The sequence below is a fragment of the Streptomyces sp. NPDC001933 genome (assembly GCF_042890955.1).
In the GTDB taxonomy this organism is placed as follows: domain Bacteria; phylum Actinomycetota; class Actinomycetes; order Streptomycetales; family Streptomycetaceae; genus Streptomyces.
Genome location: NZ_JBIASS010000002.1, coordinates 1 through 115,343, shown reverse-complemented (window position 1 = coordinate 115,343; position 115,343 = coordinate 1). Strand labels below are relative to the sequence as shown.

93 protein-coding genes and 2 pseudogenes (1 of these 95 running past the window's edge) are annotated in these 115,343 nt (G+C 71.8%); 62 read left to right on the top strand and 33 right to left on the bottom strand.

The window, feature by feature from the left end; all coding sequences use genetic code 11:
- On the bottom strand, nt 1-633 hold the 5' portion of the coding sequence (locus ACFYY7_RS05410; RefSeq protein ID WP_388657360.1) for a sensor histidine kinase. 576 nt of this gene lie to the left of the window's left edge; only the first 633 of its 1,209 coding nucleotides appear in the window; the start codon lies at nt 631-633; its stop codon lies off the left edge, out of view.
- A 110-nt stretch (nt 634-743) separates the two neighbouring features.
- Here ACFYY7_RS05410 and ACFYY7_RS05405 point away from each other — a divergent pair, with 110 nt between their 5' ends.
- Nucleotides 744-1,838, top strand: a complete 1,095-nt coding sequence (locus ACFYY7_RS05405) for an ABC transporter permease (protein WP_388657357.1) — start codon at nt 744-746, stop codon at nt 1,836-1,838.
- Nucleotides 1,835-2,515: an ABC transporter ATP-binding protein gene (locus ACFYY7_RS05400; RefSeq protein ID WP_388657355.1), complete on the top strand. Its 681-nt coding sequence runs from the start codon at nt 1,835-1,837 to the stop codon at nt 2,513-2,515. The genes ACFYY7_RS05405 and ACFYY7_RS05400 overlap by 4 nt, the downstream gene beginning before the upstream one ends.
- 63 nt (nt 2,516-2,578) lie before the next feature.
- Here ACFYY7_RS05400 and ACFYY7_RS05395 read toward each other — a convergent pair whose 3' ends face one another.
- Entirely contained in the window at nt 2,579-3,379 is an 801-nt protein-coding gene (locus tag ACFYY7_RS05395) for an IclR family transcriptional regulator (RefSeq protein WP_351252794.1), read from the bottom strand.
- 361 nt (nt 3,380-3,740) lie between these two features.
- On the opposite strand from ACFYY7_RS05395, the gene allB reads away from it, so the two are divergent.
- The 3 genes from allB (at nt 3,741) to ACFYY7_RS05380 (ending at nt 6,631) form a co-directional block, all read left to right on the top strand.
- Entirely contained in the window at nt 3,741-5,084 is a 1,344-nt protein-coding gene (gene allB, locus ACFYY7_RS05390) for an allantoinase AllB (protein ID WP_388657353.1), read from the top strand.
- A gap of 2 nt (nt 5,085-5,086) precedes the next feature.
- Nucleotides 5,087-6,202 carry an allantoicase gene (gene alc, locus ACFYY7_RS05385; RefSeq protein WP_388657350.1) on the top strand — a complete coding sequence of 372 codons (1,116 nt, stop codon included), beginning with the start codon at nt 5,087-5,089 and terminating at the stop codon, nt 6,200-6,202.
- Nucleotides 6,203-6,301: 99 nt separating this feature from the next.
- The gene (locus ACFYY7_RS05380; protein ID WP_388657347.1) at nt 6,302-6,631 is read left to right on the top strand and encodes a putative quinol monooxygenase; all 330 of its coding nucleotides are present in this window, start codon (nt 6,302-6,304) and stop codon (nt 6,629-6,631) included.
- Nucleotides 6,632-6,665: 34 nt separating this feature from the next.
- On the opposite strand, the gene ACFYY7_RS05375 is transcribed toward ACFYY7_RS05380, so the two are convergent.
- Nucleotides 6,666-7,421 carry an SDR family NAD(P)-dependent oxidoreductase gene (locus ACFYY7_RS05375; RefSeq protein WP_388657344.1) on the bottom strand — a complete coding sequence of 252 codons (756 nt, stop codon included), beginning with the start codon at nt 7,419-7,421 and terminating at the stop codon, nt 6,666-6,668.
- 210 nt (nt 7,422-7,631) lie between these two features.
- On the opposite strand from ACFYY7_RS05375, the gene ACFYY7_RS05370 reads away from it, so the two are divergent.
- The 6 genes from ACFYY7_RS05370 to ACFYY7_RS05345 all read left to right on the top strand — a co-directional run bounded on the left by ACFYY7_RS05370 (nt 7,632) and on the right by ACFYY7_RS05345 (nt 13,119).
- Nucleotides 7,632-8,255: a dihydrofolate reductase family protein gene (locus ACFYY7_RS05370; RefSeq protein WP_388657341.1), complete on the top strand. Its 624-nt coding sequence runs from the start codon at nt 7,632-7,634 to the stop codon at nt 8,253-8,255.
- Nucleotides 8,256-8,361: 106 nt separating this feature from the next.
- Nucleotides 8,362-9,285 carry a DMT family transporter gene (locus ACFYY7_RS05365; RefSeq protein WP_388657339.1) on the top strand — a complete coding sequence of 308 codons (924 nt, stop codon included), beginning with the start codon at nt 8,362-8,364 and terminating at the stop codon, nt 9,283-9,285.
- Between the two features lie 128 nt (nt 9,286-9,413).
- The gene (locus ACFYY7_RS05360; protein WP_388657336.1) at nt 9,414-10,634 is read left to right on the top strand and encodes a sensor histidine kinase; all 1,221 of its coding nucleotides are present in this window, start codon (nt 9,414-9,416) and stop codon (nt 10,632-10,634) included.
- 49 nt (nt 10,635-10,683) lie between these two features.
- The gene (locus ACFYY7_RS05355; RefSeq protein WP_388657333.1) at nt 10,684-11,421 is read left to right on the top strand and encodes a response regulator; all 738 of its coding nucleotides are present in this window, start codon (nt 10,684-10,686) and stop codon (nt 11,419-11,421) included.
- A 62-nt stretch (nt 11,422-11,483) separates the two neighbouring features.
- On the top strand, nt 11,484-12,680 hold the full coding sequence (locus ACFYY7_RS05350; protein WP_388657331.1) for a cytochrome P450: 1,197 nt from the start codon (nt 11,484-11,486) through the stop codon (nt 12,678-12,680).
- A 16-nt stretch (nt 12,681-12,696) separates the two neighbouring features.
- Complete coding sequence (locus ACFYY7_RS05345) at nt 12,697-13,119, top strand: PaaI family thioesterase (protein ID WP_388657328.1); 423 nt, start codon at nt 12,697-12,699, stop codon at nt 13,117-13,119.
- A 10-nt stretch (nt 13,120-13,129) separates the two neighbouring features.
- Here the strand turns inward: ACFYY7_RS05345 and ACFYY7_RS05340 are convergent, their stop codons facing one another.
- The gene (locus ACFYY7_RS05340; protein WP_388657325.1) at nt 13,130-14,152 is read right to left on the bottom strand and encodes a Gfo/Idh/MocA family oxidoreductase; all 1,023 of its coding nucleotides are present in this window, start codon (nt 14,150-14,152) and stop codon (nt 13,130-13,132) included.
- 138 nt (nt 14,153-14,290) lie between these two features.
- On the opposite strand from ACFYY7_RS05340, the gene ACFYY7_RS05335 reads away from it, so the two are divergent.
- The 7 genes from ACFYY7_RS05335 (at nt 14,291) to ACFYY7_RS05305 (ending at nt 21,135) form a co-directional block, all read left to right on the top strand.
- On the top strand, nt 14,291-15,049 hold the full coding sequence (locus ACFYY7_RS05335) for a GntR family transcriptional regulator (RefSeq protein ID WP_388657322.1): 759 nt from the start codon (nt 14,291-14,293) through the stop codon (nt 15,047-15,049).
- A 95-nt stretch (nt 15,050-15,144) separates the two neighbouring features.
- Nucleotides 15,145-16,149 carry a sugar ABC transporter substrate-binding protein gene (locus ACFYY7_RS05330; protein ID WP_388657320.1) on the top strand — a complete coding sequence of 335 codons (1,005 nt, stop codon included), beginning with the start codon at nt 15,145-15,147 and terminating at the stop codon, nt 16,147-16,149.
- Nucleotides 16,150-16,343: 194 nt separating this feature from the next.
- Nucleotides 16,344-17,327, top strand: a complete 984-nt coding sequence (locus ACFYY7_RS05325) for a sugar ABC transporter substrate-binding protein (protein WP_266728630.1) — start codon at nt 16,344-16,346, stop codon at nt 17,325-17,327.
- A complete protein-coding gene (locus ACFYY7_RS05320; protein WP_351252809.1) occupies nt 17,324-18,376 on the top strand; it encodes an ABC transporter permease in 1,053 nt (350 codons plus the stop codon). The genes ACFYY7_RS05325 and ACFYY7_RS05320 overlap by 4 nt, the downstream gene beginning before the upstream one ends.
- Nucleotides 18,373-19,233: an ATP-binding cassette domain-containing protein gene (locus tag ACFYY7_RS05315; protein ID WP_388657317.1), complete on the top strand. Its 861-nt coding sequence runs from the start codon at nt 18,373-18,375 to the stop codon at nt 19,231-19,233. The genes ACFYY7_RS05320 and ACFYY7_RS05315 overlap by 4 nt, the downstream gene beginning before the upstream one ends.
- Before the next feature lie 133 nt (nt 19,234-19,366).
- A complete protein-coding gene (locus ACFYY7_RS05310) occupies nt 19,367-20,530 on the top strand; it encodes an ROK family glucokinase (RefSeq protein ID WP_351252811.1) in 1,164 nt (387 codons plus the stop codon).
- A gap of 14 nt (nt 20,531-20,544) precedes the next feature.
- Nucleotides 20,545-21,135: a hypothetical protein gene (locus ACFYY7_RS05305; RefSeq protein ID WP_388657314.1), complete on the top strand. Its 591-nt coding sequence runs from the start codon at nt 20,545-20,547 to the stop codon at nt 21,133-21,135.
- 19 nt (nt 21,136-21,154) lie between these two features.
- On the opposite strand, the gene ACFYY7_RS05300 is transcribed toward ACFYY7_RS05305, so the two are convergent.
- Nucleotides 21,155-21,814 carry a TetR/AcrR family transcriptional regulator gene (locus ACFYY7_RS05300; RefSeq protein ID WP_388657312.1) on the bottom strand — a complete coding sequence of 220 codons (660 nt, stop codon included), beginning with the start codon at nt 21,812-21,814 and terminating at the stop codon, nt 21,155-21,157.
- 88 nt (nt 21,815-21,902) lie between these two features.
- On the opposite strand from ACFYY7_RS05300, the gene ACFYY7_RS05295 reads away from it, so the two are divergent.
- Genes ACFYY7_RS05295 through ACFYY7_RS05285 form a run of 3 tightly spaced genes read left to right on the top strand, consistent with a single transcriptional unit; the run spans nt 21,903 to nt 26,185 of the window.
- Nucleotides 21,903-23,333, top strand: coding sequence for a purine-cytosine permease family protein (locus tag ACFYY7_RS05295; RefSeq protein WP_388657309.1), 1,431 nt, complete (start codon nt 21,903-21,905; stop codon nt 23,331-23,333).
- A 48-nt stretch (nt 23,334-23,381) separates the two neighbouring features.
- On the top strand, nt 23,382-25,085 hold the full coding sequence (locus ACFYY7_RS05290) for an amidohydrolase (protein WP_388657306.1): 1,704 nt from the start codon (nt 23,382-23,384) through the stop codon (nt 25,083-25,085).
- A gap of 5 nt (nt 25,086-25,090) precedes the next feature.
- Entirely contained in the window at nt 25,091-26,185 is a 1,095-nt protein-coding gene (locus ACFYY7_RS05285) for a C45 family autoproteolytic acyltransferase/hydolase (protein WP_388657302.1), read from the top strand.
- A 105-nt stretch (nt 26,186-26,290) separates the two neighbouring features.
- Here the strand turns inward: ACFYY7_RS05285 and ACFYY7_RS05280 are convergent, their stop codons facing one another.
- Together ACFYY7_RS05280 and ACFYY7_RS05275 are read right to left on the bottom strand one after the other, a co-directional pair.
- A complete protein-coding gene (locus tag ACFYY7_RS05280; protein ID WP_388657299.1) occupies nt 26,291-26,887 on the bottom strand; it encodes an ankyrin repeat domain-containing protein in 597 nt (198 codons plus the stop codon).
- A 213-nt stretch (nt 26,888-27,100) separates the two neighbouring features.
- A complete protein-coding gene (locus ACFYY7_RS05275; RefSeq protein WP_388657296.1) occupies nt 27,101-27,658 on the bottom strand; it encodes a heme-binding protein in 558 nt (185 codons plus the stop codon).
- Nucleotides 27,659-28,024: 366 nt separating this feature from the next.
- On the opposite strand from ACFYY7_RS05275, the gene ACFYY7_RS05270 reads away from it, so the two are divergent.
- Nucleotides 28,025-28,621, top strand: coding sequence for a carbonic anhydrase (locus tag ACFYY7_RS05270; protein WP_388657293.1), 597 nt, complete (start codon nt 28,025-28,027; stop codon nt 28,619-28,621).
- Nucleotides 28,622-28,744: 123 nt separating this feature from the next.
- Nucleotides 28,745-29,215, top strand: a complete 471-nt coding sequence (gene cynS / locus ACFYY7_RS05265) for a cyanase (RefSeq protein WP_376308441.1) — start codon at nt 28,745-28,747, stop codon at nt 29,213-29,215.
- Nucleotides 29,216-29,322: 107 nt separating this feature from the next.
- Here cynS and ACFYY7_RS05260 read toward each other — a convergent pair whose 3' ends face one another.
- Nucleotides 29,323-30,270, bottom strand: coding sequence for a methionyl-tRNA formyltransferase (locus ACFYY7_RS05260; RefSeq protein WP_388657290.1), 948 nt, complete (start codon nt 30,268-30,270; stop codon nt 29,323-29,325).
- A 257-nt stretch (nt 30,271-30,527) separates the two neighbouring features.
- Between ACFYY7_RS05260 and ACFYY7_RS05255 the strand changes: the two genes are divergently transcribed.
- From ACFYY7_RS05255 to ACFYY7_RS05220, 8 genes are all read left to right on the top strand, one after another.
- On the top strand, nt 30,528-31,880 hold the full coding sequence (locus ACFYY7_RS05255; RefSeq protein ID WP_388657288.1) for a lysine N(6)-hydroxylase/L-ornithine N(5)-oxygenase family protein: 1,353 nt from the start codon (nt 30,528-30,530) through the stop codon (nt 31,878-31,880).
- Nucleotides 31,881-31,935: 55 nt separating this feature from the next.
- The gene (locus tag ACFYY7_RS05250) at nt 31,936-32,994 is read left to right on the top strand and encodes a FecCD family ABC transporter permease (RefSeq protein ID WP_388658366.1); all 1,059 of its coding nucleotides are present in this window, start codon (nt 31,936-31,938) and stop codon (nt 32,992-32,994) included.
- Nucleotides 32,991-34,052 (top strand): FecCD family ABC transporter permease, encoded by a 1,062-nt coding sequence (locus ACFYY7_RS05245; RefSeq protein ID WP_388657286.1) that lies wholly within the window; start codon nt 32,991-32,993, stop codon nt 34,050-34,052. Before ACFYY7_RS05250 ends, ACFYY7_RS05245 begins: the two co-directional genes overlap by 4 nt.
- Before the next feature lie 39 nt (nt 34,053-34,091).
- Nucleotides 34,092-34,946, top strand: a complete 855-nt coding sequence (locus ACFYY7_RS05240; RefSeq protein WP_388657285.1) for an ABC transporter ATP-binding protein — start codon at nt 34,092-34,094, stop codon at nt 34,944-34,946.
- 147 nt (nt 34,947-35,093) lie between these two features.
- Nucleotides 35,094-36,143: an iron-siderophore ABC transporter substrate-binding protein gene (locus tag ACFYY7_RS05235; RefSeq protein ID WP_388657282.1), complete on the top strand. Its 1,050-nt coding sequence runs from the start codon at nt 35,094-35,096 to the stop codon at nt 36,141-36,143.
- 46 nt (nt 36,144-36,189) lie between these two features.
- Complete coding sequence (locus ACFYY7_RS05230) at nt 36,190-37,977, top strand: ABC transporter ATP-binding protein (protein ID WP_388657279.1); 1,788 nt, start codon at nt 36,190-36,192, stop codon at nt 37,975-37,977.
- Between the two features lie 57 nt (nt 37,978-38,034).
- Nucleotides 38,035-49,026, top strand: coding sequence for an amino acid adenylation domain-containing protein (locus ACFYY7_RS05225; protein ID WP_388657276.1), 10,992 nt, complete (start codon nt 38,035-38,037; stop codon nt 49,024-49,026).
- On the top strand, nt 49,013-50,713 hold the full coding sequence (locus tag ACFYY7_RS05220; protein ID WP_388657273.1) for an ABC transporter ATP-binding protein: 1,701 nt from the start codon (nt 49,013-49,015) through the stop codon (nt 50,711-50,713). The genes ACFYY7_RS05225 and ACFYY7_RS05220 overlap by 14 nt, the downstream gene beginning before the upstream one ends.
- A gap of 21 nt (nt 50,714-50,734) precedes the next feature.
- Here ACFYY7_RS05220 and ACFYY7_RS05215 read toward each other — a convergent pair whose 3' ends face one another.
- Nucleotides 50,735-51,850: an alpha/beta hydrolase-fold protein gene (locus ACFYY7_RS05215; protein WP_388657270.1), complete on the bottom strand. Its 1,116-nt coding sequence runs from the start codon at nt 51,848-51,850 to the stop codon at nt 50,735-50,737.
- 171 nt (nt 51,851-52,021) lie between these two features.
- Here ACFYY7_RS05215 and ACFYY7_RS05210 point away from each other — a divergent pair, with 171 nt between their 5' ends.
- Nucleotides 52,022-52,231 (top strand): MbtH family protein, encoded by a 210-nt coding sequence (locus ACFYY7_RS05210; RefSeq protein ID WP_388657269.1) that lies wholly within the window; start codon nt 52,022-52,024, stop codon nt 52,229-52,231.
- A 10-nt stretch (nt 52,232-52,241) separates the two neighbouring features.
- Nucleotides 52,242-52,763: a GNAT family N-acetyltransferase gene (locus ACFYY7_RS05205; protein ID WP_388657265.1), complete on the top strand. Its 522-nt coding sequence runs from the start codon at nt 52,242-52,244 to the stop codon at nt 52,761-52,763.
- 111 nt (nt 52,764-52,874) lie between these two features.
- Here the strand turns inward: ACFYY7_RS05205 and argB are convergent, their stop codons facing one another.
- Together argB and ACFYY7_RS05195 are read right to left on the bottom strand one after the other, a co-directional pair.
- Nucleotides 52,875-53,783, bottom strand: coding sequence for an acetylglutamate kinase (argB, locus tag ACFYY7_RS05200; RefSeq protein ID WP_388657262.1), 909 nt, complete (start codon nt 53,781-53,783; stop codon nt 52,875-52,877).
- Nucleotides 53,784-54,074: 291 nt separating this feature from the next.
- A complete protein-coding gene (locus ACFYY7_RS05195; protein WP_383721095.1) occupies nt 54,075-55,058 on the bottom strand; it encodes a LuxR family transcriptional regulator in 984 nt (327 codons plus the stop codon).
- 239 nt (nt 55,059-55,297) lie between these two features.
- Here ACFYY7_RS05195 and ACFYY7_RS05190 point away from each other — a divergent pair, with 239 nt between their 5' ends.
- Complete coding sequence (locus ACFYY7_RS05190) at nt 55,298-56,710, top strand: aminopeptidase P family protein (RefSeq protein WP_388657259.1); 1,413 nt, start codon at nt 55,298-55,300, stop codon at nt 56,708-56,710.
- Between the two features lie 37 nt (nt 56,711-56,747).
- Here ACFYY7_RS05190 and ACFYY7_RS05185 read toward each other — a convergent pair whose 3' ends face one another.
- Nucleotides 56,748-57,959, bottom strand: coding sequence for a Dyp-type peroxidase (locus tag ACFYY7_RS05185; RefSeq protein ID WP_388657258.1), 1,212 nt, complete (start codon nt 57,957-57,959; stop codon nt 56,748-56,750).
- A gap of 57 nt (nt 57,960-58,016) precedes the next feature.
- On the opposite strand from ACFYY7_RS05185, the gene ACFYY7_RS05180 reads away from it, so the two are divergent.
- The gene (locus tag ACFYY7_RS05180) at nt 58,017-59,357 is read left to right on the top strand and encodes a nitrous oxide reductase family maturation protein NosD (protein WP_388657255.1); all 1,341 of its coding nucleotides are present in this window, start codon (nt 58,017-58,019) and stop codon (nt 59,355-59,357) included.
- 44 nt (nt 59,358-59,401) lie between these two features.
- Here ACFYY7_RS05180 and ACFYY7_RS05175 read toward each other — a convergent pair whose 3' ends face one another.
- Both ACFYY7_RS05175 and ACFYY7_RS05170 read right to left on the bottom strand, forming a co-directional pair.
- Nucleotides 59,402-60,196 carry a hypothetical protein gene (locus ACFYY7_RS05175; protein WP_388657252.1) on the bottom strand — a complete coding sequence of 265 codons (795 nt, stop codon included), beginning with the start codon at nt 60,194-60,196 and terminating at the stop codon, nt 59,402-59,404.
- A 180-nt stretch (nt 60,197-60,376) separates the two neighbouring features.
- The gene (locus ACFYY7_RS05170) at nt 60,377-63,091 is read right to left on the bottom strand and encodes an SdrD B-like domain-containing protein (protein WP_388657250.1); all 2,715 of its coding nucleotides are present in this window, start codon (nt 63,089-63,091) and stop codon (nt 60,377-60,379) included.
- A 631-nt stretch (nt 63,092-63,722) separates the two neighbouring features.
- On the opposite strand from ACFYY7_RS05170, the gene pcaC reads away from it, so the two are divergent.
- From pcaC to ACFYY7_RS05155, 3 genes are read left to right on the top strand one after another with little or no spacing between them, the layout of a single operon-like run.
- Entirely contained in the window at nt 63,723-65,000 is a 1,278-nt protein-coding gene (gene pcaC / locus ACFYY7_RS05165; protein WP_388657247.1) for a 4-carboxymuconolactone decarboxylase, read from the top strand.
- A gap of 13 nt (nt 65,001-65,013) precedes the next feature.
- Nucleotides 65,014-65,670 carry an MBL fold metallo-hydrolase gene (locus ACFYY7_RS05160; protein WP_266728581.1) on the top strand — a complete coding sequence of 219 codons (657 nt, stop codon included), beginning with the start codon at nt 65,014-65,016 and terminating at the stop codon, nt 65,668-65,670.
- Between the two features lie 48 nt (nt 65,671-65,718).
- Nucleotides 65,719-66,498: an exodeoxyribonuclease III gene (locus tag ACFYY7_RS05155; RefSeq protein WP_356089131.1), complete on the top strand. Its 780-nt coding sequence runs from the start codon at nt 65,719-65,721 to the stop codon at nt 66,496-66,498.
- A 124-nt stretch (nt 66,499-66,622) separates the two neighbouring features.
- Here ACFYY7_RS05155 and ACFYY7_RS05150 read toward each other — a convergent pair whose 3' ends face one another.
- The gene (locus tag ACFYY7_RS05150) at nt 66,623-67,777 is read right to left on the bottom strand and encodes a Cmx/CmrA family chloramphenicol efflux MFS transporter (protein WP_388657244.1); all 1,155 of its coding nucleotides are present in this window, start codon (nt 67,775-67,777) and stop codon (nt 66,623-66,625) included.
- 526 nt (nt 67,778-68,303) lie between these two features.
- Here ACFYY7_RS05150 and ACFYY7_RS05145 point away from each other — a divergent pair.
- The 5 genes from ACFYY7_RS05145 to ACFYY7_RS05125 all read left to right on the top strand — a co-directional run bounded on the left by ACFYY7_RS05145 (nt 68,304) and on the right by ACFYY7_RS05125 (nt 72,069).
- Nucleotides 68,304-68,744, top strand: a complete 441-nt coding sequence (locus ACFYY7_RS05145; RefSeq protein ID WP_388657242.1) for a DUF6278 family protein — start codon at nt 68,304-68,306, stop codon at nt 68,742-68,744.
- A gap of 124 nt (nt 68,745-68,868) precedes the next feature.
- Entirely contained in the window at nt 68,869-69,612 is a 744-nt protein-coding gene (locus ACFYY7_RS05140) for an amino acid ABC transporter ATP-binding protein (protein WP_388657239.1), read from the top strand.
- A gap of 14 nt (nt 69,613-69,626) precedes the next feature.
- Nucleotides 69,627-70,538: a glutamate ABC transporter substrate-binding protein gene (locus ACFYY7_RS05135; protein ID WP_388658363.1), complete on the top strand. Its 912-nt coding sequence runs from the start codon at nt 69,627-69,629 to the stop codon at nt 70,536-70,538.
- A gap of 17 nt (nt 70,539-70,555) precedes the next feature.
- A complete protein-coding gene (locus ACFYY7_RS05130) occupies nt 70,556-71,200 on the top strand; it encodes an amino acid ABC transporter permease (RefSeq protein ID WP_376308310.1) in 645 nt (214 codons plus the stop codon).
- Nucleotides 71,197-72,069, top strand: coding sequence for an amino acid ABC transporter permease (locus ACFYY7_RS05125; RefSeq protein WP_388657236.1), 873 nt, complete (start codon nt 71,197-71,199; stop codon nt 72,067-72,069). The genes ACFYY7_RS05130 and ACFYY7_RS05125 overlap by 4 nt, the downstream gene beginning before the upstream one ends.
- 58 nt (nt 72,070-72,127) lie before the next feature.
- On the opposite strand, the pseudogene ACFYY7_RS05120 reads toward ACFYY7_RS05125, so the two are convergent.
- Both ACFYY7_RS05120 and ACFYY7_RS05115 read right to left on the bottom strand, forming a co-directional pair.
- A pseudogene (locus tag ACFYY7_RS05120) lies at nt 72,128-72,541 on the bottom strand (acyl esterase); the annotation flags it as partial.
- A 6-nt stretch (nt 72,542-72,547) separates the two neighbouring features.
- Nucleotides 72,548-73,759, bottom strand: coding sequence for an Ig-like domain-containing protein (locus ACFYY7_RS05115; protein ID WP_388657233.1), 1,212 nt, complete (start codon nt 73,757-73,759; stop codon nt 72,548-72,550).
- Nucleotides 73,760-74,048: 289 nt separating this feature from the next.
- Here ACFYY7_RS05115 and murJ point away from each other — a divergent pair, with 289 nt between their 5' ends.
- On the top strand, nt 74,049-75,704 hold the full coding sequence (murJ, locus tag ACFYY7_RS05110) for a murein biosynthesis integral membrane protein MurJ (protein ID WP_388657230.1): 1,656 nt from the start codon (nt 74,049-74,051) through the stop codon (nt 75,702-75,704).
- Between the two features lie 17 nt (nt 75,705-75,721).
- On the opposite strand, the gene ACFYY7_RS05105 is transcribed toward murJ, so the two are convergent.
- Nucleotides 75,722-76,465: a hypothetical protein gene (locus ACFYY7_RS05105; protein WP_388657229.1), complete on the bottom strand. Its 744-nt coding sequence runs from the start codon at nt 76,463-76,465 to the stop codon at nt 75,722-75,724.
- A gap of 104 nt (nt 76,466-76,569) precedes the next feature.
- Here ACFYY7_RS05105 and ggt point away from each other — a divergent pair, with 104 nt between their 5' ends.
- Nucleotides 76,570-78,378, top strand: coding sequence for a gamma-glutamyltransferase (gene ggt / locus ACFYY7_RS05100; RefSeq protein ID WP_388657226.1), 1,809 nt, complete (start codon nt 76,570-76,572; stop codon nt 78,376-78,378).
- 176 nt (nt 78,379-78,554) lie between these two features.
- Nucleotides 78,555-79,256: a glycoside hydrolase family 75 protein gene (locus ACFYY7_RS05095; protein WP_388657223.1), complete on the top strand. Its 702-nt coding sequence runs from the start codon at nt 78,555-78,557 to the stop codon at nt 79,254-79,256.
- Nucleotides 79,257-79,281: 25 nt separating this feature from the next.
- On the opposite strand, the gene map is transcribed toward ACFYY7_RS05095, so the two are convergent.
- A complete protein-coding gene (gene map, locus ACFYY7_RS05090) occupies nt 79,282-80,049 on the bottom strand; it encodes a type I methionyl aminopeptidase (protein WP_388657221.1) in 768 nt (255 codons plus the stop codon).
- A gap of 41 nt (nt 80,050-80,090) precedes the next feature.
- On the opposite strand from map, the gene ACFYY7_RS05085 reads away from it, so the two are divergent.
- On the top strand, nt 80,091-80,360 hold the full coding sequence (locus ACFYY7_RS05085; protein ID WP_388657220.1) for a helix-turn-helix domain-containing protein: 270 nt from the start codon (nt 80,091-80,093) through the stop codon (nt 80,358-80,360).
- A gap of 135 nt (nt 80,361-80,495) precedes the next feature.
- A complete protein-coding gene (locus ACFYY7_RS05080) occupies nt 80,496-81,881 on the top strand; it encodes a hypothetical protein (protein WP_388657218.1) in 1,386 nt (461 codons plus the stop codon).
- An 84-nt stretch (nt 81,882-81,965) separates the two neighbouring features.
- Here ACFYY7_RS05080 and ACFYY7_RS05075 read toward each other — a convergent pair whose 3' ends face one another.
- Complete coding sequence (locus tag ACFYY7_RS05075) at nt 81,966-83,003, bottom strand: Rieske 2Fe-2S domain-containing protein (RefSeq protein WP_388657215.1); 1,038 nt, start codon at nt 83,001-83,003, stop codon at nt 81,966-81,968.
- A gap of 125 nt (nt 83,004-83,128) precedes the next feature.
- On the bottom strand, nt 83,129-84,397 hold the full coding sequence (locus tag ACFYY7_RS05070) for an aminotransferase (RefSeq protein ID WP_388657214.1): 1,269 nt from the start codon (nt 84,395-84,397) through the stop codon (nt 83,129-83,131).
- Nucleotides 84,398-84,679: 282 nt separating this feature from the next.
- Between ACFYY7_RS05070 and ACFYY7_RS05065 the strand changes: the two genes are divergently transcribed.
- The 5 genes from ACFYY7_RS05065 (at nt 84,680) to ACFYY7_RS05045 (ending at nt 91,205) form a co-directional block, all read left to right on the top strand.
- On the top strand, nt 84,680-85,522 hold the full coding sequence (locus ACFYY7_RS05065) for a nitrilase-related carbon-nitrogen hydrolase (RefSeq protein WP_388657211.1): 843 nt from the start codon (nt 84,680-84,682) through the stop codon (nt 85,520-85,522).
- Nucleotides 85,519-86,802, top strand: coding sequence for an aspartate aminotransferase family protein (locus ACFYY7_RS05060; RefSeq protein WP_388657208.1), 1,284 nt, complete (start codon nt 85,519-85,521; stop codon nt 86,800-86,802). The genes ACFYY7_RS05065 and ACFYY7_RS05060 overlap by 4 nt, the downstream gene beginning before the upstream one ends.
- A gap of 85 nt (nt 86,803-86,887) precedes the next feature.
- On the top strand, nt 86,888-87,352 hold the full coding sequence (locus tag ACFYY7_RS05055) for a nuclear transport factor 2 family protein (protein ID WP_388657205.1): 465 nt from the start codon (nt 86,888-86,890) through the stop codon (nt 87,350-87,352).
- Between the two features lie 110 nt (nt 87,353-87,462).
- A complete protein-coding gene (locus ACFYY7_RS05050; RefSeq protein WP_388657203.1) occupies nt 87,463-89,505 on the top strand; it encodes a hydantoinase/oxoprolinase family protein in 2,043 nt (680 codons plus the stop codon).
- Nucleotides 89,502-91,205 carry a hydantoinase B/oxoprolinase family protein gene (locus tag ACFYY7_RS05045; protein WP_388657200.1) on the top strand — a complete coding sequence of 568 codons (1,704 nt, stop codon included), beginning with the start codon at nt 89,502-89,504 and terminating at the stop codon, nt 91,203-91,205. Before ACFYY7_RS05050 ends, ACFYY7_RS05045 begins: the two co-directional genes overlap by 4 nt.
- Nucleotides 91,206-91,299: 94 nt before the next feature.
- On the opposite strand, the gene ACFYY7_RS05040 is transcribed toward ACFYY7_RS05045, so the two are convergent.
- The 5 genes from ACFYY7_RS05040 to ACFYY7_RS05020 all read right to left on the bottom strand — a co-directional run bounded on the left by ACFYY7_RS05040 (nt 91,300) and on the right by ACFYY7_RS05020 (nt 98,867).
- On the bottom strand, nt 91,300-92,829 hold the full coding sequence (locus ACFYY7_RS05040; RefSeq protein WP_388657197.1) for a helix-turn-helix domain-containing protein: 1,530 nt from the start codon (nt 92,827-92,829) through the stop codon (nt 91,300-91,302).
- Complete coding sequence (locus ACFYY7_RS05035) at nt 92,823-93,953, bottom strand: DUF917 domain-containing protein (protein ID WP_388657194.1); 1,131 nt, start codon at nt 93,951-93,953, stop codon at nt 92,823-92,825. The genes ACFYY7_RS05040 and ACFYY7_RS05035 overlap by 7 nt, the downstream gene beginning before the upstream one ends.
- On the bottom strand, nt 93,950-95,266 hold the full coding sequence (locus tag ACFYY7_RS05030; protein ID WP_388657192.1) for a hypothetical protein: 1,317 nt from the start codon (nt 95,264-95,266) through the stop codon (nt 93,950-93,952). Before ACFYY7_RS05030 ends, ACFYY7_RS05035 begins: the two co-directional genes overlap by 4 nt.
- Nucleotides 95,267-95,346: 80 nt before the next feature.
- Nucleotides 95,347-96,711, bottom strand: a complete 1,365-nt coding sequence (locus ACFYY7_RS05025) for an MFS transporter (protein ID WP_388657189.1) — start codon at nt 96,709-96,711, stop codon at nt 95,347-95,349.
- A gap of 269 nt (nt 96,712-96,980) precedes the next feature.
- Nucleotides 96,981-98,867, bottom strand: coding sequence for an alkaline phosphatase family protein (locus ACFYY7_RS05020; RefSeq protein ID WP_388657186.1), 1,887 nt, complete (start codon nt 98,865-98,867; stop codon nt 96,981-96,983).
- A gap of 339 nt (nt 98,868-99,206) precedes the next feature.
- Here ACFYY7_RS05020 and hydA point away from each other — a divergent pair, with 339 nt between their 5' ends.
- From hydA to ACFYY7_RS05005, 3 genes are all read left to right on the top strand, one after another.
- Nucleotides 99,207-100,607 (top strand): dihydropyrimidinase, encoded by a 1,401-nt coding sequence (gene hydA / locus ACFYY7_RS05015; protein ID WP_388657183.1) that lies wholly within the window; start codon nt 99,207-99,209, stop codon nt 100,605-100,607.
- A gap of 11 nt (nt 100,608-100,618) precedes the next feature.
- Entirely contained in the window at nt 100,619-101,620 is a 1,002-nt protein-coding gene (locus tag ACFYY7_RS05010; protein WP_388657180.1) for a TIGR03842 family LLM class F420-dependent oxidoreductase, read from the top strand.
- 162 nt (nt 101,621-101,782) lie between these two features.
- Complete coding sequence (locus ACFYY7_RS05005) at nt 101,783-103,342, top strand: NCS1 family nucleobase:cation symporter-1 (protein ID WP_388657176.1); 1,560 nt, start codon at nt 101,783-101,785, stop codon at nt 103,340-103,342.
- On the opposite strand, the gene ACFYY7_RS05000 is transcribed toward ACFYY7_RS05005, so the two are convergent.
- Nucleotides 103,305-104,081, bottom strand: a complete 777-nt coding sequence (locus ACFYY7_RS05000; protein WP_388657173.1) for a hypothetical protein — start codon at nt 104,079-104,081, stop codon at nt 103,305-103,307. The two genes, ACFYY7_RS05005 and ACFYY7_RS05000, sit on opposite strands and share 38 nt — an antisense overlap.
- A 225-nt stretch (nt 104,082-104,306) precedes the next feature.
- On the opposite strand from ACFYY7_RS05000, the gene ACFYY7_RS04995 reads away from it, so the two are divergent.
- The gene (locus ACFYY7_RS04995) at nt 104,307-104,669 is read left to right on the top strand and encodes a hypothetical protein (RefSeq protein WP_388657171.1); all 363 of its coding nucleotides are present in this window, start codon (nt 104,307-104,309) and stop codon (nt 104,667-104,669) included.
- A gap of 65 nt (nt 104,670-104,734) precedes the next feature.
- Here the strand turns inward: ACFYY7_RS04995 and ACFYY7_RS04990 are convergent, their stop codons facing one another.
- Nucleotides 104,735-105,760 carry a nucleotidyl transferase AbiEii/AbiGii toxin family protein gene (locus ACFYY7_RS04990; protein ID WP_388657168.1) on the bottom strand — a complete coding sequence of 342 codons (1,026 nt, stop codon included), beginning with the start codon at nt 105,758-105,760 and terminating at the stop codon, nt 104,735-104,737.
- On the bottom strand, nt 105,757-106,431 hold the full coding sequence (locus ACFYY7_RS04985) for a hypothetical protein (protein ID WP_388657165.1): 675 nt from the start codon (nt 106,429-106,431) through the stop codon (nt 105,757-105,759). The genes ACFYY7_RS04990 and ACFYY7_RS04985 overlap by 4 nt, the downstream gene beginning before the upstream one ends.
- Before the next feature lie 249 nt (nt 106,432-106,680).
- Here ACFYY7_RS04985 and ACFYY7_RS04980 point away from each other — a divergent pair, with 249 nt between their 5' ends.
- Both ACFYY7_RS04980 and ACFYY7_RS04975 read left to right on the top strand, forming a co-directional pair.
- Complete coding sequence (locus ACFYY7_RS04980; RefSeq protein WP_388657162.1) at nt 106,681-108,156, top strand: amidase; 1,476 nt, start codon at nt 106,681-106,683, stop codon at nt 108,154-108,156.
- A gap of 101 nt (nt 108,157-108,257) precedes the next feature.
- Nucleotides 108,258-110,768 (top strand): SpoIIE family protein phosphatase, encoded by a 2,511-nt coding sequence (locus ACFYY7_RS04975; RefSeq protein WP_388658360.1) that lies wholly within the window; start codon nt 108,258-108,260, stop codon nt 110,766-110,768.
- A 63-nt stretch (nt 110,769-110,831) separates the two neighbouring features.
- Here the strand turns inward: ACFYY7_RS04975 and ACFYY7_RS04970 are convergent, their stop codons facing one another.
- Nucleotides 110,832-111,896 (bottom strand): biotin/lipoate A/B protein ligase family protein, encoded by a 1,065-nt coding sequence (locus tag ACFYY7_RS04970; protein ID WP_388657160.1) that lies wholly within the window; start codon nt 111,894-111,896, stop codon nt 110,832-110,834.
- Between ACFYY7_RS04970 and ACFYY7_RS04965 the strand changes: the two are divergent.
- The 3 genes and pseudogenes from ACFYY7_RS04965 to ACFYY7_RS04955 form a co-directional block, all read left to right on the top strand.
- A pseudogene (locus ACFYY7_RS04965) lies at nt 111,841-112,428 on the top strand (hypothetical protein); the annotation flags it as partial. The gene ACFYY7_RS04970 and the pseudogene ACFYY7_RS04965 overlap by 56 nt on opposite strands.
- A 67-nt stretch (nt 112,429-112,495) precedes the next feature.
- Nucleotides 112,496-112,786 carry a hypothetical protein gene (locus tag ACFYY7_RS04960; protein WP_388658434.1) on the top strand — a complete coding sequence of 97 codons (291 nt, stop codon included), beginning with the start codon at nt 112,496-112,498 and terminating at the stop codon, nt 112,784-112,786.
- A gap of 167 nt (nt 112,787-112,953) precedes the next feature.
- Entirely contained in the window at nt 112,954-113,373 is a 420-nt protein-coding gene (locus tag ACFYY7_RS04955) for a nuclear transport factor 2 family protein (protein ID WP_388657157.1), read from the top strand.
- A 30-nt stretch (nt 113,374-113,403) separates the two neighbouring features.
- On the opposite strand, the gene ACFYY7_RS04950 is transcribed toward ACFYY7_RS04955, so the two are convergent.
- The 3 genes from ACFYY7_RS04950 to ACFYY7_RS04940 all read right to left on the bottom strand — a co-directional run.
- Nucleotides 113,404-113,661, bottom strand: coding sequence for a twin-arginine translocase TatA/TatE family subunit (locus ACFYY7_RS04950; protein ID WP_388657154.1), 258 nt, complete (start codon nt 113,659-113,661; stop codon nt 113,404-113,406).
- Nucleotides 113,661-114,698 (bottom strand): sporulation protein, encoded by a 1,038-nt coding sequence (locus tag ACFYY7_RS04945; protein ID WP_388657151.1) that lies wholly within the window; start codon nt 114,696-114,698, stop codon nt 113,661-113,663. Before ACFYY7_RS04945 ends, ACFYY7_RS04950 begins: the two co-directional genes overlap by 1 nt.
- A gap of 323 nt (nt 114,699-115,021) precedes the next feature.
- Nucleotides 115,022-115,343, bottom strand: a 322-nt coding sequence (locus ACFYY7_RS04940) for an electron transfer flavoprotein subunit alpha/FixB family protein (protein WP_388657149.1), incomplete at its 5' end; no start/stop codon positions are given.

Genomic DNA, 115,343 nt, shown 5'->3' with positions numbered 1-115,343 from the left:
CAGCTGGATGCTGGACAGGCCCTGGGCGAGGGTGTCGTGGATCTCGCGGGCCAGCCGCTCGCGCTCGGCGAGCGTGCCCGCGGTGCGTTCCGCCTCGGCCAGCTCCGCCCGGGTCGACATCAGCTCCTCGATGAGCTCCCGGCGCCGTTCGCTCTCCCGGAACAGCGCCTCGTACCCGAGGACCGTGGCGACCGCGACGGCCGCCCCGAGCACCGGCCCGATGAAGGTGCCCGGTGTGACGGGCTCGCCGTGCAGCACGAAACAGGCGATGGCGGCGGCCGCGGTGACCACGACGGCCGGCAGGGCCCAGCGGGTCGGCAGCAGATGCAGCTGCAGGAAGTAGAGCGGGAAGGCCACCCACAGGGCCTCCGGTGACAGGAGGAGCAGCGCCAGCCACACGGCGCCCAGCGCCGCCAGCCACAGTGCACCCGCGGGGGTGCCGGGCTGTACGGCGGGGGCGAGCGCGCCCGCCGCGTAGACGGCGGCCATCAGGCAGCTGACCGTGACGACCGCCGTGGCGTGGGTGCCGTCGCTGACGGCCCGTACCGCCGCGAGTGCGAGCAGCCCCACCAGCAGCGCGTGCAGACACAGCCGCAGCGCGGCGGCGACCGGGGGATGGGCGCGGGAATCCATGATTCATCCAGCGTAGACGGGGGGCGCCGGGCGCCGGTCAATCGAAAGGTTGATGTCGGGCCCCACCGCCGGGCGATGTTTCCGGGCGCCCGGAGGCCGAGGCTTGGAGCATGTTCGTCGCATGGAGAGATCTCCGGTTCGCCAAGGGCCGGTTCGCGCTCATGGGCACGGTCGTGGTGCTGATCACGCTGCTCGTGGGTCTGTTGTCCGGCCTCACCGCCGGTCTGGCCCGGGAGAACACCTCGGCCATCACCGGGCTGAACGCCGACCACCTCGCGTTCGCCGCCCCGCCCGAGGACCGGTCCGTGTCCTTCACCGACTCGGTCGTCCAGGAGAGCGCCTGGCGGAGCTGGGCGGAGCGGCCCGGGGTGAGCGGCGCGGAGCCGCTCGGCATCCGCACCCTCAACGCCGTCGCCGGCCAGGGGGAGCGCACGGCCGCGGTGTCGGCGTTCGGCGTCCGGCCGGACGGGGACCTGGCGCCCACCGGCGGTGCCCGGGTCGGACCGGGGAAGGTGGTGCTGTCCGAGCAGGCCGCCGACGACCTGGCGGCCGGGGCCGGTGACCGGCTGCGGCTCGGCTCCACCGAGGTCACCGTCGTGGCCGTCGCGGGGGACGCCTCGTACAGCCACACCCCGGTCGTGTGGACCTCGCTCGACGACTGGCAGCACTTCGGCGGCGACGGCGACAGCGGGGCCCGGCATGCCACGGTGATCGCCCTGACCACCACCGGCGGCGCCGATCTCGGCGCGGGCGACAAGGCGGCCGGCACCAGCACCCTCACCCTCGCCGACTCCCTCACCGCCATCGGCTCCTACCAGGCCGAGAACGGCTCGCTCCAGCTGATGCGCGGCTTCCTCTTCGCCATCTCCGCCCTGGTCATCGGCGCCTTCTTCACCGTCTGGACGATCCAGCGCAGCGGCGACGTAGCCGTGCTCAAGGCGCTCGGCGCCTCCACCCGGTACCTGCTGCGCGACGCGCTCGGGCAGGCCGTCGTGATGCTCGCCATCGGGACCGGCGTGGGCACCGCACTCGCCTCCGGCATCGGCGCCCTGATCAGTGGCGGGGCCGTGCCATTCGTCCTCGACGCGGCGACCGTCCTGGTCCCGGCGGCCATCATGATCGTCCTCGGTGCCCTCGGGGCGGCCCTGTCCATCCGGCGGATCACCGCCGTCGACCCGCTCACCGCACTCGGGAGTGCCCGATGACCCTCACCCTCGCCGACGTCACCCTCACCTACCCCGACGGCGACACCCGGCTCACCGCTCTCGACCGGATCTCGCTGGACGTGCCCGCGGGTTCGCTCACGGCGGTCGTGGGACCGTCCGGCTCCGGCAAGTCCAGCCTGCTCGCCGTGGCCGCGACCCTGGTCACCCCGGACACCGGCCGGGTGGCCGTCGCCGGCACGGACACCGCCGGTCTCGGCCGTGCGGATCAGGCGCGGCTGCGGCGCGAGCACATCGGCATCGTCTTCCAGCAGCCCAATCTGCTGCCGTCGCTCACGGCGGCCGAGCAGCTCCAGGTGATGACCCACCTCTCGGGCGGCCAGGTGCGCGCGGCGCGCACCCGGGCACTGGAACTGCTGGACGCGGTCGGCCTGGCCGACCAGGCCGGACGCAGGCCCCACCAGCTGTCGGGCGGCCAGCGGCAGCGGATCAACATCGCACGGGCCCTGATGAACGACCCGGCGGTGCTGCTGGTCGACGAACCGACCAGCGCGCTCGACCACGAGCGGGGCGCGGCGGTGCTGGACCTGCTGGTCACGCTCACCCGGGAGCGGTCGACGGCGACGGTGCTGGTCACGCACGACCTGGCCCACCTGGACAAGGCGGACCGCACGGTCCGGATGGACGACGGCCGCCTGACGGTGCCGGAACCGGCCTGAGGCACGGGGGACATACGGGGAGGGGGGTGGCCGGCGGCCACCCCCCTCCCCGTATGCCGGCTCTCAGCCGGTGGAACCGCTGCTCGCCAGCGCGTCGGAGAGCTCCTTGGCGGCCTGCTGGAGGATCGGCACGATCCGCTCCGTCGCGGTGTCCGTCACCCGGCCCGCCGGACCGGAGATCGAGATCGCGGCCGAGGTGGGCGAGTTCGGTACCGAGACCGCCAGGCAGCGCACCCCGATCTCCTGCTCGTTGTCGTCGACCGCGTAGCCGACCCGGCGGACCTGCTCCAGCGCGTCGAGGAAACCGTCGGGGGTGGTGATCGTCTTCTCGGTGGCGGCCGGCATGCCGGTACGGGCGAGCAGGGCCCGCACCTCCTCCGGCGGCGTGTGCGCCAGCAGCGCCTTGCCCACCCCGGTGGAGTGGGGGAGCACCCGGCGGCCGACCTCGGTGAACATGCGCATCGAGTGCTTGGACGGCACCTGTGCCACGTACACGATCTCGTCGCCGTCGAGCAGCGCCATGTTCGCGGTCTCGCCGGTCTCCTCGACCAGCCGCGCGAGATACGGGCGGGCCCAGGTGCCCAGGAGCCGGGACGCGGACTCGCCGAGCCGGATCAGCCGGGGGCCCAGCGCGTAGCGGCGGTTGGGCTGCTGGCGGACGTATCCGCAGAGCACCAGCGTGCGCATCAGGCGGTGAATGGTGGGCAGGGGGAGTCCGCTGCTCGCGGAGAGTTCGCTCAGCCCGACCTCACCCCCCGCGTCCGCCATCCGCTCCAGCAGATCGAAGGCGCGCTCAAGGGACTGCACACCACCGCTGGTAGCGGCGGGCTTGGAGTCGGATGTGCTGGCGTGGGACGGCGGCACGTCAACGTTCCTTTCGAGGCGGAAGAGCGGGTGCCCCGCCCGGCGAGGCACCCAGCAGCCTACCGGGCGGTTCCCGATCGGCCCACTGCTCCGGGTACGGCGTCCTGGCCGGTCAGAGCCCGTTTGTCCTGGTGTCGGCAGTCGGCGGGGCAGTTCTTCGGGCCGGTACTGGTCCTATGTTACGTTCCGCTCTTCGAAAAGAGTCTTCTACTTTGTGGAAATCTCCAGTTGTGGGCGCGGAATGGCCCGACGGCCGCCCGGCGGGGAAAGTGGGTCTTGACGGGCCCGAATCCCGAGTGAAGACTCCTTCAACAGTTCGTTGAATTCGTCAGCGTTCGAAAGTCCGAAGTGAGGAGCACGGGTGTCCGGTGCGGACGTGAAACTGGTACTGCGCTCGACGCGTGTGGTCACCCCGGACGGGACGCGCCCCGCAGCGGTCGCCGTCGCCGACGGGAGAATCGACGCCGTCCTGCCGTACGACGCCGAGGTGCCGGCCGGCGCCCGGCTGGAGGACTTCGGCGACGACGTCCTGCTCCCCGGGATCGTCGACACACATGTCCATGTGAACGACCCGGGCCGCACGGAGTGGGAGGGCTTCTGGACCGCCACCCGCGCGGCGGCGGCGGGCGGTATCACCACCCTGCTGGACATGCCGCTCAACTCCCTCCCGCCGACCACCACCGTCGGCCACCTGCGCACCAAGCAGCAGGTGGCCGCCCCCAAGGCGCACATCGACACCGGATTCTGGGGCGGCGCGATACCGTCCAACGTCAAGGACCTGCGACCGCTGTACGAGGCCAGGGTGTTCGGCTTCAAGTGCTTCCTCTCGCCCTCCGGCGTCGAGGAGTTCCCGGAGCTCGACCAGGAGCAGCTGGCCCGGTCCATGGCGGAGATCGCCGGCTTCGGCGGGCTGCTGATCGTGCACGCCGAGGACCCGCACCACCTGGCCGACGCCCCGCAGCGCGGCGGGCCCGCGTACGCCGACTTCCTCGCCTCCCGGCCCCGCGACGCCGAGAACACCGCGATCGAGGGGCTGATCGCGCACGCCAGGCGGCTCGGTGCCCGCGTCCACGTCCTGCACCTGTCCTCCAGCGACGCCCTGCCGATGATCGCGGCGGCGAAGCGTGAAGGCGTACGGATCTCGGTCGAGTCCTGCCCGCACTTCCTCACCCTCACCGCCGAGGAGGTCCCGGACGGCGCCACGGAGTTCAAGTGCTGCCCGCCGATCCGCGAGGCGGCCAACCAGGACGCGCTGTGGGAGGGGCTGGCCGACGGGACGATCGACTGCATCGTCTCCGACCACTCGCCGTGCACCACCGACCTCAAGACGCCGGACTTCGGCACGGCCTGGGGCGGGATCTCCTCCCTCCAGCTCGGACTGCCCGCCATCTGGACCGAGGCCCGCAAGCGCGGCCACTCGCTCGACGACGTCGTCCGCTGGATGTCGGCCGCCCCCGCCGAGCTGGCCGGACTGACCCACAAGGGCGCCATCGAGGCCGGCCGGGACGCGGACTTCGCGGTGCTCGCCCCGGACGACACGTTCACCGTCGACCCCGCCGAGCTCTACCACCGCAACCAGGTCACCGCGTACGCCGGCAAGACCCTGCACGGCGTCGTGAAGTCGACCTGGCTGCGCGGGGTGCGGATCGCGGCCGAAGGCACCGTCGGCGAGCCCACCGGCCGACTCCTCGAAAGGAACCAGTGACCATGACGGCGACAGCCCGCTTCACCGGTGACGCGAACCCGTACGGCGGCGGCGACCCGTACGCCGACTACCGCACCGCCGACTTCCCCTTCACCGGCCTCGTCGACCTCGCCGACCGGCGGCTCGGCGCGGGCGTGATCGCGGCCAACGACGAGTTCTTCGCCGAGCGCGAGAACCTGCTCCGGCCGGAGCCCGCCGAGTTCGACCCCGAGCGCTTCGGCCACAAGGGCAAGATCATGGACGGCTGGGAGACCCGCCGCCGCCGCGGCGAGAGCGCCGAGGTACCGCACCCCGCGGACGAGGACCACGACTGGGCGCTGGTACGGCTCGGGGTCCCCGGAGTCGTACGCGGCATCGTCGTCGACACCGCCCACTTCCGCGGCAACTACCCGCAGGCGGTCTCCGTCGAGGCGGCCTGCGTGCCGGGCTCCCCGTCGCCCGGCGAACTGCTCGCGCCCGAGGTGAAGTGGACGACGCTCGTCCCCCGTACGGCCGTCGGCGGGCACGCGGCCAACGGCTTCGTGGTCGAGGGCGAGCAGCTCGTCACCCATCTGCGGGTCAACCAGCACCCCGACGGCGGGATAGCCCGCCTCCGGGTGCACGGCGAGGTCACCCCCGACCCCGCCTGGCTGGCCGCCCTCGGCACCTTCGACCTGGTCGCGCTGGAGAACGGCGGCACGGTGGAGGACGCCTCCGACCGCTTCTACTCCCCGGCCACCAACACCATCCAGCCCGGCCGGTCCCGCAAGATGGACGACGGCTGGGAGACCCGGCGCCGGCGCGACAAGGGCAACGACTGGATCCGCTACCGGCTCGTCGAGCAGGCGGAGATCCGCGCCGTCGAGATCGACACCGCCTACCTGAAGGGCAACTCGGCGGGCTGGGCGAGTCTCTTCGCCCGGGACGGCGAGAGCGGCGAGTGGACCGAGATGCTGCCCCGGACCCGGCTGCAGCCCGACACCGACCACCGCTTCGTCCTGCCGGAGGCGGTCCGAGCCACGCACATCCGGATCGACATCTTCCCGGACGGCGGGATCTCCCGGCTCCGGCTCTTCGGATCGCCGACCGAGGAGGGCGCCGCGCGGCTGGCCGCCCGCCACCGCGAACTGGGCGGCTGAGGGCCGTCCCGGGCCGGGATCTTTCGTCCCGGCCCGGGACCGGCGCCATCCGGGCGTGCCCGATGAGTCCGCTTCCGGGGCTTGTGCGACCCTTGTCGCATGATCTTCATCGCCGTCAAGTTCACCGTCCGCAGCGAGGAGCGCGACAACTGGCTCCCGGCCGTCGAGCCCTTCACCCTCGCCACCCGGCAGGAGCCGGGCAATGTGTTCTTCGAGTGGTCGTACAGCGTCGAGAACCCCGACCAGTTCGTCCTGCTGGAGGCCTTCGCCTCCCCGGAGGCCGGTGCGGCCCACGTGAAGTCCGAGCACTTCGCGGTAGCCATGGACCTGATGGCGGACCTCGTTGCCGAGACGCCGGAGATCATCAACGTGGAGGTGCCGGGCGAGGGATGGTCCCGGATGGCGGAGGTCACCCCGCGCTCGCGGTGACGCCGCACGCTTCCGCTTCCTGGCGCGGGAGCGGTCAGGCCGCGTGGCCGCCGTCCACCGTCAGCTCGGTGCCGGTGATGTACGCCGCCTCGCCACCGGCCAGGTAGGCGACGAGGGAAGCCACCTCGTCCGTCGTGCCGAAGCGGTCCAGGGCGGTCGCCGAGCGCTGGCCGGCGGCGAACGGGCCGTCGGCCGGGTTGAGGTCCGTGTCGACCGGACCGGGCTGCACCAGATTGACCGTGATGCCGCGCGGGCCGAGCTCGCGGGCCAGCGGCTTGGTGAGACCGGCCAGCGCCGACTTGCTCATCGCGTAGAGGGTGGAGCCGGGACCGCCCGCGTGCCGGCTCAGGGCCGTACCGATGGAGACGATGCGGCCACCGCGCTCCATCAGCCCCGCCGCGGCGCGGCAGGCCAGGAACACCGCCCGCACGTTCACCGCCAGCACCCGGTCCACGTCGGCCGGGGTGAGGGTGCCGATCGGGCCGAGCACGCCGATGCCCGCGTTGTTGACGAGGATGTCCAGCCGGCCGAGCGCGTCCGCGGCCCCGGTCACGGCCGCCGGGACCGCCTCCGGGTCGGCCGAGTCCATGCGCAGGGCGACGCCCCGTCGGCCGTACGAGCGGATCTGAGCCACGACCTCGTGGGCGGCCGCCTCGTCCTGTACGTACGTCAGCGCCACGTCGACGCCCTCCCGGGCGAGCCGCAGGGCGGTCGCGGCGCCGATCCCGCGGCTGCCTCCGGTGACGAGCGCGGCGCGGGTCGTGCCGGTGCTGGTGACGGTGCTGGTCATGATGGTTTCCTCGCTGGTCGGTGATGTCTGGCCGGTGATGTCTCGGCCCGGTGCTTCGACACGGACCAGGAAAGCCGTTCCGCGCTTCCGTCACCGGCGGGAATCGGACGCCTGCCCCGGGCGCCGTCCATGGCCCGGCCGATGAGTTCCGGGTGGCAGCGGAGTCGAAGGAGAAAGACCATCGGTGGACCGGAACACAGGAGAAGGACCATGGCCAAGCTGACTCTCACCACCTTCCTGTCGCTCGACGGCGTCATGCAGGCGCCGGGCGGGCCCGACGAGGACCGCGGCGGCGGTTTCGAGTACGGCGGCTGGACCGTGCCGTTCGCGGACGAGGGCATGATGCGCTTCATCGACGGGCTGTTCGGCCGCTCGGCGGCCTTCCTCCTGGGCCGCCGCACGTACGACATCTTCGCCGCGTACTGGCCCAAGGTGACCGCCCCCGGGAACCTGGTCGCGAGCAGCCTCAACACCCTCCCCAAGTACGTCGTCTCGACCACCCTGGACAAGCCCGAGTGGCACAACACGACCGTCATCTCCACGGACGTCGCCGAGGAGATCGCCCGCCTCAAGGAGCGCACGGAGGGCGGCGAGCTCCAGATCCACGGCAGCGGCGCACTCGCCCGTTCCCTCATGGCGCACGGCCTGATCGACGAGTACAACCTGCTGTACTTCCCGGTGGTACTTGGCAGCGGCGGCCGCCTCTTTCCCGAGGGCGGGCAGCCCACCGCCTTCGAGCGGACCGAGGCGCGGGAGACCCCGAGCGGAATCTCGATCCACACCTACCGGCCCACGGGCCGGGCGCGGTTCGGCACCTTCCCGCTCGATGACTGAGAGGGCTGTTGTGGACGGGGCGACGCCGGTACGGTGATCGTTCCGCGTGTGAGCCGTCGAGGTCTCCACATCGTTCCCGCCGTGGAGAACCAGGAGCAACACCCAGGTGTCCTCGATCGCCGTGCCCACCCTCGCCCCGTCCCGCCGCGCCTGGCTCACCGATCTGCCCGTGCTGCTCGTCGCCGTCGTCTGGGGTTCGAGCTACCTGGCGGCCAAGGGCATCACCACCGCCCAGACGGTCCTGGCCGTGCTCGTGCTGCGGTTCGCCGTCGTACTGCCCGTGCTGGCCGTGGCCGGCCGACGCAGGCTGCGGGCGCTCGGCGCGGCGCAGTGGCGGGGGGCCGGCCTGCTCGGGCTCGTCCTCAGCGCGATCTTCCTCGTGGAGACGTACGGCGTCGTGCACACCTCGGCGACCAACGCGGGGCTCATCATCAGCCTCACGATGATCTTCACCCCGCTCGCCGAGGCCGCCGTGACACGTGTCCGTCCGCCCAGGGCCTTTCTCGCCGCTGCGGCGCTCTCGGTCGCCGGAGTGGTGCTGCTGACCCAGAGCGGCGGATTCACCAGCCCCTCGGCCGGTGATCTGCTGATGCTGGTGGCCGCCCTCGCCCGCACCGTGCACGTGCTGCTGATGGCCCGCATCAAGTCGGTGCAGGGAGCCGACTCGCTCTCGCTCACCACGGTCCAGCTCGGCAGCGCGGTCGCCGTCTTCGCCCTGCTCGCGGCCGTGCCCGGCACCGGGGAGGCGCCGTGGACAGTGGCCGCGGGATTCGGCGTCCGGGAATGGGGCGGGCTGCTCTTCCTCTCCGTCTTCTGCACGCTCTTCGCCTTCTTCGTGCAGATGTGGTCGGTGCGCCGCACCTCGCCGTCCCGGGTCAGCCTGCTGCTCGGCACGGAACCGCTGTGGGCCGCCGCCGCGGGCATCGCGATCGGTGGCGAGCGGCTCGGCGTCCTCGGCGCGATGGGCGCGGTGCTCGTCCTGGCCGGCACCGCCTGGGGCCGCCGCGCGGTCACTCCGGCCGCCCCCTGAGCCGGCCGGCGGCCGCCGGCGCCCCGCCCGTCGCGCCGTCGGTCCGAAAGTCTCGCCCTTCGCGACTTTGGTCGCCCGGCACGCCCGTACAGCCGGGACCACCCGCCCCACCTGGGTAGTTTTGTGGCATGACGCGTACGGAATACCGCTGGCTGCTGCCCTCGGCGATGGCCGACCCCGAGCTGCCCGGCGACCGGCGCGGCCGCGCGCGACGCACCGTGCGGGACTGGGCCGTCGACCTCACCGCCTTCCTCTGCGCGGCCATGGTCGGCATGCTCACGGTCGCGACGATCGAGGCCGACCCCACCACCCCGGACGGCGTCCTGTTCGCCGACATCGTGATCGGCACCCTGGCCTGCTGTGTCCTGTGGGTGCGGCGGCGATGGCCGCTGGGCATCGCGGTGGGCCTGGTCCTGGTCGCCGCAGTCGAGCCGGTCGCGGCGGGGGCCATGCTCGTCGCGCTGTTCGGGGTGGCCGTGCACCGCCCGTTCCGGCCCGTGGCGGCCGTCGGGGCACTCGCCCTGGCGCTCGCCCCCGTACAGCCGTATCTGCGTCCCGACCCGGGCACCTCGTTCGTGCAGGCCACGGCCATCGGGGTGCTGCTGCCCCTGCTGGTGATCAGCTGGGGCATGGCCGTACGGTCCAGGCGACAGCTCGTCGTCACCCTGCGCGAGCGGGCCCACCGGGCCGAGACCGAGGCGGAGCTCCGCGCCGAACAGGCGCAGCGGCTCGCCCGCGAGGCCATCGCCCGCGAGATGCACGACGTCCTCGCCCACCGGCTGACCCTGCTCAGCGTCCACGCCGGAGCCCTCGAATTCCGCCCCGACGCCCCGAAGGCCGAGGTGGCCCGTGCGGCCGGGGTCATCCGGGACAGCGCGCACGAGGCGCTCCAGGACCTCCGCGAGATCATCGGAGTCCTGCGCAGCCCCGGCGAGAGCGACGGCGACCGGCCGCAGCCCACCCTCGCCACGCTGGACTCGCTGATCGCCGAGTCCCGGCTGGCCGGCATGAAGGTCACCTTCGACAACCGCGTCGACGACCCCGGCACGGCCCCTGCCGCCACCGGCCGCACCGTCTACCGCATCGCCCAGGAGGCCCTGACCAACGCCCGCAAGCACGCACCCGGCACCGAGGTCACCATCACGGTCGCCGGAGCCCCGGGCCAAGGGCTCACCGTCGAGGTGCACAATCCGGCACCCACCGAACCCTTCGAGCGGGTCCCCGGCTCCGGCCAGGGACTCATCGGCCTCACGGAACGCGCCACCCTGGCCGGGGGCAGCCTCGACCACGGACCGCAACCGGACGGCGGATTCCGGATCAGCGCCTCGCTGCCGTGGCCGGCCGCCTGACCGTCACGCGCCGTCCCGGTCCCCGACACGACCTGGCTACGGTGGCCCCATGACCACCACCCCGACCCCGATGGACCCCTCGGCGCAGCCCATCCGGCTGGTCGTCGTCGACGACGACCCGCTCGTACGGGCCGGACTCGCCCTCATGCTCGGCGGCGCCGAAGACATCGAAATCGTGGGGGAGGGGGCGGACGGCACCGAGGCCGAGGAACTCGTCGGCCGGCTGCGCCCCGACGTGATGCTGATGGACATCCGGATGCCGGGCATGGACGGGCTGACCGCGACCGAGGCGCTGCGCAGCCGCCCCGGCGCCCCGCAGATCATCGTCCTGACGACGTTCCACGCCGACGAACAGGTGCTGCGGGCCATCCGCGCCGGAGCGGCCGGTTTCGTACTGAAGGACACCCCGCCGGCGCAGATCGTCGACGCGGTACGACGGGTGGCGGCCGGTGACCCGGTGCTGTCGCCCGCGGTGACGCGTCAGCTCATGGCCCGCGCGGCCGGGACCGGGCCCCGGACCGGCAGCGACGACCGGGCGGACCGCGCCGAGCGGGCACGGGCACGGATCGCGTCGCTCGCCGAGCGGGAACGCGAGGTGGCGATCGCCGTCGCCCGCGGCCGTTCCAACGCCGAGATCGCCGCGACGCTCTACCTCAGCGTGGCGACCGTGAAGACACAGGTGTCCCGGATCCTGGCCAAATTCGGCTTCAACAACCGTGTCCAGATCGCGCTGCTGGTGCACGACGCCGGGCTGCTCGACGATGACGGCACGGAGCCGGCGACATAGGGTGAACCGGTCGGTCCGAAGCGATCGAGCCGAACGACCGTCAGACCGGGAGGGGCGATCCCATGTCCGATGCCAGTGGCCGTGCCGAGGTCGATGTCGATCTGACCGGGATCGCGGACTTCACCGCGAACCCGTATCCGTACTACGAGAAGCTGCGCGCCGCGGGCCCGGTGCACACCGTACGCACCGACGAGTTCGAAAGCGTCTGGCTGGTGGTGGGATACGACGAGGCCCGTGCCACCCTTGCCGACCCGCGGTTCGCCAAGGACTGGCGGGGTTTGCCGGGTGCCCCCACCGAGAGCGACCCCATCTCCTTCAACATGCTGGAGCTGGACGCCCCCCACCACACCCGGCTGCGCAAGCTCGTCGTGAGGGAGTTCACCGCCCGCCGGGTCGAGGCGCTGCGCCCCCGCGTGCAGCAGATCACCGACGGGCTCCTCGACGCGATGGTGCCCGCCGGACGCGCCGATCTCGTCGACGCGCTCGCCTTCCCGCTGCCGATGACCGTCATCTGCGAGCTGATCGGTGTGCCGGACCTGGACCGCGAGGCATTCCGCGGACTCTCCAACGGTGTCATCACCCCCGCCTCGCCGCTTCAGGGGATCGAAGCGGTGCGCGCCATGAACGAGTACCTGAGCGAACTCATCGAGGACAAGCGGTGCTCGCCCGGCGACGACCTGATGAGCGCCCTGATCCGCACGCGCGACGAGGACGGGGACGCGCTGTCGCCCGACGAACTCGTGGGGATGGCCTTCCTGTTGCTCGTCGCGGGCCATGAGACCACGGTCAACCTGATCACCAACGGCGTACGGGCGCTGCTCGGCCACCCCGCCCAGCTGGCCGCCCTGCGGGCGGACCCGGAGCTGCTCGACGGTGCGGTCGAGGAGATGCTGCGCTACGACGGGCCGGTGGAGACCGCCACGTTCCGCTATACCCGTGAACAGGTCGAGATCGGGCGGCGGACCATCCCGGCGGGCGCCCCGGTCCTGGTGTCCCTGGCGGGCGCCGACCGGGACCGCGGCCGCTACCCGGAACCGGACACCTTCGACATCCGCCGCGACGCCCGGGGCCACCTGGCCTTCGGGCACGGTGCCCACTTCTGCCTGGGTGCTCCGCTGGCCCGTATGGAGGGCCGGATCGCGATCCGTACACTGCTGGAGCGCTGCCCCTCCCTCGCTCCGGACGTGGGGGCAGGGGAGTTGGACTGGATCCCCGGGATGCTGATCCGCGGGGTGCGCGGGCTGCCCGTCCGCTGGTGAGACAAGGAGCCCCGAAATGAACGGACTCGACCTGGAGCTGGCGCGGAAGGTTCTCGACAGCCAGCCGTTCAGCGGTCTCGTGGGGGCGCGGATCACCGCCTTCGGGGACGGTGCCGCCACCCTCGAAGTGGACATACGCCCCGAACTCCAGCAGCAGAACGGCTTTCTGCACGGCGGGGTCCTGGCCTACGCGGCCGACAACGCGATCACCTTCGCCGCCGGCACGACGCTCGGCCCGGCCGTGCTGACCGGTGGCTTCTCCATCCAGTACGTCCGGCCCGCCACCGGCAGCACACTCGTCGCCGACGCCGAAGTGGTGCACACCGGCCGCCGCCAGGCGGTGGTCCGCTGCGAGCTGTTCGCGGCAGGGGAGGACGGGGAGCGGACGCTCTGCGCGGTCGCGCAGGGGACCGTGCTGTCGGCCGCCCCGTCCGCCTGAACCCGGGCCCTCAGGGGGCGGGCCGCGCCGCGCAGTCGGCGATCTCCGCGATCGCCACGGGGCGCCGCTCCCGGCGGGACACCTCGCACGCCTCCGCGATCAGCAGCGCGAACCACGCCTCCCGCCCGTCGCACGGATTGGGCCGCTCCCCCCGAACCACCCCTACGAACGCGTCCAGTTCGGCCTCGTACGCCGGGGCGAACCGCTCCAGGAAGCCGGGCCACGGGGAGGAAGGAGCCGGGGGTCCCTGCGGTTCGGCCGAGGTGACCGGGGTGCGGCCGTCCAGGCCGACCGTGATCTGGTCCAGCTCGCCCGCCACTTCCATCCGTACGTCGTAACCGGCGCCGTTGCAGCGGGTGGCCGCCGCCGTGGCCAGGGTGCCGTCATCGAGGGTCAGCAGGACGGCCGCCGTGTCCACGTCGCCCGCCGCCCGGAACATCCCGGGCCCGGCATCCGACCCGGTGGCGTACACCTCCGTCACCTCACGGCCGGTCACCCACCGCAGCATGTCGAAGTCATGGACCAGGCAGTCCCGGTACAGCCCGCCGGAGAGCGGGAGATACGCGGCAGGCGGCGGGGCGGGGTCCATCGTCACCGACCGCACGGTGTGCAGCCGGCCCAGCGCACCGGCCCGCACGGCGGCGCGGGCCGCCCGGTACCCCGCGTCGAACCTGCGCATGAAGCCCAGTTGGAGCACGCTCCCGGCCCGGTCGACCTCGCGCAGCGCGGCCCGGGTCCCCGGCAGGTCCAGCGCGATCGGCTTCTCGCAGAACGCCGGGAGCCCGGCCCGTGCGGCCCGGCCGATCAGCTCCGCGTGCGCCGAGGTGGCCGAGGCGATCACCACGGCGTCCACCCCCGCGCCGAACACCTCGTCGGCGCCCGGGACCGCCGTCGCGCCGGTGCGGTGCGCGACCTCGGCCGCCCGCGCCCCGTCGGTGTCCGTCACCACCAGGGCGTCCACCTCGGGATGGCGGGCCAGCACGCCCGAGTGGAAGGAACCGATCCGGCCGGTGCCGATGAGTCCGATGCGCATGGACCCAACGTGCCGTCCGCCGACTGCGCTGTCAACCATATGTCCGGACAAGGTGTCCTTTGTTCGTTGGTCATGCTGTCCGGACAACAGGACGACCGGACTTCCGGAGGTTCTGACGTGGGGGATACCCTCACGCGTGTGCCCAAACCCACCACCGACCCGGCCGCGCTCGAACTCGGCGTGGACCGTTCCAGCCCGATCCCGCTCTACTTCCAGCTCGCCCAGCAGCTGGAGGCCGCCATCGAGCAGGGCAGGCTCGCCCCCGGCAGCCTCCTCGGCAACGAGATCGAGCTGGCGGCACGGCTCGGCCTGTCCCGGCCCACGGTCCGCCAGGCCATCCAGTCGCTGGTCGACAAGGGGCTGATGGTGCGCCGTCGCGGCGTCGGCACCCAGGTCGTGCACAGCAGGGTCAGGCGCCCGCTCGAACTGAGCAGCCTCTACGACGACCTGGAGGCCGCGGGCGGGCACCCCACGACCCGCGTCCTGCGCAACACCGTCGAACCCGCCGACCCGGCGGTGGCCGAAGCCCTGGCGGTCGCCGAGGGCAGCGACGTACACCTCGTCGAGCGGCTGCGGTACGCGCACGGCGAGCCGCTGGCGCTCCTGCGCAACCACCTGCCGCCCGGGATCGTCGAGCTGGACACCGCGCGGCTGGAGGCCACCGGTCTGTACCGGCTGATGCGCGGCGCCGGCATCACCCTGCACAGCGCCCGCCAGACCGTCGGCGCCCGGCTCGCCACCGCCGAGGAGGCGGCCGGGCTCGCCGAGGCCGAGGGGGCCGCCCTGCTGACGATGGAGCGCGTCACCTTCGACGACACCGGACGGGCGGTCGAGTTCGGCTCCCACATCTACCGGGCGTCCCGCTACACCTTCGACTTCCAGCTGCTCGTACGGTGACGACGGCCGACCCCTGCCCCGTTGACGTCCCGTACGCCCACCGCTAGAACTCCTCCAGCCGCAATCGGGCGGCCGGGAGAGAAGGCGGACCCACCATGCGTACCTCTCGCAAGGCAGCAACCCTGATCACCGTCGCGGCCCTCGGGATCGGCATCGCCGTCTCCGGCTGCAGCGGCTCCGGCGGCCGGAGCGCCGAGGAGAAGCCCGCGGGCACGAGCGGCGGCGCGGCCGCCGGCACGCCCCGGATGAAGATCGCGATGGTCACGCACTCGGGGGAGGGCGACACCTTCTGGGACATCGTGCAGAGCGGCGCGAAACAGGCGGCGGCCAAGGACAACGCCGAATTCCTCTACTCGGCGAACAAGGAAGGCAAGGAACAGGCCCAGCTCGTCCAGGCCGCCATCGACCAGAAGGTCGACGGGCTGATCGTCACCCTCGCCAAACCGGAAGCCGTCAAGGACGTGGTCGCCAAGGCCGTGAAGGCCGGCATACCCGTCGTGACCATCAACTCGGGCGCGCAGTTCTCGAAGGAGATCGGCGCGCTCGGGCACATCGGGCAGGACGAGAAGGTCGCGGGCGAGGCCGTCGGCGACGAGCTCGACGCACGGGGCCGCAAGAAGGCGCTCTGCGTCATCCACGAGCAGGGCAACGTGTCGCTGGAGGAGCGCTGCGCCGGGGTGCGCAAGACCTTCGGCGGCAAGGTCGAGAACCTGAACGTCGAAGGCACCAACATGCCGGCCGCCACCTCCTCGATCGAGGCGAAGCTCCAGGCCGACAAGGACATCGACGCGGTCGTCACCCTCGGCGCCCCCTTCGCCGCAGCCTCCGTCAAGGCAAAGGACGGCTCCGGCAGCACGGCCGAGATCGACACCTTCGATCTGAACGCCGAGGTCGTCAAACGGCTGAAGGCCGACGAGATCGGCTTCGCCGTCGACCAGCAGCCCTACCTCCAGGGCTACCTCGCCGTCGACGAACTCTGGCTGAACCGGACCAACGGCAACGTCGTCGGCGGCGGGAAGCCGGTGCTCACCGGTCCGGCGATCGTCACCGCGAAGGACGTGCCGCAGCTGGAGAAGTACACCGCGCGCGGCACCCGGTGAACCTTCCGCGCGCCGCGGCGCCCACCGGGCGCCGACACACGCGTCCCGCCCCTGCCGGGCGGTGCCGTCGGCCGCTCGGGGATACTTGGCCAGCCGGGCCGGGTGTGCGCCATCGCCGGCCACTCCAAGCAGCACAGCGAGCAGCACTAGAAGGGCACGGCGTCGTGGCAAGGGTTCGGACAGGGGTACGTGCGATGGGCGCCGTGCTTGCGGCGGTGCTCGGGGCTTCCCTCGTGGGATGCAGCAGCACCGGTGGCAAGCGGGCGGAGGAGCGCGCGGCCCGGGCCGCCGCCGAGGGCCGGGCCGCGGTGGACACACCCCGCTGGACCTTCGCGATGGTGACCCACTCGGGCGACGGCGACACCTTCTGGGACATCGTCCAGCGGGGCGCCGAGCAGGCGGCCGTCAAGGACAACATCAAGTTCCTGTACTCGCACAACGACGAGGCGCAGCAGCAGGCCCAGCTGGTGCAGGCCGCCATCGACCAGAAGGTCGACGGGCTGATCGTCACCCTCGCCAAGCCCGACGCGATGAAGGACGTGGTGACCAAGGCCGTCAAGGCCGGAATCCCGGTGATCACGGTGAACTCGGGCTCCGCGGAGTCCAAGCGGTTCGGCGCACTCACCCACATCGGCCAGGACGAGTCCATCGCGGGCGAGGCGGTCGGCGAGGAGCTCAACGCGCGGGGCCGCAAGAAGGCGCTCTGCATCCTGCACGAGCAGGGCAACGTCGGCCACGAGCAGCGCTGCGCCGGAGCGAAGAAGACCTTCGACGGGCAGCTGCAGAACCTCTACGTCGAGGGCACCAACATGCCCGACGTCCAGGCGTCCATCGAGGCGAAGCTCCAGGCCGACAAGGACATCGACGCGGTCGTCACCCTCGGCGCGCCGTTCGCGGACGCCGCCGTCAAGGCGAAGAGGACCGCGGGCAGCAAGGCCGAGATCGACACCTTCGACCTGAACGCCAAGGTCGCCACGGCCCTTCAGGACAAGACCCTCGGCTTCGCCGTCGACCAGCAGCCCTACCTCCAGGGGTACGAGGCGGTCGACCTGCTCTGGCTCTACCGCTACAACGGCAACGTCCTCGGCGGCGGACGACCGGTCCTCACCGGACCGCAGATCATCACCGCCAAGGACGCCGCCGAACTCGCCCAGTACACGAAGCGGGGGACCCGATGAGCACGACCGCCGGACCGTCCGCCCCGGCCGGGGCCGACGAGCGGCTGCTGCGCACCTCACCGCTGCGCAGGCTGCTCGGCCGCCCCGAGCTCGGCTCGGTGGTCGGTGCCGCGGCCGTCTTCATCTTCTTCTCGATCGTCGCCGACAGCTTCCTGCGCGCCTCCAGCCTGGGCACCGTGCTGTACGCGGCCTCGACGATCGGGATCATGGCCGCGCCGGTGGCGCTGCTGATGATCGGCGGCGAGTTCGACCTCTCCGCCGGTGTGCTGGTCACCAGCTCCGCGCTGATCTCGTCGATGTTCAGCTACCAGATGACGGCCAACGTGTGGGTCGGCGTCTTCGTGTCGCTGCTGGTCACCCTGGCCATCGGGGCGTTCAACGGCTTCATGCTGACCCGCACCAAGCTGCCGAGCTTCATCATCACGCTCGGTACGTTCCTGATGCTGACCGGCCTCAATCTGGGCTTCACCAAGCTGATCAGCGGGACCGTGTCCACCAAGTCCATCGGTGACATGGAGGGCTTCGACTCGGCCCGCAAGGTCTTCGCCTCGCAGTGGACCATCGGTGGCGTCGAGTTCAAGGTCACCATCCTGTGGTGGGCGGTACTCGTCGCGATCGCCACCTGGATCCTGCTCCGTACCCGCTTCGGCAACTGGATCTTCGCGGTCGGCGGCGAGGCCGACGCGGCCCGCGCGGTCGGCGTCCCGGTGATCCGTACCAAGATCGGCCTCTACCTCGGGGTCGCCTTCGCGGCCTGGGTCTCCGGCCAGCACCTGCTGTTCTCCTTCGACGTGGTGCAGTCCGGCGAGGGCGTCGGCAACGAGCTGATCTACATCATCGCGGCCGTCATCGGCGGCTGTCTGATCACCGGCGGCTACGGCTCCGCGATCGGCTCCGCGGTCGGCGCCTTCATCTTCGGCATGACCAGCAAGGGCATCGTGTACGCGGAGTGGAACCCGGACTGGTTCAAGTTCTTCCTCGGAGCCATGCTGCTCCTGGCCACCCTGCTCAACGCATGGGTACGCAAGCGCGCGGAGGCGACGAAATGACGGCCCCCAAGGCACCGGCCGACCAGGAGGCGCCCCACCGGGCGCTCGTCGAGCTGGACCACGTCAGCAAGTTCTACGGCAACATCAAGGCCCTGACGGACGTCTCGCTGGAGGTCCACGCGGGCGAGATCTCCTGTGTGCTCGGCGACAACGGCGCCGGCAAGTCCACCCTGATCAAGATCATCGCGGGGCTGCACCGGCACGATGCCGGGTCCTTCCTCATCGAGGGCGAGGAGACCACCCTCGCCAACCCGCGCGACGCCCTGGACCGCGGCATCGCCACGGTCTACCAGGACCTGGCCGTCGTCCCCCTGATGCCGGTCTGGCGCAACTTCTTCCTCGGCTCCGAACCGACCACCGGCGCCGGCCCCTTCAAGCGCCTCGACGTGCGGCTGATGCGCGAGACGACCCGCTCCGAGCTGCTGCGCATGGGGATCGACCTGCGCGACGTGGACCAGCCGATCGGCACCCTGTCCGGCGGTGAGCGCCAGTGCGTCGCCATCGCGCGGGCCGTCTACTTCGGCGCCAAGGTCCTCGTCCTGGACGAGCCCACCGCCGCGCTCGGCGTCAAGCAGTCCGGGGTCGTGCTGAAATACGTCGCGGCCGCCCGCGACGCCGGTCTCGGCGTGGTTCTCATCACGCACAACCCGCACCACGCGTATCTCGTCGGGGACCGTTTCGTCCTGCTGAAGCGGGGCGCCATGTCCGGCAGCCACACCAAGGAGTCCATCACTCTGGACGAGCTGACCCGCCAGATGGCGGGCGGCAGTGAGCTGGAGGAGCTCAGCCACGAGCTGGAACGGGCCCCCGCACCGACCCATCTCGGCGGCCACCCGGCTCGCGGCAAGCACGAGTAGCCCCCGGCCGGCAGCGGCCCCCTGCTCACCGGTCCGCCAGCCCCGGTGCCCCGGCAGTGGCAGAATCGAGGCCGACGGGCGCAGTCCGCCGCCGGGAGCACCGCCCCCGGCTCCCCCAGACCCCGCAGGGACGATGAGCACGTACCGCGACTTCACGCACCGCGGCTCCGCCCGCGCCACCGTCCTGCGGACCGTGGGCACCCGGGAGCGGCGCTCGCACCTCACGGCCCCGCGGGTACCCACCGTCGGCATCGACATCGGCGGTACGAAGGTGATGGCGGGCGTCGTCGACGCCGACGGCAACATCCTGGAGCAGCTGCGCACCGAGACGCCGGACAAGTCCAAGAGTCCCAAGGTCGTCGAGGACACCATCGTCGAGCTGGTCCTGGACCTCTCCGACCGGCACGACGTGCACGCCGTCGGGATCGGCGCGGCCGGCTGGGTCGACGCGGACCGCTCCAAGGTGCTCTTCGCCCCGCACCTCGCCTGGCGCGACGAACCGCTGCGCGACGCCCTCGCCTCCCGTCTCGTCGTCCCCGTCATGGTCGACAACGACGCCAACACCGCCGCCTGGGCGGAGTGGCGCTTCGGCGCGGGGCGCGGCGAGGACCACCTCGTCATGATCACGCTCGGCACCGGCATCGGCGGCGCGATCCTGGAGGACGGTCAGGTCAAGCGCGGCAAGTACGGCGTCGCCGGTGAGTTCGGCCACATGCAGGTGGTGCCCGGCGGGCACCGCTGCCCCTGCGGGAACCGCGGCTGCTGGGAGCAGTACAGCTCGGGCAATGCCCTGGTCCGCGAGGCCAAGGAGCTGGCCGCCGCGGACTCCCCGGTGGCGCACCAGATCATCGAGCGGGTCAAGGGCAACATCCCCGACATCACCGGGCCCCTCATCACCGAACTCGCCCGCGAGGGCGACGCGATGTGCGTCGAGCTGCTCCAGGACATCGGCCAGTGGCTCGGCGTCGGCATCGCCAACCTGGCCGCCGCGCTCGACCCCTCCTGCTTCGTGATCGGGGGCGGTGTCAGCGCCGCCGACGACCTGCTCATCGGCCCCGCCAGGGACGCCTTCAAACGCCATCTCACCGGCCGCGGCTACCGGCCCGAGGCCCGGATCGCCAAGGCCCAGCTCGGCCCGGAGGCAGGTATGGTCGGCGCGGCCGACCTCGCCCGGCTGGTGGCCCGCAGATTCCGCCGTACCAACCGCCGCCGGGTCGAGCGGTACGAGCGGTACGCCCAGATCTACGACCAGGCCGCGAGCACCATCCGTAATACCCGCAACACCCGCACCTCCTAGGGATGCCCAGACACATGACCGCAGCCGAGCACCCCGTCCTGCCGCGTCAGTCCACGCCGCCCGACGACGGCCGGCCGCCGCAGGACCGGCGCCGGATGATCCGCCGCAGGCTGATCACGGCGACCATCATCGTGCTGCTCATCGGCATCCCGGCCGGCTATCTGCTGATCTCGGCCGGGCAGAGCCGCCGCGCCGGCCAGAACAAGGAGGCCGAGGCCTCCGCGCAGGGGCTCCGGGAGGGCTGGCCGTCCCGGATGCAGCGCCGGATCTTCGAGCTGCCGATGCCCGGCAACTCCCTGGACGTGCAGTACTACGAGACCAACAACTGGAAGGCCAGCCGGCTGTACGTGGAGTTCCGCACCACGTCCGCCGGGCTCGACCGCTTCCTCGGCCGGATGGGCAGCGGGCGCTCCGACCTGGAGCCCGGCAAGGTGACCATCGGCGAACGCGACCAGAAGGTCTCGGGCTGGAAGTTCGACCCCGGGACCGAATGGGCGGGCACCAGGCACACCAACAAGGACCCGCGCCCCACCCAGGACATCATGGTGAACATGACCGACCCGATGAACCCCGTCGTGTACGTGGTCTCCGCGGCGACCCCCTGAGCGCAGGCCCTGGGCCGCGTCACCCGGCGGCGGCCGTCCCGGCCGGTCGTGCGCGGGCGCGCAGCGTCCCCGGCGCCAGGCCGAGCCGGGCCTCGGCCGTCTCGATGGCCACGTCGCCGTAGTCCGGGCCGTCCTGCGGCGCGTCGTCGTTTGCGTACGCCCCCAGCCCGTCGACGGTGATGAGGATGTGCAGGGCCGCCCTGACCGTGTCGTCGGTCGTGAACTCTCCGGCCCGGACGCCCATGCCGACCAGGGCGATCAGCTCGTCGCGCGTCTGTGACTCCTGCGCGCTCACCGCCTCGCGCAGCACTTCCTTGAACCTGCTGAGGTGCCGCGCGTTGAGCCACAGGCGGCTCAGGTCCCGGTAGTCGCCGTCCGTCAGGCGCACGAGGAAGCGCGCCAGCCGGTCCACCGGTGGCAGATCCTCCTCGTCCGACGGCAGGAGCGACCCGCGTTCCGACGTGGCGGCGAAGGCGAACGCCTCGCCCAAGAGATGGTCCGCGACCGGGAAGTAGTGGCCGATCAGGCCGGGGCGGACGCCCAGGGTCTCGGCGACGCGGCGCAGCGTGACCCGCTCCAGTCCCTCCTCCAGTCCGATGCGGGCGGCGGTCCGCAGGATCTCCGCGCGGCGCTGCCCGGGCAGTTTCCTGGATTGCTTCGGCCGAAGTCTTGACGTCATGGACCAGAGGCTATTGGATCGGTGACCAATAAGTTGTTGGCCATGTGCCCAATAAAGGCAGCGTCGCCTGGACATCCGAGAGGCCTCGATGACGACACAACCCACCACCGCCGCAGGAGCCCTCGAAGGGCAAGGCTCCGAGCGCTCGGGGCAGCTGGAGACCCGCGGGATCGACCTGATCCCCGCCGACGAGCGCGGCGGTCGCCCACGACAGCTCTTCGCCGTCTGGGCAGCGCCGAACGTCAGCTATCTGAGCCTCGTCGTCGGCGGCACGCTGATCCTGATGGGGCTCACGCTCCCGCAGGCCATCGGCATCATCCTGGCCGGGAACCTGCTGTGGATCTGTACGGGCGTCATCGCGGCCGGCGGTCCGGCCGCCGGCACCAGTGGGTCGGTCATCTCACGCGCGTTCCACGGCGTCATCGGCAACAAATTCGTGCTCGTCCTGACCGGCTGGCTCATCGCCGCGGCCTATCTCGCCCTCAACTGGTCGGCCGCCTCGGTCGCGGGCATCGGACTGGCCGCCCGGATGGGTCTGCCGGACAACGCGGCCGTCCACGCGACCGTCATAGTCCTCATCGCCGCGGCGACGCTGCTGATCGCCATCTACGGATACGCGACGATCGTCCGCCTCTACACCGCGCTCAGCGTCCTGCTGACCGTCGTGTTCATCGTGGTCACGGGATACGTGCTCGCCGAGACCGACTGGTCCTACGCCCCGGCGGAGCCCCTCAAGGGCGGTGCGCTGGTCGCCACGATCGGCATCGGCTTCGCCATCATCGCCTCCACGCCGCTCTCGTACAGCAACAGCCCCGACCTGGCCCGCTACCTGCCGCGCGACAGCAGCCCGTTCGCCGTCGCCGGCTGGACGGCGCTGGGCGCGTACGTGCCCAGCGTCCTGTTCACCACGGTCGGCGCCCTCGCCGCCACCACGCTCGACATGACCGACCCGCAGGCCGCGCTGGAGGGCATTCTGCCGGGCTGGTTCGTCCCCGTCTTCGTCATCGCGGTGGTCGTCAACACCATGGCGAACAACGGCATGACGGCCTACAGCGCCAGCCTGTCCATCCAGTCGGTCGGCGTCCGCCTCGCACGTATCCCCGCCGTCCTGACCATCGGCATCCTCGGTACGGCCATGACGCTTTACGCGATCCTCGTCTGGGACTTCCTGACCAGCGTCAACACCATGCTCCAGCTCGTGGTCGTCGTGACCGGCCCGGCCATGGCGGTGGCCGTGACCGACCTCGTCATGCGGCGCAACCGCTACAACGGGGCGGACCTGATCGGAGAGGAACGTGGCGGGCCGTTCTGGTACCACCGCGGTGTCCACTGGTCCGGCATCCTCGCGCTCGTCAGCGGCGGCGTCGCCTCCCTGATGTGGGTGAACACCACCTTCTGGACCGCCCCGCTCGCACGGGTCATGGGCGATGTCGACCTGTCGATCCCGGCCGGCATGGTTGTCGCCGCCGCCGTCTACTGGTCCACCGCCCGCATCCTGCGGACCGTTCCCCGCCCCTGACGGTCCCCGCCGCCCCGCCCCACGCACAGCACCACCGGAAGGAAACCCGTGTACGCCGATGTCATCGTGACGGCCGACCACGTAGAGACACTCGCAGAGGAGTCTCCCGACCCGCAGGCCACCGCGACCGCGACCGCGACCGCGACCGCGACCGCGACCGCGACCGCGACCGCGACCGCGACCGCGACCGCGAACGCGATCGCGATCCGCGACGGCCGCATCGTCGCGGTCGGCACCGCCGCGGACCTCGAACCGGTGCGCGGCCCCGGCACGGTCGTCCACGCGTTCCCGGGCGCCACGATCCTGCCGGGCCTCACCGACGTCCACGCCCATCCGGTGTGGGGTTCGATCGAGATCGGCAGCGGCGTGGACCTCTCCGGCGCCTCGACGCTCGACCAGGTGTTCAGCTGCCTGGCCGACGCCGCTCAGGGGCGGCTGGCGGACGGATGGATCACCGGCTTCGACCTCGACGTCAACGTCTTCGACGGTGATCCCACCGGCACCGTGTTCGCGGACCGGCTCCCCGGGCGGCCGATCTCGCTGATGACACGGGACGCGCACGCGCTCGTGGTGAGCCCCCGGGCGGTCGAAGTCATCGGGCTCACCGGCCGCGAGACGTTCACCGACGCCTCGTCGGTCGAGGTCGGACCGGACGGCCGCCCGACCGGATACGTGGTCGAGCTCCAGGCGATGGACCTGGTGTTCGCCCACTACCCCGAGGTGCCGGTGGACACCGCCGCCGGGTACGTGCTCGACCAGCTCGACAGCCTCGCGCGCAGCGGGCTGACCGGGCTGCACGCGCTCGACTTCACCGACCCGTCCGAAGCCGTGTACCGGCACATCGAGGAGGACGGCGAGCTGCCGCTGCGCATCCGCTGCTCCCCACTGGTGCCGGCCGACTCGGCCCCCGAGGTGTGGCACGACATCGCCGGCCAGCAGGGCCTGCGCGGGCGGCGCTGGCACGTCGAGGGCGCGAAGTTCATGCTCGACGGCACGGCGGACAACGGCACGGCGTGGTTCGAGCGGCCGGACACCCACGGCGAGAACCGTGAGCCGCTCTGGCGCGACCTCGACGCCTACCGGGCCGCCATGCGGTTCTTCACCGAACGCGGCATCCCGACCGCGACCCACGCCATCGGTGACCAGGCCGTGCGGTTCGCGCTCGATGTCATCGAGGAGGTCGGCCCGGCCGGCCGCGCCCCCCACCGCATCGAGCACATCGAGTCCGTCCCCGACGACCTCCTCGGACGGTTCGCCGAGCTCGACGTCGTGGCGAGCCTCCAGCCCGTGCACGGCACCCGGCACACGCGTGCCGACGCCACGGACAACTGGTCGCGGCGGATCGGACCCGACCGCGTCGCCCACGGCTGGCGCACCCGCGACCTGCTGGACCACGGCGCCGTCGTGGCACTCGGCTCCGACTGGCCGATCGGCCCCGGTGACCCGCGCATCGGTCTCGCCGACTGCCAGCTGCGACGCCCGGTCGAGGAGCCGGACACCGCACCCGTCCAGCCCGGCCAGGCGATCTCCGCCCGCGAGGCCTACACCGGCATGACGGCAGCGGCCGCCCACGCCGCCGGAGCCTCGCACGAACTCGGCCGGATCGCGCCGGGCCACCTCGCCGACCTCACCGTCTTCGCCGCGAACCCGCTCGGCCTCGCCCCCGACGCACAGCCCGGCAACCCCGTCCTCGCGACGGTCGTCGGTGGAGCGGTGCAGCTCCACCCGAACAGCACAGAAGGAAACCAGTGACCGCCATGTCCATCCCCCGTCCCGAGAACCGATCCCACATCAAGGCAGCGGGCACCGACCCGTACGAGCGCGGCGTCGCCCGGGGCGAGCAGCTCCACGACGGCATCCCCGCCGCGATCGAGGTGTACGACCGGCTCTTCGCGCTCGGCGGCATCACCACCGCCCGGATACGGGAGGACGCCGAGCGCGCCCTCGAAGTGATCGGGCGCTTCCGGCCCGCGGCCCACGCCGAGATCACGGGCATCGCCAAGGGGGCCGGTGCCGAGGAGTGGCGCGTTGCCGCGCTCAACGCCCGCACCGAGATCCTGGCCCGCAGCGTCGCCGTGCCGCCGGGGGAGTGCACCACGATCGTGCGCCGCAGCCCCGGTGACGACGGTGCCGTGCGGACGTTCGGCGTCCAGACGTGGGACTGGCACGTCGAGCTCAACGGCATGTGGCACACGCTGGAGTCGCGCGGCGGCACCCATGACGTCGTCGGCCTCACCGAGAACGGCATCCTCGGCAAGATGGGCGTCAACAGCGCCGGTCTCGCCCTGCACTTCAACATCCTCGGCCACGTCGACGACGGCATCGGCGGCATCCCCGTCCATGTCCTCGCGGCGATCGTCCTCGAAGAGGCGGGGAGCGTCGCCGAGGCCGTCGAGATCATCCGCAGCGCACCGCTCGCCTCGTCCGGATCGTTCGCGCTGTTCGACGAGACCGACGCCGTGCTGCTCGACATGAGCCCCGTCGGCATCTTCGAGATGCGCCCCGAGAACGGCACCCTGCTGCGTACGAACCACTTCCTGACGCCGACGCCGGCCACCGGCGAGAAGACCTGGCTCTACCAGCCCGATTCGGGCGAGCGCTACGACTTCGTCCGCGACCGCCTCGCCCGCAGGCAGCCGCCGACCACGGTCGACGAGCTCGCGGACTTCCTCGTCACCGGGGCGGGCGAGCCCCCGGTGACCTGCCTGCCCGACCCGGACCTGCCGCTCGGCCGGCGCTGGGCCAGCCTCGCGACCATCACCCTCGAACCCGCGACGCGCACCGCCAGGATCCTCGACGGGACGCCCGCCGACATCGGCGCACGCGACTGGCGGGTCCTCACCGCCGGCTGATCCCGGCGCGGCGCCCGCGGGCGCCGACGACGAGCGGGCCGGCCGGGTCCTCATGACCCGGCCGGCCCGCTCGCGCCATGTGAAGGGCGCACCCGCAGCAGCCGCCTACCGTACGGCCCGCAGCAGACCGGCGATCTCGGTGAAGCCGTGCCGCTCGGCGTGTTCGAGGGCGGTGACGCCCTCGCCGTCCGGCAGGTACGCCGTGGCACCGGCGGTGATCAGCAGCTCGACGATCTCCTGGTGCTCGGGTCCGCCGTCGCCGAGGATGACGGCCTCCAGCAGAGCGGTCCAGCCGAGCCGGTTGACGTGGTCGATGTCGATGTCGGTCTCGCGGAGCACGGCCCGGACATAGTCGACGTGGCCGCGCTCGCTCGCGGGGATGAGGGAGGTGCCGCCGAAGCGGTTCGTCACCTTCAGGTCGGGGCCCGCCGGGAGCAGGGCGCGCATCATGGCGACGCTGCCGGTGACGCCGGTGACCAGCCAGGGGCTGTCGAGGCGGTCGTCCTGGGCGTTCGGGTCGGCGCCGGCGGCGACCAGCGCCTCGGCGACGGCCACGTGATCGGCGAGCGCGGCCAGCAGCAGGGGGGTGCGCAGATGCGCGTCGCGGGTCTCCACCGCGGCGCCCGCGGCGAGCGCGGTCCGCACGGCGTCGGCGTCACCCGCCTCGGCGGCGTGCAGCAGATCGCGGTCGAGGTCGTTCATCGCGGTGCTCCTCGAGCTCCAGGGAGTGCGGGTGCGCAGAGCGGACAGGGTCGTCGTCATTGTCGTACGCACCGCGATCCCGATCCCCGCCCTCAGGGCCGCGCGGACGCGGGCGGAGGAGAGGGGCGACCGGCGGTGCACGGTACGGGGGGTTCCGCGCACCGCCGGGGTCAGGGCGGCCGTACCTCTCAGAGGCGTCGGCATGGCCAATGGCTACTTGGCGAGCTCGGCGACGCCGGCCTGGGCGAACTTCTCGTCCAGGTCGCCCGACGGGGCGCCGGCCACGCCGATGCCGGCGATCGGCGCGCCCTTGGCCGCGACCGGGGCACCACCGGCGAGGAAGAGGGTGCCGGGGATGTCCTTCAGGGTGGGGGCGTTGGTCAGGCGCTTGGCGAGCTCGGAGGTGGGGGCGTTCCAGGAGACGGCGGTGAACGCCTTCTTCTGCGCGGCCTCGTAGGACTGCGGGCCGGCGCCGTCGCCGCGCAGGGTGACGATGGTGTTGCCGTTGCGGTCGACGACGGCGACGGAGACGCGCTGGTTCTCCTTCTCCGCGGCCTTCAGGGTGGCCTCGGCGGCCTTCGTGGCGGCCTTGATGGTCAGGTGCGTCGTCTGCATCGTGTTCTTGTTCTTCACATCGGCCTTGGCGACCGCGGCGGCCGGGGCGGCAGCCGACGCGGCGTTCGCCGAGACCGCGCCGAAGGCACCGGCACCGAGCGCGGCGAGGGCGACGCCGGTGGCCAGGACGCGGGTCCGCTTCGAGATCTTCTTCATGGTGACTGTTCCTTGCGGTCGTCGCTCGGGTCCGGGGCCCGGGCGGTCCCGGGGCGGGGAGACCGGGAGGACCTGTGCCGTCCGGCTCCGAGATCAATCCTGGGGCCGCGGAGGGCCTCGACCCGTCGACCCGGCGGCTCGTCGTCGGCTTCCGCCCGGAGGACCCCTGGGTCAACCGATCGGTTGACCCCGCCCGGCACGCGCGGCGGGAGCGACACGGAAGCGTACGGCGCCCGGCATCCCGCACAAGCCATAGATGTCATCGATCAATGTGATCGACATTGAGTCTTGGACTCTATAGGGGCTGGTCGTGCATGGTGGATTACGTCAGTCCAACGGGGCCGGCAGCGACCGAGAGGAGTGAGCATGTACGACCTCGCCGAAGGTGTCGGCACTTTCCAGCGCGATGTCTTCCCGGCCAAGGCGGAGCTCTTCGCCCACCTGGCCGACACCCACCGTCCGTCGACACTGTTCATCAGCTGCTCGGACGCCCGTGTGGTGCCGGAGCTGATCACCAGCAGCGAGCCGGGCGAGCTCTTCGTCGTCCGCACCGCCGGAAACCTCGTACCCGCCTACACCCCCGCACCGGACGGCATCGCGGCCAGCATCGAGTACGCGGTCGCCGTCCTGGGCGTGCAGGAGATCGTGGTGTGCGGGCACTCGGCCTGTGGCGCGATGACCGCCCTGGCCGAACGCCAGGACCTCTCCGGCGCACCCGCGGTCGCCGACTGGCTGCGCCACGCCGACGCCTCGGTCGCCCGCACCGCCGCCGACGAGCAGGACGTGGCCGCGCTGGTGCGCGAGAACGTGCTCGCCCAACTGGCCAACCTGGCCACCCACCCCTCGGTGGCCCGCGCAAGGGCCGCGGGCGCGGTCACCCTGCGCGGCTGGGTCTACGACATCCCCACCGGCACCGTCGAGGAACTCGACGTCACCGGCCGGCCCGCCGCCCTCGCGGCCTGACCACCGGCCCCACAGACCTGATCCCCGCCGCCCCACCGGCATCCGGGATCACTCCTCACCCCGTACCCGCCGCTCCCGCCTCCCCCCACTTCGGCGAGCGGCACCCACGAAAGGAAACACCCCATGGTGCACGCCCAGTTCGACCCCACCGCCCGCCAGCTGCTCGCCGCCGCCGCCGTCGAGGCCAAGGTCCGCAAGGACCTGTCGTGGCAGCAGATCGCGGACGCCGCCGGACTGTCCGTCGCGTTCGTCACCGCCGCCGTCCTCGGCCAGCACGCCCTCCCGGCCGCCTCCGCCGAGGCCGTCGCCGAGCTCCTCGGCCTGGACGAGGACGCGGCCATGCTGCTCCAGACCATCCCGACCCGCGGCTCGATCCCCGGCGGCATCCCCACCGACCCGACCATCTACCGCTTCTACGAGATGCTCCAGGTCTACGGCACCACCCTCAAGGCCCTGGTCCACGAGCAGTTCGGCGACGGAATCATCTCCGCGATCAACTTCAAGCTCGACGTCAAGAAGGTCGCCGACCCCGAGGGTGGCGAGCGCGCCGTCATTACCCTGGACGGCAAGTACCTCCCGACCAAGCCCTTCTGACAGCACGTCAACATCTAGCGAACCCCGGGCGGGCCGACGGAATCTCTTCCGTCGGCCCGCCCGGCGTTTTACGGATTCAGCGGTGTCGCCCTCGGGCCGCGTCCCGGTCAGGGGCGGTTGGTCAGGTAGCCGCCCATGGAGGTGAAGTACTCCGTCGCGGGCAGCTCCCGGCCGTCCTCGGTCCGTACGCGGGTGATGGCCAGGCCGTGGTTGCGGCCGGTGCGCGCGTCGGCTCCGGCGACGATCACCACGCCCTCGCCCTCGCGGTAGAAGATGCGTCCGGGCGTGCCGCCGTAACGGCCCCGGGACACCACCGAGGCGAGGACTTCGAGCCGCTTGCCCCGGTGGAAGGTGAAGGCGCTGGGGTACGGCTCCGACTGGGCGCGGACCAGGCGTTCGAGGTCCTCGGCCGGCCAGTTCCAGTCGATGCGGATGTCCTCGGCGGCGCGCTTGTGGAAGAAGCTCGCCCGGGACCGGTCCTGCTTGGTGAACTCCGTCTGCCCGGCGGCGATGAGGCCGAGCGCTCCGATGGTGACCGGGGCGATGAGGTCGACGGTCTTGTGGAAGAGGTCGGTGGCGGTGTCCGTCGGTCCGACCGCGACGGCCTCCTGCCGGACGATGTCACCGGCGTCGAGCTCGTCGTCCATCATGTGCGCGGTGACGCCCACTTCGGACTCGCCGTTTATCAGCGCCCAGATCAGCGGGGAGAAGCCGGCGTACTTCGGCAGCAGCGAGTCGTGGACGTTCAGCGTGCCGTGGCGCGGGAGGCCGAAGATGTGCGGCGGGATCCAGGTGCGCCAGTTGTTGGCGACGATGATGTCCGGATCGGCCTCCTTGAGGCGCTCGAACAGCTCGTCGTCGTCGGGACGGTTGCGGATCAGCACCGGGACGCCGTGCTCCTCGGCGAGATCGGCGACCGAGTCGCTCCAGATCTTCTCGTACGCGTGCTCGCTCCTGGGGTGCGTCACGACCAGTTCCACACTGTGCTCGGAGTCCAGGAGGGCTTGCAGGGTGCGGTGCCCCCAGGTCTGGTAACCGAACATGACGACCCGCATGGGGTTCCTCCTCAGGGCAGGGATGGACCGGCGGTAAGTAAAGCAAGGCTTACCTTAGTTTGCAACAGGGCGATTTCGGGCCTTCATTGACGGACCCTCAGGTCGATCGGTGGCGCCGGCTGCCGGCTTGACCTATCGACAACGTCATGTGATTAGCTTAGGCTCACCTAAGTTTGGTCGGGTGGCCTGTTCGGCATGCCCGCCTCTCGCATCTTTCCTACGCCTGACAGGCGGCTTTCCCGCACGATGGGAGTGACATGTCACAGGTTCTTCCTGGCGACGCACCACTGGTCCACGACCTGATCGGCATCGGCTTCGGCCCCTCCAATGTGGCGATGGCGATCGCGCTGAGTGAACACAACACCCGCGTCGGCAGGCAGGAGTCGGTCACCGCTCACTTCTTCGAGCAGCAGCAGAGCTTCGGCTGGCACCGCGGCATGCTGATCGACGACGCCACCATGCAGGTGTCCTTCCTCAAGGACCTGGTGACGCTCCGGAACCCGGCCAGCGAGTACAGCTTCCTCTGCTACCTGCAGAGCAAGGGCCGGCTGATCGACTTCATCAACCACAAGAACCTCTTCCCGCTGCGGGTCGAGTTCCACGACTACTTCGAGTGGGCCGCGGCCAAGGTCGACGACATGGTCTCCTACGGACACGAGGTCGTCTCCGTCACGCCCGTCGTCCAGGACGGCGCCGTGGAGTACCTGGACGTGACCGTCCGTTCGGCACAGGGCCTCTCGGTCCACCGGGCCCGCAACCTCGTCGTCGGAACCGGGCTGCGCCCCCTCATGCCGGAGGGTGTGGAGCGCGGCGAGCGGGTCTGGCACAACTCCGATCTGCTGCGGAAGGTCGACGGCCTCGAAGCCGCCTCGCCCTCGCGGTTCGTCGTCGTGGGCGCCGGCCAGAGCGCCGCCGAGAACGTCGCCTACCTGCACCGCCGCTTCCCCGAGGCCGAGGTGTGCGCGGTCTTCTCCCGCTACGGCTACAGCCCCGCCGACGACAGCAGCTTCGCCAACCGGATCTTCGACCCCGGCGCCGTCGACGACTACTTCGCCGCGCCCGAGAGCGTGAAGACCCGGCTGATGGCCTACCACGGCAACACCAACTACTCCGTGGTGGACATCGACCTGATCGACGACCTGTACCGGCAGATGTACCAGGAGAAGGTCCTCGGCACCGAACGGCTGCGGTTCCTCAACGTCTCCCGGGTCACCGGGGTCGAGGAGACGCCCGACGGCGTCCGCACCACCGTGAACTCCCTCGTCACGGGCGAGGAGACGCTCCTGGACGCGGACGTCGTGGTCTTCGCCACCGGTTACAGCCCCGCCGACCCGCTCGGCCTCCTCGGCGAGGTCGCCGGCCACTGCCTGCGCGACGACGCGGGCCGGGTCCGGGTCGAGCGCGACTACCGCGTCTCGACCGGCCCCGAACTGCGCTGCGGCATCTACCTCCAGGGCGGCACGGAGCACACGCACGGCATCACGACGTCCCTGCTGTCGAACACCGCGATACGGGTCGGGGAGATCCTGGACTCGCTCCTGGACCGGGGCGTCAAGTCCGCCTCCGACGAGGCCCGTCCGGTCGCCGACGGCACCGGTACGCACGCGTGAGGTGCGGGGCAGGATGCGCGGCCCCGGCGGATCATGAGGGATGACGGACATCGAGATGCGCACGACCGAAGTTGAGCGCCCCGCACCCGGGGGCACGAATCGGGCCCGCCGGCGGCGGGTCGTGGGTCTGGGTGTGCTCGTGGTCGTCCTGGTGGTCGCGGCGGCCCTGTCGCTGGCCGTCGGTGCGCGCGCGCTGAGCCCCGCCGAGGTCTGGCACGGGCTGTTCACGGCGCCCGAGGCCGACCGGCGGCTCACCGAGGTCAGGCTCATCGTGCAGACCGTGCGGGTGCCCCGGACGGTGCTCGCGATCGTGGCGGGCCTCGCCCTGGGCGTCGGCGGCGCGCTGATCCAGGGATACACCCGCAACCCCATCGCCGACACGGGGCTGTTGGGGGTGAACGCCGGCGCCTCGTTCGCGGTGGTCTCGGTGGTCGCGGTCCTCGGGCTCGCGAACCCGTTCCAGTACGTCTGGTTCGCCTTTCTCGGGGCGGCGGTCGCCGGAGTCGTGGTCTTCGGCCTCGCCAGCATCGGCCGGGGCGCGGGCAACCCGCTGACGCTCGCCCTGGCAGGGCAGGGGCTCACGGTCTTCCTCGCGGCGATGACCACCGCGGTCGCGCTCTCCGACCAGAAGTCGCTGAACGCGCTGCGGTTCTGGAACGCGGGCTCCGTGGCCGGTGTCGGATTCGACGTCATCCGGCCGGTCACCCTGTTCATCGCGGTCGGACTGGTGCTGGCCCTGATCACCCTGCCCGCCCTCAACCTGCTCAACCTGGGCGACGACGTGGCGCGGGGGCTGGGCGTGAACATCGCGCTGAGCCGGACCGTCGGCATCGTCGCCATCACCCTGCTGGCGGGCGCGGCCACGGCGGCGTGCGGCCCGATCGCCTTCCTCGGGCTCATGGTGGCCCATGTGGCCCGGTACCTGACCGGGCCAGACTACCGCTGGCTGGTGCCGTACGCGGGTCTGCTCGGCTCCGTCGTCCTGCTGGTCTGCGACATCGCGGGGCGGCTGGTGGTGCGTCCGGGCGAGTTGGACGCGGGTGTCGTGGTCGCCCTTCTCGGCGCCCCGTTCTTCGCGGTTCTGGTGTGGCGAGGAAAGTTCAGGAGCGCATGAACGGGACGGACATGAACCCATCGGTGGCGCCCGGCGTACGGATCGGCCAGGTTTCGTTCGTATGGCGGCCCTGGCTCGTCCTGGTCACCCTGCTGCTGGCGGCGGGCGCCTTCCTGGTGTTCTGCCTCTCCATCGGTGTGGGGGACTTCCCCATCGGGCTGCCCCGGGTGATCGCCACGATCCTCGGCCGGGGCGAACAGGTCGACGAGTTCGTGATCATGGATCTGCGGATGCCGCGCGCCCTGGCCGGTCTCGTCGTGGGGTTCGCGCTGGGCATGTCCGGGGCGATCACGCAGTCCGTCGCACGCAATCCGCTGGCCAGCCCGGACATTCTGGGCATCACCGGGGGAGCGGGCGCGGTCGCGGTCTTCCTGGTGACTGTGTCGGGCGGGGCGGCCGCGGCGGTCACCGGCTCGGTGGGCCTGCCCGCGGCGGCGCTCGCGGGCGGACTCGGCACGGGACTGCTGGTGTACTTCCTGGCCTGGCGGCGTGGGATCGACGGTTTCCGGCTCATCCTCATCGGGATCTCGGTGAGCGCCGTGATGGAGGCGATCACCACCTGGCTGCTGGTCTCCGCCGACATCAGGGACGTGGCCAGGGCCCAGTCGTGGCTGGTCGGTTCGCTGGACGGCCGGTCGTGGGACGAGGTCCGGGTGGCGTTCTGGTGCACGCTCGTCCTCGTGGTGGTCGTGGCCGCGGTCGCGTTCCAGTTCAGACCGATGCATCTCGGCGACGAGGTCGCCGCCGGCCTGGGTGTCCGGTACTCGCGAGTGCGGGCGGTCCTGCTGCTGTGCGCGGTCCTGCTGGCCGCACTGGCGGTGAGCGCGGCGGGCCCGGTGCCGTTCGTCGCCCTGGTGGCGCCGCAGGTGGCGATGCGTCTGGCGAGGTTCCCGACGCCCCCGATGGTGGCCTCCGGCCTGGTGGGCGCGGTGCTGCTGATCGGCTCGGACCTGGTCGCGCGCACGGCGCTGCCGATCACCCTCCCGGTCGGTGTGGTCACCGCCGCGATCGGTGGCCCGTTCCTCATCTACCTGCTGGTGCGGGCGAATCTCAGGTAGGCGGAAAGAATGCAGAACAGACCCAGACAAGGGGGGCCCGTGGCCACTCAGTTCACCACCGGGACCGAGGCCGAGGCCGAAGCCGGGGCCGGGGAAGCGTCACGGCTGGCAGCCAGGGGCGTCACGGTCGGGTACGGCGGCCGGACGGTCATCGACGCCCTCGACGTGGCGATCCCCTCGGGGGTGATCACCACGATCATCGGCCCCAACGGCTGCGGCAAGTCCACCCTGTTGCGTACCCTGACCCGGCTGCTGAAGCCGTCCGGGGGGACGGTCGTGCTGGACGGCGAGGACATCGGCAGGCTCCGGACCAGGGACGTGGCCAAGAAGCTCGGTCTGCTGCCGCAGGCGCCGGTCGCCCCGGAGGGGCTGACCGTGGCCGACCTGGTCGCCAGGGGGCGCCATCCGCACCAGAGCTGGCTGCGGCAGTGGTCCTCGGACGACGCCGGCGTCGTGGAACGCGCGCTGGCCATGACCGGGGTGTCCGAACTGGCCGACCGTCCGGTCGACTCGCTCTCCGGCGGACAGCGCCAGCGTGTCTGGATCTCGATGACCCTGGCCCAGGGGACCGACCTGCTGCTGCTGGACGAGCCGACCACCTATCTGGACCTGGCGCACGCGATCGATGTGCTCGACCTGGTGGACGACCTGCACGAGTCGGGGTGCACCGTGGTCATGGTGCTGCACGACCTCAATCTGGCGACGCGTTACAGCGACAACCTGATCGTGATGCGGGAGGGTTCCGTCCTGGCGCAGGGGCACCCGCGCGAGGTGATCACCGCCGAGCTGCTGCGCGAGGCGTTCGGGCTGCACGCCACGGTCATCGACGACCCGGTGGGCGACCGGCCGCTCATCGTGCCGATCGGCCGTACGCATGTCCGGCTCGACCCGTAGGGCCCGGCGACCGGGGGCGTACACCCAAGTCATGCCCGACAAGGGAAAGTTCGAAAGTTAGGCTAGGCTGGCCTCACTTGTGCGAGATAAGGTTTGGCTGCCCTTACAACGAGGTGCAGTGGGCCGTGTGAAAGCAAGGGATTCCGGATGCTTCTCCATCGAACGACGCGTGTGAAGCCCTGGCGGCGGGTGGCGGCGACACTGTCCGCCGCGACGCTCGGCGTCGGCCTCCTCGCCGGGTGCGGTTCCGACTCGGCGGACAAGAAGGGCGAGGACGCCCCGGCCGCCGCCTCCGGTGCGTTCCCGGTTACCGTGGAGCACGCATTCGGGTCCACGGAGATCACCAAGGCCCCGAAGCGCGTCGTCTCCGTGGGCTACACGGACGACCAGGCCATTCTGGCGTTCGGCATCAAGCCGGTCGGCATGGTCGACCAGTACCCGAACCCGGCGGGCAAGTCCCCCGACATCAACACCCAGTGGCCCTGGGTCAAGGACAAGTGGGGCGACACCCGCCCCGAGGTCATCATGAACAACGGTGACTCGGGCCCCAATTACGAGAAGATCGCCTCGCTGCGGCCGGACCTGATCATCGCGGTGTACTCCGAGATCGACAAGGCCGCCTACGAGAAGCTCTCCAAGATCGCTCCGACGGTGGGCCGCACCAAGGCCGAGAAGGAGCCCTTCAGTGCGCCGTGGCAGGACAACGCGGTGCACATCGCCAAGGCACTCGGCAAGGAGGCCGAGGGCAAGGAGATGGTGAAGGGCATCCAGGCCAAGCTCGACACGGCCGCGAAGGCCCACCCGGAGTTCACGAACCAGACCGCCGTGGCGCTGTCCTGGTACAAGGACTCCGTCGCGCCGTTCACCTCCACCGACGTACGCGGCCGGCTGGTCACGGGCATCGGCTTCAAGTACCGGACCGAGATCGACAAGGTCGCGGACGGCAAGTTCTTCACCGTGCTGTCCCCCGAGCGAGTCGACCTGGTCGACGCCGACCGCATCTTCGTCATCAACGACAAGGCGGACACGGACGCACTGAAGAAGTTCGAGCTGTTCACCAACCTGCCCGCCGTCAAGAACGGCAAGGTCTCGTACCTGCTGGACAGCGAGGGCCCGGCGGTCGGTGCCGCCATGTCCCAGGGAACCCTGCTTTCCTTGCCGTACGCGATCGACGAGCTCGTCGAGTCGGTCAAGTAGCAATGCCGGTCCAACTGCCCCGTCCCCGGAGAGATTCGGTCTTCGTGTGAGTGCCACCGACACCCGCGCCGCCCCCGCGACCCTGCGCACGGCGACCGGCGGCGAGGCCACCGCTTGGGTCGTGGCGCACTGCCGCCGGGCCCCGTGGCTGACCGCCTCCACCCTGCTCACCACGGTGGCCGGGGCGGCGCTCCAGGTGCTCCCCGTGCTCCTGCTGAGCCGGGTGGTCGACGGGGTGACCGAGGGCGGACCGCGCTCGGCGCTCGTCACGGTCGGGGCGGTGATGGTGGCCGCCGCGCTGCTCGGCGCGGTGGCCACCGCCGCGTCGACGTACCTGATCGGGCGGCTGGGGGCGGATCTGCTCGCCCGGCTGCGGGAAGCGGCCGTCCGCGCGGTGCTGGGGATGCCGAGCGCACGCGTCGAACAGGTGGGCCGGGGCGATGTGCTGTCCCGGGTCGGCGACGACGTGGCCGTACTGTCCAAGGGGATCCGGGCGGCCATCCCCACCGTGTTCTCGGCGGGCGTGCTGGTCGTCATCGCCACGGCCGGCATGTTCGGACTGGACTGGCGGCTCGGCCTGGCCGGCGCCGGTGCGCTGCCCGCGTACGCGCTGGCCCTGCGGTGGTACCTGCCCCGCTCCGCGCCGCTCTACCGCAAGCAGCGGGCGGCCCAGGCCGACCGCGCGCAGGCACTGATCAGCGGTCTCGACGGGATCGACACGGTACGGGCGTACCGCCTGGAGGGCGCCGTCCGGGAGAAGGTGACCGAGGAGTCGTGGCGGGTGCGCGACTACGGCGTCGAGGTGTTCCGCTTCTTCGGGCGGTTCGTCGGCCGGGAGAACCGCGCCGAGTTCATCGGGCTGGTCCTCATCATCGTGGTGGGGTACGCCCTGCTGGAGGCCGGCGCCGCCAGCCTGGGCGAGGTGTCGGCGGCCCCGCTGATGTTCCACCGGCTGTTCACCCCGCTGGGCGCCATCATGTTCACCTTCGACGAGGCGCAGAAGTCGGGCGCGAGCCTCACCCGCCTGGTCGGGGTGGTGGGGGAGCCCGCGGAGGACCGGCTGGTGGGCGACGTGTCCGTCGCCCAGGCGGACGCCGGACCCTATCCGGTGACCGTTCAGGGGCTGACCTTCAGCTATCCCGGCGCCGAGGATCCGGTCCTGCGGGACGTGAACCTGTCCATCCCGGCCGGGGGTTCGCTCGCCCTGGTGGGGGCGACGGGCGCGGGCAAGTCGACGCTGGCCGCGCTGATCGCCGGCACCGGAACCCCGCAGGCCGGTTCGGTACGCATCGGATCGCAGGACCTCGCCGGTCTGGACGAGGCCGGGGCACGGGCCCTGGTGAGCATCCTGACGCAGGAGACGCACGTGTTCTCGGGTCCCCTCGCCGAGGACCTGCGGCTGGCCGCGCCCGGGGCGAGCGACGAACGGCTGCTGCAGGCGCTGCGCACGGTCGGTGCCGACGGGTGGGTGGAGCTGCTGCCCGAGGGGCTGAACACCATGGTCGGCGAGGGCGGTGAGCGTCTGGACGTCACCAAGGTCGCCCAGATCGCCCTGGCCCGGCTGGTGTTGGGCCGTGCCCCGGTGGTGGTGCTCGACGAGTCGACCGCGGAGGCGGGCAGCGAGGGCGCCGCGGAGCTGGAGCGGGCCGTACTGGCCGCGTGCTCGGGCCGGACCACGCTGTTCGTGGCACATCGGCTGACCCAGGCGATGGCGGCGGACCGGATCGCCGTGCTGTCCGAGGGGCGCGTCGTGGAGGAGGGAACGCACGGGGAGCTGGTGGCTCTGGGCGGCCAGTACGCCCGACTGTGGCGGGCCTGGCGAGAGGGTAGTTAGGTAACCCTGAGTTAGGTTAGGCTAACTTGCATACCCCGGAAGGATGCTGAGTCTTCGATGACGGAACCGCGCGCTCCTCACGTGCTGCTCTCACCCGCTCGCCTGGCCGGCGTACGCCGGCGGACCGGCGACTACGGCGACCGGACCATCGCCGGAGCGTGCGCCATCGGACTGGCGTACTGGGCGACCGGCCTCGGCCCCGAGGGCCTGGACCTCACCCCCGGTACGCGGTTCACCGACGTACTCGGCTGGGTCGACAACGGCGGTGGCGGGAGCGCGGGTTGGGAGGCCGGCCCGGACGGCCGGACCATCACCGTCCCCGGCGGCGTCGCACCGTCCGACGCGCAGCTCGCCCTGGACGACCTGGCCGACTTCCCGGACCGGCCCATCGGCACCATCGGCCCGTCCGGCCCGGCGGCGAGGATCGAAGCCCTGGCCGAGTGGAACGACACCCGGGCCGACCGGGTCCGCCCGACCATCATGGAGATGTTCCGGGAGCAGGCGCGCAGCAGGCCGGACGCCGTCGCGATCACCGATGAGCACCGCTCGCTGACGTATCGTCAAGCAGATGAGTACTCCAGCCAGTTGGCCCACCACCTGATCGAACGCGGGCTCACCTCCGAACAGGTCGTCGGCATTTCGCTGGGCCGCTCGGCGGAGATGGTCATCGGGCTCCTCGCCGTGCTGCGGGCGAAGGGCGCGTTCGTGCCGCTCGATCCGCAGTGGCCCGCCGCGCGCCGCGCCGTCGTCGTCGAGGACGCCCGCGCCGTGCTCCAGCTCAACGACTCCGGCGAGCACGGAGCGGGTGAACCGGACGCCGTGGCCGTCGACCTCGACGACTGGCGCTTCGGCGACCAGCCCGTTCAGGGGCCGGAAGCGAGCGTCCCCGGCACGGCCCTGGCGTACGTGATCTTCACGTCCGGTTCGACCGGACGGCCCAAGGGCGCCATGATCCGGCACGAGGCGATCAGCGAGCGCCTGCTGTGGCAGGTCGACGAGATCCTGGGCTTCGGCCACGACGACGCGTCGCTGTTCAAGGCGCCGCTGTCCTTCGACATCTCCATCAACGAGATCTTCCTGCCCCTGGTATCCGGCGGCAGGCTGGTGATCCTGCGGCCCGGCGGCGAACGCGACCCGCACCACCTGCTGAGCGTGATCGCCGAGCACCGGGTCACCTTCACCTACCTGGTGTCGTCGATGCTGGACGTGCTGCTGGAGATCGCGGGAGACTCCGGCCGCCTGGACAGCCTGCGCCACGTGTGGTGCGGCGGCGAGGTGCTGACCCCCGAGCTGTACGAGCGGTTCCGCACCCGGCTCGACATCCCGCTGTACCACGGCTACGGCCCGGCCGAGACGACCATCGGTGTCTCCCACGTCATCTACCGGGGCGAGGCCGAACGCCTGTCGACCTCGATCGGGAAGGCCAACCCCAACACCCAGCTGTACGTGCTCGACGACGAGCTGCGCCCGGTCCCCGTCGGGGTCGGCGGCGAGCTGTACGCGGGCGGACTCCTCCTGGGACGCGGGTACGTCAACGCACCCGGCCTGACCGCCGCCCGGTTCGTGGCGAACCCCTTCGCCGACGACGGGTCCCGGCTGTACCGGACCGGTGACCTGGCCCGTTTCGCCCCGGACGGGTCGCTGGACTTCCTCGGCCGCGCCGACAACCAGATCAAGATCCGCGGCATGCGGCTGGAGACCGAGGACGTCGAGGCCGGCCTCGCGGAGCACCCCGGGGTACGGCACAGCTGCGTCGTCGCGAAGAAGAACGCGGCGGGCGGCACCTACCTGGTGGGGTACGTGATCCCGGCCGCCGGCCACGAGGACCTGCGGGCCGACGACGTCAGGGCCTGGGCCACCGGGCACATGGTGGAGTACATGGTGCCCGCCCACCTCGTCGTGATGAAGGAGTTCCCGCTCACCGCGAACGGCAAGCTCGACCGGGGCGCCCTGCCGGAGCCCGCGATCGGCACCGGTCCCGTCGTGGCACCCGCCACCGAGAACGAGCGGGTGGTGTGCGCGGCCGTCGCGTCGGTGCTGCGTCTGGAGCAGGCCGGTACCGACCAGGACTTCTTCCGGCTCGGCGGCGACAGCATCCTGGCGATCTCGCTGCTCGGCGCGCTGCGGGAGGCCGGTCTCCACGTAACCGCACGGCAGATCTTCACCCACAGCGTTCTCGGGGCACTGGCCGCGGTGGCGAGCCGTGAGGAGGTGTCCGCCGCGGACCACGGCGATGTCGCGACCGGCCTTGTCGTGGGATCGCCCATCGTGCAGTGGCTCGGCCGGACCACCGACGCCATCGACGGCTTCGTGCAGTCCGTCGTGCTCAACACACCGGCACAGCTGAGTGCCGAAGCGCTCGACGAGATCCTCGCCGCGGTGCTTGAGCGGCACGACATGCTCCGCGCCAGGCTGGTGCGCGGCGAGCGGTGGAGCTTCGACATCCCCGAGGCCGGACGGGCCGCCGCCGGGTGGCAGGAGAGCGACCGGCCACTGGCGGAGTGCGTGGAGCTCGCCACCGAGGGGCTCGACCCGGACCGCGGTGTGATGCTGCGCGCCGTGTGGCGCCGCGAGGCGCGGCAACTCGTCCTGGTCGCCCACCACGTCGTGATCGACGGGGTGTCCTGGCGGGTCCTGATGGACGACCTGGCCACGGCGTGGCAGCAGTACGCCTCCGGAAATCCGGTCCGACTGCCCGCCGTGGGAACGTCGTTCAGGCGCTGGACCCAGCTGCTGGAACGTACGTCCTTCGAAGCGGACCGCGCCCACTTCGAGCGGCCGCTGCCGGGAGCGGACACGCCGCTGGGCAGGCGCCCCCTGACGGACTCCGACACCGTCGCCCGGGAACGCACGCGGACCGTCGACATCGGACCCGAGGACACGGCCGCGCTGCTCGGCACCGTTCCCGCGAGGTTCCACGCGGGCGTCAACGACGTACTGCTGACCGCGCTCGCCGTCACCCTCGCCCGATGGCGCCGCGACCGCGGCCAGGACCAGACCTTCGCCCACATCGAACTGGAAGGACACGGCCGCGAGGGACGGTTCGTGGCGGACGCGGCCGGCTTTGATCCGGAACTCTCCCGGACCGTGGGCTGGTTCACCACGCTGTTCCCGGTGACCGTGGACCCCGGCACGGCAGCCGACCTCGCCGCCCCCGCGTACCTGGCCGCCGCCCTCAAGGCGGTCAAGGAGGACCTCGCCCGGGTGCCCGGCAACGGCCTCCCCTACGGCGTCCTGCGCCACCTCACCGAGTCCGGGCCGGCCGCCCCCGCACCCCAGGTGCTCTTCAACTACCTGGGCCGATTCGACGCGGGCACCGGAGGCGACTGGCAACTCACTGGAGCCACCGGACAGTTGGGCGAGAAGCGCGACCCGAGGATGCGCCTGCCGCGCGCCCTGGAATTCAACGCGATCGCCGAACCCGACGCGAGCGGCGAATTCCGGCTGGTCACCACCATCTCCTGGCCCGAGGGGATGTTCACCGACGCGGACATCACCACCCTCGGCCAGTACTTCCGGTCCGCCCTGACCGCCCTGGCCGCGCTCGAAGAGGGCGGCCACACCCCCAGCGACTTCCCGCTGGTACGGCTCACCCAGGCCGACGTCGACGACCTGGACGGCCCGGCGCTGCTCGACGTCCTGCCGCTGACACCGCTGCAGGAGGGCCTGTACTTCCACTCGGTCTTCGACGACGACGCCACGGGCAGCTACGTCGAACAGCAGCTGCTGACCCTGGACGGCGACGTGGACGCCGACCGGCTCGCCACTGCGGCCACCCGGCTGCTCGCGCTGTACCCCAACCTGGCGGCCCGGTTCACCGCGCTCGCCGACGGCCGGGTCGTCTCCGTACTCGAAAGCGGCACGGCGGCGCCCTTCACCACGCTGGACCGCCCCCACCTCACCGACGAGGAGATCCGCGAGCACGCCGAGCGCGACCGCCGCGCCGGATTCGACCTGGCCACCGGGCCGTTGATGCGCTACACGCTCATCCGCACCGGCTCCGGGCGCAAGGTACTGGTGCAGACCGTGCACCACATCATCGCCGACGGCTGGTCCGTCCCGCCGATGCTCCGCACGCTGCTGGCCGAGTACCACGCGCCGGGCACCGTGTACCCGCTCGGCGGCTACCGCGACTACGTGAGCCGGCTCGCCGGACGCGACCAGGACGAGAGCGAGCGGGTGTGGCGCGGCGAACTCGCCGGTCTGACCGGCCCCTCGCTGGTCGCCGAAGGGCACACCCCTTCCGAACGGTTCGCCGACATCGCCGTCGAGCCCGCCGACGACCTCGACGGAGCCGTCCGGTCGGCCGGAGTGCCCCTGAGCGTGGCCGTGCACAGCGCGTGGGCGGTGACACTGGGCGGCATCCTGCACCGCGGCGACGTGGTCTTCGGATCCACCGTCTCGGGCCGTGACGCCGAAATACCCGGCATCGGGGACATGGTGGGCCTGTTCATCAACACGATCCCCGTGCGAGCCAGGTGGACCGGAGAGACCACGGCACGCGAGCTGCTCGCCGCGGTGAAGGAACACCAGAGCACGGTGCTGGCGCACCAGCATGTCTCGCTGGCCGGGATCGCCCGCCAGGCGGGCACCGGCCCCCTGTTCGACACCCTGGTGGTCTTCGACGTCGCGACGGACGTGGACGCACTGCGCGGGCCCGACGACACCCTGACCATCACCGGCATCGTCAACGAGGGCGCCCCGCACTACCCGTTGACGCTGGTGGCGGAGCGCACCCCCGACGGCCGGCCGCGCTTCAACCTCATCTACGACGGGGAGCTGCTGCGCGAGGCGGGCGCCGAGGCGATCCTGCGCACCTTCACCGAGACCCTCACCACCCTGCTGAACCGCCCGGACGCCCTCGTCGGCGAACCGGCCCCGGACGCCGCCCGCCGCCCGGCGCCGGTCTCCCCGGCGACCCTGGGCGAGCTGTTCGACACCGCCGCGCGGCGCGACCCGGCGGCCACCGCCGTCACCCAGTGCGCCCTGGACGGCACCACCCGGTCCCTGACCTACGGTGAACTGGCCGCAGAGAAAAGCGAGTTGGCCTCGGTCCTGCGCGCCGCCGGGGTCGGCTCCGGCAAGCGGGTCGCCGTCGCCGTGCCGCGCTCCGTGGAGCAGGTCGTCGCCCTGGTCGCGGTCGTCAGCGCGGGCGGCGCGTACGTGCCGCTGGACCTGGCGTACCCGGACGAGCGGCTGGAGTACATCCTCTCCGACGCCGCCCCGCAGGTCGTGCTCGTGGACCGGGACCAGCGGGACCGCTTCACCCGGCTGCTGGTCCGGGCGGGTGTCCAGGCCCGGGTGCTCGTCCAGGGCGACGAGCTGCCGCGCGACACCACCGAACCCGGCACCGGCCGGCACGACCCCGCGTACGTGATCTACACCTCCGGTTCGACCGGACGGCCCAAGGGCGTCGTCGTCCCGCACTCCGCCGTGCTGACGCTCCTCGCGAACACCGGGCCCGGCATGGAGTTCGGCCCGCACGACGTATGGGTCCAGTTCCACTCCTTCTCCTTCGACTTCGCGGTCTGGGAGCTGTGGGGCGCCCTGGCGCACGGCGCGGAGCTGCTGGTGCCGGAGTACGCGCTGACCCGCTCCCCGGTCGACTTCCACCGGCTGGTCCGCGAGCACGGGGTGACCGTGCTCAACCAGACCCCGTCGGCGTTCTACCAGTTCATCGAGGCCGACCGGCACGCGGGCGCACCCGTCACCGCGCTGCGCCGGATCATCTTCGGGGGCGAGGCGCTGGACCTCGGGCGGCTGCGAGGCTGGGTCGAGCGGCACGGCACCGAAGCGCCCGAGCTGGTCAACATGTACGGCATCACCGAGACCACCGTCCATGTCACCCACCGGGTGCTGACCGACGAGGACTTCGCCGACGGCGGCGAAGTCAGCCCGATCGGCGGCCCGATCCCCGGCCTGGTCGTCCATCTGCTCGACGACATGCTCCGGCCGGTGCCGCCGGGCCGGGTGGGTGCCATCTACGTCGCCGGGGACCAGGTGTCGCTCGGCTACCTCGGCCGGCCGGGGCTCACCGCGGGCCGGTTCGTGGCCAACCCGTTCGCATCCGACGGCTCCCGCATGTACCACACGGGCGACCTGGCCCGCCGCACGCTCGGCGGGGAGCTGGAGTTCGCCGGCCGGGCCGACGACCAGGTACAGCTCAAGGGATTCCGGATCGAGCTTGGCGAAGTGGAGTCCGCCGTCCGGGAACTCGACGGCGTGGTCGATGCGGCCGTCACCGTGGCGGACGGCGGGGACCACCTCGTCGCGCACGTCGTGGGCCGGGCGCCCCATGACCTCACCGGCCTGCTGGCCGCCAGGCTGCCCGCGCACATGGTGCCGGGCCGGGTACTGCCGGTCGACGCCCTGCCGCTCACGGTCAACGGCAAGCTGGACCGCGAGGCCCTGGCCGAACGCGCCGCCGAGGACGGAGCGGCGGTTGCCGCGCGGGGCACCGGCCTGGTCGCCACTGCGGACACCACCCCGGTGGCCGCGAGCGACTCCGCGCTGACCGCACTGGTCGGCATCTTCGCCGAGACGCTGCCCGGCGTCGCCGTGGACGCCGACACCGACTTCTTCGGCGCCGGGGGCGACAGCATCGTCGCCATCACCGTGATCAACCGGGCCAGGGCGCTCGGCCTGCCGATCGCACCCCGGGACGTGTTCCTGCTGAAGACCCCGCGCGCCCTCGCCGGCCACCTGGGCACGCGCTCCCCGCAGCCCGTCGAGTCCGAGCCGGCCCGCCGCGAGGACGGCCCTCTGCCGGCCACCCCGATCATCCTGCGCCGGCGCGAACTGGGCGGATCGCTCGCCCGGTTCGCCCAGGCCAGGGCGGTGGCGGTGGCCGAGGGCATCGGCCTCGCCGACATCCGGCGCGCCGCGAACGCCGTCGTCGCCGCGCACCCGGTGCTCCGGCTGCGGCTGAGCACCGAGCACGGTGCCTGGGCGCTGCGCACCGAACCCGCCCGTGAGGTCACCGTTCTACCGTCGGACGCCGCCGACGCGACGGCCGCGGCGGACGAGGCCGCCGGCCGGCTCGATCCCGGAGCCGGGGACGTCATCGCGTTCTCCTGGCTGCCGGCGAGCCGGACCCTGGTCGTCACCGTGCACCACCTCGCCGTGGACGCGGTGTCCTGGCTGATCCTCCTCGACGACCTGGCCGCCGCGATGAGCGGTACGCCCCTGGCTCCGCCGACCACGTCGTACGCCGAGTACGCCGAGGCGCTGGCGGTGCGGGCCGTGCAGGAGACCGAAGGCCTCGGGCACTGGATCACCACGCTCGGGGCGCCCGCGCCGCTGCCCGTGGCCCGGGGCCTGCGCGACACCACGGTCGTACTCGCCCCCGAGGCGAGCGACCTGGTGACCCGCACCGCCCCCGCCGCACTCGGCGTGGGCCTCACCGAACTGCTCTGCGGCGCGCTGCGCACCGCGCTGACCCGCGTCCAGCCCACCCCCACCGATCTCGCGATCGACCTGGAGCGGCACGGCCGGGTCCCGGCCCTGGAGCACCACGACTACTCCCGTACCGTCGGCTGGTTCACCGCCATCGCACCGGTGCGGCTCACCGCGCACACCGACCCCGTCGCGGCGGCGCGCGAGCTCGCCGAACGCCAGCCGGACGAGTCCGGGCACGTCGCCTACGGCCGGCTCAGGTACCTCAACCCGCAGACGGCCCCGCTGCTGACCGCCCGCCCGCAGGTGCTGTTCAACTACCTCGGCCGGGGCGGCGAGTCCCAGGCCCTGCGCCTCACCGGCGGCGAACACGACAGCCCGTACGCCGTCGAGGTCAACGCCTGGACCGACGACACCACCGGGAGCCTGCACGCGCAGTTCACCCTCGCCGAGGGCATGCCCGACGAGATCGCCGGGCACTGGATCGGCGCACTGGAGCACATCGCGGACGCCTCCGCGACGGCCGAGCGCACGGCACCGGTCACCCCGCTCCAACGGGGCCTGTTCTTCCAGGCCCAGATGGCGGGCACGGCCGGACACTACGTCGCACAGAGCTGGTTCACCTTCGACCGGCGCCTGGACGCCGACGCGCTGGCCGAGGCGATGGCTTACGTGATCGCGCGCCACCCGGTCGTGGGCGCCGGCTTCACCACGGACGACGACGGAAACCCGGTCCAGGTCCTCGGCCGTGTCCGTGAAGTCCCGCCTGGCTCGCGGCGTACGACGGGACTTCACGGACACGGCCCAGGCGCGGGCCGCCGGGTCGACGTCCGTACGGTCACCGCGACGAGCGACGCGGAGGCCGAGGAACTGCGCACCCGGGACCGCGAGTCGGGCTTCGACCCGGGCGAGCCGCCGCTGATCCGGCTGACCGTGGTGCGGCTGCCCGACGGCCGGGACGGCCTGCTGCTCAGCTACCACCTGCTGCTCTGGGACGGCTGGTCCCGCGAGATCGTGCTGCGGGACCTGTTCGAGGCGTACGAGGCCGTCCTGGCGGGCGAACCGCCGGTCCCGGCCCCCGCCGTGCCGGGCTTCGAGGAGTACGCCCGGACGCTCGCCGCCAAGGACCCGGAGGCGGCGAACCGCTTCTGGGCGGAGCACCTGGCGGGGCTGCCCGGTCCGACGCTGCTCGCCGGCCCCGCCCCGGTCCTCTCGGACGAGCTGCCGCACGCCCTCACGCACACGATGTCCGCCGAACTCTCCGACCTGCTGCGGAATGCGGCCAGGGCGCACGGCGTCACCCTGAACTCGGTGCTGACCGGTGCCTTCGGCCTCCTGCTCGGCGCCCGCACGGGCCGCGCCGACGCGGTGTTCGGGGTGACCGTCTCGGGCCGGGAGGGCGAGGGCCACGACGGCATCGTCGGTGTGCTGCTGAACACGGTGCCCATGTGGACCCGGGCCCGGCCCGACGACACGGTCGGCGGGTACCTGTCGGCCGTACAGGCGGCCCGGGTCGAGGCGATGGACCACGAGCACCTGGGGCTCGGCGAGATCCAGCGGGCCGCCGGCCACGACGCCCTGTTCGACAACCTGTTCGTGCTCCAGAACTTCCTGGACCTGGACGCGTTCGCCGAGATGAACACCCGGCACGGCATCACCTCCGTGCGGGCCGACGACTCCACGCACTACCCGTTCACCTGGGTCGTCACGCCCGGCGACCGGTTCACGGTCAAGCTGGAGCACCGCGACGGCGACCTCGCGGGCGCCCGCCGCCTCCTCGACGACTACCTCCGCGTACTGGAGGACCTCGCCCGGTCGACGGGGCGGGTCGGCGCCCTGCCGGGACTCGCCCCGGACCCCGGGCCCGCCGAACGCACCGACATCGGCACGGACACCGTCGTCGACCGCTTCGACCGGGCGGCGGACCGCGATCCCGGACGGCTCGCGCTCGTCGCCCACGGATCGACCATGACCTTCGCCCAACTCCAGGCTCGCAGCCGGGCGTTGGCGGGTGTGCTCGCCCGGCGCGGCATCGGCCCGGAGACGGCCGTCGGCCTCGCGGTCCCGCGCTCCCTCGACTCGATCGTGGCGCTCTTCGCCGTACTGCGCGTCGGCGCCGCCTACGTACCGCTGGAACTGGACCACCCGGACGAGCGGATCGCGGCGATCGTCGCGGACGCCCGGCCCGCGGTGATCCTCACCGTCAGCGCCGTGTCGCACCGGCTGAGCGGCGAGCTCATCGAGCTGGACCGCCCGCTGCCCGCTGCCGATCCGTACGTGACGTTCGCGCCGGACGACCCGGACCGCCTGCGCCACCCCGCTTACACGATCTACACCTCCGGCTCGACCGGGAAGCCCAAGGGCGTGGTGACCGAGTACGCCGGGCTCACCAACATGCTGATCAACCACCAGCGGCGGATCTTCGAACCGGTCCTCGCCGACCACAACCACCGGGTCTTCCGCATCGCGCACACCGTGTCGTTCGCCTTCGACATGTCGTGGGAGGAACTGCTGTGGCTCGCCGACGGTCACGAGGTCCACATCTGCGACGAGGAACTGCGCCGCGACGCCCCCAGACTGGTCGAGTACTGCGGTGAGCACGCGATCGACGTCATCAACGTGACCCCGACCTACGCCCAGCAGCTGGTGGCCGAGGGCCTGCTCGACGACCCGGGACGGCGGCCGGCGCTGGTGCTGCTGGGCGGCGAGGCCGTCACCCCGACGCTCTGGCAGCGGCTCGCCGAGACAGAGGGAACGGCCGGCTACAACCTCTACGGGCCCACCGAGTACACCATCAACACCCTCGGCGTCGGCACCTTCGAGTGCCAGGACCCGGTGGTGGGCGTGGCGATCGACAACACCGAGGTGTACGTACTGGACCCGTGGCTGCGCCCGCTGCCCGACGGGGTCCCCGGCGAGCTGTACGTATCGGGCATCGGCATCGCCCGCGGCTACCTCGGGCAGAGCGCCCAGACCGCGCACCGCTTCGTCGCCTGCCCGTTCGGCGCGCCCGGCGAGCGCATGTACCGCACCGGGGACCTGGTGATCCGCCGGCCCGACGGGAACCTGACGTACCTGGGCCGCACCGACCAGCAGGTCAAGATCCGCGGACACCGGGTCGAACTCGGCGAGGTCGAGGCCGTGTTCCAGGCGCACCCGGCGGTGCGGTTCGCCGCCGCGGTGGCCCAGCCCGACCCGCAGGTCGACGGCGCGTACCGGCTGGCCGCCTATCTCGTACTGGACGGCGCCGACCTGGCGCAGGTCGCCGGCGAAGTGGGCGCCGGACTGCCGGACTTCCTGCGCCCGACGCACTACGCCCGGGTCGACGGCATCCCGCTGACCGTGAACGGGAAGGCCGACACCAAGGCACTGCCGGAGGCCAGACCGCTCGGCGCGCTGACCACGGCGGGCGAACGCGGCCCGGCGACCGGGACCGAGACCGTGGTGTGCGAGTACTTCGCCGAGGCACTCGACCTGGACGACGACGAGGTGAGCGCGGTGAGCGACTTCGTGTCCCTCGGCGGTCACTCCATGCTGGCGGTGCGGCTGACCGGGCTGCTCCGCCGCGAGTACGGTCCTGTGATCACGATCCGTGATCTGTTCACCCTGCGAACCCCCGAAGCGATTGCGCGCCACCTCGATGACAACTCCTGACACACGGCGGCCCCGGCCGGGGGCCCAGATCCTGCGGACCGCGCTCGGCCGCAACGTCGGCGCCATGGTCCGGGGCACCGTCCTCATGGGCCTGTACCAGGCTGGGGAGACGGCCTTCCCCATCGCGCTCGGCCTGATCGTCGAGCACACCATGCAGGACCGGAGCCCGGCCGGGCTCGGCCTGTCGATCGGCGCGCTGGCCGTGATCATCACGACGGTCTCGCTGTCGTGGCGATTCGGGATGCGCGTCCTGCAGAAGGCCAACACGACCGAGGCGCACCGCTGGCGGGTGCAGGTGGCTGCCTGCGGGCTCCAGCCGGTGGCCAGGGACATCGACCTGAAGTCCGGCGAGGTGCTGACCATCGCCACCGAGGACGCCGACCAGACCGCCGACATCATCGAGGTGGTGCCGCTGCTGATCAGCTCCCTGGTCGCGGTGGTGGTCGCGGCGCTCGCGCTGGGTCTGGCCGACATCCGGCTCGGCCTGCTGGTGGTCGTGGGGACCGTCGCGATCCTCTCGATCCTCGCCGTGATGTCCAAGCGGATCGGCGCCAGTACCCGTGAACAGCAGGCCCGGGTGGCGCGGGCGGGTGCGAAGGTCGCCGACCTGATCACCGGCCTGCGCCCGCTGCACGGCTTCGGCGGCAACCACGCGGCGTTCGGCTCCTACCGGAAGGTCAGCAGGGACGCGCGGCACCAGGCGATCACCGTCGCCCGGGTGAACGGCGCGTACGCGGGCACCGCACTGGCCCTCAACGCGGTGCTCGCCGCCGCCGTGTCCCTGACGGCGGGCTGGCTGGCGTTCGACGGCCGGATCACCATCGGGGAACTCGTCATGGCCGTGGGCCTCGCGCAGTTCATCATCGAACCGCTCAAGATGTTCTCGGAGATGCCCAAGTACGTGATGATGGCGCGCGCCTCGGCCGAGCGGATGGCACTGGTCCTGACCGCGCAGCCGGTGACGGCTCCCGGGACGCGACGCCCGGCGGCGGGCGGCGGCCTGGCGGTGGACGGCGTCCGGTACGGGGAGCTGCGCGGGCTGGAGTTCGAGGTGGCCGCCGGGGAGTTCGTGGCGATCGCCGCGTACCGGCCGCGCGCGGCGGCCGACCTCGCCTCGCTCCTCGCGGTGAAGGTCGCGCCCGAGGCGTACGGGGGAGTGGTGCGGGTCGGCGGACAGGCGCTGGCGGACCTGTCGGTCGAGGCGGTCCGCGAGCACATGCTGGTGAACCCGTACGACGGGGAGATCTTCGCGGGCACGCTCCGCACGAACATCGACCCGTCGGGAACGAGCCGGACGATCGCCGAGGCCGTCGAGGCGTCCATGCTGACCGATGTCGTCGCCCTCCACCGCGACGGGCTCGACTACGCGGTCCGCGACCGCGGGGCGAACCTCTCCGGGGGCCAGCGGCAGCGGCTTTCCCTGGCCCGCGCCCTGGCCGCCGACTCCGACGTGCTGGTCCTGCACAACCCGACGACGGCGGTGGACGCGGTCACCGAGCAGCTCATCGCCCGCAACGTCGCGAAGCTGCGCCGGGGCCGCACCACGGTCGTGATCACCAGCAGTCCGGCCCTCCTGGACGCCGCCGACCGGGTGCTCGTCCTGGACGACGGCGTCATCACCGCCCAGGACACCCACCGCAACCTCCTGGCCGGCGACGCGAACTACTGCCTGGCCGTGGCCCGTTGAGAAGCCGGTGCCGGGGGCCTTTCACAGCAGGGCCCAGGCGACGTCCCTGAGCAGGGCGTGGCGCCAGCCCGCCCGGTCGTGATCCGAGGCCGACCGCGACACCCGTACCGTCGCGCCGGCCTGTTCGGTCAGCGCCTCGGTCAGTTCGCAGTGCGGCAGCATCCGCGTCTCGTGCTCGCCGACATCGAACGCGCAGCGCAGACCGGACAGGTCGGGGCCGCGCCGCAGCCGCGCGGCGACGGCGCCGCCGACCGGACCGCCCAACGGGTCCGGCAGGTCCTCGGCCCCCGGCGACCACCAGAAGGACGGCGACTGGCAGGCGACCCGCGAGACCAGGTCCGGGAACTCCAGCGCCGCGTACATCGCGCTCAGCCCGCCCAGACTCTGCCCCGCGACCACCAGCCGGCCGGGGTCGGCGGGCATGCCGGACTCCGCGACCAGCGGCAGGAGTTCGTCCCGGACCGCCTCCCACAGCTCGGGCCTGCACCCGAACTCGGCCTGCCGGTCCCTGGCCGGAAGGAAGACCAGGGTGACGGGCGGCATCTCGCCGCAGGCTGCGGCCGAGTCGAACGCGGTCACCGCCGGGTGCAGATGCAGCCAGTCGTCCCCGTCGAGCAGCAGGACCACCGGCCCGCCGCCGCCCACCGGGTGGACGCGCACGGTGCGCCGCCCGCCGAGCCGCTCGCTCGCCCAGCGGATCCGGGTGCGGGGGAGCGGCAGCACGTCGTCGGCGCCGACGACGGGCCAGTGCGGCTGGGCCGGGGCGTCCGGGGTCGCGGCGATGGACCGGTCGGCGCCCGCACCGACCGGGTTGAACGGATCGGCACAGGCCGCGCCGCCCGCGATGAACCGGTAGGTCACCCGCAGCCGCGCGGGCATGCGCACTTCGGCGTACCAGCAGTCGGTATCGGCCCACCGGCGCAGGGGGACCGGCTGCGACCAGCTCTCGAAGTCGATCAGCGCCTCGGACCCGCGCCACAGGAACAGGGTCCGCCAGCCGCCGTCACCGGCGGGTACGGGCACCGGTGTCCGTACCGCCGCCCAGAACTCGTCGGTGCCGGGCCTGCCGTGCAGTCCGAACCCGGCGAAGGCGTTGCCCCCGTCCTCGTCGCGGACCCGCTCGGTCACCGGGCGCATCGGCATCTCCTTGTGAGAGGGAAGGGGAAGAGGTTAGGCTCACCTTGCATTAGGTGAGCCTAACCTAATATCGCTGCTCGCTTCAGCTCCGATCCGACCCGCACCCGCGCCCTGACACACACTCACGACGCCGCCGTCACCGGCCCGTCGGCCCCGAGGAGGCACCGACACATGAGCACCAACCCCTTCGACGACCCCGAAGGCCGCTTCCTGGTCCTGGTGAACGACGAGGGACAGCACTCGCTCTGGCCGTCCTTCGCGGAGGTACCCGGCGGATGGACGACCGCCCTCGACGAGAACAGCCGCGAGGCCTGCCTGGACTACATCGAGACCCACTGGACCGACCTGCGCCCCCGGTCCCTCGCGGCGGCCACCGACTGACCCCGAAGTCTTGATCACTGCCACGCCGCGCCCGGCTCCGCTGCCGCCCGCGCCCTCCGCGCAGACGCACTCCGTGCGCCCCGCCCGCCCCCAGGACGCCGCCGAACTCGCCGGACTGTCCCGGCCCTTCGTGCGCTCGGGGGCGCTGCGGGAGCGGCCCGTCTCGCTCTACGCCGCCCACGCGGCCGACTTCCTCGTGGCGCAGGCCCCCGGATCCCCGCTGGAAGGCTGCGTCGGCCTGCGGGTGTACCCGGCGGGCCCGGGGGAGGACCGCGGGTCTGTGGGCGTCGTGTACAACTTCTGCGTCGCCGGGCACCGGCAGGGGTGCGGCGTGGGAGCCGGGCTCCTGCGCGCCCTGCTGGCCACGGCGCGCGCCCGGTCGCTGGACGCCTTGTTCACGGCGACGACCGGCGGTGGTGACCTGTTCCTCCGGTACGGCTTCGCGCCCACGACCACGCGCCCGGCGCCCACGTCCTGGGTGGAGTCCCTGGATCCCCGGCGCGAAGCGCGGATCCTCGCGAAGATCCTCTGACCGCCCCTCGCGCATGCGCAGCGATGGCGGCCCCTCGCGCAGGTGCACCGATGGCCGCCCCGGACCGGAGTCCGGGGCGGCCATCGGCCGTTCCGAGGGTGTCCGACGCGGTCAGGCGGTGCCGCTGCCGTGCTCCGGGACGTCGCCGGGAACCACGGTGGTGCCGGGGCCGGCCCCGCCGAGGACGCCGTGGAGCACGGCGTGCGGCACGCGGCCGTCGAGCACCTGCGCCCGGCCCACGCCGCCGCGGACGGCCCGCAGGCAGCCCTCCATCTTCGGCAGCATCCCGCCGGCCAGCCCCGGCAGCAGCCCGTCCAGCGCGTCGGCGGTCAACCGGCCGATCACCTCGGTGCTGTGCGGCCAGTCCGCGTACAGCCCCGCCACATCGGTGAGCATCACCAGCCGCTCGGCATCGAGCGCCACGGCGAGGGCGGACGCCGCGAGGTCGGCGTTGACGTTGTAGACCTGTCCGTCCTCGCCGCGTGCCACGGGGGAGACCACCGGGATGTGCCCCTGCTCCAGGAGTGCGCTCACCATGCCCGGGTTCACGTCCACGATGTCACCGACGAGACCGATGTCCACCACCCGGCCGTCCACCCGGGCCGGCCGCCGTACCGCCGTCATGGTGTGCGCGTCCTCGCCCGTCATGCCCACGGCGAAGGGCCCATGTGCGTTGATGTGGCCGACCAGTTCCCGCTGGACCCGGCCGCTCAGCACCATGCGCACCACCTCCATGGTCTCCGGAGTGGTCACCCGCAGCCCCGCCTCGAAACGGGTCTCCAGGCCGAGGCGGTCGAGCATCGAGCTGATCTGCGGCCCGCCCCCGTGCACGACGACCGGGCGCAGTCCCGTGTGCCACAGCTCCACGACATCGCGGGCGAACGTCCGTTGCAGTTCCGGGTCCACCATGGCGTTGCCGCCGAACTTGACGACGACCGTGCCGCCCCGCGGTTCCTCCGGCCGGCGAAGCGGCCTGGCGGACGGATGCGCGTCCGCGCGCTCCGTGACGACCGGTCCCATGTCTGCCCCCACCCTGGTCGTTCGTCCGAGTCACCCCTGATACCTATTTAACTTAGCCTAACCTAAATAGGTGTCAGGGGTGTGTGGACGCGGGCCGATGGAGTCCTGCAACTCGCGGCAGAGCAGGGCGTCGGGCGTCTTCCCCTTGGCCCACGCGCCGGTGGGCATCCCGGCGCGCTTGCCGTCGGTGTGGCAGCGGGGCGGGCGACATGCCGAGGGCTGTCGGCCGATGGTCCCAAGTGGCCTTCCCTGGAGGCCTGTTGGAAACACATCGCCAAGGTGTCGGCGAAATCACAGCCATCCGTTGCGCTGCGCCTGCAAGGCCATCTGGAAGCGGTTCGCGGCGCCCAGCCGGGCCATCAGGACCTGGAGGCGGCGGAAGAGCGTGCGGCGGCTGATACCCAGTTCCCGGGCGATCACGTCGTCGCCGGCGCCGCCCGCGAGGAGCCACAGCAGACGGCGGTCGGCGGGTTGCAGGCCGCCCGGACGAGTGGTGCGGCCGTGGAACGGCAGTGCGTTGTGCCAGGACTGCTCGAACAGTGCCATGAGTGCGGAGAGCAGCCCGCACGGCTGCACGATCAGCATGGTGTTGTGTACGTCCGCCTCCTGGATCGACAGGGACACCAGCGCGTACGCCTCGTCGATGATCACGAGCTTGACCGGCACCGACGGCAGTACCCGGGCCTGCTCTCCGGCCCTGATGCACGGTTCGATGGCATCCTTCAGGCGGCCCGGATGCTCCAGCGACTCCCGCGAGTACACGACCCGCTGCGTCACCCCCCTGGCGAGGGTGGCCAGCGCGTCGTCCGTGGCCCCGGGCAGGGGGAAGTACGGCGGTGACTCCAGCTGCCGGATCTGCTCGCGGGCGCTCGCCCATGCCTGACGCATCCGGGGGCCGATGGCCTCGCCGGTGACGACCTCCACGAGATCGTCGTTGTACGCGGCGAGGCGCTGCCGCCGGAACGACTCGAACGCGCCCCCGACGGTGATGCGCGACTCCTCGACCTCGGCCGCACGGTGCCGGGCGAGGATCTCCAGCCCGGCGGCCGGCGGAACCGGGGCCACCACGTCCCCGCCCTCCTCGGCGGCACTGGCCAGACCGGCATCGACCAGTGCCCCGTACGCGGCGGCCAGGTCCGCACCGTCCAGACCGGCCGCTTCTGCGATCGCACTCAGCGGCGCGGGGGCCAGTTCGAGCAGTGCCAGATAGACCCGGCCCGCCTCGTGACCGATGCCCAGCAGCCGAAGCGCCTCGCCGAGTCTCGCGTTCGTCATGTGCCCCATTATCGACGCCCCCGGCCGGCGGATGTGGCCGATCCGTGCCAGTGGCACTCCTCGGCACCACACGTGCGCGGCGCGGGATACCGTCCTGGAGCCGCCGACGACCGGCGGCGGCGAGGGCGCCGGGCGCCACCGCGAGCAGGGCCGTCCGTACGGCCGCGCTCCACCCCTCGCCGGCGAGGAACCCACCGAGGAACCCGCACGAGGAACCCATCGAGAGGAAGGCGTACGCCGTGGCCAAGGGGCGAAAGAACGGTCTCTACACAGGGATCTCCGAGGAACTGTCCGCTCTGATGCGGACGGGCTGGGCGGACACCGAGCGGCACGACCTGCGGCTCGACGAGCAGGCCCCGTACGCGGCCCGCCGCCGCACCGCGCTCTCCGCGCGCTTCCCGGGCGAGCGCCTCGTGATCCCCTCCGGGAACCTCAAGACCCGTTCGAACGACGACACCTACCCGTTCCGCCCGTACACGGGTTACGTCCACATGACCGGCGACCAGGCCCGGGACGGTGCTCTCGTCCTCGAACCCCGCGCGGACGGCGGCCATGACGCCTACTGCTACCAGCTGCCGCGGGACAGCAGGAACAACGACGAGTTCTGGACGGGTTCCACGGCCGAGCTGTGGATGGGCAGGCGCCGCTCCCTGGCCGAGTCGGAGCTGGTGCTCGGCCTGCCCTGCCGGGACGTCCGCACGGCGGCCGCCGACCTCGCCGCCGCCTCCGGTGCGCCGACCCGGATCGTCCGGGGCATCGACCCGTCCCTGGAGGGCGCCGTCACCACCGACGAGGAGCGCGACGACGAACTCGAAGAGGCGCTCAGCGACCTCCGCCTCGTCAAGGACGACTGGGAGATCGGCGAGCTCCGCAAGGCCGTCGACTCCACGGTACGCGGATTCACCGACGCGATCGGTGAGCTCTCCGGCGCGATAGAGACGTCCGAGCGGTGGATCGAGGGCACCTTCTTCCGCCGCGCCCGCCTCGAGGGCAACGCGGTCGGCTACGGCTCGATCTGCGCCGCGGGCGAGCACGCCACGATCATGCACTGGACAAACAACGACGGTCCGGTGCGCCCGGGGGAGCTGCTCCTGTTCGACGCGGGCGTGGAGACGCACACCCTCTACACCGCCGACGTCACCCGCACCCTGCCGATCAGCGGCACCTTCACTCCTCTGCAGCGCAAGGTCTACGATGCGGTGTACGAGGCCCAGGAAGCCGGCATGGCCGCTGTCAAGCCGGGCGCCGCGTACCGGGACTTCCACGAGGCCTCCCAGCGCCACCTGGCGGTACGACTGGTCGAGTGGGGCTTCATCGAGGGCCCCGCCGACCGCGCGTACGAGCTCGGCCTCCAGCGCCGCTTCACGATGGCCGGTACCGGCCACATGCTCGGCCTGGACGTCCACGACTGCGCGCAGGCCCGCAACGAGGAGTACGTCGAGGGCGTGCTGGAGCCGGGCATGGTGCTCACCGTCGAGCCCGGCCTGTACTTCCAGCCGGACGACCTCACCGTGCCCGAGGAGTGGCGCGGCATCGGCGTCCGGATCGAGGACGACCTGGTCGTCACCGAGGACGGCCACGAGAACCTGTCGGCCGGACTGCCCAGGTCGGCGGACGAGGTCGAGGAGTGGATGGCCCGGATCGCGGGCTGAACGGTCCGGGGCGGTGAACGCGTGAGCCGGGCGGACCTCATGCCCAGAGCCGTTCACCGAGGCTCCCGGCGGATCCGGCACCGGGCAGGACATAGGCCACGGCCGAGGCCCGGTGCTGGAGGAACGGGTTGAGCGCGTCGCGTGCGGCCAGCCGGTTCTGGACGCGGGTGAACTGGGCGGCGTCGCGCATGAAGGCACAGAAGAGGAGGCCGCGGTCGCCCGGTCCGTCGTCGTAGCTGTAACTGCGGCGGAGCATACGGGCACCGCCGTCGAAGCGGGGGCTGGCGAGGCGCACGTGGGCGGTGGCGGGGATGACGTAGGAACCGTCGGGGTTCTTGGCGTAGATGTCCGGCTCGTCGCGCTCGGCGGTGCCGGTGAGCGCGACTCCGTCACGGGCGCGGCGGCCGATCACCCGGTCGCGCCGGTCCTCGGAGAGGGCCGCGAAGCCGGTGACGTCCATGTGGATCCGGCGGTAGACCAGAACGGTGCCGTCCCCGTGGGCTCCCGGTGGGCCCCAGACCCACTGCTCGGCCGCCGCGTGATCGGGGTTGGCGGTGCCGTCCTTGGAACCGAACAGGTTGCGCGGGGTGGTGCCCGGGGGAGTGTGGGGCAGGAAGCCGGACTGGGTCCAGCGCGGCACGGCACCGGCGGCCTGCGCGGCACTGCCGACGAGTTCGGCGACGACGGTGAGCGTCCAGCGGTCGGCCGCGCTCAGCTGGACCAGGACGTCGCCGTTGCTGCGGCGCGGGTCGAGGCGGTCGCCGGGGAACGGCGGTAACTCCGCCAGCGAGGCGGGGACATCGAGGTCGAGCCGGGCGGCGAGGGCGGGGCCGATGCCGACCAGGGAAGCGAGCCGGGTCGTGCCACCGCCTTGGAGCCGCGGGTCCGGCGGGGAGTCGGCGGCCGCGGTGGCGAGCGTGTTGCTCAGTGCACCGAGGACGTTGCGAAGAACCTTCCGGTCGGCGGCGGCCGAGGTCCGGGGGAGGTCGAAGGAGAGCAGGTGCGTCGCCGGCTGCTGGGGCGCCGTGACACCTGCCTGCCGGGCGCCGTGGAAGGGAATCGCGGACTCGGCCGGCGGGGAGCCGGCGGTGGCCCGGCCGGCCGGCCCCTCGCCCCTCGCCAGTTCGTCGGCCGCCGCTCCGGCCCCGGCAGCGAGCACCGCTCCGGCAGCGAGCAGTGCCCGGCGCCGCCCGATACCGGTTGCCGCGGGGCGGGACGGATCCTGCGCATTTCCGTGTTGGGTGGGCATGGGCTTATTGGAGACGATAAAACATCTTCCATGCAAACCCTGTCTGCATTACGCCCGTTGAACCGCTCGGCCGTCCCGACGACAGTGTTCCGGGCGGTGCTGCGTCTGTCGATGGTGGTCGTCCCGCTCGCGCTGGCGGCCACCGGATGCTCCGGCACGGAGCCGACCCCCGCCGACGCGCGGCATCCGGCGGGGAGTGTGCTGCGCGTTCCGCAGGATTTCCGCTCGGTGCAGCAGGCGGTGGACACCGCTCGTGAGGGCGAGACGGTACTGATCGGCCCCGGCGTGTACCGGGAGAGCGTGCGTGTCACCAAGCCCCGGGTGGTACTGCGCGGAACGGACCGCAACAAGGTGGTCTTCGACGGCGGTGTGCGTCTGGCCAACGGCATCACCGTGACCGGCGCGGGCTCGGTGGTGGAGAACCTCACCGTGCACGGCTACCTCGCCAACGGCGTGCTGTTCACCGGCGTCACCGACGAGCGGTTGCAGCAGCGCGGGGCCGGCGGCTCCGCCTACGACCCGCTGGACACCACCCGTTTCCCTCCCGTCCGCGGCTTCCGCGCGACCCGGGTCACGGCGTACAACAACGGCCTGTACGGCATCTACGCCTTTGACGCGCGCGACGGCGTGATCGAGGACTCCTACGCCTCCGGGCACGCCGACTCCGGTATCTACGTCGGCCAGTGCAAGCCCTGCTCCACCGTCGTCCGCGGCAACACCGTGGAGCGCAACGCTGTCGGCATCGAACTGACCAACGCGTCGGACGGCCTGTCGGTGCTGGGCAATCGCGTCGCCCGCAACCGGGTCGGCGTCACGGTCAACTCCAACGACCTGGAGGCCCTCGCCCCGCAGCACGGCGCGGTGATCGCGGGCAACGTGGTGGCCGACAACAACGCCGCCGACACGCCCGAGCAGGCGGACGGGGGCTTCGGTATCGGCATCGGTATCGGCGGCGGCACCGCGAACCGCGTCCAGCGCAACCTGATCCGGGGCAACCGGGCGGCCGGAGTGGTCGTCACCGACCCGCCGGGGCACCCGGCGAGCGGCAACCGCGTCGAAGGCAACCGGGCCACCGGCAACGGCATCGACCTCGTACTGGCCTCGGCCGACCCCGGCAACTGTTTCGCGGGCAACCGGCCCGGCACCCAGAGCCCGGACGGCCTGGAGGGACGCGCGGGCTGCGGCACCCGCGGCAGGGGCACGCTGCCCACCGGCCGGACCGCTTCCGTGCAGCCGCCGCCCGGCGTCCCGTTCAGCCAGGTGCCGGCCCCACCCGCCCAGCCGTCCATGCCGGATCCGATGTCCCCGGGCAGCCCGGCGACCGGCCTGCCCGGGGACGTCGACCCGGCCGCGTACCCGCTCCCGAAGGACGTGGACGCCGTGCCGCGCCCGCGCTGAGCACGGCGCTGCGGTGGAAGCCGGGGCGCACCGGCATTGAGGTCTCAGCCGGTGCCCCACGGCGCCTCGGGGAGCTTCGCGCGGCCCTCGCGCCCGGTGAACTCCACGGTGGTCGGCGTCCCCAGACCCGCCATCCGCATCGTCACCCGCCGCAGGCCGCCGTCACCGTCGACCCAGTACGTCAGCGGCGACCGTCCGTCGTCGGAACCCGCACCGGGCTTGGCGCCCTGGGCGCGCGGCCCGGCGAACCGGTCGTAGCCGCGGCCGTCGATGCGGTCGTGCGCCAGCCACCGGGCCCCGGACTGGGCGAGCAACATCGGGTTGTCGGGGCGGTCCGCACCGAGCCCGATCAGCAATTGGAGCCCGGCGTCCAGGGGATCGGTCGTGTAGGAGCGCGATGACCAGCCCGAGCGCGGGATGTGCTCGGCCTGCTGCCAGGGCTGCTTGTCGTCGCCCGCGGGCGCGGGGGCCAGGCCGAGGCCGCCGGTGTCCCAGACGATCAGCCCGCGGTCGAGCTGCCCGGCGGCGGGCGGCCCGGAGGTGGCTGAGGACCCGGAAGTACCGGTGGACCCGGTGACTTGATAGCTCCCCACGGCCCGATGGGCCCGGTAGTCCACGACCCCCTTGACCCGCACCACCACTCCGCCGCCCTCGGTGGCGGTCAGGGTCACCGCCACGGGACTGGCCTGGTACAGATTCAGCCGCGACAGCGCCAGCCTGGACGCCTCCTCCGTCGTCACCGGCCGCTCGGCGGCGGTGGAGTCGTCGGAGTAGCTCCGGTACGCGGCCACGCCACCCACTGCGGCGCCGCACGCCGTGATCGCGATCAGTGTTCTCAACCAGAGGGCCCGACGTGGCGTACGGCCATCGGTCTTCCTCTTCCGAACCATGCGGTCGCCTTCTCTCATCGGTCGTGCGGGAGGTCGGTCATGCGGGAGGGCGGGTCCGCGAACCGCTGGTTCGCGAACCCGCCCGAGCCGGCCCGGACGGCTACCGGTGCCGGTCGCCCCGATCCGGGGCTAGTGGTGCTGCGCCCTTCGCCTGCGCATCAGTACGACCAGTGCCGCACCGAGGCCGGTGAGCGCGGCGCAGCCGGCCAGAGCCAGCTGAACCGCCTGGCTCATACCCGTGGACGCCAGGCCCCAGTTGGATGTGTGGCCCGGTTTGCCTGGTGCGCCCGGAGCCTCCGGCCAATCCGGCTTGTCCGGTTTACCCGGCCACGACCCCGGCTTCGTCGGCTTCGGTGTCGGCTCGGTGGTTTGCAGCCGTCGGTTGACCGCTGTCACCGAGACCCCGTCGTCGAGGTTGTCGGAGGTCAGCACCAGCGGCCCGAACACGGGCTCGTCCGGTGCGGCGTAGCCCGCGGGCGGGCTGACCTCCTGCCAGTAGTACGTGCCCGGCACGCCGGTGCCGCGGCAGATGCCGTTGGCCCGGGTGACGCAGGGCTTGCCGACCTTCGTGTCCGGGTCCTCCCCGGTGGTCTGCAACTCGTCGGAACCGTTCGTCTCCTTCCACAGCTGGAATTTCGCGTGGGCCAGCGCTCTGCCGTGCTGGTCGTGCTTGACCAGGCGCAGCTCGCCCTCCTGTTGCCGGAAGCCGAAGTCGTAGGTGTGGTCGTTCTCGCCGGGCCCGCCGGTGGTCAGCGCGCGCTCCGGGAAGCGCGCGTTACGCGGGACGATGCCCTTGGAGTCGACGAAGTGGTTGTCGCCGACATCCGCTTTCGTGGGCACCCACTGGTGGAGCGGACCGCCCTCGGCGTAGTCGGCCGGTTTGTCGAGGCGGATGGTGTACTTGGTCCTCGGCCGGAGACCACCGGTGACATTGGAGTCGTCGAAGTAGTACTCGCCACGCGCCGTCGTCACGGTCGTCCCCACAAGCTTGCCCGACTCGTCGTACAGGTTGACGGTCGCGCCCACGACCGGGCGCTGGCCCGGGTTCTGGATGCCCTTGCGCTCGGGGTCGTACCAGACCCGGTTGCCGATCTGGAGCGGGGCCTGGTCGCAGAGCACCTCCAGGTCGCCCATCGAGGCGCCCTTGCCGAACGGGGCCACAGCACCCGCCGGGTTGAGGCGCAGGCCGAACTTCGGGTCCTGCGTGCCGTCGCGCTGGAGGAACGACGTGCCGTACCCGAGGGCGGTGTGGTTGGGGTCGAAAGCGGAGACCGCGATGGTGTTCTCGACCTTGGAGAGCGCCATGCCGGCGAACGCCGTGTTGCGGTGACCACCCCAGCTGGTGTCGAAGAAACGGGTGCCCCGGGGGGAGAGCCCGCAGCCGTTGTTGGTGTCCATCACATACATGCCGTCCGCCTGGCAGGCCTTGTTCAGGTCACCGCCCGACATGACGACGGCGGCGGAGCCCGGCGTGGGACCGGCCGGCGCACGGTCGCCGAAGCGGTCGCGGAAGGCCAGCAGCATCGAGCCGTCGGACTCGAAGTCGATCTCGCCCAACTCCGGTTCGGGGTTGGCGATGGTGGAGTTGCCGCACGGACGGCCGTTCTGCGAGTCCGGGTAGGTGCTCGTCCACGGGAACCAGCCCGCGCCGTCGCACGGGCCGTTGCCGACCGTGGACTGGCGCGGGTAGTCCAGCGGCTGGTCCAGCACCGGCTTGCGGAACGCCCCGGTGCCGAGGTCGAAGGGCATGACCACGGCGCGCAGGTCCGAGAGCTTCCCGGTGGACTCGCCGGAGCACACCCCGCCGACGTAGCCGACGCCGTCATGCAGGCCGAGGCCGAACGGGCGCCAGTCCTCCGCCGCCGGACAGCCCGGGTCCGGGATGGCGGCGACGGCCTCGGGCGCCGCCGCGGTCGCCACGGTGGCGTCGTAACGGTAGAGCTTGCGGTTGTTGAGGTTGACGACGAACAGGTCCTTGCCGTCATCGGTGATCTTGATGCCGCCCAGGCTCTCCTTGCCGGGTGCGGTGAGGAAGGCGTCGTCGGTGCCCTGGCCGTGCGCTGTCGTCCCCGCGTCCGGGACGACGGTGAACAGGGTGGTCGACTTCTGCGCGCGGTCGGTCACGTAGATGCCACCGGCGCCGCCCGGACCGTAGTCCGTGGTGCGCTTGGCGAGCGCCGAGGAGAACACCCGCTTGTCGGCCTTGTTCCACGCGATGCCGAACAGTGTGCCGGTCTCGGCGTCGGTGGCGATGTTCGTGACGTTGACGTCGACGCCGTCCTGGCCGCGTGCGTCGTACGGGAAGGAGACCAGCGTGCGCTGGGTCCCGCCCTCGCGCGTGGCGGGCTGACAGGTCGTCATCAGTGGTGCGTTCTTCTGGCAGTAGTCACCCGGATTCCACAGCCCGGTGGTGTACGCCACGTTCTTTCCGTCGGAGAGGTCGACGAACTCCTCGTTGCTGCTCAACCGGTTGGGCGCACCTTCCAGCCCCTGGCGCGAGGCGAAGGCGGGGAACAGTACTCCCGGCTTCGGATTCACCACCTGCACCCGGTACCTGCCGCCGACGGGCCCGTCCGCCGCCGGGGTGAGCGTCACGGTGCCGTCGGCCGCCGTGACCCCCTCGATGCCGGCGCCGGCGTCGTCGGTGAGGGTCACCCTGACGCCTGCGATGCCCGGTTCCAGCGCGGGGGTCCAATCTCCGGTGTTGTCCACGGCCCGGATCACCCGGACCGTCACCGCCCCGTCCCCCGCCTGCGAGTGCGCCACGGGCGCCGCGGCTAACGAGCCACTGCCGATTCCGAGGGCGAGCGCGGCCAGGGAGCCGACGGTACGGCGACCGGGCATGCCCGGCCTCCGCCGACGCGTCCCGGGCGCGGCTCCCTTCACTTCTTCATTCGTTGATTTCATCTCCTGCTCTCAGTGTTCAGAAGGACCTGAGGCCCTGCCAGTGAGGGAATACATAGAGATGCGGAGAACCGCCTTTACAAGGATCTTAGAAGGGCTTTGGGCGCGATCATGGAGGAATGGTGAACTCGTCCGCCGCTGAATCTTCATGTAGCCACCACCGATCGTGTCGCGGGCAAGGTGTCGAAAAAATGAGCGAAATTCGCACTCCTGTCTCATTGGCCACTGTGGTGCCGACGCTGTCCTGGTTCCGGCCAGGCTCGGAGGGCGCACGCGCCGTAGCGGCCAGGTGCGCAACCCTTCGCCCGGGAGAATCCCAGCGCTTGCGAGGCCTCCGTAATGCTTCCCGTTCCGCCCCCGGGCGGCTCGAATGGGTGCGGGACTTCACCGCGCTTTCGGCAACTGGACGGCCTGTCCGCGCAAGGGGATTCACCAGGTCATTTCGAGGCCGCGCCCAATGAATCCGGTCCAGCCGGCAGTGCACGCGTCCGCGAGGCCGTGGCTTGTCCGGGGGGAAGACGGCGACACCCCCGGCGACGTGAGATCTCGTGCGCTATGGGAGCGTGAGCGGGTGAGTGAGACAACGACTGAAACCCTGCAATACCGCTTTGACGGGCCGGACGACGCGCCGATCCTGGTCCTGGGCCCCTCCCTCGGCACCTCGTGGCACATGTGGGACCGGCAGATACCGGAGCTCACCCAGCACTGGCGGGTCTTCCGCTACGACCTCCCGGGCCATGGCGGCGCCCCCGCCCATCCCGCCACCGCCATCGCCGACCTCTCCGACCGGCTGCTCGCCACCCTCGACGGCCTCGGTGTCCAGCGCTTCGGGTACGCGGGCTGCTCCATCGGCGGTGCGATCGGCGCCGACCTCGCGCTGCGCCACCCGCAGCGGGTCGCCTCGCTGGCCCTGGTCGCCGCCTCGCCCCGGTTCGGCAGCGCCGACGAATTCCGCCAGCGCGGGGTGGTCGTGCGCACCAACGGCCTGGAGCCGATGGCCCGCACCGCGCCCGAGCGCTGGTTCACCCCCGGGTTCGCCGCCGCCCAGCCGGCCATCGTCGACTGGGCCGTCCAGATGGTCCGCACCACCGACCCCGGCTGCTACATCGCCGCCTGCGAGGCCCTCGCCGCCTTCGACGTACGCGGCGAACTCGGCCGCATCGGCGTCCCGACCCTCGTCCTGGTCGGCGCCGAGGACCGGGTCACCGGACCGGGCGACGCCCGCATCCTGGTCGCCGGCATACCGGACGCCCGGCTCGCCCTCGTACCCGGCGCCTCCCATCTCGCCCCGGTCGAGCAGCCCGGAGCCGTCACCGATCTGCTGCTCACCCACTTCTCCTCGGCCTGGCAGGACACCCTCGCCGCCATCCCCGCCCCGTCCGTCATCCCGCAGCTCTCCGCGCCCGTGCTGCCCGTCGCGGAGATCACCGCCGCCACGCCGCAGCCCGACCCCGGGACCACCGGACGCGCCGACCCGCACGAGCGCGGCATGAAGGTACGCCGCGAAGTGCTGGGCGACGCCCACGTGGACCAGGCCATGGCCGCCTCCGACGACTTCACCGAGGACTTCCAGGAGCTGGTCACCCGCTACGCGTGGGGCGAGGTGTGGGCCCGGGATGGGCTGGACCGCCGGACCCGCAGCTGTGTCACGCTCACCGCGCTGATCGCCTCCGGCCGCCTGGAGAGCCTGGCCGCGCACGTCCGGGCCGCCCTGCGCAACGGCCTCACCCCGGCCGAGATCAAGGAGGTGCTGATGCAGACCGCCGTGTACTGCGGGGTGCCCGCCGCCGGCGCCGCTTTCACAGTCGCGCAGACCGTGATTCAGGAGGAAACGCGGCTCCGCCCGTAGCAGGATGGGGCACATGAACGCCGTGAATCCCATGCACCTGACACTGACCAAGAAGACGCACTCCTGCATCCGGCTGGAGAAGGACGGGCGGACGCTCGTCATCGACCCGGGCGGCCTCTCGGAGGAGGACGCTGCCGTGGGCGCCGACGCGATGCTGGTGACGCACGAGCACTTCGACCACTTCGACGAGGGACGGCTGCGCGCCGGTATGGAGGCCAACCCGGCCGCCGAGATCTGGACCCTGCGCAGCGTCGCCGACCGGCTCACGGCCGCCTTCCCCGGCCGCGTCCACACCGTCGGCCACGGCGACACCTTCACCGCGGCGGGCTTCGACGTACAGGTGCACGGCGAGCTGCACGCGGTGATCCACCCGGACATCCCGAGGATCACCAACATCGGCTTCCTGGTGGACGGTTCGCTCTTCCACCCGGGCGACGCGCTCACCGTCCCCGACCGGCCGGTCGACACCCTGATGCTCCCGGTGATGGCCCCCTGGAACAAGATCTCCGAGGTCATCGACTACGTACGCGAGGTCAAGCCGCGCCGCGCCATCGACATCCACGACGCGCTGCTCGCCGATCTCGCCCGCCCGGTCTACGACAACCAGATCGGCAGCCTCGGCGGCGCGGACCACGGCCGGCTGGCCCCGGGGGAATCGACCGGCCTGTGACCGGCGCCGGTCCGGCGGCTGTCAGTGCCAGCAGCTAGGTTTACGTACATGCGCATCGCCACCTGGAACGTCAATTCGATCACCGCCCGGCTCCCGAGGCTGCTGGCCTGGCTGGAGAGCACCGGCACGGATGTGCTGTGCATCCAGGAGACCAAGTGCGCCGCCGAACAGTTCCCGGCGGACGCGCTCCGCGAGCTCGGTTACGAGTCCGCGGTCAACGCCACCGGGAGATGGAACGGCGTGGCGCTGGTCTCCCGCGTCGGCCTGTCCGACGTCGTCACGGGACTGCCGGACGGCCCGGACTACGAGGGGGCGCAGGAGCCGCGGGCGATCTCCGCGACCTGCGGCCCGGTCCGGGTCTGGTCGGTCTACGTGCCCAACGGCCGCGAGGTCGAGCACGCGCACTACGCGTACAAGCTGCGCTGGTTCGAGGCCCTGCAGAAGGCGGTCGCCGCGGACGCCGCGGGCTCGCAGCCGTTCGCGGTGCTGGGCGACTTCAACGTGGCCCCGACCGACGAGGACGTCTGGGACCCGGCCCTGTTCGAGGGCGCCACGCATGTCACCCCCGCCGAGCGCGCCGCCCTCGCCGCGCTGCGCGAGGAGGGGCTGTCGGACGTCATGCCGCGCCCGCTCAAGTACGACCGCCCGTACACCTTCTGGGACTACCGGGAGCTGCGCTTCCCGAAGAACAAGGGCATGCGGATCGACCTGGTCTACGGCAACGCGCCCTTCGTCGCGGCGGTCGAGGACAGCTATGTGGACCGCGAGGAGCGCAAGGGCAAGGGCGCGTCCGACCATGCCCCGGTGGTCGTGGACCTCAGTATCTGAGGATCCGTTGTCAGTGGTGGCCGCTAGCGTGGTTCCTGTCCTTATTCCGCTTGCTGGCTGCTTGCTGTGAACAGGACGGCCCCGCCCGTTCAGCGCCGGGCGGGGCCCCATCCATCGCCGCCGGTCAGGCGGTGGCGATGCGGCGCATGCCCAGTGACGCCCCGGCGGTGCCCAGCGCCAGGACCATCAGCAGCGCGCTCACCCACAGCGGCGACCGGAAGCCGAACCCCGCGCCGATCGCCAGCCCGCCCAGCCAGGGGCCGAGCGCGCCACCCACATTGAACGCGGCCGTGGCGAACGAGCCGGACAGCGTCGGTGCGTCGGCCGCCAGCCGGAACACCCACGAGATCAGCGCGGTACCGGTACCGAACGCCAGCATCCCCTGGACGAGGACGAGCGCCACCGTCGCGAACGGGCTGCCCGCCATCAGCGCGAACCCGGTCCAGCCGACCGCCAGCGCCACCAGACCGGCCGCGGTGAAGGCGACCGGCCGCAGATCGACGAGCCGGCCGGCGGCCGTGACGCCGATGAACGAGCCCAGCCCGAACAACGCCAGCAGACCGGGCACCCAGGCGGCGGTGAGCCCGGTGACATGGGTGGCGAGCGGCTCGACGTAGGAGAAAGCGCAGAACGTCGCCCCCTGCACCAGGGCGCTGGTCAGCAGGGTCAGCAGCAGCCGCGGACCGGTCAGGGTCCGCAGCTCGACGCTCGCAGGGGCGGGGGCGGACTCGGGACGCCCCGCCGGAACGGTCCTGGCGATCACGAGGACGGCCGGTACGGAGACCAGGGCCACGGCCCAGAACGCCGACCGCCACCCCCAGTGCCCGCCCAGCGCCGCACCGGCGGGCACCCCGGCGACACAGGCGATGGTGACGCCCCCGACCACCACCGAGGTGGCGCGGGCGCGGGCCTCGGGCCCGACCATGGAGACCGCGGTCACCAGGGCCACCGCCCAGAAGCCCGCGTTGGCCAGCGCCCCGACGACCCGCGTCGCGAGGAGCAGCCCGTAACCGGGTGTGAGCGCGCCGATGACATGGACGGCGCTGAAGACACAGAGGAAGAACACCAGGGCGCGGCGGCGCGGCCAGTTCCGGCTGAAGAGCGCCATCAGCGGCGCCCCGACGATCATCCCGATCGCGAAGGCCGAGGTCAGCAGCCCCGCGGCGGGAATGGACACGTGCAGGTCGGCGGCGATGTCCGAGACCAGCCCGGACAGCATGAATTCGGATGTGCCCTGGGCGAAGACGGCGAGCCCGAGCGCGTAGACGGCGAATGGCATGAAGGAACCCCATGGACGACTGACGGATGGACCAGGCAAGGGGTGTGGGCCCGCACCCGCCCGTCATGACAGGCGGCGACGCGGAAGAACGTCCGGGGTGCTCAGGGACGTGACCGGCAACGCGGCATGTGCCGGAGCCGGGAGCCGGAGAATCCGCGCGTGGTGCACCGGGAGCGGTTCACGAGCGCGGAGGGAGGAGCGCAGCCCACACAGCGAGGGCCCTGCGGCGGCGGCCGATGGAGATCACCCCGGGCCGGTACTCGGCGTGACGGGAGCGATTCGACGGCGGATCAGCCACCGGCGGACCGGTGGCTAGCCTCTGTCGGACTCGGGGCTGGACATGATCGCGAAGCTACCAGCCCGGATCGCCTCGCCTCCACCTCTTTTTCCGCCGGAACCGTGCGGGGCGGTGGAACGCGGCGCGTGCGGAGGCGCGCGAGCGGGCGCCCGCTTCGGATTCAGCACTCGAACGACAGGCCGCGTGCCCTGTGGTGCGTACCACAGGAGGGATGCGACCCTGAGTGGCATGAACATCCCTTTCTTGGACAACTGGCGTAAGCGTCACGACGGTGCGCGGGGGGCGGGGCTCGCCGCCGCCGTCGCGGCCGATCCCGAGGGCGTGGCCGAGCTCCTCGCCGAATGCGAGCTGCTGCGTGTCCGAGCGGGGCAGCGCGGGCTCGAACTCGACGACAGCCCGGCCTCGTTGGCGGCTCTGGACCAGTTGCCGCCGCGCTGGCGGGACGACCCCGAGGAGCTGCCCTGGCTGGGCAACGACGCGGGGCTGTACCTCGGGACGGTCCTGGTGCGGAACGTCCCCGGCGCGGTCTGGGGCATCCGGCCGAGCGGGCAGCCCGTGGTGCAGCTCGCCTCCGGCCGGGAGATCGACGTGGTCGAGGCCGGGCTGGACTGGGCGATGGCGGGCAGCCCCGAGCTCTCCCAGGTCTATTCGGAGTCGGCCGAGAGGTGAGAGCTCCCGTGACAATCGAATAAGAAGCCTTATGCCCCATTTGTGCGTGTCGGCGGCGAAGTCCCTTTCCAGGCTGGATAGTTTGCGCTGACCTCGACACAGCGAAAAGTGGGTAGGGCAGCGTATGGCCGTCGATCCGTTGATCGAGCTGCGGAACGTCAACAAGTACTACGGACAGTTGCACGTACTGCAGAACATCAATCTCACCGTCGGCCGCGGGGAGGTGGTGGTGGTCATCGGCCCCTCCGGCTCCGGCAAATCGACCCTCTGCCGGACCATCAACCGGCTGGAGACGATCGAGTCCGGCCATATCGCGATCGATGGCAGACCTCTCCCCGAGGAGGGGAAGGGGCTGGCCCAGCTCCGGGCCGAAGTGGGCATGGTCTTCCAGTCGTTCAACCTGTTCGCGCACCGCACGGTGCTGGCCAATGTCTCGCTCGCCCAGCTCAAGGTCCGCAAGCGGAAGAAGGACGAGGCGGACCGGCGCTCCCGTGAACTGCTGGAGCGGGTCGGACTGGCCTCGCAGGCCGACAAGTTCCCCGCCCAGCTCTCCGGCGGCCAGCAGCAGCGCGTGGCCATCGCCCGCGCCCTCGCCATGGACCCCAAGGCGCTGCTCTTCGACGAGCCCACCTCGGCGCTCGACCCGGAGATGATCAACGAGGTGCTGGAGGTCATGCAGCAACTCGCCCGGGACGGCATGACGATGGTCGTGGTCACCCACGAGATGGGCTTCGCGCGCTCAGCCGCGAACCGCGTGGTCTTCATGGCCGACGGACGCATCGTCGAGGACCGCACTCCCGACGCGTTCTTCACCGCTCCCGAGAGCGACCGCGCCAAGGACTTCCTGTCCAAGATCCTCAAGCACTGACGGGGGGCTCCGTGTTGCGTACGAGAAGAGTTCTGGCCGCCTGCGCCGGCCTCCTGCTGGCCGTGCTCGCCGCCGCCTGCGGCAAGGAGGGCAGCCCGCCGGTGAAGGGCCCCAAGCCCGAGCAACTGCCGGTCTACAAGGTCGACACCGCCTTCCGGCTGCCGGCCTCGCCGACCTGGACGAAGGCGAAGAAGCGCGGCTACCTCCGGGTCGGGGCCAAGGAGGACCAGCCCTACCTGGGCGAGAAGGACCCGGCCACCGGCGTCTACTCCGGCTTCGACATCGAGATCGCCAAGATGATGGCGGCCTCGCTCGGCTTCGACCCGAAGACGATCCGCTTCAAGACCATCGCCTCCGCCAACCGTGAGACGGCGCTGCAGAACGGGCAGATCGACTACTACGTCGGCACCTACACCATCAACGACATGCGCAAGAAGCTCGTCGGCTTCGCCGGTCCCTACTTCATGGCCGGACAGGGCCTCCTCGTACGCACCGACGAGCACGACATCAACGGCCCGCAGGACCTGGCCGGCAAGACGGTCTGCTCGGCCGCCGGGTCGACCCCGTACCAGCGCATCGCCGCCGACTACCCGAAGGCGATCCTGGTCGCCTACGACACGTACTCGATCTGCGTCGACAACCTGCTGACCTACCAGGTCGACGCCGTCACCACCGACGACGCCATCCTGCTGGGCTTCGCGGCCAAGGCGCCCAAGGAGATGAAGGTCGTGGGCAAGCCGTTCTCCCAGGAGCCGTACGGCATCGGCGTCCCGCGCAGCGACAACGCGTTGCGGTTCGCCCTGAACGACGCCCTGGAGGCGAACGAGAAGAACGGCAACTGGAAGAAGGCGTTCGAGGCCACGCTCGGTCTGTCCGGGGTGCCCGCGCCGACGCCGCCGCCCATCGACCGCTACCCGGCCACCTGAGAGGGCGGGCATCGACCATGGACGTACTCACCGAGAATTTCTCGCTCTACGGCAAGGGTTTCCTGGGCACGGTCGAACTGACCGTCTACTCCTCGATCCTGGCCCTGGTCCTCGGCTTCATCATGGCCTCCTTCCGCGTGGCCCCCGTCGGCTCGCTGCGAGTGCTCGGCACGGTCTGGGTGACAGTGCTGCGCAACACCCCGCTGACCCTGCTCTTCTTCGCGGTGCTGCTCGGACTGCCGCGCTTCGGCCTGGTCCTCCCCTTCGAGGTCTTCGCGGTCCTCGCGCTCGGCTGCTACACCTCCGCGTTCATCTGCGAGGTGCTGCGCTCGGGCATCAACACCGTGCCGACGGGGCAGGGCGAGGCGGCCCGCAGCCTCGGCATGACGTTCGGCCAGACGCTGAACACCGTGGTGCTGCCCCAGGCGTTCCGGTCGGTGATCCCGCCGGTCGGCTCCACGCTCATCGCCCTCGCCAAGAACTCGGCGATCGCCGGGGCGTTCAGCGTCACCGAACTGCTCGGCACCTACAAGACCCTCAACGAGCTGGGATACAGCATCATCTGGACCTTCGTCTGGATCGCCGTCGGCTACCTGATCATCACCCTGTCCATCAGTGCGCTCTTCAACGTGATGGAGAAGCGCTGGGGAGTCGCCCGATGACCACCCGCACCGCGCCGCCCGCCACCGCGCTCTACGACATCCCGGGCCCGGCGACCCGCAAGCGCCATCTCCTGTACGGGATCGTCTCGACGGCCCTGATCCTCGCCCTGCTGGGCTGGGTCGTCTATCTGCTCTTCGACACCGAGCAGTTCACCAGCGCCAAGTGGACGCCCTTCACGTACAAGGGAATTCAGGAACTGCTGCTGCGCGGACTGGGCAACACCCTCAAGGCGTTCGCGTACGCGGCGGTGCTCTCGCTCCTGCTCGGCGCGGTCCTCGCCGTGGGCCGGCTCTCCGACCACCGGCCGGTGCGGTGGATCGCGACGCTGCTGGTGGAGTTCTTCCGGGCCATGCCCGTACTGGTGATGATCTTCTTCATCTTCGTGGCGCTGAAGGTGCAGCCGCTGCCCGCCCTGGTCACCGGTCTGACCCTGTACAACGGCTCGGTGCTCGCCGAGGTGTTCCGTACCGGGATCGTCTCGGTGGAGCGCGGCCAGTCCGAGGCGGCGTACGCACTGGGGCTGCGCAAGACACAGGTCACCACGTACGTACTGGCCCCGCAGGCGGTGCGCGCCATGCTGCCCACCATCATCAGCCAGCTGGTCGTGGCGCTGAAGGACACCTCGCTCGGCTATCTGATCACCTACGAGGAGTTCCTCCACGCGGGCAAGCTCATCGCGTCCAACCTCGACTACGATCTTCCCTTCATCCCCGTGGTGATGGTGATCTCGCCGATCTACATCGGGATGTGCATGCTGCTCTCCTGGTTCGCGACCTGGGTGGCCAAGCGGGAACGGCGCAATCCGAAGATGAAGGCCGTGAAGATCGCACCGGCCGAACCAGGAACGCTGCTGCCGGGAGTGCAGTAGCCGGGGCCGCCGCCAAGCGGTTCCAGCAGAGCGGTGCCCACCCGGCAGCAGTCGGTGATCACTTCTCGCGCAACGGCACGGACACGTACGACGGGTCCGCCGGGGACGAGGAGAAGGTCAGCTGCGATCCGGTCGGGTCGTGCTCGATGCAAAGGGGGTCGACGGTGTCGATCACCAGGGTGAGACGGCGATCGGCCGGGACGTCGTAGGCGGCGGAGAACAGCTCCGGGCCCACGGGGAACGGCCGGCCCGGCGTCGGCCCGCGGAAGGTACAGGGGGCGTTGCTGGCCGGCTTGCCGAGTCCGAGCGGCCCTTCGTCGTGGAGATACGCGACGAAGGTGCCGCTCTCCTTGTTGCGCGTCGGTCCAGGTGTCGTCGGGCAGGCCGAGCAGCCCGGTGGCTTCCGCCATGGCGTGGTCGCCCGGCCGGAACTCCAGGCGCTTGGGGCCGCTGGGCTCGAGGCGTTCGGCGGGGAGCGCTACAGCGCGCTCTTCGCCTGCCAGTCCGCCCACGACACGTTCCACGCCCCGTACCCGTTGCCCTCCGCGACCGTGCCCTTGGCGTCCGCGCCGGTGATCTCGAACGGGTCGCCGACCCGCACCTGCCCGTACAGCGCGCCGGCGTCGGCGTCGCTCATCCCGACACAGCCCGAACTGCGGTTGGCCACCCCGAAGTAGCCCGCGTTCCACGGCGCCGCGTGGGCGTACATCCCCGACCAGGTCAGCCGCATCGACGAGTCGACCATCTTGTCGTAGGCGTCGCCGAGGCCGACCGTCTCGGAGCGCATGTTGATCGTGCCCTCCTTCGACATCAGCACGGCGGTCCCGCGCCAGGACGCCTTCTCGCCGCCGGGGGTGCCGGCCGACATGGGCACGTCCATGACGGTCTTCCCGTCCCGCTTCAGCGCCAGCCGGTGGTGGTCCAGGTCGACCTCGACCACCTGGTCGGCGCCGATCGTGAAGGTGGTCCGGTAGTCGCGTACGAACCAGCCGCCGGACGGGCCCGAGTCGATGCCGTTGAGATCGGCGTCGAGCGTGACCTTCGTACCGGACTTCCAGTACTCCTTGGGCCGCCAGTCGACGCGGTCCTTGCCGGAGTAGTCCTGCAGCCAGCCCCAGGATCCCTCGGTGTTGTTCGAGGTGGAGACCTTCAGCGCCTTCTCCACCGCCGCCCTGTCCTTCACCGGGTTGTCGAAGACCACCGACAGCGGCTGGGCGATGCCGACGGTGGTGTCCTTGCCCGGTGCCAGCGTCAGCTTGTTGACCTTGTCGGCGGCGGCGGTCGTGAAGCCGGCCCTGCCACTGCCACCCTCGGTGTTCTTCGCCACGACGTCGTACGTAGTGCCGGGGGCGGCCGCCCGGTCCGACGTCCACGTCCTGCCGTCGGCGGATATCCGGCCGGTGAGCGCCTCGCCCGCGTCCGCTCGCACCGTGACCGTCCTGAGCTTTCCGGTGTCGAGCGTCACCTTCACCGGCGTGCCCGGGGCCGCTTGGCCACCCTGCAGGTTCACCGAGATCCTGGCCTCAGGGGACGCTGCCGCGCGGCCCTTGTCCGACTCCGAGCCCGAGGCGGCGCCACCGGAGCAGGCGGTGAGCACGGCGCCGAGCGCCGCGGTGCCGACGACCAGGGCGAGCCGGACCGGGCGGCCGGGCGGAGCGGTGCGGCGTACGGGCCGACGTGCAGCGATCAACGGAAAAACCTCCAAGGCATTGCTTCTCGCTGAGGGAGAGGGGCACAACCGGTGCCGGGTTCCGTAAATCACCTGAAAACCGGAAATGCCCCGTGTGACATGCACCTCAGCGGTCCGTTTGTACGCGTCGTCCCCGGCTCCGCGGCGGATTGTCCGGGGCGTCCGGTGCGAAACCCGGCGCGGGGTACTCTCCACCCCTTGACCCCGACGACCATGAGTGGGAGACACCGGTGGGCAGAACGGCGAACAACACCTTGTACGGGGCGTTCCGGGCGCACCGGGCCCGCCGGTGACCGCCGCCGAAGCGACCACCACGACGGCCGCGGACCACAGACCCCGCTCAGTGCTGCACAACGGCGCCGTCATGGCGGCCGGCTCCGTCGTCTCCCGGGCGACCGGCTTCATACGCTCGGCGGTCGTCGTCGCCGCACTCGGCACCGGGCTCCAGGCCGACGGCTACAACGTCGCCAACACCGTGCCCAACATCCTCTACACCCTGCTCATCGGCGGCGCGCTCAACGCCGTCTTCGTCCCCGAACTGGTGCGCGCGGCGAAGAACCACGCCGACGGCGGAGCCGCGTACACCGACCGGCTGCTCACCGTCTGCACCCTCGGCCTGATCGCCCTCACCGGTCTTACGGTCCTCGCCGCCCCGTGGATCGTCTCGGTCTACGCCCCCGGCTACCACGGCCGACAGGCGGAACTGACCGTCGCCCTGGCCCGATACTGCCTGCCGCAGATCCTCTTCTACGGACTGTTCACCCTTCTCGGGCAAGTGCTGAACGCCCGGGGCCGGTTCGGCGCGATGATGTGGACCCCGGTCCTCAACAACGTGGTGATCATCGGTGTGTTCGGGCTCCATCTGAGCATCGCGGCGGGCTCCGACGGCGCGCTGACCTCGGATCAGGCCCGGCTGCTCGGCTGGGGCACGACGGCCGGGATCGTCATCCAGACGCTCGCCCTGGTGCCCGCGCTGCGCGCCGCGGAATTCCGCTGGCGGCCCAGGTTCGACTGGCGGGGCAGCGGCCTCACCCGGCCGCTGCGCGCGGCCGGCTGGCTGGTCACACTCGTGCTGACCAACCAGATCGCCTACTGGGTGGTGACCCGGCTCTCCACCACCGTCGGCCAGCGCGCCGACGACATGGAGCTGGCGGGCGGCGTCGGCTACACCGCGTACAGCTACGCCTTTCAGCTGTGGGTGGTCCCGCACGGCATTGTGACCGTCTCGCTCGTCACCGCGCTGATGCCCCGGATGAGCCGGGCGGCGGCCGACGGCGACCTGCCAGGCCTGCGGCGCGACGTCTCGTACGCCCTGCGCACCTCGGCGGCGGTCGTGGTGCCCGCGGTGGCCCTGCTGTTCGCGCTGGCGCCGTGGGTGATGGGAGCGGTGTACGGATACGGGCTCACGGACGACGCGGACATCGACGCGATGGCGGGCATGCTGATGGCGTTCGCGCCCGGACTCATCGCCTACTCGGGGCAGTACGTGCTCTCCCGGGCGTTCTACGCGATGGGCGACACCCGCACACCGTTCTTCCTCAACCTGGTGATCGCGGCGCTCAACGCCGGGCTCGCGGCCGCAGCGTATCTGCTGCTGCCGGTCCGCTGGGCCGTCACGGGGATGGCAGGCGCCTACTCCGTCGCGCTGTTCGCCGGCTTCGCCGCCACCGCGTACGTGCTGCACCGCAGGGTCGGCGGCGGCGCGGCCGCACCGCTGCGCTCGCCCGCGCTGTGGGCGCAGTTCCGGCTGGTGGTGGCGGCTGTGCCCGCCGGTCTGCTCGGTTTCTTCGCCGCGCGGGCCTGCGCGGGGTACGGGGACTTCGTGGCGGTGGGCGTGGGCACCCTCGTGCTGCTGCTCACGGTGGCGCTGCTGGCGCGGCCGCTCCGGCTGCGGGAGGTCAGTGCTGTGCTGGCGGCGGGGCAGCGGCGGTTGCGGCGGGCCTGAGCGCGGCGGCGGGGAGCTCAGCCGGTTGCTCGGTGCGAGTTGCGGGGGGCCGGTACGGGGGTCTGTGCGGCGCGGGTCACGTCGGCGACGATTTCCACCACATCGGGGCCGTACGCCTGAGAGTTGACCACCTTCAGTAGCAGGCAGAAGGTGTTGTTGCCGTGTTTGCGGGCCAGCTTCTCGTAGTTTCGGGCCAGATAGCGGGAGGCCGCCTGGTTGGTGATCGCCTGCTGTCCGCAGAACAGGAAGACCGGCCGGGCCTCCTGACCTGCCGTCAATCGGGCGAGAATCACGTACTCGGCGACGCCTTTCTCGACCCGGTAGCGCTCGGAACCGATCTGGAAGGCGTTGCGGTCGGGGCCGGGTTCGGGGTCGGTGTTCACCTTCACCCCGGGCAGCAGGGAGTGGAGGTGGGCGGCCATCCGGCGGTTGGAGACCGGCCCGCCGACACAGAACTCGGTGCGCTCGCCTATGCCCTGCTGGGCGATGTCGTGGGACAGGATCTGCGCGTGTGCCGAGCAGTCCTTGATCAGCGCGGAGAGTTCGAGCAGGGCGAAGACGTCGTGGCGGTGGACCGAGCCGTCGCCGCTCGCGTCGCGGTTGACGACGAGCAGGCACTCGGAGTTGCCCGGCAGGCCGAAGAAGGCCTGCTTGCGGCGGAGTTTGCGGCGCCAGAGATAGGTGCGGGCGACCCAGCCCAGGGAGGCGCTGATGCCGGCGGCTATCACGCCCAGCAGGATATTGCGTACGTCGTCAGTCATGGGCGGGCATGTTAGCGGGCATTCGGTCCCGGCTTCACGGCGGACCTGACGGGGCGGGCGGCGCGGCGTTACCCTGCGCGGACGATCCAGTACTGGAGGTGCGCATGCGACGTTCCGTTGCGCGGAATGTGTCGTTGTCGGCTGTTCTCGCCGCTGTCGTCACCATAGGGGCGGCGGCCCCGTCCTCGTCCGCGCCACCGTCGGCCCCACCGCCCAAGTCGCCCGTCGCGGTGGGCTACGGAGGGGCCGTCGCCAGTGTCGACGCGGACGCGTCGGCCGCCGGTATCGAAGTGCTCCGCAAGGGCGGCAACGCGGTGGACGCCGCGGTGGCGACCGCGGCGGCGCTCGGTGTGACCGAGCCCTACTCGGCGGGGCTCGGCGGGGGTGGCTACTTCGTCTACTACGACGCCAGGAGAGGCACCGTGGAGACGATCGACGGTCGGGAGACCGCGCCGCGCAGCGCGGACTCCTCGCTGTTCCTGGAGAACGGCAAACCGCTCGCCTTCGACCAGGCCGTCACCAGCGGACTGGCCGTCGGCACCCCGGGCACCCCGGCCACCTGGGACACAGCGCTCGACGCCTGGGGCACCAAGTCGCTGCGGCAGGTGCTGAAGCCGGCCGAGCGGCTCGCCCAGGACGGCTTCGTCGTCGACAGCACTTTCCGCTCGCAGACCGAAGGCAACCAGGCCAGGTTCGCCGACTTCCCGGCGACCCGGGAGCTCTTCCTGCCCGGCGGTCAACTGCCGGTGGTCGGCTCCGTGTTCAAGAACCCCGACCTGGCACGCACTTACGAAGAGGTGGGGCGCAAGGGCGTCGGCGAGCTGTACCGGGGCGAGCTGGCCGACGACATCGTGCGGACGGTCCGCAACCCGCCCGTCGACCCGGCGGCCACCCGGGTGGTGCGGCCCGGCGACCTCACCGCGAAGGATCTGCGGTCCTACCGGGCGCTGCGGCAGGCGCCGACGAAGACCGGTTACCGCGGCCTCGACGTGTACGGCATGGCACCCTCCTCGTCCGGCGGCACCAGCGTCGGTGAGGCGCTCAACATCCTTGAGTCCACCGACCTTTCGAAGGCGAGCGAGGCACGGTATCTGCACCGCTACATCGAGGCGAGCCGGATAGCCTTCGCGGACCGCGGGCGCTGGGTGGGCGACCCGGCGTTCGAGGACGTTCCGACGCGGCAGCTGCTCGACCAGCGTTTCGCCGACGCGCGGGAGTGCCTGATCAAGGACGACGCGGTGCTGACCAGCCCGCTCGCGCCGGGCGACCCGCATCACCCGGCCGACTGCGAGGCCGGGGGAACGGCCGCGCCGACGACGTACGAGGGGGAGAACACCACCCACCTGACCGCGGCCGACAAGTGGGGCAATGTCGTCGCGTACACCCTGACGATCGAGCAGACCGGCGGCAGCGGGATCACCGTGCCGGGGCGTGGCTTCCTGCTCAACAACGAGCTGACGGACTTCTCGTTCGCGCCCGCCAACCCCGCCGTCCATGACCCGAATCTGCCCGGTCCGGGCAAGCGCCCGCGCTCGTCCATCTCGCCGACGATCGTGCTGAAGCACGGTGAGCCGGTGCTGGCGCTGGGGTCGCCAGGTGGTGCCACGATCATCACGACCGTGCTCCAGTCGCTCATCGGCACGGTCGACCGTGGGCTCCCGCTGGTCGACGCCATCGCGGCGCCGCGCGCCAGCCAGCGCAACTCGGCGACGACGGAACTCGAACCGGGGCTGTGGAACAGCCCGGTCCGGGCGGAACTGGAGTCGCTGGGGCACGCCTTCAAGCTCAATCCGGAGATCGGGGCGGCGACAGGTGTGCAGCGGCTGCCGGACGGGCGGTGGCTGGCGGCCGCGGAGAAGGTGCGCCGGGGCGGTGGCTCGGCGATGGTCGTGCGGCCGAGCGGACGCCCGTGACGGTTGACGGCCTTCGGACGCAATAGGTGACGAGACGTCAATAGTGGTCTGTGCGGGGCTGGTTCCTGGTGAGCATTCACTGGGAACCAGCCCCGCGGTCTTGACGGAGGTGCCTGCCCGGGGCCATGTTGTGCGCGTCGGTAAGGAAAGTTTCCTAATGGAAGGGCACCCCCACTGTGCGTACCCGAACGCTCGCCCTCGCCGCCGCCTCCGGTGCCGCCCTGCTCGCGACCGTCACCCTGACCCCGGCCGCCCACGCCGGTTCGGCCCCGGCCGGAGCGGACCTCGAGGAGGGCTCGGTCAGCGCGGCAGACCTGCTGGCCAAGGTCACCTCGTGTTCGCAGATCTCCAACGGCAAGTACCGTACGGACGAGGAGACTTCGGCGACCATTCCGGTCTGCGGCAAGAACGGAGCCGTGTTCTGGAAGGCCGACATGGACATCGACTGCGACGGCGAGATCACCGCCGCCTGCAACGAGGACACCGACCCCTGGTTCCAGAACGGGACGGCGTTCGAGACCTCCGCCGGAAAACCCCTGAACGCCGAGAAGCTGCCGTACGTCGTCGTCCCGAGCGTCAGCAGCATCTGGAACTACGGCGATGCGGGGATCAAGGGCGGTGGCGTCGTCGCCGTCATCTACAACAACAAGGTCGAGTACGCGGTCGTCGGCGACACCGGCCCCAACAAGATCATCGGCGAGGCGTCGTACGCCACCGCCAAGGCCCTCGGTATCGATCCGGATCCGGAGACCGGCGGTGCGGAGTCCGGCGTCACGTACATCCTGTTCAAGAACTCAAAGGTGTCTCCGATCGAGAGCCACAGTGCCGCCGTCACCGCCGGCGACGCCCTCGCCAAGCAGTTCATCCAGAACAACTAGGGCCTTTCCGGCGGGTCGGGGGCGGTCACAGCGCGGTCAGGATGCGCGGGCCGTCGTCGGTGATCGCCACCGTGTGCTCGGCATGCGCGGCACGGCTGCCGTCGGACGTGCGCAGCGTCCAGCCGTCCCGGTCCGGGTGGAAGACGTCGTTGCCGCCGCCGATCAGCATGGGCTCGATCGCCAGCACCATCCCGTGCCGCAACGGCATGCCGCGACCCGGTCGTCCCTCGTTGGGGACGGCCGGGTCCTCGTGCATCGACCGGCCGATGCCATGGCCCCCGAACCCCTCCGGAATGCCGTATCCCGCGCCGCGGCAGACCGTGCCGATCGCATGCGCGATGTCGCCGATCCGATTGCCGACGACCGCCGCGGCGATGCCTGCCTCCAGCGCCTCGAAGGCCGTCTCGACGAGCCGGGTGTCGGCGGGCCGGGCGCGCCCGACGACGAAGCTGATCGCCGAGTCGCCGGCCCAGCCGCCCAGCGTCGCGCCCGCGTCGATGCTCACCAGATCGCCGTCGCGCAGCCGCTGGTCGGTCGGGATGCCGTGCACGATCGCATCGTTGACCGAAGCGCAGATAACGGCGGGGAAGGGGGTGGGCGCGAAATGCGGCCGGTAGTTCAGGAACGGTGACCCGGCGCCGGCGTCACGCAGCACGCCGCGGGCCACCTCGTCCAGTTCGCGCAGCGAGACGCCGACCGCCGCCGCTTCCCGTACGGCGGTCAGCAACTGGGCCACGACCCGGCCGGTCTCGCGCATCGCTTCGATGGACGTGTCTGTCTTGAGCTTCACCATGCCAATTACTATACCGGTCACAGTGGTATTAGAATGACGGCATGGTACGAACGCCCCTGACCCCGGAAGAGCGCCACCGCGGCGAGCGCCTCGGCGTGCTGCTGCGTGAGGCACGCGGCGGGCGCAGCATGGTCGAGATCGCGGCGAGCGCCGGAATCTCCGCCGAGACGCTGCGCAAGATCGAGACGGGCCGCGCCCCCACCCCCGCCTTCTTCACGGTCGCCGCACTGGCCGGGGCGCTCGGACTCTCGATGGACGAGATCCTCGCCCGCTGTGCTCCGGAGCCGGACGTGGTGCCGCTGGCGGGGTAGCGGCGGCCCTGACGGCGCGCGTAGCCGTGCTTCGACCGCAGCGCGGTCGAAAAGCGCGCGTAGCGGTGCCGTAACACGGCTGATGTCGAATGCCTGCGAACCGGAAGGCTCCGGCCGGCGTCGGCGAGGGCAGAGATGACAGTACGTCAAGATGGTGGGGAAGTAAGCGAGTTCGCTCGCTACTTACGGGAACTCGTAACACTGCTGGATCCCGGGAGCGGTTGGTACGGAACCTTCTGCCGCAGCGATCCTGCCGGGATGCGCGTCTGTCTCGACGGGGCGGAGATTCCGCCCTGGGACGTGATGGAGTCGCTCCTCCAGGATTTGGCGGTCCTGCGTGGCACGGCGTTCGCCCGGCGCGAGTCGGTACGGGCCGCCGCCCTGTACTCCTCCTCGGTGGCCGCCCACGACCGCCGGCCGGGCGGGCGGCGGGCGCTCGTCGAGCGGCTGGAGCTGATGCGGCGGGAGCAGGCGCACGCGGCCCGGCGCCTCCGCGACGCCGGTGCGGGCGGTGCGGGCGGTGCGGTGATCCCGGACGCGGACGCGGAGGCGGTCGCTCGGGCCAGGGACGACCACGAACGTGCCACGGCCCGCTGCTCGGAGCTGCGCCTACGGCTGGCCGCGGTGGCGACGGCGGTGCCGGCGGTGCCGGAGGTGTCAGCGGCGCCAGGTATGCCGGAGGTGTCAGTGGTGCCCGAGGCGACCGAAGCGGTGGAGCGGGCCGGGGAGGGTGGGCCGCCGCCGCGCGGCCCGAATGCCCCGCCTTCCGGCCCTCGGCAGACCGCCCCCGGGCGCCGGAAGCCGCGTGGTGCCCGGTTCGCGGGGCTCGACATGGATGACACCGACGACACGCCCGTCCAGCCCGCTCCCGCCCCGCCCCTCCCGCCCGCCACCGCCGCCGCGCCGCGCGGAGCCCGCTTCGCCGCCGTGCCGGCCCGGGGCGACACGTCCTCCGGGGCCACTACCCGTGCCGTACCTCCGGATCCGGAGGCCCGCCGGGCCGCCGCACGGGCCGTCGAGCGACTGGTCCGGCTACGGGCCGCGGGCCGCAGCGGTGAGGCGCACGCCGTGCTCTGCGAAGCGGCCCGCTGGCCCGCCGAGCGGCTGCCGGTACTCGCCGACGAACTGCACCGCACCGGCCTCGACGCGGACTGGGCAACCCTGTTGTGGGAGGTCTCCTCACTGCCGCCCGCCCAACTGGCCTCGGCCGCCGCGGCGTTGCATGCCGCGGGGCGCCCCGGCGACTGCGGCCGGCTGCTGCGCCAGGGGGTGGCGAGGCCGCCCGGGGAGATCGCCGACGCGGCGGTGGCCCTGGAGCGAGCGGGCCGGGGGGTGCAGGCGGAAGCGTTGCTCGACGCCTTCGTCCGCGTACGGACTCCGCAGGACGTGGCGAGGGTCGCGGTGGGCGATCCGCACCGACTCGTACCGCGACTGCTGGCAGTGGCCCGAGCGGTCTCGCCCGCCAGGGAACGGGATGTCGTCCATGCCCTGCGGGTGGCGGGCATCGTGGGGGCGCCCTGAGTGGGTGCGCCCTGAGCAGGTGTCCCGTGAGCGGGTGCCCCGTGAGCGGGTGTCCCGTGATGCCCGGCGGGCGCGCGGGCCCGGCTACTCGGGTGCCGGTGGGTAGAACCGCCGGGCCCAGCGACGGAACGGGCCGATCGGGCCGTCGCCGGGGGCGAGGCGCGGTGGCTGCTGGTACTGCTTGTGGTTCCAGATCGGGAAGTCCGCGGCGGTGAACTCGCAACTGGACCGGAAGACGGCACGGTCCAGGACCCTGGCCGCGGTCCGGCTCACCGCACGGGCGAGCGGGGCCGGGAGCCGGGACGGCTCGGCGAACGCGATGCGGTTGCGCTGCCGGAACTGCATCCGGTTGGGCGCGATGGCCGTGGGCAGCACCATCGTGCACATCCGCAGGCCCAGCCGGGGAGTGTGGACATCGGCGTGCAGGCAGCCGAGTCCGTACCCGTCCACTTCCACGTCGACGACGAAGTCGCCCAGGAGCGGCGCCGACTCGTGGGCCCGCATGGACACGTGGAACGAGGCGTCGTCGTAGACCACGGGCCCGCCGATCTCAGCTTTGTTCCAGCCGTGCAGGGTGGCGAAATGTCCGAGGTCCACCGAGTTCTCGATGACTTCCTGGACATTGCCGGCCAGCTCCCAGGCGGCGCTGCGGGCGGGCCGGTGACCGATCTCGTGCCAGGCGGGGATGGTCCAGTCCGGAGCCCGGCCGTCGTGATGCCGCCAGACGAACACCGCGCCGTTGACCTCCAGGACCGGCAGCTGCGACAACGGCGACTTCGGCGGCTTCGTGTCGTAGCCGGTGCGCACGCATGTGCCGTCCGGGCCGAACGCGAAGAAGTGGAAGGGGCAGACGAGATCGTCCCCGTCGACCCTGGCCAGTCCCAGATGGGCGCCCAGGTGCGGGCAGTACGGACGGATGGCGCGGACCGCCCCCGTACCGAGCCGGTACAGCACCACGTCCTGGCCCGCCAGGGGCCGGGTGAGCACCGTGCCCGGCCGCAGCTCCTCGGAGAACGCCAGCGCGGACCAGCCGCTCGGACAGGGCAGGGCGGGCGCGCCCGCGGCGTCGGCCGGTGTCGGCCCTTCGCTGATGGCGCGCCCGTACTCGCGTGACAGTCCCACTGCTTACCCTCCCGGAATCGGTCCCTGGAGACTGCCCAGGCCGTTCCAAGATCCTCAACAAATGCCTCACATCACCCGAACGGGAAGGAATTCGGCGGGAGTTGACGCAAGGTGGGTCAAAGACCCTAGCGGGCCCGCTGCTCGTAACCCACGAGCCTGACGCAGACGGCGAGCCCCGCGATCGCCTGCTCCAGCTCCGCGAGCCCCGGGTAGCTGGGCGCGATCCGGATGACGGCGTCGCGCGGGTCGTCGCCGTACGGGTGGGTGGCGCCGGCCGGGGTCAGCACGATGCCCGCCTCGGCGGCGCGGCGCACGACCTCCTTGGCGCAGCCGTCCGGCACCTCCAGGGTGACGAAGTACCCGCCCTTGGGCGAGGTCCAGGTCGCGAGCCCGGTCCCGCCGAGCTCGGCGTCCAGGATCCTGGCCACCACCTCGAACTTGGGCTGGAGCAGGGCGCGCTGGCGCTCCATGTGGCCCCGCACCCCGTCGGCGTCCCGCAGGAACATGACGTGCCGCAGCTGGTTCACCTTGTCCGGGCCGATCGAACGCTTGGCGTTGTTGCCGAGCAGCCACTGGAGGTTCGCGGGCGAGGAGCCGAAGAACGCGACGCCCGCGCCCGCCGCGGTGATCTTCGACGTGGAGCCGAACACGAACGCCCGGTCCGGGTTCCCGGCCTCGGCGCAGGCGCCGAGCAGATCGGCGATCTCGACGGGCTCGTCGGTGAGGTGGTGGGCGGCGTAGGCGTTGTCCCAGAAGATCCGGAAGTCGGGAGCGGCGGTGTCCATGGCGGCGAGCCGGGCCACGGTCGCGTCGCTGTAGCAGGCGCCGTCCGGGTTGCTGTACTTCGGCACGCACCAGATGCCCTTGATCGCCGGGTCCTCGGCGACGAGCCGCTCCACGGTCTCCATGTCCGGGCCGTCAGGGGTCATCGGCACCGGGATCATGTCGATCCCGAACCGCTCGCAGAGAGCGAAGTGCCGGTCGTAGCCGGGCACCGGACACAGGAACGCGATCCGCTCCTGGTCCACCCAGCGCGACCCGGCGCCCGGCACCACGCTCAGCAGGGCGTGCACCAGGCAGTCGTGCATCAGCTCAAGGCTGGAGTTCCCGGCCGCGAGGAGCTGGCCGGCCGGCACCTGGAGCACCCCGGCGAAGATCTCCCGGAGCTCGGGCAGGCCCTGGAGCCCGCCGTAGTTGCGTACGTCCACGCCGTCGGCGGAGGTGTGCCGCCCACCCGGCAGGCTCAGCAGGTCCTCGGAGAGGTCGAGCTGCTCGGGAGCCGGCTTGCCCCGGGTGAGGTCGAGCGAGAGTCCGAGTCCCGCCAGGTCCTGGTAGTCCTGACGGGCCCGGTCGAGGAGCCCGGACAGGGCGTCGGGGCTCAGCTCGGTGGTCATGGTGTTTCCTCTCGCAGGTGCCGCTCTGATGGGGGGCGCCTGCCGAGAATACAAACCGGCGCGGAGCGCCGATGCGCCGGAGTCCTCGCCCGCCGCCGGCCGCCGCGCCGTCCGACCGGCTGAACGTGTGGACCGCACGGGTGTGAAACGTGATCGACTCAGCCGGTTCACGGCGATGGTCTTGCCCCGCTGTGTGACGGGGCTTACGTTCTCCTCTACGCACGTGTCTACGGGCGTAGAAACGCGTTGAGGCTCTCTGACGCCGCGTCGAAGGAGCAGCTCTTGTCCCAAGTCGTACGCGCCGCACTTGTCCAGGCGACCTGGACCGGCGACACCGAATCCATGATCGCCAAGCATGAGGAGCATGCGCGCGAGGCCGCCCGGCAGGGCGCGAAGATCATCGGCTTCCAGGAGGTGTTCAACGCCCCCTACTTCTGCCAGGTGCAGGAACCCGAGCACTACCGCTGGGCCGAGCCCGTCCCGGACGGGCCGACCGTCCGCCGGATGCAGGAACTCGCCCGCGAGACCGGCATGGTGATCGTCGTGCCGGTCTTCGAGGTCGAGCAGTCCGGCTTCTACTACAACACCGCCGCCGTGATCGACGCCGACGGCTCCTATCTCGGCAAGTACCGCAAGCATCACATCCCCCAGGTCCAGGGGTTCTGGGAGAAGTACTACTTCAAGCCCGGAAACGTGGGCTGGCCGGTCTTCGACACCGTCGTCGGCAGGGTCGGCGTCTATATCTGCTACGACCGGCACTTCCCCGAGGGATGGCGCCAACTCGGTCTCAACGGCGCTCAGTTGGTCTACAACCCGTCCGCCACCTCGCGCGGCCTCTCCGGCTACCTCTGGCAGCTGGAACAGCCCGCTTCGGCCGTCGCGAACGAGTACTTCGTCGCCGCGATCAACCGCGTCGGCCAGGAGGAGTACGGCGACAACGACTTCTACGGAACCAGTTACTTCGTCGACCCGCGCGGGCAGTTCGTCGGTGAGGTCGCCAGCGACAAGGAGGAGGAACTCCTCGTCCGCGACCTCGACTTCGGCCTCATCGACGAGGTCAGGCAGCAGTGGGCGTTCTACCGGGACCGCCGCCCCGACGCGTACGAAGGACTGGTGGAGCCGTGAGCAGCCTGCACCAGCGGCATCTCGCCGTCAGCCCCGACTGGCTGGCGCTCTATTACAAGCAACCCCTGGAGATCACCCACGGCGAGGGCCGCTACGTCTGGGACGCCAACGGCAGGCGCTACCTCGACTTCTTCGGCGGCATCCTCACCACCATGACCGCCCACGCCCTGCCCGAGGTGACCAAGGCGGTCAGCGAGCAGGCCGGCCGGATCATCCACTCGTCCACGCTCTACCTCAACCGGCCGATGGTCGAGCTGGCCGAACGGGTCGCCACACTCTCCGGCATCCCGGACGCCCGGGTCTTCTTCACCACCTCCGGCACCGAGGCCAACGACACGGCGCTGCTGCTCGCCACCACGTACCGCAGGTCGAACCAGGTCCTCGCGATGCGCAACAGCTACCACGGCCGGTCGTTCTCCGCCGTCGGGATCACCGGCAACAACGCCTGGTCGCCGACCAGCCTGTCACCGTTGCAGACGCTGTACGTGCACGGCGGCGTCCGCACCCGGGGGCCGTACGAGCAACTGAGCGACGCGGAGTTCATCAAGGCCTGCGTCGCCGACCTGGAGGACCTGCTCGGGCACACCCGCCCACCGGCCGCCCTGATCGCCGAACCCATCCAGGGCGTCGGGGGGTTCACCTCCCCGCCCGACGGGCTGTACGCGGCGTTCCGCCGGGTCCTGGACCGGCACGGCGTCCTGTGGATCTCCGACGAGGTGCAGACCGGCTGGGGCCGGACCGGCGAGCACTTCTGGGGCTGGCAGGCGCACGGCGAGAACGGCCCGCCGGACATCCTCACCTTCGCCAAGGGCATCGGCAACGGCATGTCGATCGGCGGTGTCGTGGCCCGTGCCGAGGTCATGAACTGCCTGGACTCCAACTCCATTTCGACGTTCGGCGGTTCCCCGGTCACCATGGCGGCCGGTCTCGCCAACCTCTCCTACCTCCTCGAACACGACCTGCAGGGCAACGCCCGGCGCGTCGGCGGTCTGCTGATCGAGCGGCTGCGGGCGGTCGGCGCGGGTTCGAGTTGCGTACGGGAGGTGCGCGGCCGGGGCCTGATGATCGGCGTCGAGCTGGTGAAACCGGGCACCGACGAGGCGAACCCGGAGGCCGCCTCGGCCGTGCTCGAAGCGGCCCGCGAGGGCGGTCTGCTCATCGGCAAGGGCGGCGGCCACAACACCAGTGTGCTGCGGATCGCGCCACCGCTCTCGCTGACCATCCCGGAGGCGGAGGAGGGCGCGAAGATCCTGGCCGAGGCCCTTCGCTCGGTGGACTGAGCGACGGGGGTGCGGGCGGCGACCCGGCCGGAGGCTGTGTAGCTTGGCCGCCGTCGCACCCCCGGATCAGCCCAGGAGCACCACCATGTCCGAGAACACCCACCCTGCCCCGTCCACCGCCCGGCCGGGTGCGTCGGCGGCCGACGCCGACGCGGTATGGGCCGTCCTCACCGCGATGTACGAGGCGTACGACGCGGGCGACCGCGCCGGGATCGACCGGGCGCTCGACCCCGGGGCGACCGTCTGGGACTCCGCCGCCGACCCGCTCCTGCTCGGCAAGGCCGACCTCGACCGGATCCGCGACGCCCGCCCGGCGCCCGGCGAGGGGCCGCGGGAGACCGGCCTCACCGCGTACGACCGCACCGTCGACGTCTTCGGCGACATCGCCGTCCTGCGCTTCTGGCTCCGGGTCGACTTCGCCCCCGCCCCGGACGGCACCCCGAGCCGTCCCGAGCTCATCCGCAACACCGTGATCCTGCACCGGGCCGGGGCGACCTGGCGGATCGTCCACCTCCACGAGGACGTGCGGCAGCCGGGCCCCACCGGCTGACCCCGGGCGCTGCGCACGGCCGCGCCCCGCGCACCGTGCGCAGCGCACAGCCGCCCGCCGCGCCCCGCCGATAGCGTCACGCCATTCCCCTGAGAAAGCCGGGAGGCGGCATGACTTACCGGGTGGCCATGGACATCGGTGGCACATTCACCGATGTCGTCGCGTACGACGAGACGCGCGGCACCTTCGAAGCGGCGAAGACCCCCACCACGCCGGGAGACCTCGCCGAGGGCGTCTTCTCCTCGCTGGGCCGGGCGGTCGACGACCCCGCCGACATCTCCTTCTTCGTCCACGGCACCACCCAGGGCCTCAACGCCCTGCTGGAGCGCAAGGGCGCCCGCGTCCTGCTGCTCGCCTCGGCCGGGCTGCGCGACGTCTACCAGATCGCCCGCGGCAACCGGGACCGCATGTTCGACCTGCACTACCGCAAGCCCGTACCGCTCGTGGACCGGTACGCCACCGCCGAGGCGGGAGGCCGCTTCGACTCGCGCGGCACCGAACTGACCCCGCTCGACGAGGCCGCCGTACGGGCCGCGGCCCGCCGCGCCCGCGACGAGGGCTTCGACGCCGTCGCCGTCGCGCTGCTCTTCTCCTACGTGAACCCCGCCCATGAACTGCGGGCCGGCGAGATCCTCGCCGAGGAGCTCGGCGACGACGTGATGATCGTGCTCTCCCACCAGGTGGCCCGCGAATGGCGCGAGTACGAACGCACCTCGTCCGCCGTCCTGGAGGCGTACACCGGCCCGGTCGTACGCCGCTACCTCGGCCGGATCGAGGACCGCTTCGCCACGCACGGGCTGACCGTACCCGTACAGGTCATGCAGTCCTCCGGCGGCGTCGTCAACGCCTCCTTCGCCCGCCGCCACCCCCTCCAGACCCTGCTGTCCGGGCCGGTCGGCGGCACCATGGGCGGGGTCTCGGCCGCCGCGCTGCTGGGCCGGCCCAACGCGATCTGCGTCGACATGGGCGGCACCTCGTTCGACGTGTCCCTCGTCCTCGACGGCCGCCCCAACATCTCCAACGAGGGCGCCGCCGACGGCTTCCCCGTCCTGATGCCGCTCGTGGACCTGCACACCATCGGAGCGGGCGGCGGCTCCCTCGCCTATGCCGAGGGGGGCGGACTGCGCGTCGGCCCCGAATCGGCCGGAGCCGTACCCGGGCCCGCCTGCTACGGGCGCGGCGGCACCCGGGCCACCGTCACCGACGCCAACGCCGTCCTCGGCCGGGTCGACCCCGACTGGTTCGCCGGCGGGCACATGACCCTGGACACCGGGGCGGCCCACCGGGCCGTCGCGGAACTGGCCGCCACCCTCGGCCTGGACCCCGTCGAGCTGGCCGGCGGCATCTGCGACGTCGCCAACGCCAAGATGGCCCAGGCGATCCGTACCCTCACCGTCGAACACGGCCTGGAACCACGCGAGTTCGCACTCCTTGCCTTCGGCGGGGCAGGGCCCATGCACGCCGTGGAGATCGCCCGCGAGCTCGGCATCGAGGAGGTCGTCGTACCGCGCTTCCCCGGCGCTTTCTCCGCCTGGGGCATGCTCGGCACCGAGGTCCGCCGCGACCTCACGCTCCAGTTCTTCACCCCCGGCACCGGCCTCGACGGCACCGCGATGGCCGACGCCCTCGCCGGACTGGCGGCCGAAGGTGTCCGGGCCCTGGCAGAGCAGGGCGTACCGGCCGGGCAGCACCGTATCGAGCACGCCGTCGACATGCGGTACGAGGGCCAGGACTACACCCTGACCGTGCCGCTCACCGGCCCCGCCGAGCCGGCCGCCGAAGACTTCCTCGCCTCGGTCGCCGCACGCTTCGCCGGGCTCCACGAACGCCGCTACGGCCACGCGACCCCCGAGGCACCCGTCGAGTTCGTCACCCTGCGCACCACCGCGCTCGGCGGGCTCCCCGAACTCGCCGCCGTCCCGTACGCCGCCGCGCCCGGCGAAGCCCCCGAAGCCCCCGTCAAACCGGTCGTCTTCGGCGGCGCCGCGCACGACACCGCCGTACTGCGCCGCGAGCACCTCGCCCCCGGGCAGTACATCCCCGGCCCCGCCGTCATCGTCGAGGCCACATCCACCACCGTCGTCCCGCCGGACGCCACCGTCACCGTGGACGACAACGGATTCCTCGTCATCAAACTCGGAGGCGTCGCATGACCACCGGCACCGGCACCAGCACCGCGGACGGCCCGGCCCCGGCCGCCGTCGACCCGATCACCACGGAGATCATCCGCTGCGCGCTGCTCCAGGCCGCCGAGGACATGAACACCACCCTGATCCGGTCCTCCTACACCCCGACCATCTACGAGGCCAAGGACTGTGCCGTCGCACTCCTGGACCGCGACCACAACGTCCTCGGCCAGTCCTCCGGCCTGCCGATCTTCCTCGGCAACCTGGAGGAGTGCACCCGCGCCACGGAGCGGATGTACGGCGCCGGGGTCTGGCGGCCCGGCGACGTGTGGGTGCTGAACGACTCGTACATCGGAGGCACGCACCTCAACGACGTCACCGTCTACGGCCCGATCTTCGTGAACGACGAACTGGTCGGCTTCGCGGCCTCCCGGGCGCACTGGATCGACATGGGCTCCAAGGACCCCGGCGGCTCCATGGACTCCACGACGATCCATCAGGAGGGCCTGCGCATGGGCCCGTTGAAGATCTACGAGAACGGCGAACCCTGCGTACTCATCCATGACCTGATCTCCCGTCAGGTGCGGTTCCCGCACCCCACCCTCGGCGACATGCGCGCCCAGGTCGCCTGCGCCCGGACCGGGGCCCGCAGGCTCGCGGAGATCGTCGGACGGTGGGGCCTGGACACCGTGCTCGCCGCCCGCGACGCCATCTTCGCCCAGACCGAGCGGCTGGAGCGCCGGGAGATCGCTGCGATCCCCGACGGCGTGTACGAGGCCACGGGACATCTCGACAACGACGGCATCGACCTGGACACACCCCTGCACGTCACCGTCCGGGTCGCCATCGACGGCGACCGCATGACGATGGACGTCACCGACTGCGCCGACCAGGCGACCGGGCCCGTCAACTGCGGTGCGGCGCAGACCGTCGCGGCCTGCCGGGTCGGTTACAAACTGCTCGTCAGCGGCGAAGTCCCGCTCAACGGCGGGTCGTTCAAGCCGCTCGACGTACTGACCCGGCCCGGCAGCATGCTCGCCGCCGTCGAACCTGCCGCCTGCCAGTACTACTACTCCCATCTCGGCCTCGTCATCGACCTGGTCGTCAAGGCACTCGCCCCGGCCGTGCCGGACCGCGCCGCCGCGGCCGGCTACGGCGACTCGATGATCGTCCAGTTCACCGGAACCGACCCCCGCAGCGGAAAGCTCTTCGTCTCCCAGGAGGCGACGGTCGGCGGCTGGGGAGCCTGGGAGGCCTCCGACGGCGAGTCCTGCCTGATCAACAACGTCAACGGCTCACTGCGCGACATGCCCGTGGAGGTACTGGAGACCCTCTTCCCGGTACGCGTCGAGGAGTACGCGATCCGCCCCGACTCCGCGGGCGCCGGCCGTACCCGCGGCGGCAACGGAGTGGTCCGCCAGTACCGGTTCGCCGCCGACCAGCAGCTCTCCCTGTGGTGGGAGCGGTCGGTCACACCCGCCTGGGGCATCTTCGGCGGCACCGCGGGGGCGGCGCCGCGGGTCACCCTCAACCCGGGCCGTGAAGACCGGCGTTCACTGCTGAAGGCCAATGCGCTGCAGGTGCGTGAGGGTGATGTGCTGCGCTGCGAGAGCGGTGGGGGCGGCGGCTACGGACCGGCGGGGGAGCGGGCGGCCGAGGCGGTGGCCGAGGACGTCCGGCAGGGCCTGCTGACGGCCGGACACGCGCAGACCGTGTACGGCGCCTGACGGACCGGCCGGGACAGTGGCGGAGGAGCCCGCGGAGGGTTCTTCCGCCACTGCCGTTTCCCCTGTTCCCCATGGCCCCGCCCTGGCCCCGTTCTCAGGGCGCCGCGCCCTCGTCGCGCAGCAGTACCCGGCACGCCAGATGCAGTGCCAGCCGCTGCGACGCGTCGTCGGGGTCGAAGCCCAGCGCGCGGATGCGCTCCAGCCGGGCGGCCACCGTGTTGCGGTGCACGCCGAGCACCTCGGCCGCCGCCGTCGGGGCCGCGCCCGCGTCGAGGACGACCGCCAGCGTACGCAGCAGGGTGCCGTCCCGGTCCGCCGCGAGCAGCGGGGCGAGCACCACCTCCGCCGGACCGCGCAGCATCTCGGCCGGTACGGCGGACAGGAGCTGCGCCGCGCCCATCCGGTCCCCGCGCACCACTCTCCCCGGCTCCCCGGCGGCAGCCACCCCGGCCGCCGCGCAGGCGTCGTTCAGGACCGGGCCGAGCGCCGCCGGCGAGGCAGCCGTGCCCGCCACCCCGCCGGCGGCCGGCACATAGGGGGCCATCGCGGCGAGCGCGTCGGCCAGCCGCCGGGTCGCCGCCTCCAGCGGGTCCACCCCGTCCGCGGGGGCGACCGACTCCCAGGCCACCCAGCAGGGTCCGTACGCGACCAGCGGTCCGCCCGGTCCCGCCGAACTCCAGACCGCGCGCAGCGCAGGGCCCGGATCGGGGCCGTCCCAGCCCGCGACGGGACGCAGCGCGTAGCCGACGAGCGGGCCCCGGGCGGGCCAGCCCAGCGCGGCCGCCTCGGCGCGCTCGTTCTCGCCGGGCTCGCCGTCACCGGCAGCCCCGGCGTCCGCCTCCAGCAGCCGGCGCAGGAGCAACGCCGCGCGGTGGCCGGTCCGTTCGTCGTCCAGGCGACGCACCGCGCACCAGGCGGTCAGCGGTGCGACCGCGAGGCGGAGCACGTCGCGCACCGTCTCGCCCCACCCCGCGACCCGCGAGCCCGACCGGGCGACCAGGGTGCCCAGCGAGCCACCGGCACCGTCCGGGACCTCCACCCGGACGGCGAGCGCACCGCCCTGCTCCGAGAGCGCGGCCCGCCGGCCGGCCAGCAGTTCGCCGGTGGGCCCGGTCAGCGCGACCGCCGTGGACGGCAGCACCGCGTGCAGGGCGGACAGCACCCGCCCGGTGTGCGGCCCCGTGTCCGCGAGCGCGCGGGCCGCCTGGGCCACCAGCGCGGTGCGCCCGGCGTCGGGGCGGGCGACCGCGGAGGCGATCCGGACCGCGGCGTCCAACGCGTCCTCGTCGATGACCAGCAGCGGCACCCCGAGCCGGTCGGCGAGCGCGCCCACGGAACCGGGCCGGCCCGCCGCCCCGGTTACCACGACGCAGGCCGCGGCGTGCTCCCAGGCCTTGCGCAGTGCCATCTCCACGGTCCAGCCCGCCGCCGCGACCCGCCCGGTCAGCACGACCGCGGTATGGGGTTCGAGCGTGTCGAGCACCGATGTCCGGTCCACGATGCGCACCGAACGCACCTCCGCGTCCCGTCCGCTCGCCCCGGCCATCCGGACCCCGGCGAGCCGTCCCTGCTGGACGAGTTCCGCGACGGTGAGCGGGCCCTCGCGGACCGGGCGGTTCACCATGGCTCCTCCTGTGCGCCAGGTGTGTCCACCGCGCCGGTACGGGCCAGCCGACGGCCCTCGGGCGTCTGCCAGGCGGGCGCGGCGGGAATGACCACCACCTCGACCTCCACCCCCGGCACCGCCCGCTCCACATCCAGCACCCGCCGGTCGGCGGAGGCCGAGAGGATGAGGATCTGGTCCGGGGCGGCGGCCACCGGTGCCCCGTCCGCCAGCGCCAGCAGAACCTCGTTGTGCGCCTCCAGCCGGAAGTGGCGGCCGATCCCCTCCGTCTCGGCGATCAGCACACTCGTCGGCCGCGACGGAAGTGCCGGCCACGACGGGGCGGAACCGGGCCCGGTGGGGCCGTCCGGCTCCGGCGGCCCGTAGCCGTACGGGTCGTCCTCGGTGGCCACGGGGTGCTCCACCGCCGTGATCCGGCCCCGGCACAGCCGCCGCGGCGACCACGGTGCGAACAGGTTGCCGGGCCGGGCCGAGCCCGCGCGGATCGCCCGGCCGACCGTGCCCGGCACCACGGATCCGGCCAGCACGTCGCCCGGCATCGCGTAGCAGACGGCCACCGCCCAGCCGCCGGCCGCGGGCACGAGCGGCCGCACCAGGTCCTCCACCCGCCCGCCCGCCGACTCCACCACGACCACATCGCCCGACGGGGTCGCCAGCGCGAGGGGCGCCGCGGCCACCCCGGCCAGCGTGAACGTCGACTGCTCCAGCAGCGGCAGCACCCGCCCGCAGCCGTCACCGTCGACCAGCGGCAGCCCGCAGTCGGCCGCCGCGGCCACCGACAGCAGGGCGTTCTCACCGGCCGTGTTCAGCGCGACGACCGCGTCGGCGCGGGCACCCAGCAGCCGTTCCAGGGCGCGCACCGCCCGTACCGTCTCCGCACCCGTCGGCAGCTGCTCGGCGAGCGCCGCCGACGAGCCGACCAGGGTCACGGTCACGCAGAGCCGCAACCCGCTCAGCTCGTCCGGGGCCAGCAGCCGCACCGGCCCGTGTGTGGCGACCGATGCCCGTGCCCAGTCCAGCGCCACCCGGAACGCCGACTCGGCCGCGCCCGCCGCCAGCACCAGCGACCCGGCCGCCAGCCGCTCCAGCACGGCGGCGTCCACCTGGACCGGTGCGCCGGTCACGGGGTCGCTCCCGCCGGTGCTCCCACGGCCCGGACCCGGATCCGGTGCACCCCGCCCGGGAGGTACGAGACGGGTGTGTGGACGGTCCGGGCGACCCGGGCGCCGCCCGGTGCCGCGCCCGCCGACACGACCCGCGCCAGCGCCTGGTCACGGGCCAGAGCGATGACCCGGTCCAGTTCCGCGCGGCCCGGCGCGACCACCACCTGCTCCAGTTCCACCCGGGTGTCCGCGTGCGCCGCGCCGTACGCGGCCGCCCAGATCCCGTCCGGCGAACCCCCGAAGAGCGGGGCCGCGCCGCCCGCGTACAGCACCGTGCTGCCCGGCGAGCGCTCCAGCACACCGGCCACCAGGGCGTCCACCCGCTGCCGGGCGTCGGCGGGCGGTTCCTCGCCGCCGAACGGGAGGGTGGCCAGGCGGGGCCTGGACACGTCCATCCAGAGTCCGCCGGGCCCCGGGCCCGCGTCCCCGGCCTCCAGCTCGCCGTCCGCGACGGCAGAGCAGCGGACCGCGGAGCCGGCCGCGTCCACCACGACGGCCCGCTCGGCGTCCGCCAGCAGCGCGGCTCCGCGCAGCGCGCAGGCCGTGGCGGAGGCAGTGGCGATCACGGGGTAGCGGCGGACGTACTCGGCGGAGACCAGACCGGCGTCGTCCCGGGCGAGGAAGAGCGGGGCCGTGATGCCCCGCGCGCGCAGCGTCCGCTCGGCAGTGCCGGTGAGGCGCTCGGCCCAGGAGCCGAGTGAGGCGTTGGCGGCCGCGGCGTTCTCGCGCTCGCGCAGGCCGGGTGAGCCGATCTCGTACGAGAGGGTGATGTGCGCACCGGGCACCAGGCGGGCGATCACGGAGGCGGCGGTCAGTTCGGGCTCCGGGCGGGCGGGCGACCCGGCCGCGCAGACGGCGAACGCGGTGATCGACGCCGCCCCGGCCTCCCGGGCGAACGCCTCGACACCGGCCCGGTCCAGCGGTGCCAGCGGCCGGCCGGTGAGCGACGAGCCGCCCGCCACCACCCGGGTCAGCCCGCCCGGACGCGGCGACGGGCCGAGCGCGGGATGGGCGGCGGGCGAGATACGGAGCACGGCGACGGGCGACGGCGTGCCCGGCGTGCGGTCGAGATCGGTCGTGAGACAGACGACGTCGGCCCGGTCGTACGGGGCGTTCCCGAGGCCGTCCAGCGCGTCGAGGACATCGCGCAGCGAACGGTCGAGGGAGGGCGACGACGCGACCACGGCATGAACCGGCGGAGCACCGCCGGGGCGTACGAGCACGGCGACCGTCGTCGTACGCCCCACGTCCACACCCAGTCTCACCTGCGTCATCCTGCCATCACGTCCCGGGGACCGCGCCGTGGAGAGGGCCTGCCGGGCCGAGCCGGTACAGGTTCCCCGCTTCCGGGCCGCTATTCCAGGTCCCGGCCCTCGGTCTCCGGCAGCGGGGCGGCGAAGACCAGCGCCACCACCAGGAAGGCCGTGATGAACAGGATCGTCGTGGAGAACTTGGTCGCCTGCGCCAGCAGAAAGCCGACCACCGACGGGGCGAGGGAGGTCGCGACCAGCTGGGCGGCGGTGGCCCAGGAGTACCCCGTACCGCGCAGCGCGGTCGGGAAGAACTCACCGTTCCAGGTGTTCCAGACGCCCCAGGCGCCGAGGCTGAAGAAGGCGAGGGCGAAGTTGGCGATGTACAGCTCGGTCATGGAGGTGGAGTAGGCGAAGAAGATCCCGCTGATCGCGGCGAGCGCCACGTACGGCAGGAAGACCTTCTTGCGGCCGAAACGTCCGGTCAGCAGCGACGCAGACACATAGCCGGGGATCATGAACAGCGCGCTCAGCGCGACGAAACCGAGGCTCGCCGACATGCTGAGGCCCTTGTCCTGGAGCAGCGTCGGCAGCCAGGTCTGCAGGCCCCAGTAGCCCCAGTTGAAGGTGAAGTTCACGACGAGCATCAGGACCGTGATCCGCAGCAGCCCGCCGCGCAGCAGCTCCACCGGCCGTCCGGACCGCTCGGGGGCGACGACCGCGAAGCGGGTGCCGTCGGGGACGTCGACGCCCAGCCTGCGCAGCACGGCCGCGGCGTCATCGTGCCGGTCCTGCGCGGCCAGCCAGTACGGGGATTCCGGAACCCAGGCGCGGATCGCGAAGACCCAGAGCCCGGCCAGGGCGGAGGCGATGGCCACCACATGCCAGCCCAGGCCCCCCAGCAACTGCGTCACGCCGACCGCTGCCAGCACCCCGATCGGCCAGCCGATCGACAGATAGACCGCGGCCCGGCCACGCGTCCGGGACGGCAGCAGCTCCAGGAAGTACGGGAAGGTGACCGTGTAGATCCCGGCCAGCGCCAGACCCGACAGCACCCGGGTGGCCAGCAGGACCGTGAAGTTCGGGGAGAAGGCGGAGGCCAGCGCGACGACTCCGTAGGCCGACAGGCTCCACAGACACACCGCACGCCGGCCGATCCGGTCCGAGACCGGACCCCAGACCAGCGCACCGGGGATCATGCCGAGCGCGACGGCGGAGAGCACCCAGCCGATCCGGCCGGTGTCGATGGAGAAAGCGTCGCCGAGATCGCCGGAGACATAGACGAGGGCGAGCTGCTCCCACGACTCGATGACGAAGGCCATGAACAGGGCCAGCGCCGCCAGGACGTGGGCGCGCCCGAGCGGCATGGCCTCGAAGAAGGAGCCGATGGGCCGCGGCCCATCGGCCTGTCCCGGCCCTGTCTCCAGGGGTTCTCCGGTTGCACCGGAACGTGCGGTTGTCGCGCTCACCGGCTGTCCTCCTGGCTTTCGTACCGGCCGAATCGCCCCTCGGCGATTGGGGATGGCGGCACAGTAGACAGGCCCGGGAGCGGGAACCTGTGCGCAGCGCACAGCGGAGGGGAGAGCCGCTGTGCTGTGTGCCCGGCGGCCTGTGGTGGGGGCCGCACGGGCGGGAACAGCCACGGTAACCCGGCGGGTGCGCGCGGCGGCCGGGGCCGTGTCCGGCGCGCATGTGACGGCCGGGCCCCGGCCGGTGGTTCCGGGGCCCGGCCGGTCGGTCAGCCCCGGTGGCCGGTGGGGCGGGTGAGGTCCAGGGAGCGGACCGTGTCGAGCTCGCCGTAGTACGCGAGGTGCTGGTGGCGCACATCGGTGACGGTCAGCGTGGCCTTGGCGACGCCCCGGCCCACCGTGGCCTTGAAGCGGACCGATCCGTCCTTCTCCGTGGTGCCGGTCAGCCTGTGCACCTTGCCGCCGGCCGTCAGCTCGGCCGTGACCTCCGCCCCCTTCACCGGCTTGCCCTGCGCGGTCCTCACCACGCCGTTCGCGGTGACCTTCCAGGCCGATTCGGAGCCGGGCCTGCCGAGCAGCACGGTGTCGGCGTCCAGCGAGGCGACGGCGAGATCCGACGGCGGGTGGGGCTGGCCGAAGGCGACCCGGTCGACGGTCCAGAAGGCGCTGTTGGTGCCGGTGTAGCGGAAGCTCAGCCGGGCCGTCCTCGCACCGTCCGGAACGTTCAGCTCAAGCCGCTCGACGGTGTTGCTGTCGGCCCGGTAGGACTTCACGAGCTGCGGGGTGCCGCCGTCGTACGAGACGTAGACGTCACCCGTCTGGGGGCCGTCGACCCGGTAGTTCGTCGCGTACGACACGGTCGCCTTCGCCGCGCCGTTGAGCTTGTACGCGGGGCTGACCAGGGTGGAGTCGAACTGTCCGGCACCGTGTGCCTTGTCGTCCCACTCGTCGGAGTCGGCGACCGCGAACACGTCGCGGGCGCGGACGTTCGTCTCGCGGCCCTGGCCGCGCTCGGCGTTGGTCCAGAACTCGTCCGTGGCGAAGGACCAGCCGCGCCACTCGGTGACGCCACCGGCCGGCATCTTCGAGTTGTCGATCGACCAGCCCTCGGGCGCGGTGTCGGTCCACCCCTTGGCGTCGGCCGGGAGCTTGGTCTCGTCGACGGGGGTGCGCAGCGAGGGGCGCAGCGCGTCGAAGGCGTCCGGCTCCAGCTCGGCGAGCGAGGTGCCGTCGAGGTTCCAGGCGGGATCGGTGGCGACGCCCTCGTGGCGCAGCACGGTGGGCGCGATGTCGGTGATCTTGACGTCGTCGCGTACCGAGCCGGGGCGGATGCCCTTGCCCTGGGCGATCACGAACGTGCCACGCTCCAGCGGGGTGTTGCCGCCGTGCCCGCCGGTGGGGGTGTGGCCGTGGTCGGCGGTGAGGACGACGAGCCAGTCCTCCTGCGCGTACGTCGGACGCGAGGTCACCGCGTCGAGCAGGCGGCCGATCTGGCCGTCGGCGGTGTTGAGGGCCTTCAGGTAGGCGTCGCTCGCGGAGCCGGTGCTGTGGCCGGCGCCGTCGACCTCGTCAAGGTGGACGAAGGTGGAGTCGGGGTTGCCGTGCGCGAGGTAGTCGGCGGCCTTGGCCGTGGTGCCCTCGTCGTTGCCGCCCGCGATCCGCAGATCGGTCCTCGCACCGAAGACGATCTGGGGGATCGGGCTCCAGGTGCCGACGACCAGGGTGGACGTGGCCGGGTCGGCGGTCTCCAGCCGGGTCGCGTAGTCCGGGTACCGGCCGTAGTTCGGGGCCGTGAAGTTGTTGTCCTTCACGTTGTGCTTGTCGGGCCAGACGCCGGTGGCGATGGACGACCAGCCGGCGCCGGAGACGGTCGGGGCCATCGGGTCGGCGTACAGATTGCTCCGGGCGGTCAGGCCCTTGGCCATCAGCTGCCGGATGTGCGGTACGTCGGCGCGCGAGAAGGCGTCGAAGGTGGCGCCGTCGATGCCTATGACCAGGGTCTTCGCCTGCTTGGTGCCGGACGGCAGGCCGGCGTACGGGGCGGCGGCCGGGGCCTGGGACCCCTGGGCGTGGGCGGTGGTCGTGGCGAGCGGCAGTGCGACGGCGGCGACGGTGGCGGCGGCCAGCACCGTACGCGCGGAGCGCGACAGGGACACGTGATCCTCCGGGATCGGTCGTTGGACACCGGACCACGGGGGCGTCCGGTGATGTGTCCGAGGCTCGCCGTCGGTGGTGATCGGATCACGCCGCGTACGGGACGGGGGCATGAACCGTACTCAACATTTGGCCCAGACCCGTAATCATTCCGTTATCCGATGGTGGTCGTGGTCATCGCCGCGGCTGTGGGCCGGTGGAGTGCCGGGCGGATGAAACAGAAACGTCTTCAGCGGTTAGCGGCAGCGGTATTGCCACAGTGGGTAACCCACTTCTACGTTCTTCATCACGCACCTTGTCTACGTGCGTAGACCCATTCCGCCACGAGTGAGGAGGGGTACATGAGCCGCACCGTCATCCACGGTGGTCTCGTCATCACCGCGTCCGACGAACTGCATGCCGACGTACTCATCGAGGGCGGCCGCATCGTGGCCCTCGCGGCGCACGACAGCGACGCGGCCGAGAGCTGGAGCGCCGACCGCAGGATCGACGCCACCGGCAAGTACGTCATCCCGGGCGGTGTCGACGCGCACACCCACATGGAGATGCCGTTCGGCGGCACCTACGCCGCCGACACCTTCGAGACCGGCACCCGGGCGGCCGCCTGGGGCGGCACCACCACGATCGTCGACTTCGCCATCCAGTCCGTGGGCCGCGCGGTCCGCGAAGGTCTCGACGCCTGGTACGCGAAGGCCGACGGCAACTGCGCCATCGACTACGCCTTCCACATGATCCTCTCCGATGTGAACGAGTCCTCGCTCAAGGAGATGGACCTGCTGGTCTCGGAGGGGGTCACCTCCTTCAAGCTGTTCATGGCGTACCCCGGCGTCTTCTACAGCGACGACGGCCAGATCCTGCGCGCCATGCAACGGGCCTCCCACAACGGCGGCCTGATCATGATGCACGCGGAGAACGGCATCGCCATCGACGTGCTCGTCGAACAGGCCCTCGCCGAGGGCCGCACCGATCCGCGCTACCACGGTGACGTGCGCAAGGTGGCACTGGAGGCCGAGGCCACCCACCGTGCCGTCCAGCTCGCCCGCGTCGCCGGATCGCCGCTGTACGTCGTGCACGTCTCCGCGGACGAGGCGGTAGCCGAGGTCGCCGCCGCCCGCCACAAGGGACTTCCGGTCTTCGGCGAGACCTGCCCGCAGTACCTCTTCCTCTCCACCGACAACCTCGCCGAGCCGGACTTCGAGGGCGCCAAGTACGTCTGCTCCACCCCGCTGCGGCCCAGGGAACACCAGGAGGCGCTCTGGCGGGGTCTCAGGAACAACGAACTCCAGGTCGTCTCCACCGACCACTGCCCCTTCTGCTTCTCGGGCCAGAAGGAGATGGGCCGGGGCGACTTCTCGAAGATCCCCAACGGCATGCCCGGCGTGGAGAACCGGATGGACCTCCTGCACCAGGCGGTCCTGGACGGTCACATCTCGCGCCGCCGCTGGATCGAGATCGCCTGCGCCTCCCCGGCCCGGATGTTCGGCCTCTACCCGAAGAAGGGCACCATCGCCCCGGGCGCCGACGCCGACGTCGTCATCTACGACCCGGCGGCCGAACAGACCATCTCCGCCGAGACCCACCACATGAACGTCGACTACTCGGCGTACGAGGGAAAGCGGATCACCGGCCAGGTCGAAACGGTCCTCTCGCGCGGTGAAGTCGTCATCGACGCAAGGAAGTTCACCGGCCGGGCCGGACACGGCATGTACACCCCGCGAGCCACCTGTCAGTACCTGGACTAGGAGCACCCGTCATGGACTTCGGACTCGTCCTCCAGACCGATCCGCCCGCCTCGGCCGTCGTCGGCCTGATGCGCCGCGCCGAACGCAACGGCTTCCGCTACGGCTGGACCTTCGACTCGACGGTGCTCTGGCAGGAACCGTTCGTCATCTACAGCCAGATCCTCGAACACACCGAACACCTCGTGGTCGGACCCATGGTCACCAACCCCGGCACCCGCACCTGGGAGGTGACCGCCTCCACCTTCGCCACCCTCAACGACATGTTCGGCAACCGCACCGTCTGCGGCATCGGCCGGGGCGACTCGGCGATGCGCGTCGCCGGCCGCAGACCCAACACACTGGCCCGCCTCGGCGAGGCCATCGACGTCATCCGCGACCTCGCCGAGGGACGGGAGGCGACCGTCGACGGGCAGCCGGTCCAGATCCCCTGGGTGAAGGACGGCAGGCTGCCCGTCTGGATGGGCGCGTACGGTCCGAAGGCGCTCGCCCTGGCCGGACAGAAGGCCGACGGCTTCATCCTCCAGCTCGCCGACCCGTTCCTCACCGAGTGGATGATCAAGGCGGTACGGGACGCGGCGGCCGAGGCCGGCCGGGACCCGGACTCCGTGACCATCTGCGTCGCCGCCCCCGCCTACGTGAGCGACGACCTCGACCACGCCCGCGAGCAGTGCCGCTGGTTCGGCGGCATGGTCGGCAACCACGTCGCGGACCTCGTCTCCCGGTACGGCGCGCACTCCGGGCTCGTCCCCGAGGCCCTGACCGAGTACATCGCCGGGCGGACCGGCTACGACTACAGCCACCACGGCCGGGCCGGGAACCCCGACACCACCTTCGTGCCGGACGAGATCGTCGACCGGTTCTGCCTGCTGGGCCCCGCCGAGGCGCACATCGAGAAGCTGCGGGCCCTGCGCGACCTGGGCGTCGACCAGTTCGCCGTATACAACATGCACGATGCGCGGGAGGCGACGATCGACGCCTACGGTGCGCGGGTCATCCCCGCCCTGTCCGACTGACCCGCCCTTCTCCCGCTCTCCCGCCGTCCCGCTCCGGCGTACTCCCCACGCTGTCCGCACCCCCGTCCCCGTACCGCCGCTTCCCGCTGTTTCCCGCTGCTTCTCGCCGTTTTCGCACCCCGCCCCGCACGGCACCGTTCCCGAGCGAAGGGTCCAGCCGCCATGACCTCGTCCGTCCCACCGGTATCACCCGTTCCACCGCAGGACCCGATACCCGACCCCTCGGGCCGCGTCGAACTCGCGCCCGGCGCCGTTCCCACCGACAACCGGTTCGTCAACGAGGACCTGTTGCCCGTGCCGCTGGAACGGCGCCGCTGGACGACGTACAACTTCACCGCGCTCTGGGTGGGCATGGCCCACAACATTCCGTCCTGGCTGCTCGCCTCCGGCCTGGTGGCCCTCGGCATGGACTGGAAACAGGCCGTTCTCACCATCGCGCTGGCCAACCTGATCGTGCTCGGACCCATGCTGCTCACCGGACACGCCGGCCCCAAGTACGGGATCCCCTTCCCAGTGCTGGCCCGCGCCTCCTTCGGGCTGCGCGGCGCCAATCTGCCCGCCCTGATCCGGGCCGCGGTGGCCTGTGCCTGGTTCGGCATCCAGACCTGGATCGGCGGCGTCGGCATCTTCACCCTGCTGGGGAAGATCTTCGGCGGCTGGGCGAAGGCGTCCGAGATCGGCGGCCAGCCGTGGACGCTCTGGCTCTGCTTCGTCCTCTTCTGGGCGCTCGAACTCGCCATCATCTACCGGGGGATGGACGCCCTGCGGCGGTTCGAGAACTGGGCGGCACCGTTCGTCATCGTCGGTGCCGTCGTGCTGCTGGTCTGGGTAGCCGTCAAGGCCGGCGGCTTCGGCCCGCTGCTCGACCAGCCGTCGGAGCTCGGCTGGGGCAAGGAGTTCTGGCCGGTCTTCTTTCCCTCACTGATGGGCATGATCGCCTTCTGGGCCACGCTCTCGCTGAACATCCCCGACTTCACCCGCTTCGGGGCCGGCCAACGCGCCCAGATCCGGGGCCAGTCGCTCGGCCTGCCGACCACGATGACGCTGTTCGCCCTGCTCTCGGTCCTGGTCACCTCCGGATCACAGGCGGTGTACGGGGAAGCCATCTGGGACCCGGTCCAGCTCGTGGCGCGGACCGACAACGTCTTCGGGCTGCTCTACGCCCTGGTGACGGTGCTGGTCGCGACGGTCTCCGTGAACATCGCGGCCAACGTCGTGTCACCCGCGTACGACCTGGCGAACCTCGCGCCCCGGTTCATCAACTTCCGTACCGGCGCACTGATCACGGGCGTCGTCGGCGTCCTCATCATGCCGTGGAAGCTCACCGAGACCCCCGAGCTGTACATCTTCACCTGGCTCGGGCTGGTCGGCGGACTGCTCGGCACGGTCGCGGGCATCCTGATCGCCGACTACTGGATCGTCCGCCGCACTGTGCTCGACCTCGCGGACCTCTACCGCCCCGGCGGCCGCTACTGGTACACGAACGGCTGGAACTGGCGGGCGGTCGTGGCGTTCGCCGTCGGCGGCGTCCTCGCGATCGGGGGATCCCATTCCGCCCCCGGGGCGGGCCCGTTCCCGGCCGACGGCCTGATCCCGTTCCTGAAACCGCTCGCGGACTACGGCTGGGCGGTCGGGCTCGCCTCGTCGCTCGTGCTGTACGTGGTGCTCAGCGGGCGGTCCGGCGTCACACCGGCGAGGACGTACGGCCCAGCAGGGCGCTGATGTCGTACGTCTGGTCCGGCGGCGGCGTGGTCGTGGGCACCGGCTTGTCGAAGGCCGAGAAGCCCACGACCGCGTCCGCCCCGCCGCCCTGAACGGTGATCTTCACGGGGTACGGCTTGCCGGTGGCCGCGACGTACGTGGTCACCGTCCGGTCGTCCCGCACCCTGGTCACCGGCACCACCGGAGCCCCGTCGAGCGTGGTCTTGTGGCCCTTGTTCAGCGTGCCCCGGTCGTTGTCCGCGTTGTCGCTGATCAGCTTCCGGAACGTGTCCAGATCGCAGCCGTTCGCCAGATCGCGCAGCCGCGGGTCGTCGGCCGACCCCTTCATGTATCGCCCGTTCAGGATCGCGGCGAAGGCCGAACCACCGCCCGGGACCTGGTTCTTCCAGAAGTTCGCATCCGGCTTGACCCAGACGTCGTCACCGCGCTTCACGATCTGGACCGACCCCTGGCTCCGGCCCAGATCCACCGAACCGTTGCAGTTGCCGTCCCGGTCCAGGGTGAGCTCCAGAGTCATCGGCGGGATGTCGTCCTCCAGCTCGCCGCGGGCGCTCAGGTGCAGGGAATGGGCGCTCAGGAGGGCGTCACGGGAACGGTCCGCGATCTGCTGCGCGGAGAGTTCGTCGATGCCGTTGTCCGCCTGCGCCGCACCGCTGCCCAGGACGCTTCCGCCGGTGATTCCCAGCACGACGGCCGCCGCCCAGGCGGCCCGGCGTGTGCCCCTGTGTCGACCGGTCACGTCGCCTCCCTGGTAGTGCCCATAGGGCCCGTACAGGTGCCATCCGATTGCCATACGACCCTTCCGAGCGTACGCCGGGGCGGATGCGGTCGCGCGGCGGAGCGCACTCCCGAGGACGCAAGCGACACATACACAGTGTGAGGTTTTGCCTCGTTTTGGGCCATGGAGGGTGGGGGACGGTGTCGGGGCACCGAGTTCACCACCAGCGAGGAGGAACAGTCAGACATGAAGCTGTCGATGGGGAGTGTGTCCAGGGTCGTGCTCAGGGGAGTCGTCGTGGCCGGGGCTGCCACCGCGCTCGCCGTTCCCGCCACGGCTGCCACGGCCGTCACCGCCGTGCCGTCCGCGGCGACGCCGCCCGGTCTGTCCTGCGACACCGGCAAGCACGAGATCGACGACTACACGGGCTTCGCGCTGTGCCGCAACGACGGCAGTACGACGCAGACCTTCTGGGTGCACCTGGTCTGCGGCTGGTCCCCGGACGTGGACGGCGAGCACGTCACCCTCAACCCCGGGCAGTCCGGTCAGTCCACCGCGCACTGTGCCGGCCTCGGCACCGGCATCGGCGAGATCACCGTCCAGCCGTAGGCCGCGCAGGCCGCACCGGCGAATCCGCCGGTGCGGCCGCTGCGGCGCCACGGGCCACCGCGGTGCTACGGAACGCTCTGCTCCAGCAGCCGTGGCAGTGCGGTGGCCAGCCGCTCACGCAGATGGTCCGGTCCGCCTTCCACCCACGGATGCCCGGCGTGGAACGCGGACCAGTCCACCAACCAGTCCAGCACCGCCCCGGGCGTGAATCCCGGCGCGTGCGGCCCCAGGACCGTGCGCAGCAGGCGGGGCGACAGACGGGTGGCGTGGTGCTCCGCGAGCAGCACCGCGTCGTACAGGTCCTTGGCCCCCGACCGGCCCTCCGCCTCCTGGTCCTCGGCGAGCCACAGCAGCTTCCAGGCGAGCGAGAGCCCCGGGCTCGCGGTGCGGACGGGCGTCGGGGGCCCGCCGTCGCCGCGCGGGCAGGCCGTCCACCCCGGGGCCTGGGGGAGCCGTTCGTCCTGGGCGAAGTCCATCCGCAACTCGCCCGGCGGCAGCCCGTCGGCCTCCCAGGGGACGACGACACGTACCCCGGGCGTCTCGTACGTCCGGTACATCCATGTGGCGTCCGGCTGCACCCGGAGCGGATCGATGCGAATCCCCTCGGGCAGCTGCGGACCGGCTGCCAGGGCGGCCACGACCTCCTCGGCGGGGGAGGCCGGGGGATCCTTCTCCTCGGCCTCGATCCAGTGCAGTCCCTCCGGCGCCGGTACCGGCCGGGCGCCACCGGTGTCATGGCACTCGCCGTCCGTCAGCAGCTCGGGAGCGGCCGCGCCGTGCGCGGCCTCCGGCCACTGCTGGACGGCCTCTATCGAGTTGACGTAAGGGTAGGGATCGAGGCCGTCGACGAAGTCGTCCTCCGACGGCTCCAGCACGATCCAGTCCAGGTCGGCCGGCTCCCGCGCGGCCGCGCCCACCCACGCCTGGAGCGGGACGCTGCCGCGCAGGACCAGACCGTCGCCCCAGGGCGACTCGGCTATCACGCGCAGCAGATGGTCCTGGACGGCGCGCCGGGCGGCCCGCCAGCGCGGCGCGAGCGACGGGTCGTCGTACTCCGGTTCCCCGGGGAAGGGGCGGTGGTCCGCGCTCACAGCGAGACCCCGGCCCGCGCGTCCAGCCAGCCCGCGTCCACCGCCGGATGGTCGTCGTGCACCACGAACTCCTCCTCGACCTCCAGCACTTCGAGTCCGGCGGCGGCCAGCCCGCCCAGCAGCGCGTCGAGCTCCGCCCTCGCTTCCGGGCGGCCCACCGCGTGGCAGCGCTGCGTGACGAACCGCTCGTGGCGTCCGGGACCGGTGGTGCGGCGGGCATTGCGCGACAGGCGCGCGCCGTGCCGCCCGGCCACCGCCCGAGCGACGGCGAGCTGCGGCTCACCGGTCAGCAGCAGCTTGACGTGATGCTCGAAGTGGCAGTCGGGAGAGAGCGCGGCGGCCTCGTCGGCCGTTTGCGGTATGTTCTCGTTCCACGGAGCGGCCTCGATCTTCACGCGTATGACGGCGAAACCCGCGGCGCGCAGCTCGGCCGACCGGAGGCCGGCGGCGGCCCGCTGCCCGGAGAGCGATCCCCGTCCCCGTTCGGTCAGCATGGGCTGATCGGGCGTGGCACCGCGGTCCAGGAGGATACGGGTGAGCTTCAGGCCGTTGAGCTCCGCCCAGCGCCCCAGCCGGTCGGCCTCCCGCGCGTCCCCCGTCCCGTCGTCGGCGCGGGGATCGAGACGCACCGTCAGATGCGTCTCGAACTCGCCCTCGAACTCCGCTTCCACGCGCCCTCCAGCAGTACTTTTTCGCTGTTCTCTTCCGCTGCAGAACGTAGCAAGCGGCACTGACACTCCCCGGATGCGACCGGGCACTCCCCGAGCGCGCGTGGGACGAGCCTCGGGCCGCTTTCCACCGAACGGTTGAGCGGACCGCTCATTCCTCGTTACCCTCCGGTAAGTTCGTTCGGGAGTACCAGGCGCGCGGCGCACCGGCCCTGCGCGGGTGTCCTCCGACACGAGGAAGGCGGTCAGCCCATGTCCTCAACGGAAGCGGTGGAAACCACCGGCCCGGCCGGCCCGGCCGGACTGGCCGACAGCGCACGGGAGCTGGCCGAGGGCCGCACCACCTCGGCCGAGCAGGTGTCCGCCGCGCTGCGCCGCATCGAAGCGAGCCAGGGCACCCTCAACGCCTTCCGGCACCTGCGTCCCGAGGCCGCGCTCGCCGAGGCCGCCGAGGCCGACCGCCGGCTCGCGGCGGGGGAGCGGCTGCCGTTGCTCGGCGTACCGGTCGCCGTCAAGGACGACACGGACGTCGCCGGGATGCCGACCTACTTCGGCTGCGACGGCGATCTGCCGGCCGCGACCACGGACAGCGAGGCCGTGCGCCGGCTGCGGGCGGCCGGCGCGGTGATCGTCGGGAAGACCAACTCCTGCGAGCTGGGCCAGTGGCCGTTCACCGAGGGCCCCGCCTTCGGCGCCACCCGCAACCCGTGGCACACCGGCCACACCCCCGGCGGCTCGTCCGGTGGCTCCGCAGCCGCGGTCGCGGCCGGCCTGGTGCCCGCCGCGCTCGGCTCGGACGGCGCGGGGTCCGTACGCATCCCGGCGGCCTGGACCCATCTCGTCGGCATCAAACCCCAGCGCGGCCGGGTCTCCGGCCACCCGCACACCGACGCCTTCCAGGGCCTGACCGTCAACGGACCGCTGGCCAGGACCGTCGCCGACGCCGCACTGCTGCTCGACGCGGTCGCCGGTGCCCACCCCGACGACCAGCACCGGCCGCCGCCCGTCGCCGCCGCGGCCGCCGCCCGCCGCGACCCCGGCCGGCTGCGCATCGCCCTCGCCTGGCGCCCCCCGCTCACCCTCACCGGCTCCGCACCCCACCCCGATGTGCGCCGGACCGTCCTCGAACTGGCCGAGGCCCTCGCCCGCCTGGGGCACGACGTCGAGGAGGCCAGGCCCCGGTACGGGCTGATCGGCCTCGGGTTCGTCCCCCGCGCCACCGCGGGGATCGCCGAACTCGCCGCCCGCCACCCCGACCCCGCACTCCTCGACCCGCGCACCCGCAGCGCGCTGCGCACCGGCACCCGGCTCGGCGGCCGGGTGGTGCGGGCCGCCAGGGAGCGCGAGGTGCGCCAGCACCGCAGGATCGGCGAGTTCTTCCGCCCGTCCCGGGCCGGCGCCGGGTATGACGTGCTGCTCACCCCGACGACGGCCCTGCCGCCGCCACCGATCGGCCGTTTCGACGGGCTGAGCGCCTGGCGCACCGATCTGGCGATGACCGAGGCATGCCCGTACGCCTGGCCCTGGAACGTGCTGGGCTGGCCCGGCATCAGCGTCCCGGCCGGGTTCACCGCCGACGGGCTGCCCGTCGGGGCACAGCTGCTCGGCCCGTCCCGCAGTGAGGAACGCCTGATCTCCCTCGCCGCCCAGCTGGAGGCCGACCGGCGCTGGTACGAGCACCGGCCCCCGGCCCCGCCCGCCCGGTCCGGGCCGGGCACGGTGCGCTGACCGCCTCCTGCCCCCGCCCGGCCGCGGCCCTCCCCGTTGTCGCTCGCACCTGAGCGCGGGAGGCGGGATCATGGACAAGGAGCGGATGGGTGGTGTCAGGTATGGCGTGTGCAGGCCCGAAGCCGGAGCCCGGCGAACCCTCGCCGCCCCGCACACCCCGGCACTCCCACGACATGGCGAACGACGCGACCGCGGTGGTCGCCGGCAGCGGAACGGTCGTCGGCTGGACGCACAGCGCGCAGGAGCTGCTGGGCTACCGGGCCGCCGAGGTGGTCGGGCGGTCCGCCGGCTTCCTGCTCGCCATGCCCGAGGATCCGGTACGGGTGGCGGGGATCGCCGAGCGCTGCCGGGCGGGCGTGGGATGGCGCGGCGTCGCGGACGTGCGGCGGCGCGACGGCAGCCGGATCGAGGTGGACCTGCGGGTCTCGGCCGCGTTTCACCTGGATGGCCGTGAGTGCTTCCTGGTCTCCGGAAGCGAACGGCGGCCGGAGTGGACGGTCGGGCAGTCCGTGCTGGACGCCTTCCTGTCCGGTTCACCGATCGGCATGGCGGTGATGGACCCGGATCTGCGCTACGTCTGGATGAACGACACCCTGGAACGCTTCGGCGGCGTCCCGCGCGAGCATCGGGTGGGCCACCGGCTCAGCGAGGTGCTCCCGGGGCTGGAGACCGAGGCCATCGAGACGCTGATGCGCGGTGTGCTGGACACCGGGGTTCCGGTCATCGACTACGAGTACCTGGGCTGGACCTGGGCCGATCCGCGCCGCAGACGCGCCTACTCCACGTCGTACCTCCCGCTGACCGACAACGAGGGCGTGGTCACCGGCGTCTGCTACATGGTCCTGGACGTCACCGACCGGTGGAACGCCCAGCAGCGGCTGGCCCTGGTCAACGACGCCGGAGCCAGCATCGGTTCCACCCTGGACGTGATGCGTACGGCTCAGGAACTGGCCGACTTCGCGGTGCCGCGATTCGCCGACTTCGTGATGGTCGACCTGCTGGAGCCGGTCACCAACCCCGGCGCGCCCGGCCCGTGGCCGCTGGGCACGAGGCTGTCCGGTGCGGAGCTGGTCCGGTCGGGTGCCTTCGCCGCCTCGTCCCGGCCGAGGATGCGCCGCGCCGGGATGAGCTCGGTGCGCGAGGGCTGTCCTGAGGCGATCCGCCAGGTCGGGGACCCGGTGGACTTCGTGCCCCCGCCCCACGACATGCGGTACCTCATGGACGGCGAACCCCTCCTCATCCCGGTCCTCGACCCCGACAACCATCTGTGGACGGCCGAACAGCCCGCCAGGTCGGCGAGCATCCGCGAGTACGGACTCCATTCCGTCATCTGCGTACCCATGCGGGCCCGTGACACCGTGCTGGGCCTGACCACCTTCGTACGGTCGGTGAACCCCGCTCCCTTCGAACCGGAGGATGTACTTCTGGCGCGCGAGATGGTGGCGAGGGCCGCCGTGTGCGTGGACAACGCCCGCCGCTACACCCATGAGCACGCTGCCGCGCTGACCCTCCAGCGCAGCCTGCTCCCGCACACACTGCCCGGCGGAATGACCCTGGACGTGGCCTCCTCCTACCTCCCGGCGGACGCCAAGGACGGTGTCGGCGGCGACTGGTTCGACGTGATCCCGCTGTCCGGCGCCCGGGTCGCCCTCGTCGTCGGCGACGTCGTCGGCCACGGCATCGCCGCCGCGGCCACCATGGGCCGGCTCCGCACCGCGGTGCACACCCTCGCCGACATGGACCTGCCGCCCGACGAACTCCTCGCCCACCTCGACGACCTCGTGCTCCGGCTGAGCGACGAGGAACCAGAGAGCGGGGAGCAGGACACACCCGTACTCGGAGCCACCTGCCTCTACGCGGTCTACGACCCGGTCACCCAGCGCTGCACCATGGCACGCGCCGGCCACCCACCACCCGTCGTCGTAGCCCCGGACGGCCGCATCACCTTCCTCGAACTGCCCGCAGGACCACCCCTGGGCCTGGGCGGGCTGCCCTTCGAGACAGCGGAGACCGAACTGCCCGAGGGAAGCCTGATCGGCCTCTACACCAACGGCCTGATCGAAGGCAGGGACCAGGACCCCGAACTCGGCATGTCCCGCCTCGGCGGCGCCCTGGCACAGCGCGGACTTCCGCTCGACGCCCTGTGCGCGGCGGTCGTGGAACAGCTGGTCCCGGTGCCCCAGCCCGACGACGTGGCCCTGCTGCTCGCCCGTACCCACGAGCTGAGCGCGGATCACATCGCCTCCTGGGAAGTGCCCGCCGAGCCGGCCGTCGTTGCCGGTGTCCGGGCCCGGACCGCCCGCCAGCTGAGCGCCTGGGGCCTGGAGGAGCTGGAGATGACGACCGAGCTGATCGTCAGCGAACTGGTCACCAACGCGGTGCGCTACGCCAGCGGGCCGATCCGGATCCGGCTGCTGCGCCAGTCCGTCCTGATCTGCGAGGTCGCCGACACCAGCAATACCTCGCCCAGGCTCAGGCACGCCCGCACCACGGACGAGGGCGGTCGCGGGCTCTTCCTCGTCGCCCAGCTCACCCGGCGCTGGGGTACCCGCTACACGGCCGACGGCAAGATCATCTGGACTGAGCAGGAACTGCCGACGCCGGGAACCTGACACCGGGCAGGAACTGCCCAGGCCGGCACCGCCGATGACGGGAACCCGGGACCGCGACAGGTCTCACGGCACCCGGGCGGTCCATTCCCCGGTGCCGAACTTCGTCCGCACCAGCTCCTGCGCACGGGCCATCTCCTCCGCTGTGACCGCACCCGCGGTCAGCCCGTAGCGGTCGCGGAAGGACGCGATCATGTTCTCGATCACCTGCTCCCGCGCGAGGCCGGTCTGACGGCGGAGCGGGTCGACGCGCTTCTTGGCGCTCTTGGTGCCCTTGTCGGACATCTTCTCCCTGCCGATCCGCAGCACCTCCAGCATCTTGTCCGCGTCGATGTCGTACGACATCGTCACGTGGTGCAGGACGGCTCCGGGGCCACCGTCTGGGCCGACGATCCGCTTCTGGGCGGCGCCGGCGATCTTTCCGGCCTCGGTGGCGATGTCGTTGAGCGGCTGGTACCAGGCCTTGATGCCCATGTCGCCGAGTGCGCCCAGCACCCAGTCGTCGAGGTAGGCGTAGCTGTCGGCGAACGACAGCCCGGAGACCAGCGACTCCGGTACGGACAGGGAGTAGGTGATCGTGCTCATGGGCTCCACGAACATGGCCCCGCCACCGGAAATACGGCGCACCACGGTCATGCCGTGCTTCGCCGCCCCTTCGGGGTCCACCTCGTTGCGCAGCGACTGGAAGCTGCCGATGACCACGGCGGGCGAGGCCCATTCCCAGACCCGCAGCGTGGGAGCCCGCCGTCCGGCGGCCACCTCGGTGGTGAGGACCTCATCCAGTGCCATGTGCAGGGCCGGGGCCTGTGGTTCGGTGTGCACCAGCTGCCAGTCGTAGTCGCTCCACTCGGTCGCACGGGCCAGCGCTCGCCGAACAGCGGTGCCGACGCCCTCCGCGCTCAGTCCGAGCATGACCGTCGACTCCGGCAGACCCGCCGTGATCCGGGCCGCCAACCCCGCGGCGTCCGTCGAGGACGGGGCACCCTCCAGGGCCTTGTTGATCGAGAGGATCGCCTCGTCGGGCTCCAGGAAGAAGTCCCCGGCGACGCGCACGTTGCGCAGCACGCCTTCCTCGATGTCCAGATCCACGACGACAAGCTTGCCGCCGGGCACCTTGTACTCGCCATGCACGGTTTCGTTCCCTTCCGGGGTGCGGCGTGGCCCCTGCGTCTGTTGCTCCGACATGGGGCAGAAGCGCACATACTGTGCATCGCACTTTAGACCGTGCCCTGCCGGCATGCCGCGGCCCCGGCACCGTTTCCGGATCGGGCGAGCCATGGGAGCCGGGAACCGGCCGGCCCACCGCCCGTCCGCCTCTCGCCGCGCGCCGGCCGCGGCCGGGCTTGAGCCCGGTGAGATTGACGTGCTGGTCATGGGAACCGCCGCCCCCGACCAGCTGATGCCGGCCACCGTCAATCTCGTCGCCGACCGCCTCGGCATCAACGACGTACCGACCTATCAACTGCAGTCCGGCTGTTGTGTCGCCGTGCAGGCACTGGACATCGGCCGTCGGATGCTGCAGTCGGCCGGGCACACCAACGCACTGGTGCTCGGCGGCGACGTGTGTGCCCAGTTCTTCGACCTGGACGCCGACCTGATGAGTCTGCGGCCGGAGGAGCTCGTCAACGCGGTGCTCTTTGGGGACGGGGACGGGGCCGCCGTGCCGTCGGCATCGCTGTCGAGTCCAGCAAGTGGATCAGGTCCGGCTTCGCCCTGGAAGGGGTCTGAGTGTGTCCACCACCACGACCACCGGGCCCACCGAGGCGGCGGAGCTGCGGTCCCTTTTCCGCTCGGGCCGTCTCGCCGCCGCCTACCCCGACCTGCCCCGGCTGCTGAAAGAACTCTCCGATGACCGACTGCTGCCCGCCGGACAGCTTCTGAGCCGGATCGAGGCCGACGACGCCGCCCGCTTCGAGGCGGACGGCCGCGGCACGCTTCTGCTCAACACCCTGCCGCGCCGCACTCCTTCGCCGCCCAGCCGCAAGACCGGCTTTGGCGTGAGCGAAGGCCGGTCTTGCTGATCGCTTCAGATTGAGTTGAATCGGGTGGGATTCGCGGACGGACAGCAGTCGGCGCCGCGGGAGCGGGGCAGCGGCGATCGGGCCACACCCCGCGACTGCGGCAGCTCCGCCCGCACTTACCTCCGAAGTAATCGACGCTCCGTCAGTGCCTTGGCAGGCTGGGGCACATGAAGCCCACCGATACGGCGGACGCCACCCGCGCCACCGTTCAGAAGTTCCTCGACCTCCGCATCGCGGGGGACACCGAAGGGCTCACCGCGCTCTTCGCCGACGACGTCGACTGGCTGCTCGCCGAGAACCCCGCGGTGCCCTGGATCCGGCCCCGCTCCACCGCCGCCGAATGCGCCGCCCAGTTCGAGGAGTTGGCCGATCACACCGTGCCGGAGGACGCCCGTGTGTCCATCGACACCCTCCTCGTCGACGGAACCGACGCCGTCCTGATGGGGCATCTCGCGGGTACCGTCCGTGCGACCGGAAAGTCCTTCGAGGGCCCCTTCGCGCTGCGCCTCACCGCCGAGGGCGGCCGGATCACCCGGCTCCATCTGTACGAGAACAGCCTGTCGATCTCCCAGGCGTGCACGCTCTGATGGGCCCGGGTGCCGGCCGGACCGGCGGTCCTACGCCCTGCCCCGGGGCTGCTGCCCCGTATCCGGTTCCGGGACCCCGGCGTCCTGACGGCCGACGGTCTCGCCGCGGATGACGCGGGGCGCCCCCGCTTCACCTTCGGCGCCCTTCGTCTCCTCCATGGCCTTCGCCTCGGCCTTGAGGATCCGGGCCGACTTGCCCGCGGAACGGGCCAGATCGGGGAGGCGCTTGGCGCCCAGAAGGACTATCACCACGATCAGGATGATCGCGATCTCGCTGATTCCGAACATCAGTCGTCACCGCCCTCGTCATCGCCGGCGTCGTCGTTGTCGCCCTCGAGGAAGTCCCCTGCCTCGTCCACGACTTCGGCGGCGACCATGCCCCCGACTACGCCGACCGCGAGGCCGGCCGCACCCACCGCGACGGCCGTTCCCAGGCCCGGTCCGGAGCGGTGACCGTCATTGTGATGGCGGTCCTCGTGGTGGCCGTGACCGTTGCCGTGGTGCCCGGCGTACGGGTCGCCGTGCCCGTACGCGGAACCCGCCGCGTACGCCGACCGGTGCTCGATCAACTGCTGGAGCCAGCCTTCGACGAGCGCCCGCCAGTCCTGATGGTGGATTCCGTCGTGCGCGACCGTGAACCGGGTGAGAGCGTCGTGCCCGTCGGAGAACAGCCCGGCACGCCTGTCCGCCTCAAGGACCACCTCCATGCCGCCCGCGGTGGCGAGGAAGGTCACCTCGATCTCGTCGACCGCGTGAGCGTACTGCGGCGGCGGGGTCAGCTCGATCTCCTGGTAGAAGGGGAGTTGCTGGCCGGTGCCGCCGATGCGGCCGTACTCCAGATCCGCGGACCGGAAGCCGAAGCCGAGCTGTCCGAACGCTTCGAGGATCGCCTCCTGCACCGGCAGCGGGCTCACGGCGAGCCGGTCGAGATCACCGTTGTCCTTGGCCCCGGCGACCGACAGCTCCGTGTGCACGCCGAGCACGATGCCGAGGTTCTGCCCGTACAGCTCGGTGATCGGCGTCTCCCACGGCAGCGTGACCGTGAACGGCAGGCTGAGCAGCTCACCCTCGGCGAGCCGGAAGCCGCCGCCGACGGTGAAGCGCTCGAAGGCCACGAAGCGCTCGTCCTCTCCCTCCTCGCGCTCTGCCTCCACCTGCGCGACGAGCTCCAGCGCGATGTGGTCGATGTCGAAGTCGGCGCTGCCACCCCTGAGATGGACCTGGCCGGACAGGTGGCCGCCGGGAGCGATCGCCCCGGTGGTGAGGACGGTGTCGACGGTTGGGCCGCCCACACCGAGCGAGCCGAGCAGTCGTTTGAACACCATGGCGGCGTCCACTCCCTTACGTGCGTACGAGGGGTACGAGGGAGCACGGGAAACACCGAGGGGGGCTCCCGTGCTCTACAGACGTGTAGAGCATAGGGGCGGTCGCGAGGCTTCCGGCGCCGGGAGGGCCCGGTGGGCGGGAAAGTCCGAAAAGGATCGCCCAGACGGTCCGGGCAGCCGCTTGACGAGCGCGTTTTGCCACGCTTTTACTCCAACCGCGCTGCCGCTCGCGACGGCAGGCGGAAACGGTCCGGGGCCGTGTGGTGCGTGTGCACCACACGGCCCCGGACCGTTGGATGGGGGGTGTTCCGGCCTGGCCGGGGTCAGCCCTTGCGGGACTTGACCTCGTCGGTGAGCTGGGGAACGACCTGGAAGAGGTCGCCGACGACGCCGTAGTCCACGAGGTCGAAGATCGGGGCCTCGGCGTCCTTGTTGATTGCGACGATCGTCTTCGAGGTCTGCATCCCGGCCCGGTGCTGGATCGCACCCGAGATCCCCGACGCGATGTACAGCTGCGGGGACACGGACTTGCCGGTCTGGCCGACCTGGTTGGAATGCGGGTACCAGCCCGCGTCCACCGCCGCACGCGAGGCACCCACGGCCGCACCCAGCGAGTCCGCGAGCGCCTCGATCAGCGCGAAGTTC

What these genes read in the sequence shown, in the direction of transcription:
- argB (WP_388657262.1), bottom strand. Translation starts at nt 53,783, where the DNA reads ATGGGACCGGTCGTCACGGAGCGCGCGGACGCGCATCCGTCCGCCAGG.
- alc (WP_388657350.1), top strand. Translation starts at nt 5,087, where the DNA reads ATGACGGCGACAGCCCGCTTCACCGGTGACGCGAACCCGTACGGCGGC.
- ACFYY7_RS05260 (WP_388657290.1), bottom strand. Translation starts at nt 30,270, where the DNA reads ATGCGGGTCGTCATGTTCGGTTACCAGACCTGGGGGCACCGCACCCTG.
- ACFYY7_RS05315 (WP_388657317.1), top strand. Translation starts at nt 18,373, where the DNA reads ATGACGGCCCCCAAGGCACCGGCCGACCAGGAGGCGCCCCACCGGGCG.
- hydA (WP_388657183.1), top strand. Translation starts at nt 99,207, where the DNA reads ATGAGCCGCACCGTCATCCACGGTGGTCTCGTCATCACCGCGTCCGAC.
- ACFYY7_RS05155 (WP_356089131.1), top strand. Translation starts at nt 65,719, where the DNA reads ATGCGCATCGCCACCTGGAACGTCAATTCGATCACCGCCCGGCTCCCG.
- ACFYY7_RS04980 (WP_388657162.1), top strand. Translation starts at nt 106,681, where the DNA reads ATGTCCTCAACGGAAGCGGTGGAAACCACCGGCCCGGCCGGCCCGGCC.
- ACFYY7_RS05310 (WP_351252811.1), top strand. Translation starts at nt 19,367, where the DNA reads ATGAGCACGTACCGCGACTTCACGCACCGCGGCTCCGCCCGCGCCACC.
- ggt (WP_388657226.1), top strand. Translation starts at nt 76,570, where the DNA reads ATGCGACGTTCCGTTGCGCGGAATGTGTCGTTGTCGGCTGTTCTCGCC.
- ACFYY7_RS04995 (WP_388657171.1), top strand. Translation starts at nt 104,307, where the DNA reads ATGAAGCTGTCGATGGGGAGTGTGTCCAGGGTCGTGCTCAGGGGAGTC.
- ACFYY7_RS05300 (WP_388657312.1), bottom strand. Translation starts at nt 21,814, where the DNA reads ATGACGTCAAGACTTCGGCCGAAGCAATCCAGGAAACTGCCCGGGCAG.
- ACFYY7_RS05220 (WP_388657273.1), top strand. Translation starts at nt 49,013, where the DNA reads ATGACAACTCCTGACACACGGCGGCCCCGGCCGGGGGCCCAGATCCTG.
- ACFYY7_RS05325 (WP_266728630.1), top strand. Translation starts at nt 16,344, where the DNA reads ATGGGCGCCGTGCTTGCGGCGGTGCTCGGGGCTTCCCTCGTGGGATGC.
- ACFYY7_RS05040 (WP_388657197.1), bottom strand. Translation starts at nt 92,829, where the DNA reads ATGGTGAACCGCCCGGTCCGCGAGGGCCCGCTCACCGTCGCGGAACTC.
- ACFYY7_RS05080 (WP_388657218.1), top strand. Translation starts at nt 80,496, where the DNA reads ATGACAGTACGTCAAGATGGTGGGGAAGTAAGCGAGTTCGCTCGCTAC.
- ACFYY7_RS05270 (WP_388657293.1), top strand. Translation starts at nt 28,025, where the DNA reads ATGTACGACCTCGCCGAAGGTGTCGGCACTTTCCAGCGCGATGTCTTC.
- ACFYY7_RS04945 (WP_388657151.1), bottom strand. Translation starts at nt 114,698, where the DNA reads ATGGTGTTCAAACGACTGCTCGGCTCGCTCGGTGTGGGCGGCCCAACC.
- ACFYY7_RS05280 (WP_388657299.1), bottom strand. Translation starts at nt 26,887, where the DNA reads ATGAACGACCTCGACCGCGATCTGCTGCACGCCGCCGAGGCGGGTGAC.
- ACFYY7_RS05380 (WP_388657347.1), top strand. Translation starts at nt 6,302, where the DNA reads ATGATCTTCATCGCCGTCAAGTTCACCGTCCGCAGCGAGGAGCGCGAC.
- ACFYY7_RS05130 (WP_376308310.1), top strand. Translation starts at nt 70,556, where the DNA reads ATGGACGTACTCACCGAGAATTTCTCGCTCTACGGCAAGGGTTTCCTG.
- ACFYY7_RS05140 (WP_388657239.1), top strand. Translation starts at nt 68,869, where the DNA reads ATGGCCGTCGATCCGTTGATCGAGCTGCGGAACGTCAACAAGTACTAC.
- ACFYY7_RS05320 (WP_351252809.1), top strand. Translation starts at nt 17,324, where the DNA reads ATGAGCACGACCGCCGGACCGTCCGCCCCGGCCGGGGCCGACGAGCGG.
- ACFYY7_RS04975 (WP_388658360.1), top strand. Translation starts at nt 108,258, where the DNA reads ATGGCGTGTGCAGGCCCGAAGCCGGAGCCCGGCGAACCCTCGCCGCCC.
- ACFYY7_RS05225 (WP_388657276.1), top strand. Translation starts at nt 38,035, where the DNA reads ATGACGGAACCGCGCGCTCCTCACGTGCTGCTCTCACCCGCTCGCCTG.
- ACFYY7_RS05370 (WP_388657341.1), top strand. Translation starts at nt 7,632, where the DNA reads ATGGCCAAGCTGACTCTCACCACCTTCCTGTCGCTCGACGGCGTCATG.
- ACFYY7_RS05235 (WP_388657282.1), top strand. Translation starts at nt 35,094, where the DNA reads ATGCTTCTCCATCGAACGACGCGTGTGAAGCCCTGGCGGCGGGTGGCG.
- ACFYY7_RS05375 (WP_388657344.1), bottom strand. Translation starts at nt 7,421, where the DNA reads ATGACCAGCACCGTCACCAGCACCGGCACGACCCGCGCCGCGCTCGTC.
- ACFYY7_RS05400 (WP_388657355.1), top strand. Translation starts at nt 1,835, where the DNA reads ATGACCCTCACCCTCGCCGACGTCACCCTCACCTACCCCGACGGCGAC.
- ACFYY7_RS05285 (WP_388657302.1), top strand. Translation starts at nt 25,091, where the DNA reads ATGTCCATCCCCCGTCCCGAGAACCGATCCCACATCAAGGCAGCGGGC.
- ACFYY7_RS05245 (WP_388657286.1), top strand. Translation starts at nt 32,991, where the DNA reads ATGAACGGGACGGACATGAACCCATCGGTGGCGCCCGGCGTACGGATC.
- ACFYY7_RS05275 (WP_388657296.1), bottom strand. Translation starts at nt 27,658, where the DNA reads ATGAAGAAGATCTCGAAGCGGACCCGCGTCCTGGCCACCGGCGTCGCC.
- ACFYY7_RS05145 (WP_388657242.1), top strand. Translation starts at nt 68,304, where the DNA reads ATGAACATCCCTTTCTTGGACAACTGGCGTAAGCGTCACGACGGTGCG.
- ACFYY7_RS05105 (WP_388657229.1), bottom strand. Translation starts at nt 76,465, where the DNA reads ATGACTGACGACGTACGCAATATCCTGCTGGGCGTGATAGCCGCCGGC.
- ACFYY7_RS05085 (WP_388657220.1), top strand. Translation starts at nt 80,091, where the DNA reads ATGGTACGAACGCCCCTGACCCCGGAAGAGCGCCACCGCGGCGAGCGC.
- ACFYY7_RS05045 (WP_388657200.1), top strand. Translation starts at nt 89,502, where the DNA reads ATGACCACCGGCACCGGCACCAGCACCGCGGACGGCCCGGCCCCGGCC.
- cynS (WP_376308441.1), top strand. Translation starts at nt 28,745, where the DNA reads ATGGTGCACGCCCAGTTCGACCCCACCGCCCGCCAGCTGCTCGCCGCC.
- ACFYY7_RS05295 (WP_388657309.1), top strand. Translation starts at nt 21,903, where the DNA reads ATGACGACACAACCCACCACCGCCGCAGGAGCCCTCGAAGGGCAAGGC.
- ACFYY7_RS05305 (WP_388657314.1), top strand. Translation starts at nt 20,545, where the DNA reads ATGACCGCAGCCGAGCACCCCGTCCTGCCGCGTCAGTCCACGCCGCCC.
- ACFYY7_RS05355 (WP_388657333.1), top strand. Translation starts at nt 10,684, where the DNA reads ATGACCACCACCCCGACCCCGATGGACCCCTCGGCGCAGCCCATCCGG.
- ACFYY7_RS05010 (WP_388657180.1), top strand. Translation starts at nt 100,619, where the DNA reads ATGGACTTCGGACTCGTCCTCCAGACCGATCCGCCCGCCTCGGCCGTC.
- ACFYY7_RS05350 (WP_388657331.1), top strand. Translation starts at nt 11,484, where the DNA reads ATGTCCGATGCCAGTGGCCGTGCCGAGGTCGATGTCGATCTGACCGGG.
- ACFYY7_RS05160 (WP_266728581.1), top strand. Translation starts at nt 65,014, where the DNA reads ATGAACGCCGTGAATCCCATGCACCTGACACTGACCAAGAAGACGCAC.
- ACFYY7_RS04955 (WP_388657157.1), top strand. Translation starts at nt 112,954, where the DNA reads ATGAAGCCCACCGATACGGCGGACGCCACCCGCGCCACCGTTCAGAAG.
- ACFYY7_RS05250 (WP_388658366.1), top strand. Translation starts at nt 31,936, where the DNA reads ATGCGCACGACCGAAGTTGAGCGCCCCGCACCCGGGGGCACGAATCGG.
- ACFYY7_RS05170 (WP_388657250.1), bottom strand. Translation starts at nt 63,091, where the DNA reads ATGCCCGGTCGCCGTACCGTCGGCTCCCTGGCCGCGCTCGCCCTCGGA.
- ACFYY7_RS05215 (WP_388657270.1), bottom strand. Translation starts at nt 51,850, where the DNA reads ATGCGCCCGGTGACCGAGCGGGTCCGCGACGAGGACGGGGGCAACGCC.
- ACFYY7_RS05195 (WP_383721095.1), bottom strand. Translation starts at nt 55,058, where the DNA reads ATGACGAACGCGAGACTCGGCGAGGCGCTTCGGCTGCTGGGCATCGGT.
- map (WP_388657221.1), bottom strand. Translation starts at nt 80,049, where the DNA reads ATGGTGAAGCTCAAGACAGACACGTCCATCGAAGCGATGCGCGAGACC.
- ACFYY7_RS05030 (WP_388657192.1), bottom strand. Translation starts at nt 95,266, where the DNA reads ATGACGCAGGTGAGACTGGGTGTGGACGTGGGGCGTACGACGACGGTC.
- ACFYY7_RS05405 (WP_388657357.1), top strand. Translation starts at nt 744, where the DNA reads ATGTTCGTCGCATGGAGAGATCTCCGGTTCGCCAAGGGCCGGTTCGCG.
- ACFYY7_RS04950 (WP_388657154.1), bottom strand. Translation starts at nt 113,661, where the DNA reads ATGTTCGGAATCAGCGAGATCGCGATCATCCTGATCGTGGTGATAGTC.
- ACFYY7_RS05050 (WP_388657203.1), top strand. Translation starts at nt 87,463, where the DNA reads ATGACTTACCGGGTGGCCATGGACATCGGTGGCACATTCACCGATGTC.
- ACFYY7_RS05185 (WP_388657258.1), bottom strand. Translation starts at nt 57,959, where the DNA reads ATGCCCACCCAACACGGAAATGCGCAGGATCCGTCCCGCCCCGCGGCA.
- ACFYY7_RS05210 (WP_388657269.1), top strand. Translation starts at nt 52,022, where the DNA reads ATGAGCACCAACCCCTTCGACGACCCCGAAGGCCGCTTCCTGGTCCTG.
- ACFYY7_RS05055 (WP_388657205.1), top strand. Translation starts at nt 86,888, where the DNA reads ATGTCCGAGAACACCCACCCTGCCCCGTCCACCGCCCGGCCGGGTGCG.
- ACFYY7_RS05125 (WP_388657236.1), top strand. Translation starts at nt 71,197, where the DNA reads ATGACCACCCGCACCGCGCCGCCCGCCACCGCGCTCTACGACATCCCG.
- ACFYY7_RS05330 (WP_388657320.1), top strand. Translation starts at nt 15,145, where the DNA reads ATGCGTACCTCTCGCAAGGCAGCAACCCTGATCACCGTCGCGGCCCTC.
- ACFYY7_RS05360 (WP_388657336.1), top strand. Translation starts at nt 9,414, where the DNA reads ATGACGCGTACGGAATACCGCTGGCTGCTGCCCTCGGCGATGGCCGAC.
- ACFYY7_RS05255 (WP_388657288.1), top strand. Translation starts at nt 30,528, where the DNA reads ATGTCACAGGTTCTTCCTGGCGACGCACCACTGGTCCACGACCTGATC.
- ACFYY7_RS05340 (WP_388657325.1), bottom strand. Translation starts at nt 14,152, where the DNA reads ATGCGCATCGGACTCATCGGCACCGGCCGGATCGGTTCCTTCCACTCG.
- ACFYY7_RS05345 (WP_388657328.1), top strand. Translation starts at nt 12,697, where the DNA reads ATGAACGGACTCGACCTGGAGCTGGCGCGGAAGGTTCTCGACAGCCAG.
- ACFYY7_RS05070 (WP_388657214.1), bottom strand. Translation starts at nt 84,397, where the DNA reads ATGACCACCGAGCTGAGCCCCGACGCCCTGTCCGGGCTCCTCGACCGG.
- ACFYY7_RS05150 (WP_388657244.1), bottom strand. Translation starts at nt 67,777, where the DNA reads ATGCCATTCGCCGTCTACGCGCTCGGGCTCGCCGTCTTCGCCCAGGGC.
- ACFYY7_RS05005 (WP_388657176.1), top strand. Translation starts at nt 101,783, where the DNA reads ATGACCTCGTCCGTCCCACCGGTATCACCCGTTCCACCGCAGGACCCG.